Origin of the sequence: Photobacterium sp. (genome assembly GCF_033720175.1) — a bacterium.
Classification (GTDB): domain Bacteria; phylum Pseudomonadota; class Gammaproteobacteria; order Enterobacterales; family Vibrionaceae; genus Photobacterium.
Map to the genome: position 1 here is coordinate 230,686 of NZ_JAWWDA010000003.1, position 106,458 is coordinate 337,143.

Consider the following 106,458-nt stretch of genomic DNA (forward strand, 5'->3'; position numbering starts at 1 on the left):
CGATGGATTTTGCCAAAAACAAGCATATCCATAACTGCTGGATCATTACCCATAAGGAAGCTTAAGTGCTAATTACGCTGTATAGCACACAAGGATGTCATCTCTGCGAGCAGGCTTATCGCCTGCTTACAGAGGCAGGCGTACACGAGCGCGTCAAAGTGGTCGATATTGCTTTTGATGATGCGCTCTTTTTACGTTACGGCGTCACTATTCCCGTTGTTTCTATCTCTGTCTCTTCAATAGAAAATCAACATTCAATTTCAGAACTTGGTTGGCCGTTTGATGCGGCTGAACTTGCAGCATGGTTAAACAGTAATGGCATTAATTAATATTAGTAACGCACAACTTGCGTATGGCGACCACGCTTTACTCGATAAAGCGGAGTTTGTTCTGCAGCCGAATGAGCGTGTTTGTCTGGTCGGTCGTAACGGCGCAGGTAAATCGACGTTAATGAAGGTTATCTCTGGTGATGTCTTGCTCGATGACGGCAGCATTCAGCGCCAGACTGAACTGAAAATATCACGTCTTGAGCAGGATCCACCGCGTAATGCTGAAGGTAACGTGTTTGATTATGTTGCTGAAGGGTTGGCAGAAGTCGGCAAGGTACTGCGTGAGTACCATCATTTACTGGACTTGATTGCGGTTGATCCGAGTGAATCAAACCTAAATAAGCTGACCCGTGCCCAAGAGAAGATTGATCATGCCAATGCATGGCAGTTTGACACGCAAATCGCTTCTGTATTAGAGACGCTTCACCTGGATCCTCACACACTCTTAGCTGATCTGTCTGGTGGTTGGCAGCGTAAGGCCGCTCTGGCGCGCGCACTGGTTTGTGACCCTGATATTTTATTATTAGATGAGCCGACCAACCACTTGGATGTGTCGACCATTGAATGGTTAGAAGGCTTCCTGAAGAGTTTCCGCGGCTCAATTATCTTTATTTCTCACGACCGTGCCTTCATTCGCTCGATGGCGACGCGCATTCTCGATTTAGATCGTGGCCAACTGGCGTCTTTCCCTGGCGACTACGAACTGTATCTTGAAAGCAAAGAAGAGATGCTACGGGTAGAAGCGGAACAAAATGCCGAGTTTGATAAGAAACTCGCCCAGGAAGAAGTGTGGATCCGCCAGGGGATCAAAGCTCGACGTACTCGTAACGAAGGCCGGGTACGCGCGCTTAAAAAGTTACGTAATGAACGCAGTGAACGCCGTGAAGTGATGGGTAAGGCTGATATGCAGCTACAGGAAGCGAAACGCTCCGGTAAGATTGTATTTGAAGCTGAGCATATCTCATATAGTTACGGTGACACGCCAATTATCAACGACTTTAGCTTTACGGTAATGCGTGGTGACCGTATCGCCCTGATTGGTCCTAATGGTTGTGGTAAGAGTACGCTATTAAAACTGATGCTAGAGAAGTTGACGCCGACATCAGGGTATTTCCATTGCGGGACCAAAATTGATGCGGCATATTTCGACCAATACCGCGAAGTGCTGGATCCTGAAAAAACCGTGATGGACAACCTGGCTGACGGTAAGCAAGAAGTGACCGTTAATGGTGTCACTCGTCACGCCTTAGGTTACTTACAAGATTTCTTGTTCCATCCTCGCCGTGCCCGTACGCCGGTAAAAGCCTTATCAGGCGGTGAGAAAAACCGACTGTTATTAGCGAAGTTGTTCTTAAAACCTAATAATTTATTGATCCTCGATGAACCAACTAACGATTTAGATATCGAAACATTGGAACTTTTAGAAGAAATTCTTGCCAACTATCAGGGTACTTTGCTGTTAGTAAGTCACGATCGCCAATTTGTTGATAATACTGTGACAACAAGCTGGATTTTCGAAGGTAATGGTGTCGTCGACGAGTATGTAGGTGGTTATCATGATGCTCAGGCACAACGCGCAAATTCTGCAGCTGTCCTTTTGAAACAAAAAGAAGCAAACGAACTGGCGACGCAAATCGCAGAATCTAAAAAGAAAGAAGAGAACAAGCAGCGTGAGGTAACCCGACCGGCTTCAACCAAGAAGTTGTCGTATAAATTCCAGAAAGAACTGGAAAGCCTGCCGCAAAAAATTGAAGATTTGGAAAATGAAATTGCTCAGCTGCAGGAACAGATAAACGATCCTGCATTCTTTCAGGATGTGAAGAATGATACTCAAGCGACACTGTCACGTTTAGCCGTGGTAGAAGAAGAGTTTGAGCATGCATTTGAACGCTGGGAAGAGCTGGAAGTGATGCAGAAGGAATTATAATGCAACATAAGACGTTAAAGCTTTCTACACTGGCGATGCTGATCGCCGGTGCGACACAGGCCAATGCAGCTGTTTATCAAGTAGTGGAAGTTGATGCTGACAGTGCTGTCGGTACTCAAGAGTATTTCGGACAAAATACGGCTGATACATTTGAGGTTTATGGGCAGGGTATTACAGAGTCGGCAACTGGTGAAAACTGCTTTGCTGATGGTGGTACGTGTAACGCAACTAACTATAAAGTTTTTGGTGAAAGCCGCTTCGGTACCGACGGGACGAATTACAGGGATGAATTCCCGTTTCTGACGGATAACTACCAGCGTGTGAACGATTATTTATCTCTTTTAAGCTACTGTAACGCTAATTTAGGCTCTAATACCTGTGACACATGGGCTCAGGCACAATACTACGGTAAGAACTATAACCGTGACGATGTTAACGATCGCTCCGGTTTTGGTGGCCTTCAACGAGAACAAGCAGCTTGGTCTCGTGGATATTTTGCCAATGCTTATCCATTAGTTGAAGGCTCAGTGATTGATACTTTTGCATCATCACCAAGTGCTGATCAAAGTGTAACTGATTTGGGTACACGTATTGCTTACAGTTCTAACGCTGTAGTCAACGGTATTACTGGCGACTATCAATACGGTATTGCAAGTTCATCTTACTTTAAAAGTGGTGATCGCTATGTGCGTGAGTTTGCGAAACGCGGCTTTGTTACCACATCATCAGCAAATATTGAATTGGCACCAGCAACCGCTTCAACGGGCACTACAGCTGAGAAAGCACTTGTCGATAAGATGGGCCAAACCCTTGCTTGGGATGCCGTTGAATATCCAGCAGGTCAACTATTAGTTGTCGGCAGCGGTTCATTTGCACCAAGTAACTTAAATGATGCCGATAAACTACCTGATGCTAGCGATGTCGATATTGGCAAAAGTGTTTCATCTAACACTTTAGCGAAATGTGCATCAGAATTTTCTACTAGTTCCAGTACGCTTTACTCGACGTACGAATGCCAGTTCTCTGTATTTGCAAATGATGCAATGTTTTGGACTGTTACACCGACTACATCAGGTGTTGTAACGGGTAACGTCATCAATAAGACGTCTTTAACCCCAGAAGATCCTGATAATAACGATCGCTCAGCGCAAGCGGGCGCCCGGGCGGTAGAAGTCATTGACTCTAAACCTGTCGCGGTTGGTTTTTCGACCATTTACCAAGACAGTGATTACTATGCGCCACGTGCAACGGTATTTACGCCGAAGACGGATTCCGTGACCGGTGGCTGGGAGAGTAAATTCATCCCTGGTACGGAGGTTGAGAGCGGCGGCGATCGCCAGTTCAACTATTCCGTAGCGACTGATATCAATAAAAATAACAAGGTTATCGGGGTCGCCAAGAACACTCGTTCCGAGAACCGTTCGTACCCTGAACGTATCTTTATTTATGACAACAGCACGAATCAAACGACGTTTATCGACGCTTCAGTGAATGGCGATATTTTCTTTAAAGGCTACAACGGCTTTCCAAGCGCTATCAACAACCATGATCAGATTGTAGGCTGGGTCGATTCCGAAACTGCCAATCAGGTCGACGGCAAGTTCCGTCGCCAGCGTGGCTTCACCTACATGGCTGGTGGTGATATTACTTATACGGACGGTAATAACAATAAAATAAGTACTGTTTTAAAAGCAACCAAGGCGTGGATGCTGGATGATCTGACCAATGATGGTGCAGTAAGTGGAGATGATGTAGCGAACCAGTTCCGGATTGCCCAGGCGACCGGTATTAACGATGCGGGGGTGATTTCGGCGACGGCACTGATGTGTGCTGGTGGTTATCAGGACTTATCGAATGAATCGCAGTGTAGCGGTGATGAAAAACTGGTCGCTGTGAAACTGGTTCCGATCCCAGCAGGTAAGATTGAGGCACGTCCTGAAAAAACCTCATCTGTCGAACGTTCTGGCGCATCGCTAGGTCTATTCGCTTTGACAATGCTCGGCTGGATTGGTTTCAGAAGAAGAAAATAAATTTTTGTTAAAATAGTTTATTTTTTACTCAGGCTCACAAATTGTGAGCCTGAGTTGTTTTTGGGGTTGATCAAACGGGGTAGATCGCTAATTCTTATATCTGGAGTCACAAAAACTCCATCATTATGAAACTGTAATGAAAGAAAATAGCTAAAGATAAGGATCTAACTATGAAGAGACAAAAGCGGGATCGTTTAGAACGTGCACAAGCTCGTGGTTATCAGGCTGGGAAAAATGGTCGCTCAAGTGAAGCTTGTCCATATCAATCTCTGGATGCCCGTACTAATTGGCTTGGTGGTTGGCGAGACGCAAGAGAGGAAATTCAGACAGGCCTCAAATAACCCTTTCTCATAGAACCCTTATTTAGCCCCTTTGAGGAGAAGGGGCTTTTTAAATTTCCCTTCTGGTTTTCAATACATTTCAAAATTTACCGCCTTGCATTGATAGTCTATCGTGGTCTTGGTTATCCTTAAATGCAAAAAAGGCCGCAAAATGCGACCTTTTAACTGTCATTTAGTCTGAGAGACTTAGAAGCTAGCAGTGTCAGTGAACAGACCTACTTTTAAATCTTTAGCGACATAGATTTCTTTGCCGTCTACCAGTACACGACCGTCAGCAACACCCATGACTAACTTGCGGTTAATCACACGCTTTAGATTAATTTCATAGGTCACTTTCTTTGCGGTCGGCAGAACTTGGCCAGTGAACTTCACTTCACCTACACCAAGCGCACGGCCTTTGCCTTCACCGCCATGCCAGCCAAGGAAGAAACCAACAAGTTGCCACATTGCATCAAGACCAAGACAACCAGGCATAACCGGGTCACCTTTGAAATGGCAGTCAAAGAACCATAGATCAGGGTTGATATCGAGCTCGGCATGAATAAAGCCTTTGCCATACTCACCGCCGTCATCCGTGATTTCTAAAATTCTGTCCATCATCAGCATGTTGTCAGATGGTAGAGAAGGGAATGCAGGGCCATGAAGCTCTCCATTACCACATGCAACTAGGTCTTCACGTTCATAAGAATTGCGTTTCATCAGAATTCGTACTGCTCTAAGAAATTATAGGAGCAATTTAGCTTACACGTGTAAGCTAAACAACTCGGATCAGTGCTGGACAAACCAGTTGCGAATAATCGTTAACCAACTGACTTCATTGATGACATCGCCATGATGAAACACATCAATACGTTCAGCAATTTTAGCAAGTATAGTATCAGTATCCAGCTCGTCGCCTTTGAATGCCTTGCCTGTTAGCAATGGAATAGCGTCATCAACGCTTTCAACCGCCCAGATATGGAATTTTCCGGACTTGATTGCCTCGATAACTTCATCATTCAGGCAAAGGTTTCCTAAATTTGTTTTCGGTAAAATGACACCCTGATGGCCGGTCAGGCCGCGATGTACACATACCTTATAGAAACCTTCAACCTTCTCATTAAGGCCGCCTACAGCCTGAACACGGCCAAATTGGTCAACCGCGCCCGTAACAGCAATTTGTTGATTAATTGGCTGCATAGAAAGTGCAGAGACCAATGAACACAGTTCTGCCAGCGAGGCACTGTCACCGTCGACTTCACAATAAGATTGTTCAAAGACAATTGAGGCGGTAAAGGGCAATGCATGATCCAGATTGAGCGCGGCACTGACAAATGCCTGCATAATCATCATCCCTTTGGCGTGAAGATTACCACCCAGCTCGGCTTTGCGCTCAACATCCGAAATGTCGCCTTCACCAAAGTGGACTACACAAGAAATTCGGGCTGGCTCACCATAGGCTTTGGGATGTCCGGGAACATCGACAACCGTCAGGCCGTTGACCTGACCAATCTCTTCCCCCTGACACGCTATAACAACCTGACCCAGGTGGATATCTTCAATAGCGCGTTCTGGCAAATATGATTCGCGGTAATCACGGGCCTTCATCGCTGCGTTAAAATGGGTTACGGTAATTCTATCGCCCTGAGATTCAATCGATGCTTCCGATAGCAAACTCTGATGCCACAGAGGGCACAGAGGAACGCGGCTTTTATCTTCGGCATAACGGGCACCTGTTCTTAATAGAGCGGCCAGGGCGTCGCTGTCAGCCAAATCGGGCAGCTTCGCCTTGTGAACCAGATCTTTAACGTAAGAAAGGTAAAGTGGTAAGGTTTCATCACTCAGCAGCAGATCTTGCTCGAATTCACCGTACATAGAAAAGCCGGATGTAATATCGGGTTCTGCATTTTCAAGTTCAGCCATCAAGTAACGATCGCCGATCAAGACCAACTTCACGTTCAGGCTTTCAGCTGGCGGAATAGGATAGAGCGTTTTATGAGAAGCAGGCTGCCATTCAAGCGAACCATTCATTAAGACGCTTTTTAGGCGTGGCCACAATGTCGGGTTACCCAAAATGCTGGTAACGGAAAGAACCAAATAGCCACCATTCGCTTGATGAAGCAAACCATGCTTAACTTGCGCTTTGCTGATTTTACCGTCTTCAGATGGGGGATAGACGGCACCAAAAAGAGTCAGCTCTGTTACATTTTCACCAGCAATGATGATCGAAGATTCATTATTCTGATTCTGGTTATTGATTTGACTCTCAGAATCATCTTGCTGATATTTAATTTTTTGATTTATTGCGTCATATTTTGCCAACAGTTCGATCACGTAGTCGCGATAAACTTTGTTATCGGGCGCGGTGATACGTAGAACACGGGGCTGTAGTTCAACAGCGGTGAACCGGCGTACGGCATCGCTAAGACGGTCTTGCAAAGTACCTGTAGGGGCAAATGGCAGATTATCATAACCTTCCAGAATAGCTTGATACTTTGAGTAATCTGGGGTCATTGTACGCCAGGATTCTTGCTGCATAGACTTGTGCTTTCTTTCGTTACTGTGAAAAGGACTGCAGTATAAAGGAATCAATGGCTTCATAATAGGCAGATATTGACGATATTTAGCCTTAGATAAAACAATCAGTTAAATATCATAAAGGTAATTGAGCTTTTATGTGCCAACAGTTACACTGTCACTACTAAGTGTAGACTTTTTGAGAATAACTCACGTATATGAAATATCAGCAGCTTGAAAACCTCGAAGCCGGTTGGAAATGGACTTATCTGGTCAAGAAATGGAAAGAAGGCGATAAAGTCACTCGTTATATCGATACGAGTGAGGCGGAAGCCGCTATTCAGATACTGCTTACTATTGAGCATGACCCCACTAAAGTCATTGAGTGGATTAGTAAGCATATGTCGCCCGAGCTTGATAAAAAGCTCAAGCAGGCCATACGCGCCAAACGTAAGCGGCATTTCAACGCCGAGCAGGTACATACGCGTAAAAAGTCTATCGATCTTGACTTCCGCGTTTGGGAAAAACTGGCTGAAAAGTCGAGAGAATTAGATTCGACATTATCCGACACTATTGAGTTTTTGTTGAGTGAGAGTAGTCGCACGGAAACGGTCAGTAAAAAAGTCTTGGATATTCGTAAAGATTTGCATGAACTGTTAGATTTCGATGCACCTGATTTTGACCCTCTCGATTAAAGATTGCCTTGCATCACAGAGCTATCGGGTTCGCAGATAAAATTCTCGATTTGATATACGCTTAAAAAAACATACACAATTAGGAGTTAATGGATGGAATATGTCATTTTACTAGCCATTGCGGTGGCCTTTCTTGTGTTTAAAGATCGTCCGGTAATAGTATTGAAGTTTGATAATGGTGAGCTTATCCATTCAAAAGGAAACATACCGAATGGCTTTCTGATAGGGTGTAAAGACATTGCGCACAAATACCCGTTTTCGGGGCAAGTCAAAGTTTATAAAAACCGTTATACAACGAAATTGGTCTACTCAAAATCGGTACCCAGCAAGATTAAACAGCGCATTCATAATATCTTTCCGCATTCCGGTTCGAATAAAAAGCAAGGCCGGCGTGCCTGACACTCCTTTCTGATCGAAATGGCTTCTTTATGAAGCCTTTTTTGATAGCCGATTTTTATCCCCATTCGAATATCTAAAAGTGGCCTTATTCTATGATTCAACCCCACGCATTTCGTTTAACAGAAGGGAACGATCTTAAATCTTCCGTTCTTGCCTATGTCAAAGCCCATTCGATTAAAGCCGGTTCATTGCTTACCGGTGTCGGTTGCTTGTCAGAAGCGCAGATAAGGCTTGCTGATGAGACGAAAACCTTATCTTTAAACGGGCCTTTAGAAATTCTAACGCTCTCTGGAACGTTAACCCCAGAGCATGTCCATTTGCATATCTCTGTTGCAGACAAAGCCGGTCAGGTCTTTGGTGGTCATTTGGTAGAGGGATGTCCGGTCTCATATACGGCTGAAATTTGTTTAGTCAGTTATAACACCCTGACATTTTCACGCGAACCTGATGGCAAAACAGGATTTGATGAGCTGGTGGTTATCTAGGTTGTCTATTGATTTGTTATTCCCTGAAATTCTTAATACTAGCAACCACTCAGCATTAAGAGTTTCAGGTTTTGCCTCGATTATTTGATGGCGTTGTGCAGGGCGTTTTGGCTGGCCAGGTAGTTAGCAATCATTTGTTTGAGCTGTTCCAACTCTTCTTCCGCTTTAATTCTACGCTCTTTCTCTGCTTCATATTGCTTACCTAAATCAACCGCTAAGTAACCCCCTTTAATTAAAGCCTTGGTCGTAACATTGCTATTGGTTAATGCTTTAAGATCTTCGATCATAAAATAATGCGGATCTAGATCCCTGATGGTGATTGCCATCATACCGCCTATGAATTGCTAATAAAGAAGCATTTTAACGTTTAAACTTCTAATTGAAAATCAAAAGATTGCATTTGTCCGGGATCGCATCCGATACGATTAATAAAAGTGATTGCATTTTTAACTGAGCTCAATAACTCGATAGCACCAAAATATGACCTGAAATGAAACCTTATTATAAAACTATATTCCTAATCGACTATTTCATAAAAGACACATTTATATTAAAATATCTTATTAATCAATATACTAAAGAAAGTGCCAGACCGGTAGGATGCCCTTGACTCAGAATGGAAATGACTTAAAACAACGACTCTTATCTAAAAAGCGAGAACAAACGGTTCGAGGGATCCGTGGGGTAGAAATGATCAATCATGGCAGTCTTGTCACGATCAGTGTGAAAACTCCCCTGGGACGGTTGTTTAGGTGCGAGACAACATTCATCGGTTCCGATGGTACAGAACATCTTGTGTTTGTGCTGCCGAAGTTAACCCCGCATGATTTAGATGACTATTTTTGCGAAGGTTTTTGGATAACAGTAAAGGCAATATCTGACAGGGGCGAAGGGGCAATCGTTAATTTTAAAAGCACGGTAGCATATGTTATCAATAAACCGATTGGCTTATTATTATTAAAGATCCCCCAGGTAATGTCTTTAATGCAGTTGCGAAGTGAGCCTCGCTATGAGGTTAAGTTACAGGGTCATATACCAATTGTGAATCGTAATCTGCTGGTGGATTTCAAAGATCTTTCGGTAAAAGGGTGTTGCTTTCAATTTGGCCTTAATGGCCCAACATTTGATGCCGATGACGAGATCACCATTACGGTAAAAAATCCAAGCACTCCACAACATTATCAACTAACCGGTATTGTACGTAGCATGCAAAAAAATGGCGCATTGAAAAATTGCGGGGTGATGTTTGACAGTCAAGGACAGCACAGAGCGAAACAGTTATTGGCCCAACTTATTTTTGATGGCTCGAGATTATCATTCAATCATAAAGGGTAAGATGAGATATCGAGGTGTATTAAAATAAGTATTTTTAACATCCTAACGCACTATAACTTTATAGTCTGAAACTAAATAAAACAAAATTTGTTTAGATGATTAAACGAGCCATTATTTATATAAAAAGTACTAAGTCTAATAAAATAAAAAGTGCGATCTTTGCTTTGTTACCCTGTAATAAAGTCTTGGTCATCGGAATTCAGGGCAAGACTTTTATATTACGTGACCCTGTGACGAAACTTCCTGAAAATAATAGGGGCTTCCGGCCATTTTATGGAAGTACGTTTTTTCAGAGATATCAAAGAAGCAGAAAAATACTGGTCTTATTCTGCTATTGCCAGAACAGCCAGGCAAACATAGAGAGCACGACAATACAGGCAATGTTAAGAACAACACCGACTTTCATCATCTCGCGCTGTTTGATATGGCCAGAACCAAACACGATAGCATTGGGTGGGGTTGCAACAGGCAACATAAATGCACATGATGCGGCAATACCGATCAACACCGATAGGATCACTGGTGATACGCCCAGCACTTCAGCTATAGAGGCGAATATAGGTACCAGCAGAGCGGCACTTGCGGTGTTACTGGCAAATTCTGTCAGGAAAACCACGAAAGCAACCACAATGACAAGAGTGAAGAACAGACCGGCTTGTTCGAGGAACCCACTCAGACTGTGGGCCAGAAAGGCACTTGCGCCAGTTTCCTTGAGTACATTACTCAGACAGATCCCGCCTCCAAACAGCAGTAAGACGCCCCAGTCGGTTGATCTCTCAATATCTTTCCATTCAACCACCCGAGCAAAACCCAACATCACAATAGCAAACAGAGCCACGAGACTGTCAAACTGACTAAAACCGCCAAGGTAAGCGTTCAGGGGAGTACTAAAAACCCACATGGAGACAGTTACGGCGAAGATAACCAAAGTGGTGAGTTTGGCATTGTCCCACTTGACTGGCTCGTGGGTTATTTCAAACGTATGCTCCAGGTTTGGCTTTAGCATCAAATAGAGCAGGCCAACCGTCAGGGGGAGTAGAACGAGTGTGAGAGGCAAACCCAGTGCCATCCATTGAGTAAAACTCAACCCCACTTCAGCTGCCGCAATGGCGTTTGGAGGGCTGCCAACGATAGTGGCAATACCGCCGATACTGGCGCAATATGCTATTCCAAGCAGTACAAAGACATAGGTGTTATGGCCATATGACCTTTGGCTATCAGCAATACTTTATCGGCGATTGCTTTATCTAGATCTTGGCGATGCATCGCTGACGCCAGCGAAAAGCCACCAAGAAAAAGGAAAATGATCGGATTAGCGAAGTTGCCGAGAGCCTCAGGTGTTTTAAATACTCCCAGTCCTACAGCCAGAAAGGGAACTAAAATGGCTGTGATACTAACGTGAATGGCTTCTGTTAACCAAAGTATGGCAATAAAGGTTAGCAGACTGAGACCAACTACAACATTGGCTTCAAATGGCAAAGTGTTTAACATAACTACAAACAGTATGGCATCAGCAATAAAAATCAGACTGTTGCGGTCAAACAACCAATTTTTTATAGCGCGACTTAAGGTTGTCATAAACTTTCCTTAGTACGTTATGTTTATTTGATAAATGACCTATTTACAGCTGCTTCAGGCGGCATACTTCAGTTGTGATCAATATAATTATTGCACAGATGTATCCACTCGTTAGCGATATTAATAATTAAAACCAATGTGTTACATCACTCGTTCACTTCTTTGGCCGGAGTTCTTTACAAACGGCTACGATGCTTTCAATTTTCAATGTTGGATTGAATAGCTGGTACTCGTTACAGGGCCGACTTGTTAAGAGAACGCACAACGTTCAATTAGCTATTTTAATCCACAGAATCAGTGGATAACTAATGTCAGGCCAGAGTATATCGGTGATCAAAATCATAACCCTGTAACGTAAAAATCGTCCAGTGGATGCATTAGAGATAAGTTAAGGTTCAGTTGAATGCTCCTACCTGGCTAAAAAAATCCGGAATCAATGACTTGATTCCGGATTTTTAACTACCTTCGCATTTAGTATTTAATTGCTTTACAGATGTTATTGAAAATAAGTAGATTCTAGTTCTAATTGTGCTTGCTCCAATAAATTCATCAAAGGATCGACTTCTTGATACTGACCGGTAACGATAGCAAGCCGTATCTTACTTTGCTGAGCCTTAACGTTCTCTTTACACTCTTGTCTTTTCATCAGAGAACGTAAACCGTCAGCTTGATTAAAAGACTTATTAACTGAACTCATCATCACCCCACAGAAATTTTCACGAATATGCAACTGATCACCCTAAAAACATTAGCACCTAGCACATATTCTTGCCAATAAAATTAAATCAATATAAATGACGTGATGCGACACGTAACGCTAGGGAACTTGGGTTACAAAGCTGCAATCGCGGACTTTCCATATCTAAAGGATAGGGAAGTTGCTTGGTTTTCTTAGTCTAAACTTTAGGCAAGCCTTATCTTTCTCTTGAGTGACCGCGTCACTTTTACGAAAGAAAACTAGACCTTAAGAAATACCAGACACTGGTTTACACACAAAAGGACATGATGGGAACCACCCCCCGAGATACAGAACTCAATGTAAGAACCTAGGTGTACTTCATACAGCAAGGAAGATTGAAAATGAAACGAACTCTGATTGGATTAAGTATTATCGCCGTATTCGCTTCTGCTCTAGCAAGCGCTGAATCCCACTATGTTAACGCCACAGTTCAGGTAGATAACCCAAAGAAAGGATACATCGGTGGCTCATTGGGTAATACAAAGCTTGATGTATCATCAGAAGAAAAAACACTTAGAGAAAGTGAGGGGGGTTCTTTCAATGATACGGATACTGGTTTTAAGTTATTCGTCGGTTTTCGTTTTCATGAGAACTTTGCAGCTGAAGTGTTTTATGCTGACTTAGGTAAGTTATTGCTTGAAATTAGTGATTTGAGATATACCAGCTCTACTTATGGGGTTTCTGTCTTAGGGATTTTACCTGTGGCTGAACATTTTGAACTTTTCGGTAAAGTAGGGTTTCATGAAACGGATACTGTTGGCGACTCGGAAATTTTAACGTTAATCAATGAGGTTGGCACCAGAAACGGCCCACTATTTGGTATTGGTGCGGCATACAATATAAATCCAGTCTCAATACGAGCTGAATATGAACTATACGAACTTGATGCCGCAGAAGACGTTTCTATGATGTCGGTGGGTATTGCATACAACTTTTAGCGACTTAAGGGATTATTAGAAAAGCACCAAAACAGGTTTGATTCTTCTAGGCAGTGCGATGCCACTGTAGGTCATTGATTATAAATGCCAAAAGGAATAATATGATGTAAGTGAAAGTTATCAATTAGATGGATTATTTATCTTGTTATGTCGAGACACGAAACCAAATCATTGAATATAATGTTAGGCATAGGAAAATATGAATCTCATACAATTAAATCCAATTCAGCTTGATAAGCTTATTAAGTTGGATGAGAAACCTCAAAATTTTCTGTGCTTAGAGGGGGCGATTCCTCCTGGGCATGTCTTGGTTCGTTCGATCAAATATTGTGATAAAGCGATGGATAAAATTTGGGCTCTTCCATATTTCATCCAAAAAAGTAGTCAAATTATTGGTTGTTGTGGTTTTAAAGGTGAGCCTAATAGTAATCGTGTTGAAATCGGCTATAACGTGGCACTAAATGCCCAAGGTTTAGGTGGCGCTACTGCTGCTGTGAAAATACTCAGTCAGATTGCATTTGATTCTGGTGTTATTAATACTGTTGTGGCTTTGATCTCTTCAAGCAATGTGGCTTCGTTGAATGTCGTTCGAAAGAATGGGTTTTTATACAAAGAAATGGTTATCGACGAAGATGGCGAACAATTGGAAAGTTGGGAGTTACATCGTCTTTTCAAACACTTGGAGTCAAATGCCTAACAAAAGTATCATGGTGACGCATTACACTCGGCATTTGCATTTTTGGTTAAAAACCCGAAATCGCGGTTTTTTCATGCCCAGAGGCTAGGGAAGTCGCTTGGCTTTCTTGGCCTGAGCCTTACGGTAGGCTTTCTTTTTCTTTTTGGTGACTGTGTCACTTTGTATTGCTTTAACCCGGTGACCACCACGGGGAACCGCAACGGCGTCACTACATTGGATCGCACCGGCACATAGTCCAGCTCGTACATACGTTTAAGGGCGTGATACTTATCAAACAAATGTCTCCTTTTAAGGTAGTTCATCCTGCTCAGAAACTGGTTGTAGAGTAGGGAAGTCAGCCTTTCTTGGTGCTGGGTTTGAAGTCTTCAGGGTGTATTAAAACCGGGTTAATAGTGCGGAGTTGCTGTTGGACTCGTTGTTGCGCCGTGCGCTTTGGCATTCTTTTACTGCGCTCGCTTTTGCCTTGTTGCTCCACGGCGCCTAGTCGCTTGTGATCAACAATACTGCCTTGGTCAATCTTCGCCAATTTATCAAAGACTTTAAAACCGAGTTTTCGGTGGCCGTACTGGATTGCAATCGTACCATCGGGATAATCCAACACTTTTACCGCCTCTTGTGCCAGTCGGCTGTTTTCTTCAGTAGGATCAATCAGGTAGAGAACCTTGTCGTACTGAAAAGTCAGTGATTTCGATAGCTTACGTACTTCGTGCCAGGCAAAGACATCGTCCAGCTCTGACGGTGCGATGCATGTCTTTGGGATAACAGGCCGGTTTAGCAAACCGCCGGTTAAAGTCAGCAATGAAGTCGGGGAGCCAGGTATTCGTTTGCTCAATCGTATCAATACCCTGAAGGCGCATTTCTTTGACTAAGCGATCCTGTAACGTTTTGTTCGCACGTTCAACGCGACCTTTGGCCTGTGAACTGTTGGCGCAGATTAGTTCGATATTAAGGTCATTGAGCACACGTCCAAACTGGGTCAGTCGCTCAGTCTGAGCATCGCGCTTGCTGACATGAAAGACAGTATGGCGATCGCTGTAAAAAGCCATTGGTTTACCGTGCTGTTCAATATATTCACGCGTTGCAACCATGTAGTCGAAGGCGGATTCGGTTTCACTGAAACGAAGGTTCATCAAACGGCCCGTGGCATCGTCAATGTAAACCAGCAGGCAGCATTTCGAGCTGAGACCTTCAAACCAGTCGTGGTGAGAGCCGTCGATTTGGATCAGTTCACCCAAACAATCACGGCGATGGCGAGGCTGATAGACACGTGGCTTACGTTTGGTGTGCGGAACCCACAGGCCGTTAGCGATCATCCATTGACGCAGGGTTTCCAGAGAGATTTTAATTCCGTGGCATTCAGTGAGTTTTTCATGGGCCAAAATCAAAATATTGTTTGTGTATTATATCGAGGCAGCTAAGCTGAACATCTTCATTAATTTTATTCGAAGATGGTAAGCCACGGCGCTGATGAGTAATACCAACAGCCCCAAGCTTGCGAAAGCGAGTAATCAGTCGCTGAACTTGTCGAACACTCAGCGATAGAATATGTGGAGCATCTGCTCGTCGGATTCGTTTATCACAAACATCTCGGATAGCATTCAGGCGTAAAATCTCTTTGTCATTCATAGTTACCAACATCGTTTGTTAATCTCACATCGACCAGATAGATACTGATCACCGTAGGAAAAACAGGACATTTTCACTTTGCAGAAAAGAGACACTTTAGCTTTGTGGCTACACTCTTAGTGCGCATTATGTATATTATGTTAAATGATTCTCGGGGAACCATAACTTCATGAGTAAGGAGCCTGCTCTGTTATATCAACAACTTATAAACCCCCAAAACTCATTGGAAAAATGGATATTGTGTGTCTACTATAACTTCATTGAACATAATTGTATTTACCATAAAATAGGTAATTAACACTTACTTTAAGCTCTTCTGCAAATGGTCAGTTTGCCTCGATCTTCAAGTTCGTTACTAATTACCGAGCTGAAAACTGTCATAACATTTGCCAGATCCAGATCTGTGCTTAGGCATCCGTGATGCAAAATGGTTTGGGAACAGAAGATTTAAGCCAGCATCTGGTATTTACTGAGTATCTCGTTGAGTTCGGCTGAGCGTATCGGCTTGGCTAAGAAATCATCCATGCCCGCTTTTTCGCATTGGTCTTTATCTGATTGCATCGCATTAGCCGTTAACGCGATTATTGGTATCTGAATGTCTTTTTCGCGTAACAATCTTGTGGCTTGTAATCCATCCAGTACTGGCATTGAAATGTCCATTAAGACAATATCAAACTGCTCATGTTCATTTTGTAATACTCTAACTGCTTCGTCACCGTTATTTGCGATTTGTACTCGGTGGCCGCGCTTTTCAAGCATGAGCTTGGCGACAAGTTGATTGGTATTACTATCTTCAGCAAGCAAAATATTAAGCGATCGTTCTGACGCTGATGACTGCTGTGATAACTCTTTAATCGTTGTTTCTTTGACAGGTATAATTGGAATTGAAACGGTGAAGCAGCTCCCTACGTTTAACGTGCTGCAGAGCGATATTTTTCCGTTCATTTTATTAATCAGATGCTGGCTAATTGCGAGCCCCAATCCTGTACCGCCATAGCGTCGAGTAATGCTGCCATCGGCTTGAATAAACGGATTAAACAGAGTCTTCTGAGCTTTGGCCGCAATGCCTATACCGGTATCGCTCACCGCAATTTCAACTTGTTCATCAATAGTTTTAACGACGACTCGAACAGAGCCCGAGTTGGTGAACTTGATCGCATTGCCAATCAGATTGAACATGACCTGTGCCAGTCGGTTTTTATCGCAAAGCATACTAATAGGTACAGATGGATCTATGTCTGACGTTAGAGCGATGCCTTTCCTAGTCGCTTGCTCTCGCAATTGATTCATAACAAGATTAATACAGTCGGCAAGACACATCTCAGCACTAAATAATTCAAAATTACCAGACTCAATTCGTGACAAATCTAAAATATCATTGATGATCGTAAGAAGCAGTTGAGCAGATTGATCCATCTGGTTCACCCATCCTACCTGCTCATGGTTGAGACCTGAGTCAGATAATGTGTCCATCAAACCTAATACTGCATTCAATGGTGTTCGGATCTCATGGCTCATCATGGCCAGAAACTCTGATTTGGCCTTGCTGGCAGATTCAGCTTGTTTTCGCGCTTGCTGTAGTTCAAACAAACGTTGTTTGCGATGGGTAATGTCTTTGGCTGTTCCCCGATAGCCAATGAGTTTTCCTTGTTTATTGAAATACGGGGTACCACTCAAACTCACCCACAATCCCCCTTCATGTTCGGGTAATTGCCATTCTAAATCTTCGAAAGCTTCTTTTGTCTCTAATTTTTGTACTAGCTGGGCCCGTAATTCTAATTGCTCGCCAAATATTTCAAAAATGCTATTTTCATCAATGATATGGTTTGCTATCTGAGGAGCTGATATATAGGTAAATTGATAATCGGTATCAATTTCCCAAAACCAATCACCGACCGTTTTCGCAAAATCTTTGAATCGTAGCTGGCTATGAGTCAGTTCTTGCGTTCGGGCCGTGACAAGTGATTGAAGACGTTCTCGATAATCAATATCAATAATTGCACGCTCAAGCAAAGGACGAAAACGGTCCAATACTCGGCGGCAGTGCGGTGTAAATTGACTTCGCTCAGAATGGAAAAGAAGGAGTAATGCGTCCCCTGTGCTTACTTTGACCCCTGTCATTAAAGCTGACTGACAGTCATTAAGCATCTCCGAACTCAATGGTTTAAATTCATTAACATTTTTTGGTGAAAACAACGCCACACTCTCACCATTCAGGCAACGGGAAAAAGTGTTTTCTACCGTCCAGACACTGGATTCAAAAACCGGGCAAGTCGTTACCAGTTCTTGTAGCTGTGAATTTTCATCATCTCGGGTAAGAACCAGTGCATGCTCGAAATCAATGTACTTTCGTAGTACGGACAATAAACTATTAAATACCTGTCGTTTATTGTTAGCACCCGCCATGGCGGAGATCCCGGCAAGAATCGCTGAATTTTCATCCCTTAATTGCTTTTCTCTATCCTGACTCCGCAATAAATCAAGTAATGTCTCTTGTAGTTTCTCTGATTCAAAACTTGGCATTTATTAATCCCTATGAAATAAAACAGCTGAGATCATTAAATTGCCATGCGCATTCTCGCCACCAATAAATTGCCCTTGTTCACCAAATGTGAATGGGCAGACAAAAGGAGCTGCATGCATGGCCCGATTCACATAATGGGCGACTTGATGCATTCTATGTTGTACTTTTAACATGCAACCGGCACAGTATATGGTGATCCCGCCTATGGGATCTAACTCCCGACTGTTATTGAGGTCATTAGCCGAATCAATGACCCTACCCGCTCTGGTAACCAGGCGTTCTTCAGTGCCTGCCATCAAATAGACTCGTTCGCCTTCCTCGACCGTAGCAAACAGCTCAATCCCCCCTCTTTTCGTGACTGTTCTCGGATGAGCGAGTTTAAAATAGGGTAAATCATGTACTTTTCCCGCCACTCGCCCTAAGGGACTTAAAGTGCTTAAGCTACTTTCGCTAATAATGCTCTCGGTATTGTCAGTGTTTGCGTTTTTATCCAGCCAGTTCTGATACATTTTAATGGCGGGTTGGTTATCCAGTTCAATAATTTCCCGCCCTTCGACACGAGTCACTATGGCTGACATGCCGGTAGAGGCATAACCAGAATGAAACGAATAGCTCACTTGGCAGGAAGGATAAAACACACATAAACCTACGCCATTTTGGGTGCTTTGCTCATGAGTAAATAACTTCCAGTTCCCTTGTGCAAAATCATCAGCAGCACTGCCCCCGATAATAGGAACCGAGGGACCAAGCTCATGTTCTATCCCCTTGATAATGTCTTCTTCGTTTCCTGGCGTTGCATGCAGTAAAATTAAGGCCGGAAGTTCGCCGGGTCGGCCGCTATTTTCAATTGCGCGTAATACCGCTTGGCGAGCTATGTCGAAGGGAGCTTGATTGGTTGAGACAATGGCGGTGCCAAATGCACCGGTGTTGTCATTTATTGCCCATAGTGCAATACCTTCGCCACGGTTATAGCCTTCATCGGTCATAACTCCCTGACAAGACGAACACCCTAATATCTGTGCGTGAGGATAGGCTTGCTGCAGGCTTGTCTGAAGCAGACTCTCATCATAATGTTCTGAAAAATAGACTAATACCAGCTTGGGGTTCGCTATTTTCAGATCCAGCTTGCTGATAGCATCTGAAATAGCATGTTCGGATAAATGAAAGGCAGAGAAACTGGTTGCTATATCCATATTGATTTACTGTTAATTATCACTTTTTTCCATAATAGACACTTTTCACTCAGCAATCAGTAAGTAATCTCATTTTATGACTAAAGTCTGATGTTTATTAGCCGCTAATGAATAATATCAGAGCAAACTGTCGAAAACTGAAGGGAATCAATGACGAGTAAAGTAATTTTGGTGACGGGTGGTGCGAACGGTATTGGCAAGGGTATTTGCAAAACACTCGTTAAGACTAATGCGATTGTCATCGCGATTGACATGAATGAAGAAGCCGGATTTGAATTGGTTGCAGAAGAGCCTCGGATTCGATTTCGGTGTGCGGATGTTACCGTTGAATCAGAACTTGCTGCGGTGATTAGCGAAATTGGTTCGCAGTTTGGTCAATTAGATGGGCTGGTCAATAACGCTGCAATAGCCAATCCTTATAATTCTCCTTTAGATCTATTAGATATTTATGATTGGAACCGGGTGCTGCAAGTTAACTTAACTGCGCCTGTAATGTTAACCAAACTTTGCCTACCGTTACTGAGAGAGTCAAAAGGTGCGGTGGTTAATATTAGCTCAACTCGCGCACAACAGTCTGAACCGAATACAGAAGCCTACAGCGCATCCAAAGGAGGACTGGTTGCATTGACGCATGCCTTAGCAAACAGTTTAGGGCCTGATATCCGGGTTAATTGCATCTCTCCGGGCTGGATCAATACAGCAGATAAAACATTACGCTCTGTTGATGAACAGCAACACTTAACAGGACGAGTTGGCCATGTTGATGATGTCGCTTCTATGGTAACGTTTTTGCTCAGTGAACAATCTGGATTTATCACCGGGCAAAATTTCACCCTGGATGGCGGGATGACGAAGAAGATGTTTTATGCCCCATAAAAACAGATGACATTAAGGCGTAGTTTGCCACGCCTTAATGTCATATAGATTGGTGCTGCCAGCGTCTCAACTTTAAATTATTTTATCACGGTAAATTTCACAATAACCTTTTTACCGCCCTGCTCCAGATTCATCCGCCAGTCCATTTTAGGGTGAACACAAGCCGGAACACTAAAATGTCCCAACCAAACGTCCCCTTTTTGTTCAAAAATGACCGGTATCGTCCCCATAAACATATCAATACCTTCAACGGTGGCCGTCGGCTTAACATTTACGTTACCGATTTGTACGATCAGGGGGGATTCCGCGACAGCGGGCGAAGGCGATAAGATGATCTCCAGCTCTTGTTGTTCCTCTTCGAATACACACGTTCCAGCTTTAACCTGACATTGAGTAGCCTTGTCATCTGCTGGTTTCGAGTCATTATATGTAATTGTTCTCCATACAAATGCCGCCATTAAAACTGTCATTAAAAATATGATTTGAATTAATCGGGCTTTTGTTAGTTTTTCTGCTGCCATTTTTCCATACTTCCCGTGTTACAGGTGTCAAAGTTTTCAAATAAATGTTGCTTAACCGTAAATGACGTGTGGGCATTACGCTGTCATTCAGTTGTTAAGTGAAGTATTATTGGCATTGAAAATGCCACTTTTACAATAAAATAGCAATTTGATTGTTGAGTTGTTTGAAAAAGCAACAAGACATTTAACAAGCTTTGGGTGGCATTGCGACAACTCGTTGTTCGCACAAGGAAAGTAAGAGTGTAGTTAAAAAATTCAAAGTGGAAGCATGCAATATGAGCGAAGTAAAGCAGCTTGAAGAAAGCTACAACTATACGGTCGTACGTCAATTTACCTTAGTCACCATACTATGGGGAATTGTCGGTATGGGCGTTGGTGTATTAATTGCCGCTCAGCTGGTGTGGCCAGCGCTAAACTTCGATACCCCTTGGTTGACATACAGCCGTCTGCGTCCATTGCATACTAATGCAGTGATCTTCGCATTCGGTACCAGTGCGTTATTTGCTACGTCTTATTACGTAGTTCAGCGTACTTGTCAAACAAGACTATTCGGTGGGAAGTTAGCAGCGTTCACCTTCTGGGGCTGGCAAGCAGTTATCCTTTCCGCGGCAATCTCACTGCCGATGGGCTGGACCTCTGGTAAAGAATACGCAGAGCTGGAATGGCCGATTGATATCGCCATTACAGCTGTATGGGTAGCCTATGCCATTGTCTTTTTCGGTACCATGATCAAAAGAAAGACCTCGCACATTTATGTTGCGAACTGGTTCTTCGGTGCCTTTATTTTAACGGTAGCAGTACTTCACATTGTGAATAGTCTGGCTATCCCCGTCTCTATGACTAAATCCTATTCGGTTTATTCAGGAGCCGTGGATGCGATGGTCCAGTGGTGGTACGGGCACAACGCGGTAGGTTTCTTACTTACAGCGGGCTTCTTAGGCATGATGTACTATTTTGTTCCTAAGCAAGCCGGTCGTCCTGTTTACTCATACCGTCTATCTGTTGTGCACTTCTGGGCACTGATTTCGTTGTATATCTGGGCTGGTCCTCACCACCTTCATTATACTGCCCTGCCTGACTGGACTCAGTCGCTAGGTATGGTGATGTCGCTGGTTCTGTTTGCGCCATCATGGGGCGGCATGATCAACGGTATCATGACGCTTTCCGGGGCCTGGCATAAGCTGCGTTATGATCCAATCCTCCGTTTCTTAGTGGTTTCATTGTCTTTCTACGGTATGTCTACCTTCGAAGGCCCGATGATGGCGATTAAGACGGTCAACGCTCTTTCTCACTATACTGACTGGACCATCGGTCATGTTCACTCTGGTGCGTTAGGTTGGGTTGCAATGGTTTCTATCGGTTCTATTTATCACCTGATCCCTAAATTGTTTGGCCAAGGTCGTATGTACTCAGTAAAACTGATCAACGTTCACTTCTGGCTGGCAACGATTGGTACGGTTCTGTATATCGTAGCAATGTGGATTTCCGGTGTTATGCAGGGCCTGATGTGGCGTGCGGTCAATACAGACGGCACCCTGACATATAGCTTCGTAGAGTCTCTACAAGCGTCCTATCCGTTCTACTTTGTTCGTTTTGTTGGTGGTTTCATCTTCCTGAGTGGCATGTTCCTAATGGCGTACAACGCCTATAAGACCATTTCTGCGCCGAAAGAAAGCCTGCAAGCAACAGAACAACCAGCATAAGGAGTTCGACAGATGAGCAATCGTCATGAAATTGTAGAAAAGAATGTCGGCCTCCTGGCGATCCTTATTGTTATCGCCATCAGTTTTGGTGCGCTGGTAGAAATTACACCGCTTATTTATCAGGAGCAGACGACAGAGCCGGTTGAAAATCTGCGCCCTTATACGGCGTTAGAAATGGAAGGTCGTGACATTTATATCCGTGAAGGCTGTAACGTTTGTCACAGTCAGATGATTCGTCCTTTCCGTTCTGAAACAGAACGCTATGGTCACTACTCCGTTGCCGGTGAAAGTGTATGGGAACACCCGTTCCTTTGGGGCTCGAAACGTACTGGCCCTGACTTAGCTCGCGTTGGCGACCGATACTCTGATGACTGGCACCGTGTGCATTTGCGTGATCCTCGCGCTGTTGTACCTGAGTCAAATATGCCTGGCTTCCCTTGGTTGGAAGAAAATGAGCTTGATGGAAAACTCACGTCTAAAAAGCTTGCTCTTTTCCGAGATACTTTTGGTGTTCCGTACACTGAAGAGCAAGTTGCTAATGCCAGCGAAGACGTGAAAGGCAAGACTGAAATGGATGCTGTTATTGCTTACCTTCAGTCACTTGGTCACGCGATGAAATAAGGAGATACCACATGGATATTATAACCATTCATAGTGTTTGGACTGTTGTGTTGTTCATCAGCTTCATTGGTGTTTTCTTTTGGGCATACAGTAAGCGCCGCAAATCTGACTTTAATGAAGCTGCAAATTTGGTGTTTGCAGATGAAGATAAAGATTTGATTACGCGTGAGAATGACAGGAGTCAGGAAGCATGACTACGTTTTGGAGTCTATGGATTAGCGTCATCACTATTGGCAGCCTGGTTGCTATTGCTGGCCTGCTTTACTGGTGTAGCAAAGATACCATGGGTGTTGAAGAAGGCGAAGATATGGGGCACGAATACGACGGTATTCGTGAAATCAATAACCCACTGCCTAAATGGTGGTCCTACATGTTTTGGGCCACGTTAGTCTTCAGTGTGCTTTATTTATTCCTTTATCCGGGATTAGGTAATTACAAAGGCTTTTTAGGTTGGCAAAGTTCAGATCAGACCGTTCGTTCTATTGAAGAGTCTCGCGTATCTGTCGCTAGCGCCCAACAAGACAAGCGCTTGGATCAATATGCAAAAGAGTTGGATGAAGCTGAAGCAAAATTCGGTGAAACATTTAAAACTCTGGCATACGACGAGTCAGGTAACACCCTGCTTCCTATTACGGAGATTGCCGGTAATTCAGAAGCAATTAAAGTTGGCCAGCGTCTGTTTATTCAGAACTGTTCGCAATGCCATGGTTCTGATGCTCGTGGCCAAGCGGGCTTCCCTAACCTAACCGACGATGCCTGGTTATATGGCGGTGAGGCTGAAACGATCAAAACAACCATCATGAATGGTCGTATTGGAGTGATGCCGGCCTGGGGAGATGTGCTGGGTAAAGACGGGGCTAAAGAAGTCACTAGTTATGTACTTAGCCTGTCTGGTCGAAAAGTGAATGCCAAAGAGGCAGCCGCGGGTAAACAACGCTTCGTTGTTTGTGCAGCCTGCCACGGTACAGATGGTAAAGGTAACCCTGCATTTGGTGCCCCTGACTTAACGGATAGCACTTGGCTGTATGGCGGTTCTCGTCGCGCGGTTGAAGCGACGGTTATGCATGGTCGTCAAGGCGTGATGCCAGCATGGAACGGTGTATTGGATGAAGATAAAATTCAACTCATTTCTGCCTATGTATGGAACTTGACTAACGATACCGACAAGTAGTATTTACTTTTAATAATCAGTTACATGTTAATGATGAAATTAGCAATAATAACTGAGACATAATACTTGGCCCCTGTTATTTTCAGGGGCTAATACCCTCTATTCTTCAAAGGTAATCATCATGCAAAAGCCATGGTATAAGCAGTTTTGGCCTTGGTTCGTTATTGCTATTCCTGCAACGTCGGTAATCTACAGCCTTACCGCTGTCTATATCTTTTCCCAAAACCAGGTCGATCTTGTTGCAGAAGATTATTACAAGGAAGGCAAAGCCATTAATGTCGATCTTTCTCGCCTGCGAGTCTCTGATGCATTAAAGCTGAAAGCTTCGGTTAATGTTGATGAAAACAGTATCGTATTGAATTTTGATAAAGGTGATCTCGCAGCCTATCCAAACTTGCGTGTTACCTTTACCCACCGTACGCTGGCCAATAATGATTTCACCCAGATGGTCAGTGCCGATCTGAAAGGAACTTATCGCTTTAACGCCCCAGAGCCTCTGCAGGGCCCTTGGTTTGTTGAGCTTGAACCATTTGATGGCGATTGGATGTTGCAAGGTCGTGTTAACTTACCAACGTCCGACCCGATTTCGTTGTACGGGCAGATCAAGGAATGACAACAGATACAAACAGAATTATTGACTGTTATCATTGCGGTGATCCTGTTCCGCAGGATTGCCACTATGAAGTTGAGATCCTGGGCAAAACGCGTGATATGTGTTGTCCCGGGTGTCAAGCTGTCGCAACAACCATCGTTGAAAGCGGGCTGACCTCTTATTATGAGTACCGTACCGCGCCGGCGGAAAAAGCCGAGTTAGTTCCGCAAAAACTAAAATCGTTATTACTGTATGATCATGAAGAAGTTCAGCAGGAATTTGTTCGTGATGTCGAAAACAGTAAAGAGGTCTCCCTCTCCCTTGACGGTGTTTCATGTGCGGCATGTGCCTGGCTCATCGAAAAGCAGTTAATGCGTGAATCAGGGGTCGTTTCAATTCGGGTCAATACCACGACTCACCGGGCCTTACTAAAATGGGATCCTGCAAAAGCCAAACTCAGTCATCTTCTTTCTGCCATTCATCAACTGGGTTACAAAGCCGCACCTTTTGAAGCTGATGCTCAAGAGCAGCAATATCACAATGCCATGAAGCAATACCTTTATCGCTTAGGTGTTGCCGGTATTGCGACCATGCAGGTCATGATGCTCGCGGTTGCTTTATATTTTGAAGTGTTCGGTGATTTAGATACCGAATTCAGAAACTACCTTCGTTGGGTCAGTTTAATTTTTGCCACACCAGTACTGCTCTATTCTGCCCTACCTTTTTATCTCAATGCCTGGCGTAATATAAAAGCCCGAACCCTGGGCATGGATGTTCCTGTCTCGATTGCGTTATTGTTTGCCTACGTCGCCAGTTTATATGCCACCGTGATGGAGAAAGGCGAAGTCTTCTTCGAGTCCATCTCGATGTTTACCTTCTTTCTCTTGCTTGGCCGTTTTCTTGAAATGCGCGCCCGCCGCCATGCTGCAGCAGCCAGTGCAAACTTATTGAAATTAGTTCCTGCAATGGCCACGCTGAAAAATGGCTCTCAGGTTGCGGCGAAAACATTGAAAGTCGGTGACGTTGTCACTATTCTTCCAGGTGAAAGCGTGCCTGCCGATGGTGAGATTTTACAGGGTGAAACAACCATTGATGAATCCATGTTGACCGGGGAACCGATGCCGGTCCCGCGCCGGGTCGGTGAACAAATCTTTGCCGGAACCATTAATGGTGAAGGTAACATTACGCTTAAAGTCATGCAGGACCGTCAGAATTCGTTGATTTCCAACATTGTCCGCCTGCAAGATGAAGCACAGATGTCGAAGCCGAAGGTGGCCGTTCTGGCCGATGTCGTGGCACGTTACTTCGTCGCTGGGATCTTGATTATTGCGGCGGGTACATGGCTGTACTGGCATCAACACCGACCCGACGATGCGCTTTGGATCACCCTGGCGGTTTTGGTTGCGACCTGTCCTTGCGCCTTATCACTCGCCACCCCAACGGCATTAACATGCTCGACGTCAAGTTTAGGGCGTTTGGGCATTCTGCTTCGCCGTGGTCACGTGCTCGAAACACTGTGCAAGGTTAACCAGTTAGTCATTGATAAAACAGGCACTCTAACGGAAGGCAATGTTCGCCTTGTTGATACTCAGCTATTCGGTCATTTTACCCAGCTACAGGCGCTGTCTTTTGCTGCAGAGCTGGAACAATTTGCCAACCACCCTATTGCCAAGGCATTTGCTGCTTACCGTGGCCGATCTATCGAAGACGAAGATTTCCGATATGACTTTGAGTCTGTTGAAAATGTGATTGGTTGCGGTTTGAAAGGCCAGCGTAACCGTCAGGAATGGCGGATTGGCCAACTTCCGTTTGTACTGGAACATAATCCTAACGCTGAAGTACTGATAAATAGTGCGGATAATAGCTACCAGGTCTGGATGTCATGCGATCGCCAATTGGTGGCTGCATTCAAATTAGACGATCCAATTCGTCATGATAGTGCAGAGCTCGTTCAGCAATTTCAGACTGCCGGCATTCAAGTCACGATGTTAACGGGTGACAATTCTATCAGCGCCCAGGCTGTTGCAGACAAACTCCAAGTCAATAAGCTCGTGTCAGGTGTCACACCAGAAGGAAAACTTGCTTATTTGCGTAGCCTTGAGACAACTGATGTCGCCCTTATGATTGGTGATGGTGTCAATGATGCACCCGTGCTGGCCGGTGCCCACCTGTCTGTCGCCATGGGCGGTGGTACAGATGTTGCGAAATCATCGGCAGATATGGTGCTGTTAGGGGATCAGCTCTCACGAATTTTGCGCGCACGACAGCTGGCTTTGCGCACCAAAAAAATCATCCGTGAAAACCTGCTTTGGGCCTTGGGGTATAACCTCGTTATTCTACCGCTGGCGGTTGCAGGTTTTGTTGCTCCTTACATTGCGGTGGTTGGCATGTCAGCCAGCTCAATCATTGTTGTATCAAATTCTTTAAGGTTATTAAAAGAAAATGGCTAGTCTTTATATCTTAATACCGATTGCCATTGTGTTTGTCTGCATTGCTGTTGCGATCTTCTTATGGGCAGTAAAGTCCGAACAGTTCGAAGATCTGGAGCGTCAGGGCTATAATATTCTGTTTGATGAAAATGAACCCGATGCAAAATCGACGGTGCAAGATCAGACATCAGACCATAAGGCAGACGATCGCATAACGAAAACAAATGATACAGGCACGCCGTCGTGAACATCGACTTCTATGCAGCCTTTATCATTGGCCTGATGGGGGCCGGACATTGTTTCGGTATGTGCGGCGGTGTGGCCGCGGCACTTACCTTAGGCATGCCGGGCCAACATATGGCAGAGAAAAAACGGCATAACCGCTGGCTTTACCTTGTCTGTTATAATTTTGGCCGATTGATCTCTTATGCTATTGCCGGTGCAATTATTGGTGGCGCTTTCGCGGGGATGGCAGCTTATAGCGGTTATGCGACGGCTCTGATCTCACTACGCATATTTGCAGCTATTATGATGATCTGCCTTGCGCTGTATTTGGGGCAGTGGTGGCAAGGATTAACCAAAATTGAACATGTCGGGCAATTTTTCTGGCGCTTTATTTCACCGACAGCGAAATCATTATTACCGTTAAAGTCCCCGCTGTCTGCCCTGCCTTTTGGCTTGCTTTGGGGCTGGTTACCATGCGGATTAGTTTACTCAACACTGAGCTGGGCAGCCGTATCTGGCAGTGCCTTTGGCGGGGCAAGTGTTATGCTGGCATTTGGTTTAGGCACGCTTCCTGCAATGCTTCTTGTGGGCTCAGTTGCCGAACAGTTGAAGCGGTTATTGAGAAATTTATTTTTCAAACGTGCAAGTGCCTTACTGTTACTGACTTATGGCATCCATACTGGTTACATTGCAATCAAACAATTATTGTGAGGTTTTTTAATACTCGTAATAATGCTTCATAATATGTTAAAATATTGACCTACATCAAATTGGTTAGCAGGATTATGATTTCAGACAAACTTACAACCAAACGTGTCCAGTTAGGTGGGTGTGCTATCCACTGCCAGGATTGCAGTATTAGTCAGTTGTGTATCCCATTCACACTGAATGAGTCTGAGTTAGATCAATTAGATCACATTATTGAGCGCAAAAAGCCGATCCAAAAGGGCCAGGAGCTTTTTAAAGCGGGCGATGAACTTAAAGCTCTTTATGCGATTCGTTCTGGCACAATCAAGAGCTACACGATTACAGAACAAGGTGATGAGCAGATCACTGCATTCCACCTTGCCGGTGATCTTGTTGGTTTTGATGCCATCAATGAAATGATGCACCCCAGTTTTGCCCAGTCGCTTGAAACGTCGATGGTATGTGAAATTCCATTTGAGACCCTTGATGACTTATCTGGAAAAATGCCGAAACTTCGTCAGCAAATCATGCGACTGATGAGCAATGAGATCAAAGGTGATCAGGAAATGATACTTTTGCTTTCAAAGAAAAATGCCGAAGAACGTTTAGCTGCATTCCTGTACAACCTTTCGCTACGATTTTCTCAGCGCGGTTTTTCTCCTCGTGAGTTCCGTCTGACAATGACCCGTGGTGATATCGGTAATTACCTTGGTTTGACGGTAGAAACCATCAGCCGTTTATTAGGCCGTTTTCAAAAGTCCGATATGCTAAGTGTTAAGGGAAAATACATTACTATCATTGATCACGATGAGCTTTCTCGTCTTGCTGGTGTCAGTAAAAAGAACACGTAATTGTCTGTTTTATCTGTTTGCAAAAAAAAAGTGATACATCCATTAGAGATGTATCACTTTTTTTATATTTATCGGTATATGCACTCCACTTAATCTCTTCTATACGTTACAGTTAATATACTAATCGGGTAAGTCTTGCGTTAAATCAGAGCTCTATGTCTGATTAGTATTGATACCAACACATGTTGTGTCAGGGGGCTGTTATGAAAAAATATAATAATATTCTTGTTGTTGTCGATCAAACTCAGGACCATCAACCGGCTTTATCTCGTGCCGTTCATCTTGCCAGCAAGTCTTCCGGGGTGAAAATTACCGTCTTTCTTGCTATCTACGATTTTTCTTATGAAATGACTTCTATGCTTTCTGCTGAGGAACGCCAGGCAATGCGCCGCGGCGTGGTGGTTCAGCGTGAGGAATGGTTAAAAGATATTATTCGTCCGTATCAGAAAGAAGGGAATGATATCGACGTTCTGGTTGTCTGGCACAACCGTCCATATGAAGCCATCATAGCCGAAGTTTTCAGCAACCATCATGACTTGTTGATTAAAGCAACTCATGAGCATGACAAAATTGGCTCTGTTATTTTCACGCCAACGGATTGGCATTTATTACGTAAATGCCCCTGCCCTGTATTAATGGTGAAAGATCACAGCTGGCCAGATAATGGGAAAATACTTGCATGTGTGAACCTCGCCGCTGAAAGTGAAACGCATGATGCTCTCAACGATGCGATTGTAAGTGAAGCGCAGTGTATTGCCGATATTTTAGGGGCAGAAGTCAATCTGTTAAACGCCTATCCGGCAACGCCCGTTAATATCACCATAGAGTTGCCTGAATTTGACCCCGCCTCATACAGTGATGCGGTTCGCGGCCATCATTTAATATCGATGAAAGCATTACGCCATAAACATAGTATTGCTGAAGAGCAGACCCATGTTGTTGAGGGGTTGCCTGAAGATGTCATTCCCAAAGTGGCAAAAGAGTTAGATGCTGAATTAGTGATCCTGGGGACAACAGGACGCACAGGCTTATCTGCTGTATTTATTGGCAACACCGCTGAGCATACAATTGATAGCTTAAATTGTGATTTACTGGCGCTAAAACCTGAAGGGTACGTTAGTCCGTTAGCGCCAAATATCGATTAATGTAACGACTCTCAATGCTCTATTTCGCGCTCTCACAAAAACGCTTCTGATTCAGAGGCGTTTTCTTTTACCGCTATCGGCATGTGACTAACACAATGCGTTGCTACTATGGGCTTTAATCAACCGGTATGGCGGGTAACGGCACGGGCTTGGTTGGATCTTTTTGCTTAATTTTATCTTTGTTCTCTGTCAGTCATTTAGTCCACGCAGTGATATAGAGCTCGTTGACAATTTCATCGCAATATTTATGGTTAAGCCCGCGACGTGTCCACTCACTGGCAATTGCTACCCGTGTCTGCGTTGTACTCCGACCATACGCGTACGTTTCACATATTTCCAAATTCGACATCTGCTGAGCGGTTTTCGTTACCGTACTGCTACGCATACCGACTTGTGAAGCTTGATTGGCAGTACAGCCGGTCATAGCTAGTGCTGCTGTTGCAAGTATCAACCCAAGATTCGTTTTCTTCATCTTCTTTCCTTTGTCATATCGCAGGTTAACGATAAGAATGGCTGAAATTATACATACTTATCACAGTAAGTGATTATGAAACCTATTTTTTGAGGTCTTGCTCGAAACAGAAATCGATAAAATTACCGAACGGTTCTTAACCAAACATACATCCTTGATGCGCCTTCTTAACTGGATTTGAAGATAACTTTCCAGAAAATGTAAAAAAGCATTATAATCCCCCGCTAATCCATCAGCTGTTCACTACTTTAATTACGGTAGTACGAGATTTGAGAATGAATCAAAAAGATACAAGAAAAGAAACCCTTGAGTTCAATAAGCTGCAAAAAAAGCTTCGACGTAATGTTGGCAATGCTATCACTGACTACAACATGATTGAAGAGTCTGATGTCGTCATGGCATGTATCAGTGGCGGGAAAGATTCTTTTGCCATGCTTGATATTTTATTGAGCTTACAAAAAGCGGCCCCTATCAAATTTGACGTTATTGCCGTTAACTTGGATCAAAAGCAACCTGGGTTTCCTGATCATATCTTGCCAAAATATTTTGAATCTCTTGGTATCCCGTATTATATCGTTGATAAAGATACCTATTCAGTGGTTAAAGAAAAAATCCCTGAAGGCAAAACTACGTGTGGCCTTTGCTCTCGTTTAAGAAGAGGCACGTTGTACTCGTTTGCTGAAAAGATCGGCGCAACGAAGATTGCCCTTGGCCACCACATGGACGACATTGTTGAAACTATGTTTCTTAATATGTTCCATGGTTCACGCTTAAAAGCAATGCCGCCGAAGCTTCGTTCTGACGACAAGCGTAATGTGGTTATTCGCCCACTAACCTATTGTCGTGAAAAAGATTTAATCGCTTTCGCCGAGCAGCGTGAATTCCCGATTATCCCATGTAACCTGTGTGGCTCTCAGGAAAATCTTCAACGACAAAATATCAAAGCAATGCTTATTGACTGGGACAAGAAAACACCAGGTCGTGTTGAGAGCATCTTTAAATCCATTCAGAACGTCAGTCCGAGTCAGTTAGCCGACAGAAATTTATTCGATTTCAATGAGCTGCCATTGGATCGTACGACAGAAAGAGCGGAATACGAGTTTAAAGAAGCAGAGGTTTCCTCTTCGAATATTGACGAATCGATGTTTATTGATGTGACAAATATTTAATCCGGAATATCCAGCGGAGGGCAAATCTCCGCTGTAAAATCAGTATTCTGATTTTAATCGTGTAGACCCGGAAGCCACCTTAACCTCCCTGCCTACATCACACGGTAAGTGTTTGTAAAATCTGTAAGTTCAGTACTTGGCAGATCCTGTGATAACGGACTTTAACCATTTCAATTAAACATCTTCGTTGTATTTAGGCGCCAGCATAAATCTCTGCCCCAGAGCCAAAAAATCTATATATCTACCATTGAGTAAAGCATCAATGACTTTTTTTCATGGACCTCTACACGATTAAAATCAGAATAAAAAACCGCTAACGATATAATCACCCATCACTGGCAACTTTTTAGTCATACATAACGTGAATAATAATCATAATGTACCATTTACTACTAAAGGCATTTTTTATCTCTTCGTTTATCGATATCCTTAGAGGTTAACGCTTTTAAGTCTACGCAAGGACTGATGATGACTTACTATCAAAAACTAGAACAACATTATAAAAAATATGCCCGTTTAAGCCACCTTGGTGCTATCTGTGGTTGGGACCAGGCTTCAATGATGCCCGCTGGTGGTAATGAAGCCCGTTCAGAAGCCATGGCGGAATTGGCCGTGTTGTCTCACCAGTTACTCACGGAACCTCAATTAGCCGATTGGTTTGATCTCGCAGAGCACGAATCCCTTGCCGATGAAGAACAGATTAGCCTGAAAGAGATGAAACGCAGCTGGCAGATGGCCAACCTACTGCCACAATCTTTGGTTCAGGAACAATCGCTGACAGGGTCAAAATGTGAACATGCCTGGCGGACACAACGTGCTGAAAACAATTGGCATGACTTTAGTAAGAACCTTGAACCCGTCGTCAGACTTGCGCGAAAAGAAGCTCAGCTACGCTCAGAAGAGACGGGGTTAAGCCGTTATGACGCGTTGCTTGATCTTTATGAGCCAGGTATGACGACCAAAGAGTTAGATCAACTGTTTGCTGATCTTAAATCATGGTTACCATCGTTCATTCATCAAGTACAAGAGAAGCAGGCGACTGAAACGGTGATCGCACCTCAAGGCCCATTCCCAATTGAAGCTCAAAAAGAGATCAGCCTGGAAGTGATGAATAAACTGGGCTTCGATTTTAATCATGGCCGTTTGGATGTCAGTGTCCATCCATTTTGCGGCGGTGTTCCAACCGATGTTCGCATTACAACCCGCTATGATGAAGAAGATTTCACCTCAGCGCTGATGGGCGTTATTCATGAAACGGGCCATGCCCGTTATGAGCAAGGCCTTCCAGCTCAATGGCACAACTTACCAGCGGGTGAAGCCCGTTCGATGGGCCTTCACGAATCGCAAAGTTTATTTTTTGAGATGCAGTTGGCACGCAACGAGACCTTTATTGGTTTACTGGCGCCTTTGGCTCAAGATGCTTTCATGCGCCCAGATGATAAGGCATTAACAAGCGACAACCTTGCACTTGTCAGCACCCGTGTTAAGCCTGATTTTATTCGTGTTGATGCTGACGAAGTCACCTACCCGGCCCATATCATATTACGGTATGAAATCGAGCGTGACTTGATTGAGGGTAATATCGAGGTTGCTGATATTCCCGAACTTTGGGATAAAAAAATGAATGAACACCTTGGGTTGTCTACCAAAGGTAATTATACCGATGGCTGTATGCAAGATATCCACTGGACCGACGGCAGCTTCGGCTATTTTCCGTCGTATACCTTGGGCGCAATGTATGCGGCGCAGTTTATGGCAGCAATGCGTACAGAAATGAACATCGAGAACCTGATCCGCGAACGAAACCTGACGCCGATTTTCAACTGGCTAGATAAGCATGTATGGAAGAAAGCGAGTACGCTCTCGACAGATCAGATCCTGATTAATTCAACAGGAGAGCGCCTGAATCCAGAATACTTCAAAAAACACCTTATTGATCGTTATCTGAAGTAATCGCGCCTCAATCATCATGTGGAGGTTGTTAATCAACCTTCACTTAGTTGTCTTTACCAATTTCAATCTGGCGGTAGCTCTGCACAGTTGCTAAGCACAACTTTGACATACGCCAGATCTTCCAGTCCTTGTTCTGTTGTTGTGATTAATATTCCGATAGACGCACTACCAAGCGGAGAACCCCTCACCGATGATCTCACTCGTAAAGTTAAGCAAGAGATAATACGGATCCGACTACTTAATATGTATGTGATCAAGAAAACAGAAGCTCATTGCTTAACACTATGTTTTCTTACCTACCTAATTAATAAACTGAATTCTGCGCCAGCCTCTGTGCAATGAGGCTCCTTATCACTTTCTAATTAGGTGTAGATTATGGAAAGACTCAACGTTAAGCCTATTTTGGCCGCAACAGTCCTCGGCCTTTGTAGTATGCAAGCACAAGCGGTGCTCCCTTCCTCTGATACTTGGCCAGCACAAATTATCGGGGTTAATACCTATCAGTTAGATCCAGCACTGTTTATGCCGACCGGAAAAATACGTCTCGGCCAGATGGATTTTGAACTGTCCCAGGCTGAGATTGATCAGGTCAGCGAGCAGTATAAAGCGCAGGGGCAGGAAGTGGTTGATCAGCAAATTCGTATTTTAAAACTAAAACGTCTGGTCTGGCTGGCACCTTACTCTTTCCAACTGCCTAATGAACGCCCTCACTGGGCCATGGCGATGGCACATGCCGCGGCATTGTTTAAAAATGTCACGGGTATCGATGATCCTTACCATGATGCCAACCTCTATGCCGCTAAATCGTTACAAGAAGCCGGAATGGGCGCAGATTATGCCAATGTTCCTGGTTATTTCACCTACCCAATTCTGCCTAAATACCAAGATGTCGATGCAACACAGCCAGACATTAGGGGGATTTGGAACACCTTGAGAGGCGGACGAACCAAACACGATGGTTTCTTCCAGCTAGAGGGGCATATGTATTCTGCCTATGGCGAGCTTATGCGGATGTTCCCTAATCGTTTTTATAAGGATCTTTACCCGACCGATGACTATCACGCTGTCACTCCGGCAGAAAAAACATCACCGTTATACAATCAGATTTTCAAACCTGAACCGGGCAAAAACAGTTTTGTCCCGAGTGCTATCGGCGCGTCTTACTACAATATTTTCGCATACTATACCGTGGCGCGTTCGGCACAGGAGTTTGGCCTGTTTGCCAAAGATGCTAAAGATCCACAGGCACTGACCAAGATCATTTCTGTTGGTTACAACCGGGGGCTAAGCTCTGAGAGTCTGGCGATGTTCCCGCTAAAACCGGAGCGTCGTGATGCCTGTATGCAGAAAGCAAACATCGACTCTTGCTTCGATCTGACTGGCGATGGTTCTGGTGGCTTTGGTATCAACTACTTATATCAGGTGCCGTATAAAGCCAAGGCATTGAAAGAAGTCGCTGATACCAGTGGCCCGGGCTACCCTGGCTACTACACTTCAAATATTGATTGGCAAACAATTATTACCTATCTTGATGCTTTAGCACCGCTTTATACCAAAGAGGAGCTTCAAGCGGCACAGGATGGTGCTTATATCGCGTTCAGTAATATCCAGCAAAATGGCGTGATTGACTTTGCCAACCAGTTTGGTGACGTACTGGATGCAATTTTGCTGGCCTTGCCGGTTGATACTCCGTGGAGTCAGTTATGTAACAAAGACGGCAGTATATATGATGCCTTTGACCGCAACGGTACCTTTAAAGGTCAGGAATCAACCTACAAGTGTTTGCCAGAAAGTGTTGAAAAACCACTGTATTTAGAAAAACCTGCCGGCGATGTCGCTCCCGTCGCATACGCAGGTGCTGATATCAAGGTAACCTCGATTGGATCTGTCGAATTAACTGGAGCGTTATCTCATGACAGAAACGGAGATGCGTTAAGCTTTAATTGGTCGCAAGTCTCGGGAACCCCTGTAACACTGACAAACGCCAATACAGTGAAGCCAAGTTTTGCAGTGACAGATCTGACAACGGCGACTTATACCTTTCAGTTAACGGTGACGGCTAACGGTAAATCGTCTTCCGATACCATTACGGTAACGGTTGAAAAAGCGTCGTCTGGCGGCGGAGAGGCCATATGGCAACCAAGCGTCATTTACAACAAAGGCGATAAGGTGACGTTTAACGGCGAAGAATACACCGCGAAGTGGTGGACCCAAGGGGATCAACCGGGAGTCTCTGCGGTGTGGAATAAAACGTCTGTATAAATTCAGTTCATAAAAAAAGCCGCTAAGCGGCTTTTTTCAAGTCGTTCACACTAGGTTGATTTCAAGTACAGAGTTAACGGATCCGCCATTCCATTTATAAGTAAAATGTTTTGACTGACAAACCTTATCCACTAAGTTAGGTTTAAATAACGCATAGCAATCATAGCCCTGATGACGAATAGATTGATATAAAATACCATCCCCTTTTTTACTTTTTACGTTATCAGCAATGGCCTGTGAGTGGGTATAATTTGTCGGGTGATACACCTGTGAATCAAGACACTCTTTACCAGTCAAATCTGTCAATTCAGCCGTAAACCAGGCATCAATACAGCGCATTTGAATATCTTGCGCCGGTTCGCTGGTATAGCTCATTATCCGCTCTATATGGTGCACGGTTTCTTTAATCGCAGTGTTTACATCCGGTGAGGCATAATAAGCACCATAGTCTGATGTGTTGAATCGGGCCCCATCAGGATTGATGTGAGTAAACGCCGCCATAACAAAGCTACAGTGTGGAATACCCACTAAACGATCTTCTGGGGCAATCCCCGAAAAGTCGCCGACTTCTTCAGCTAGACGAGGATTAGTGATCGCTTCAACGGCAAAAATAGCTTCAAGCTGTGCAGGATCAGACACATCTTCGTAAAGGTTAATTGGTGGATATTTCGAAGGGATCAGTCGATAACAATGCTGATTTTCGTAGGATTTAATCGGATAAGACATCTACGACTGCCCGCCCCGCCATGCATTCAAGCGGGATGCCACCTGATAAAGGTCGACCACACGCCCTTGAGTCATCACATCCATGGCGGAAGATCCTGCAAAAAAAGGATGGAAGTTAGGTTTCTGTACCCAGTTATAAATGCTGTCTTCTGCTGTGAACATGATGCGCAAGCATTTATGGATGTTAAGTATGTAACTCATACGCTCAAGAAGATCTTTCGAGACTTTGGCGGATTCCGGATGGCTCCGGTATTTATTAAGGGTTGAGCGGCTGGTTAAACCTAACATGGCTATTTGCTGTGCCTGGGTACAAGACCATTTGTCCAGAATATTGAAGACCACAGGTAAAACGGTATTTCCGGCTTCTGGTTGTGGCTGGTGGTGAGTGGCCTTTGAAGTGTTCATGGCTATCCTCTCCGTTGATTTGCCTGACTGTCTATTTATAGACAATTTCAATCAAAAAGTCCATTAATACTGACGAGGTCAATTGATTATTTGCTGACGTTATAAACAAAAAAATACCGATCAAAAAACGGATCGGTATTTTTAGATATCGTACTTACCTAAAAAAGTACTAATACAGAAATAACTTATTGATATTTAACTGCTGTGTTCTCTGCAAGTTTCACAATAACCTTTACCGCCTGCTCCATACCTTCAATGGTAATGAACTCATGGATACCGTGGAAGTTATAGCCACCGGTGAAGATATTTGGGCATGGCAACCCCATGAAGGACAAGCGTGCACCATCGGTACCGCCACGAATCGGCTTAATATCTGGCTTCACATCACAAGCAATCATCGCTTCTTTTGCTAATTCAATAACATGTGGATGTGGTTCAACCATTTCACGCATATTGAAATAGCTGTCTTCTAAGATAAGCTCTACCCGCCCTTTGGTTAACTGGCTGTTCAGCTCATCGACTTTTTGCTGCATGAAGGCTTTACGACGCTCTAAACCTTCACGGTCAAAATCTCGAATGATGTAACCCAGCTCGGTCTTAGCCACCGCAGATTCCATCGATTTCAGGTGATAGAAACCTTCGTAGCCATCTGTACATTCGGGGGTTTCATCTGCCGGCATCATCAATTGGAACCGAGCGGCAATATTCATGGCGTTTACCATTTTATCTTTTGCTGTGCCCGGGTGAACGTTAACACCGTGACAAATGACATCCGCCGACGTTGCATTGAAGTTTTCGAATTCAAGCTCACCTACCGGACCGCCATCAATGGTATATGCCCATTGTGCACCGAACTTTTCAACATTAAATAAGTTAGCACCACGACCAATTTCTTCATCTGGCGTAAAACCGATGCTGATATCACCATGTTTAATTTCAGGATTGGCCTTCAGGTATGCGATAGCCGTGATGATTTCAGCTATTCCCGCTTTGTTATCAGCACCCAGTAAGGTTGTACCGTCAGTGGTGATAATGTTGTGACCGTGTAACTTATTAAGGTCCGGGTACTGAATTGGCGATAGCACTTCATCACCAGCTCCCAAAGCAATATCCCCACCCTTATAGTTTTCAACGATCTGAGGTTTTACCTCTTTGCCCGATGCATCCGGTGCGGTATCCATATGAGCAATGAAACCAATGCACGGTACGTCATGTTCAACATTAGATGGCAAACGCGCCATTAAGTAACCATGTTCGTCCAGCTCAACATTACACAGCCCAAGCTCAATAAGTTCTTTCTTTAATTGCTCAGCAAGTACAGTTTGCCCATTGGTACTCGGGCAATGGGCAACTGAAGGGTTAGATTGAGTATCAAAGCTCACGTAGCGTAAAAATCTCTCAATTAATTGGTCCATGTCCCACTCTTTAGTTGAATATTTAAGAAAAGCATCAAAACGAAGAATCGTTAAGAATTGACCGTCAGTATCAAACAATTGGAGAGTAAATGGCTTGAGTTGGGTCAGTTTTTGGTGAGACTGGAACCAATTTCAAGACTATCTCAGTCAATTACTCCATTAGTATTCCGCTTTTGGGAATACTTTGCAGATGCAAAATAACTTGCTCTGCCTTCATGGAAGGCTCATTAAAAAAGCGAAATAATTCACTGGATACGGCTTTTTGAATCAAAGGACTAACGGCCATTGAATCAATAATGCTTGGAATCATGGTATTTTGTTGGCTTGCAAGATTAAAGTCTTGCTGTGATTGAAGTGCGCAAGCATTAAAACCTTCCAGTAATATATCATTACGGGCGGGGATAGACCCCTTGACTTGATTAAATTGGCGCAAAAATTCGGGTTCTGCTAGTGTTTTCGCTAATGCATAAGAAGAATCATCATCAAGCAAGGGGCCATCAAAAATAGCAAAGCTATCCATGTTATAAATGAATCCAGAATGTTTTCCAGGTGTTGGGAAACATCCTATTTTCTCAGGCACCGATCCGCCTTGGGCAATCAACTCACCAAGGGTCCAATCCCCCGAAATCTGAAATGCCCGCTTGCCATCCAATAACTCTCTGGTGGCTGTATCCCATCCAATGCTAGTCATATCTGGCAGCACTATTTCGCTTATTTTCCGAAATTTATCTAATACTTCAACCGTGATCTCACTGTTTAAGTAACTGGGTTCCAAATCAATAAACGCCTTTCTGTAATACTCAGCGCCTCCATAGCCAAAAGCTATATTTTCAAATAGTTGTACAACCTGCCATGGCTCGCTCCCCATCGCCAAAGGAGGAATATTTCTTCTTTTTAATTCACGAAAAACAGTGATGGCTTGGTCCCATGTTGTCGGTACCGATAATTGATACTGTGACAAAATGTCATGATTAACCCACATCCAATTGAGTCGGTGAATAGTAATAGGGATAGCAACATAGTGATCTTGATATCGATGGATCTCTTGTGCCAAGGGAAGCAAGGTTTTATTCCATTCATGCTTTGCAGCAATTGTATTGAGTGACTGTAAAAAACCCAATGCAGCCCAAGATTGAAGCGATCGCCCTTCCAATTGTGCTATATCCGGCAGATTTCCCGCAATGGCTCGCGCCTGCAGAATGGACATCGCCCTATCACCTCCGCCGCCTTGAACCGGAAAACTAACCACCTTAATATCTTTTTCATTGAGCGCTTTTTTGACGATATTAAATGCCGCAGCTTCACCTTTTGATGTCCACCAATGTAAAAACTCGACTTCACGTTCAGCAAGCGCAGTACAGGTAAATAAAAGCAACATTAGAACAGTAATCGATCTCATTAATCTCTCGTAAATATCAAATGAACTTCCAACCCCTTTTCAGGATGATTCATAATCTTTAAGTCTCCACCATGACTCCTTGCAATACTCCGTGCGATCGTCAGGCCTAACCCAGATCCTGACTCATCTTGTGGATGCGCCCTGAAGTAAGGTTCAAATACTTTTTCAATCAATTTTTTATCAATTCCCGGGCCATAATCCCTAATGATAATCTGCAATATTTGGACATTATCGTTGATGCTTATATCAACCTTTTTACCATACATCACGGCATTATCGACAACATTGTAAATACAACGTTTTATTGCTAACGGTTTACCTAAATATGTTAGTGGTTTTCTACTATGGATGGTGACGCAATGATGGTTGCGATTATAGTAGTCTCGGCAATGGTCCAATAACTGCGTTACATCTATCCATTCGGGCTCTTCGTGAATATTGGTATCACGTATACATTGCAATGCGCCGTTTAACATCACGTCAAACTCATTAAGCAACTTTTCAAAGCGTTGTTTTGTTGCTTCATCATCCAACATTTCCGTTCGCAGTTTTAAACATGCCAATGGTGTTTTTAAATCGTGAGATATGGCACCAAACAACATTTCCCGATCTCGAATATAGGACCGTACTCGACGGTTCATTTTATTGAAAGCATGCACTGCGGTTCGAGTTTCTTTACTGCCTTCTTCTTTGACTTCTGGTACAGAAAACTGCCCTCCCATTAGCGTTGCCGCTTTAGCTAATGACTTAATTGGGCGAATCTCTCTTTGTAATATCCAGGCAGTACATAACATCAGCATAATTGATGTCATACCTAAAAAGAAAGCTTGTCGTTTATCGATAAATGTCGGTTCAAGGGAAGAAAAAGGAACCGGTAAGACTGCCGCAACGTAGAACCATTCCTTGTCTGACATTTCTATCTGTATCACAATGATAGGAAGATCAAGTTCGCCAAGTGCAAGGCTATATTTGGCCCAAACCTCTGGTAACTCTTCAAGCTTAATTCCTGAATTAAATATTCTCATATCATCACGGCGCGTCATTGCGACTTGAATACTCTTCGCGATATTCACTTTTTGATGGAGGATATCACTGGCCACTTTTGTCAGGTTTCGAGTTATAGCCATACCATCAAGTGGTTTGACTGGCAGTTCACGATTATTGATCGAAATAAAGAAGCGAGTACCACCCAACTCCCGGAGTTGGTTAAGAATTAAATGACGATATTTTATAGGTAAAGAGTAAAAATAATTGTAAGTATCAACAGCACTGGTTGTGATACTTACCATAGTATCACGCAAACTTTTCTCTTCTTTACTGGCATTAGATTGAAACCAAATAATACCGGCGGCTAACTCCGCTATAACGATAATAACCAGCAATGTTGCACCAACACGAAAAGAAATAGAACGAACAAAACTAAATCTCATGACTTAACATCCATTCACGTTTAGGCTCAAAGTCATTCATGCTTCGTCTAATGTGTCTAACGCAAGCATATAGCCTTTGTTGCGAACGGTTAAAATAAGAGAACGATCGTCATCTTTCAGGTGTTTGCGCAACCGACTCATCTGGACGTCAATACCGCGTTCGAAAGGTTCTACATCTCTCCCCCAGATACACTGTGCAATCTCATCGCGACTAAATAATTTATTCGGATGTTGTACCAGCAGGCTAAAGACGGAAAAATCGGCTCCTGATAATTGTACGACGTTTCCATTGGTATGAATAAGTTGGCGTTTTACGGTATCAAAGGTCCAATCTAAAAATGCAATTTTTCGATTAAATGGCGTATTTGAACTAAATTGACTACGCCGAAGTAAGGCTTTAATTCTGGCTAGTAATTCTCTGGGGCTGAACGTTTTTGTAATATAATCATCTGCACCGATTTCAAGCCCTGCTACACGATCAGTCTCATCACAGACAGCGGTCAGCATAATAATAGGAACATGTGATTTGAGTCGTATTTTACTGCACAGTGTTAATCCATCATCACCGGGCAACATGATATCTAGAATAATTAAACTAGGTTCTTCCTTATTTAAGTGCTGCCACATTTCATCGCCATCGGCAGCCGTCAGCACATTAAAACCTGAACGCCCTAAGTATTCGCTTAGCGCATCACGTATTTCTTCATTATCATCAACCACTAATATGGTTTTATTCTTCACTATTTCATCTCGATAAACTAGATTCTTTGAATTTATACGTGTTGTCTCTTTTATCTTCAAGCCATTTTATCAGCTCCCCTTCATTAATCGAGAATGATTTTAATTTATTTGTAAGTATTCTCTTACAAATAGATAACCTTAATTAACCTTGAACAAGAATTAATAATTTATTGTAGTAAATGAAAGAGAGTACACACAAATAAGGAATTTATTATGATCAGTTCTACCTTTGGTTTACTACAAAGAATCGGGCGGTCGCTTATGCTACCGGTCGCCGTATTACCTATAGCAGGTTTGTTACTCGGTATAGGTTCCGCTAATTTTTCATGGTTACCAACAATCGTTTCTGACATTATGGCAATGTCAGGTGATGCCGTATTCAGCAATCTTGCACTCATTTTTGCAATTGGCGTGGCACTTGGTTTAAGTGATAACGATGGTGTGGCTGGTCTTGCCGCGACTGTAGGGTTTGCCATCTTGACCGCCACGATGGGCGTAATGGCAAAACAACATGGTATCGAAACTGCCAGTGTGATCGGTATTCCAACCATTAATACCGGCGTATTTGGCGGGATTGCCATCGGTGCAATAGCATCGGTGATGTACAAACGTTTCTACAATATTCGTTTACCGGAATATTTAGGCTTTTTTGCAGGCAAACGGTTCGTGCCCATTGTTACGGGGATCAGTGCAATTGCACTTGGTGTGATAATGAGCTACATCTGGCCACCCATCGGTAATGTAATTGACACTTTTTCACACTGGGCTGCTTATCAAAGTCCAACCCTTGCTTTCGGTATTTATGGCTTTGTTGAACGTTCACTTATACCTTTCGGCCTGCATCATATCTGGAATGTTCCTTTCTTCTTTGAAGTCGGCGAATATGTAAATCCTGAAACAGGTGCGGTGATCAAAGGTGAAATACAACGTTATCTTGCTGGCGACCCTACTGCAGGTAATCTAGCTGGCGGTTACATGTACTCAATGTGGGCACTACCTGCAATTGGTTTGGCAATTTATCGTTCAGCTCGGCCTGAAAAACGCGCTCTGGTTGGCGGTATTATGGCTTCGGCGGCATTAACTTCCTGGCTAACCGGTATCACTGAGCCAATGGAGTTTTCATTCCTGTTCGTCGCACCAGTTCTTTACGTCATTCACTGTATATTCACCGGTATTGGTTTTGCTCTTGTCAGCGCATTAGACATCCATCACAGTGTGACCTTCGCACACGGTGCTATCGATTTCTTAATCTATTACCCACTATCACAAAATGCATGGCAGTTCATCATTATTGGCCCACTTTGGGCAATCATGTACTACACCGTATTCCGCTTGTTGATTGCCAAATTAAATCTGATGACTCCCGGACGAGAGAGCGATGAAGAAGATCTCAGCCAAATTACTGAGATTGGAACTGAACTGGCTGAGAACCTTATCTCTGCACTCGGTGGCAAATCTAACATCAAAAATGTTGATGCTTGTATTACCCGTCTGCGTGTCACATTACATGATATCAAACAAGCAGACATTGACGGCATTAAACGACTTGGAGCTAGAGAGGTATTGGTGATTGGCGATAATTTACAGGCTATTTTCGGTACACAATCAGACAATATCAAAACAGAAATTAATCAAGTTCTGGTAACCACCAATTAATCAGAATAGAAAGGAATTCTCACCATAAAAAACATCTTTGGCTTTTGCAGAACTGAAAACACATCACTAATGTACGGCATCATATTGAGAGCTAAAGTAATTACTCGTTTCACCTAACGGCAGAACAACAAAGCCTCTTTACCTGTAATGGTTAGAGGCTTTTTTTCGAGCATAAATTTGATAGATCAGGCGTTAACTACCTTGAGGGATCCAGGGGGTTACTTTGACGATTGGTTGCGGGAATTGTAAAACTTCATCTTGGGATAAATCAGCTAATTTAATAACGGCTTTAGATTCGGAAAAGTGTACAACGACCCCTTCAGCTTCAGGCATAAACCAAGATGCAAACATGCCACCAAGATCGGAAAGCATATTATTCATTTGAGGAACCAGTTGCGCGATCTCGTTTTGGCTCAAGCTTGTATCAAAATTTTGGTTGGCAATAACTTGCATCGAGACATCACACGTAATGCCGTCATCAATTACGAATGTGACATCAGGGTTCGCCTGGCGAAGGTTTTTATCAACGGGAACCACTAACTCATTGCTCTCGGGTATCACCAACTCTTCATAATGCTTCTCTTTTCGCATCGAAGCCTTTCGGGTCTTACAGACTTCCCCGTTTGCTTGGTTAACAAGAAACAGTGCAATGCGCACATCATCATGACCTTCTTTTACATTCTGCTTCAATTTACTATGAAGCGTACTGTAGCGAATATCAATCTTCTGGGCGTTGGCGTCTTGAGCATATACAGTGCTTGTGGCAAACAGGCCGGCTAACAGCCAATGGCTCAACTTCATCCTTATCCTTGGCTCCAATACTTATTGTTATGTCTGATCATGGATTGAATTTCATCAATATACTCATGACCTCGTTCAGAATACCGGCTTAAGCCCTCAGCCAGCTTTGTACCAGTGATTGTTTGTCCGGCAGTACGCTGCTCTGCGCGAATTTGACGCAGTTCAGTATAAGCATTATTACGATTTAAATTCATAAAATAAGCATTAACAGACTGATATGCCGAATCAAACACGGCGACTTCATGGGTAAAGCCTTCTGTGCGAGAGGCCGGCACTAAGCCGCAGCCCTCACGGTAGCACCACTGACCAAAATAGTTATTCCCATCAACGGCAAAGCGTGATGTTCCCCAAGCTGACTCATTCGCAGCCTGGCTTAGCACTAACTCTTCAGGTAACACATCAACACGAAGCAACATCAGTGAAAGCCAGTCATTTGTGACGCTGTCACTGTTAAGTGGCAACTGGTACATGTTGCCCAGCTTTGTTGCATAAACAAGCTGTTTACTGTCGATCGCTTTTTCTGACTCAGCCTTTGACTTCAGCTTCAACAGAAAATCACGTTCTTCACTCACCCGTTTGTTTTCCTGCACGACGGCTGGTCGTAAGTGATCAAAAAAAGATTGTTTTTTCTGATTAACATCTTCAATCACTGCAAAATCAGGTTCAGAAGAAGTCTCTTTATCTTTGCTTGAATCTGATATGTTTCCAAACGGTGCCTCCCCGCAAGCTGTCAGGGCGGAAATCAAAAACACCAAGGCAATTTTATTCTTCAATATCACGCGGTAAATACCTTGTCATTCTTATCTGGCTTATTGTGATCATCATGCCCCTTCTTGGCAGTGGTCACCTGCAACGTTATGCCAAACAGGTTTCGGTAAATAATACCCTTAACATTAAAGAAGAATGGAATGGTCCAAATCAACCCTAACCCCGCAGTAGCAAAGGAAATAAAGAACATGACGAGTACAACAAGATAAATTGCCGTCATCGGCATTAATTTTTTCAATGTTGCTATGAGTGAAATCTGTATCCCCCTCAGCGGCGTGACTCGTTTTTCACAAACCAGAATAATCGCCATACTAAAACCCATAGAGAGTAGTAACCCGATAAGAGGGAAAATTGCATTACCGATCCCTTGGATTGAAGATGTCAGTAACATGGTAATGATAGACACCAGGAGAAAAGGAAAGCCTTTCACTAAATGACTTGGTTTGGTCGGCAATCCGACGGCATGGTTCAATGCCATGAGACTCACACCAACGAACAGTGGTGCACTTAAAACATCCGACCAGAAGTTAGCCATATAACCCGCCTGAACGAGTTCTGCCGTCATTTCCTGACCACTGATAATGACATCAAAAAACAAAGCAGCATCACCCAGTTGCACTTGCAAGCCAACCAGTAATAGCGCAGCTTGCGCAAGAAAAAGGCCGATAATGGCAGGAAGAAAGGATAAGAAGTGTCTTGCTGTCACTTTCCAGGCTTCTTGCAATACAGCAACCGCCTGAAGATCAACATCTCCTTTTAAGGCTTTTTCAATCGAGCCGCCAACGTGGAAGCTTTTATTCATTGCGTCTTTCATATACATATCATTCTGTCTGAGGAACGCTTATTGTACGCTAGCTAGACGTTTTTAAAAATCAAGCTGTTGTAAAAAATGCTCACAAGCCGTCAAATCGTACGATATTTGAACAGGCCGTCCCGCTTTTCTAAATATTCTAATGCAGACCTCTTATCTGTTAGTCGACTTAGGTTGTTTCTGAAGGCCTTTCATACTTAGCCGAGTGCCATAATGTGGCGGCAGTATCATTCCTTTACCTGACTCTGAAATGGCTGACTTTACGCTCAGATATAACCCTGATTTTCTGTTGTATTACTGTGATACAAGGTATTGCATCAACAGAAAAAATACGGAAAAAAACACTTTCTATTGCGCTTTTAGAAGACTATTATTCGCCTCTTAAAATGAGCCATTGATAATGGGATCCTAACCATACACCCCAGGTGGAGATAACGTAGAATTGAACGCTGCAAAAACATCTAAAAAACCAGTGATCCAACTCAATGGGCTGAGCAAGAGCTTTGATGGCAAACAAATCATCGCAGGCCTTGATCTGAATGTGAATGATGGTGAGTTTCTGACGATCTTGGGCCCTTCCGGTTGTGGCAAAACCACTGTACTTCGCCTTATTGCTGGTTTTGAGAACGCTGACGATGGTCAGGTTATTATTGCCAACAAGGATGTTACCGAGATCCCTGCAGAACAACGACATGTTAATACGGTGTTCCAGAGTTATGCTCTGTTTCCGCACATGACGGTATTTGAGAATGTCGCGTTTGGTTTGCGCATGCTAAAAGTTGCAGAGCTTGAGATTGAACCTCGGGTAACTGAAGCGCTACGTATGGTGCAGCTTGAAAAGTTCTCCTCTCGTCGGCCTCATCAACTGTCTGGTGGGCAGCAGCAACGTGTTGCTATTGCCCGTGCCGTTGTAAATAAACCTAAAGTATTGCTGCTGGATGAATCTTTATCTGCCCTTGATTACAAACTCCGTAAACAGATGCAGATCGAATTAAAACAGCTTCAGCGCAAACTTGGCATTACGTTTATTTTTGTGACTCACGATCAGGAAGAAGCCTTGTCGATGTCTGACCGCATTATCGTTATGCGTGACGGCAATATTGAACAAGACGGCTCACCCCGTGAAATTTACGAAGAGCCTAGCAACCTGTTTGTTGCGCGTTTCATCGGCGAAATCAATGTCTTTGACGCCATTGTACAAGAACGTTTAGATGACAAGCGTATTATGGCTGATATTGAAGGCCGTTCAGCACAGGTTCACTGTAAACTACCGGTTAATACCGGTGACAAGGTGAAAGTGCTACTACGTCCGGAAGATATCCGCCTGGAAGAAATCAATGATGGCGATCAAGCAGCGGGGATCATCGGCTACGTTCGCGAGCGGACCTATAAAGGGATGACGCTGGATTCGGTTATTGAACTGGAATCAGGCAAGTCTGTGATGGTTAGCGAATTCTTCAACGAAGACGATCCTGATGTCGACCACTCTATGGATCAGAAAGTTGCAGTTACCTGGGTAGAAAGCTGGGAAGTGGTATTGGCTGATGAACAAGAAGCTTAATCTCCAAAACATCATCATAACGGTCATCGTCAGTTGGTTGGTGCTGTTTGTATTTATGCCTAACCTGATGATCATCGGAACCAGTTTCCTGACCCGAGATGATGCAAACCTGATAGAAATGACCTTTACGTTTGATAACTACATAAGGTTGTTTGATCCGTTGTACGCCAAGGTCATGTTGCACTCGTTCTATATGGCGGCTGTCGCAACGCTCTTGTGCCTGCTGATTGGATATCCGTTTGCTTACGCTATTGCGAAAATGCCCGAGAAGTGGCGGCCATTTATGCTGTTTTTGGTGATCGTACCATTCTGGACCAACTCATTGATCCGTACCTATGGTTTGAAAATCATGCTGGGTACCCGGGGGATCTTTAATAATACCCTGCTCTACCTGGATATTATTGATAAACCGATACGCATTATGTACACCGAATATGCGGTAATGATTGGTCTTGTTTATATTTTGTTGCCATTTATGGTACTGCCGCTTTATTCGGCGATAGAGAAACTCGACAATACCTATATCGAAGCGGCACGCGATCTGGGTGCGAATAAATTTCAAACCTTCATCAAAGTGATCTTCCCGTTAACCATGCCTGGTATTATTGCCGGCTGTTTACTGGTACTGCTTCCTGCATTAGGGATGTTCTATGTTTCTGATCTGTTGGGTGGGGCGAAGAATCTGCTTATTGGTAACGTCATTAAGAGTCAGGTATTGAATGCCCGTGACTGGCCTTTTGGTTCTGCAACCAGTATCGCGTTAACCGTCGCTATGGCTGTCATGCTGTATGCCTATTACCGTGCAGGGAAATTACTCAACCGTAAAGTGGAGCTGGAATAATGGGACGCGCATTTAAGTTCAGTTTTATGACTTTGGTGTATGCCTTCCTATATACACCGATCATTATTTTGATCGTGAACTCCTTCAATGCCAGCAAATTTGGTATGAAATGGGGAGGATTTACCACCAAATGGTATGAGCATCTAATTAATAATGATGGCTTAATGCAAGCAGCGTGGCATTCTATCAATATTGCGGTTTTTTCAGCCACCGTTGCCGCGATTATCGGTAGCCTAACGGCCGTTGCCTTATTCCGTTACCGATTCCGTGGTAAAACATTCGTAAATGGCATGTTGTTTGTGGTGATGATGTCACCTGACATTGTGATGGCGATTTCGCTGCTGGCGCTATTTTTATTGCTGGGAGCCGAGCTGGGATTCTTAACCTTGTTACTGTCCCACATTACCTTCTGTCTGCCGTTTGTGGTCGTCACCGTTTATAGTCGGCTCAAAGGCTTTGATGTGAAGATGCTGGAAGCGGCTCGCGATCTGGGTGCCAGTGAGTGGGTCATTCTCAAGCAAATTATTTTGCCCTTAGCAAAACCCGCGGTAGCCGCGGGTTGGTTATTGAGTTTTACCCTGTCACTGGATGATGTCATTGTCAGTTCATTTGTAACAGGTCCGACTTACGAAATTCTGCCATTGAAAATTTACTCAATGGTTAAAGTCGGCATTTCTCCGGAAGTGAATGCATTAGCGACTATAATGCTAGTGGTTTCCCTGTTTTTGGTCATCTGCTCGCAGCTAGTTGCACGGGAAAAGATAAAGTAGTTTTCGTGCTTCGGAGAACTGATCTCACGATCTAAATTTGGCCTGAGCCAAATAAATGCAAGTGGCTATTCTGATTAGTCGCTTGTTTTTTTAACACCCTAATGGGGTTTTGGAGTTGATACAATAATGAAAAAAAGGTTCGCTTTTCTGACCGGTGCAGCATGTGCAGCCGCTATGTTTACAAATACAGTGAGTGCAGCTGACAAAGAATTAGTCTTTATGAACTGGGGACCGTATATTTCTACGGAACTACGAGAACAGTTTACGAAGGAAACTGGTATTAAAGTGATTTATTCGACTTACGAGTCGAACGAGACTATGTATGCTAAGTTGAAAACACATTCGGAAGGCTATGATCTAGTCGTGCCATCAACTTACTTTGTTACGAAAATGCGTGATGAAGGCATGTTACAGCAAATCGATAAATCTAAACTGACGAACTTTAAAGAGCTCGATAAGAATTATCTCGACAAGCCTTTTGATCCTAGCAATGACTACTCTATCCCTCATGTGATTGCGATGACCGGTCTGGCGGTAAATACGGATATGTATGATCCTGCAGACTTCAACAGCTGGGCTGACTTGTGGAATCCTGAACTTAAAGGCCAACTTATGCTAATGGACGATACACGAGAAGTCTTCCATATTGCATTACGTAAGCTTGGTTATTCAGGTAACACCACCGATCCTCAACAGATTGACGAAGCCTACAAAGAACTAAAAAAACTAATGCCGAACGTCTTGGTATTTAACTCTGATAACCCAGCCGCACCGTATCTAGCGGGCGAAGTGGGTTTAGGTATGCTTTGGAATGGTTCTGCGGCTGCAGCGCAAAAAGAAGGCCTGCCAATAAAGCTGATTTGGCCTAAAGAAGGCGGGATTTTCTGGGTCGACAGCCTTGCTATTGCTAAAAATGCGAAGAACGTTGATGCTGCACACAAAATGATCGATTTTTTGCTTCGCCCAGATGTAGCCGCAAAGATTTCAGAAGATACCGGTTACCTGACGGCAGTAAAAGCGTCTAACGAAAAATACAAAGATGATCCTACCCTTTTCCCACCACAAGAAGATCTTGATCGTGGTGAATGGCAAGATGCTGTGGGCAAAATGAATATCCGTTATGAAAATTACTTCCTAGAGCTTAAGGCCGGCCAGTAATTTCATCAATCAAATGATCCCACTAAGGTAACCACGTTGTTTTTTGAAATCAGTTGTTAGTGAACTCTTTTCTTTAAGATAGCTTGTTGGTTACCTTTTTTATTGGCGTCGTTACCTGTTATGCCAGTAGCAATTCGCCAGAACACGTTTCCAAATACTGCTCCTCCGCCACTTTACGGCAGCCGTTGACCCATAAATTACGTAATCCGGTTGAACACTGTTGCGGCTGTTCAATGGTCGCGTGATCACAGAAATCGGAGCCAAACATGGCAATATCAGCATAGTAGCCCGGTGCTATTTTACCGCGCTTGTCGAGTGAAAATGTTTCTGCACTCAAGGCCGTCATTTTATGAACTGCCTGCTCAAAAGACAGCAATTGGCGCTGTCTGACAAAGTCGTGGATTATTCGCGGAAAAGTACCACAGACCCTAGGGTGAAGCCTCCCTCCCAATATTGTGTCAGAGCCGACCATTCCCCGCGGGTGCTGAAAGATCTGTTCAACTAACGCCTCATCCATAAAATAGTCGATCATCCGAACATTACCCCGCTCTCTGACAAGAAGATCAAGGACGAAGTCAACAGGATGCTGCCCAGTCTGCTGTGCGCACTGGGCAATATTCAGCCCCAACCATTGCTGAGATGCCTGGGTTTCAACTTCACAAACCAGAATATTCCCCCACCCTAACAATGCAGGCAGATTATCCCACGGTTCACCGGCCTGAGGTAAAATCCGCTCTGCAAACCAATCACGAAGTTGCTTTCTTACAGCCGGTGTTTGCAGTGCGCCCATTAAAGCATCAGGTGCGTAAGTGCGAATAAGGGCCGGAGGTAAGACAGAAAACAATGTCGTACTGCCATAATGATACGGATACTGATCAAATGTCAGCTCATGCTGTTCGATAAGTGTCAGTAACTTATCCAGTTTACCGGCATTACGACGACCAATTAATTTCAGATGTGAAATATGAAGCTGGCATCCTGCTTGATGCGACAATGTGATCATCTCTTGTAAAGCTTCCAGGATCTCATCACTTTCACTGCGCATATGTACAACCAGCGGCTTGTGATGTTTGGCGGCAATCCGGGCGACAGTCAGTAACTCATTGCGGTCACTAAATAACGCAGGATGATAGATCAAACCCAAACTAATACCACGGGCACCGGCAGCCAGCGATTCATCAGCCAACAGAGCCAGTTGCCGGCGTTGTCTCTTATCCATCGGCATGTTGCTGTTACCACAAATCTGATAGCGCAATAAACCATGTGGCAGAAAGGACGACAGATTGACTTCCATCCCCTGTTTTTTCAGGGCAGCGCCGAAACTCGGGAAGTCGTTCCAGTTCCAATCAACAGGGGGGTTGCCGATGATCAGTCGTTTTCTCAATTCTGGCTGGAGAGTTTCAGGCACAGGAGCAACACCAAGTCCGCAAAGACCGATCAGTTCAGTGGTTATCCCTTGCAGCACTTTGGGTCTGAAGCCTTGCGGCAGAAAAGCGGCCAGATCGGCATGGCTGTGAACATCAATAAAACCCGGAGTCACAAACGCGCCATCGGCCTCAATTATTTGATCGACTTCTGCCGTAATTACAGGCGCAACATTAGCGATCACCTTGTCGTCAATTAACACATCGCCATTGAACCCGGCACACCCTCTGCCATCAATTACGGTGGCATTCTTTATCAGCTGGCGCATCGTTTTTCTCCGTAATAAATTGCTGGTCATGCGGACGCGAAAGTACAACCTGTTGTTTAGTGCAGTATTTCTAATTATTATGTATGACAAATAGAGAAATTGAAATACCTCCTAATTTTTATTCCGCCTTTATTTCTCTCCCCTAAAGGATGAAGCACACCACCCACATCCGCATATCGCCTGCTGTGATCATAGTATTCTTCTGCTATAATTCCCGCACAATAATCGGAAATAATTCATTAGCTTAATGTGCTAATAATTTATTTTCGTACAATTAGGGGTAGCGGTTTAATACTGGCATTTTCGTTCGGTATATTCGCTAGAGATAACTCTCAACCTTTGGATCGAAACGTCCAGTTTGTTAGGAGCAATAACAATGAAAAAATGGTCTTCTTTAGTGGCCGGTAGCGTATGCGCAGCAGCAATGTTCACCAACGTGGCAGTAGCCGCAGATAATGAACTCTATTTCTATAACTGGTCTGAATATATTCCATCAGAAGTATTGGAGCAGTTCACCAAAGAAACGGGCATTAAAGTCATCTATTCCACTTATGAATCGAATGAAACCATGTATGCCAAGCTGAAAACGCACGGCGAAGGTTATGACCTGATTGTTCCATCCACTTATTATGTATCTAAGATGCGTGATGAGGGCATGTTACAAAAAGTTGATCACTCAAAACTTTCTTATTTCAAAGAACTTGATCCTAACTATCTGAACAAACCTTTTGATCCAAATAACGATTACTCAATCCCTTATATCTGGGGTGCTACCGGTATTGGTGTGAATACCGATATGATGGATAAAACCCAGATCAACAGCTGGAGTGATTTCTGGGATCCTAAATGGGAAGGCCAGTTGATGATGATGGATGATGCTCGTGAATTCTTCCACATTGCACTGCGTAAGCTGGGTTATTCAGCTAATACCCAAAAGCCGGAAGAAATCAAAGCGGCCTATGAAGAGCTGAAGACATTAATGCCAAATGTATTGGTATTTAACTCGGACTACCCCGCTAACCCGTATATGGCCGGAGAAGTTTCTCTGGGTATGCTATGGAATGGCTCGGCGTACACCGCGCGTCAGGAAGGCGCACAAGTCGATATCGTATGGCCAAAAGAAGGTGCGATATTCTGGATGGACAGTCTGGCAATTCCAGCGAAGGCCAAGAATACAGACGCTGCTCATAAAATGATCGACTTCCTGCTGCGTCCGGACAATGCAGCAAAAGTAGCCGTAGAAATTGGTTATCCGACGCCAGTCGCCGGTGCAAAGAAACTGCTGCCGGCAGACTTTGTAAATGATAAGAATGTTTTCCCGTCACAAGAAGTATTAGATGCGGGTGAATGGCAAGACAGTGTTGGCACTGCAAACACCATTTATGAAGAGTACTTCCAGAAGCTAAAAGCGGGTCAATAATAAAGATTTGACGTTATAAAAAAGGAGGTTTCAAGTCGAGCCTCCTTTTATAAACTCTTTAACCTCGGTTAGATCACGCTGCACCTGATATTCCTAAAATCTCATCTATAAACTCAGGTACCAATTTCGATGCCGGGCCATAGCGCTTCTCAGCAAACTCATTTTCGACTTCGCTTGGCTCAAGATTTAATTCAATAGTATGGGCACCATGCATCGCCGCTTCATGGACAAAACCTGCAGCAGGATAAACAGCACCGGATGTACCGATAGAGATAAACAGATCCGCATCCAATAACGCTTCATGAATACGTCCCATTCCAATTGGCATTTCACCAAACCAGACGACATTTGGGCGTAACGGAGCGGGCATCTGGCAGCAGTGGCAATGGTCATCTAACATAAGATCTCCTCCCCACTCTACACTTTGGCCTGTTTGGCTGCACTGTGCCTTCAGCAACTCTCCATGCATGTGAATAACATTTTGGCTTCCTGCCACTTCATGCAGGTTATCGATATTCTGGGTAACGATAGTCACTTTTCCATTGAACTCTTTGGCAAGCTTTGCCAGAGCAAAATGTGCAGCATTAGGGGAAACAGTGCCACTTTCTAGTTGGTGACGACGTTGGTTATAGAAATTCTGCACCAGAGCAGGATCACGACGATAGCCTTCAGGCGTCGCAACATCTTCAATATGATGACTTTCCCACAATCCGTCCTGATCACGAAACGTTCGAATGCCAGATTCAGCAGAGATACCCGCACCCGTTAAAATGACAATACTTCGGTAGGGAAAAAGCATATGTGCTGTCCTCGTGTGATCTTTATCATCTATTTATACCACTGTTTTTATCCGGTTTTAAGCGCCTTGGTCTTAGACAATAGTCTTAGACTTGCGTTAAAAACCAATCGACATAATAGCATGTTCCATTGTCACTCCCCCCCTTTCAGCGGAACTGTTTAACTGACTCTTTTGCTTACTGAACGGTTTATTGTTAATGATGTTTTATAAAAATTTGCGGATTGTTTCTTATTTTGAATTACATATATAAAGTTATAGTGCGTTAGATATCAAAAGGCAGCACATCGCAATCAAATTCTGTTTATTATACTGACGGTTCTGTTTTTTTATGGTGAAATTCTTCCAATAACATAGAATTTGACAACTCAGTTAAAAAACAGTCCAGCATCCCCCTGGATGTGGGACTTGAATTAACATTATAAAATACCCGCAGGGAATCTCTGATGTCCAAATTGCCAAGAATCATAAAAACAAACTCATCTGTTAATCAGACAATCACCGTTGATGTGATGGATGAATACGGTGACATGATGGCCAAAGAAATTGCGTGCGAGCACCCTTTAACTGTCTATTTAAACTGGATTGAAGTGGTGACACTGATGACACTGGGTGAACGCCCTTCACCGCTGGTTCTTGGCTACTTAAAAAATCAAGGGTTTATCGAAGATATCGAAGCCATTGAATCATTGATTATTGATTGGGAAACCAACTCGGCCGCAGTGATCACCGGCGAAAATACCGATGATGTGCAAAGGAAGCTGAGTAAGAAAACGGTTACCTCCGGCTGTGGCCAAGGTACCATGTTCGGTGACGTAATGAAAAAGTTAGAAGGCGTTACGCTGCCCCAACCTACTATTTACCAGTCTAAGCTCTATGGGTTATTGGCGTCTTTAACCCATCACAACCAAACCTACAAAGCGGCTGGTGCCGTGCATGGTTGTGCGGTATGTAAAGACACCAATATTCTGTCGTTTGTCGAAGATGTCGGCCGTCACAATGCCGTCGATACCCTGGCCGGTGAAATGTGGATGAAGGGCGAAACCGGTGCTGACAAAATCTTTTATACCACCGGGCGTTTAACCTCTGAAATGGTGATTAAAGTCGCGCAGATGGGGATCCCTGTTTTATTATCCCGCTCAGGCGCCACACAAATGGGCTACGACTTAGCGAAAAAACTTGGTATCACAATGATTGCGCGAGCTAAGGGCCATCGCTTCCAAGTTTATAGCGGTCTAGAAAATCTGGTGCTGGATGTTAAGGGGATGGCGGCTGAACACACACTAAAAGGAAGCATCTGATCCTTCCTTTCAAGAACTTATGAACACCAAGGCGGTTGCCGAATAAGCACTTGAAAAGTGACTTAATGATCATACGCTTATCTGTTGCCGTCAACAAACCTAGAGTCCCAAAGAACACACTCCTGCTCGCTGGCCTGTTGTATGCCAGCCTTATCGCTTAAATCTATATTGATAGCAAAACAACAAGTAACCCTTTATTCACTCGTCACAAAAAAACAATCCTTTTGAATTTCATGAAAGCAAAAAATCAATTAATGCAATCATATGTGATTTTTCTATCCTTTACCTCAAACCTGACACCAGCACCGCCATATCTTGCAAGCATAACCGGACTTTTTGTGAGCAATTACTCTAAACCGTAAAATTCCAACGAGGAATATTGATCCACTCCTAATTTTCATCAAAACGACTTTGAGCTTTTGTGCTACCAGATGCACACTGTGGAAGTGTCGTCCGACCAGTATTTTGGGGCTGTTACAAAGCAGTCATTAACCATTTTTTGTCGGTAGAAGCTATATTATTAATAATCAAATTGCACTTCCAAGTGTCATTTGCGAAAAACTCATGTAAGGATACATTATGCAAGTTTCTGTCATTCATGATTACCTAGAAGATCTCGATACCATTTTGCGTTTTTTTAGTGAAGAAGAACTCATCACTGAGAAGTACCTGAGCCTGGGTGCAAAAAGTGTGCGTATAAACAGGCTTGAAGAAACCGACGATGGCTTCCTAGTTGAAACTCAGCGCGATATGCCTGCGAATGTACCAGGGATGCTAAAAAGCATTCTAGGTAGCGATAACACCATAAAGCAAAGTGAAAAATGGTACTGGCAGGAAGACGGGAATATTTTGTGTGAGATGAAAGTAGATATTGTCGGTGTTCCCGCAGCGATCAGTGGCCAGATGGTATTCAGTGAACCGGCTAGCGGACCAGCCACTCAGAACAAAGTGGCTGTCACCATTAGTTCATCACTACCATTTATTGGCAGCGCCCTAGTATCATTTATAAGCGATGATATCAGGCAGCAAATGCAAGCGGAATACGATTTTTTACGCGAAGCCTTACCGCAACTGCTCGCTGAATAAAACAGAAGTGATCTGTGTTGTCTGAATTGAACAGATTAAACAGACCAGAACCTTAGCTACCAGCGCACAATGTGGCTTTGGTACTAAGTGCAAAAACACTTTTCTTTCACCGCAACAGTCAGACAAGGAAGGATAATGAAAACCCGTGATCGGATTCTGTCAGTCAGTCTAGACCTTTTTAACCGCGAAGGGATCGCGCAAACCAGTACGCTGATTATTGCCTCAGAGATGGGTATCAGCCCTGGAAACCTATATTACCATTTCCGAGGCAAAGACGAGATCATTACCACTCTGATTACCGAGCTGCAGAACTCGTTAACCACTATTAGTAATAATTACCCTAACCAGGTTAAAGATTTTGATGACTACTGGCCTTTTATGCACACAGTAATGGCGTTGTTTACCCACTATCGCTTTCTGTTCAGAAATCTTGATAACCTAAACGGTCATAACCCACAAATTAAGCGAAAGATTCGTACGTTGATCTTAAAGCTGCGCCAGCTGAGCAATGACATGCTTGATCAGCTAATCATTTTAGGGAAACTAAAGTGTGATAACAACAGCCTGCCATTGTTAGCCGATAACCTACTACTGGTTAGCCTTAACTGGCTTAATTATCAAACATTGTTAGATGATAAATACAGCGAAAGCGAACTGATTCGCTCTGGTGTATTACGCCTGATCTCAATGGTAGAACCTTACCTGACAGAGTCGGCGGAATCAGAGTTCTATACCCACCAAGATTTACTCAACGAGCTTGTGAATTAACCTCATCATGAATAACATTTGATAACGCCGTGATAATTTCACGGCGTTGTTTATACCAAAAATAACTCAACTGACGTAAGTACAAGTAAAACTGTTATGACTAAACTTCCTCCAAAAACATATTAACTGGCCAACAATATCGGTCGTTTTTTAACCACCAACAAAAAGTAAGCTTTCTTTTGATATTATAACGACAAGCCTGACGCCATTAATTTGGCCTGACAGCGCCTGTATTTTGACCGTTATTTACTTTTCACTTAGCTATTATTGCCAATCATATGCACAATGGTGCTTATTGTGTTTGGGGCGAATTTAAAATTATGATGATTTTATTCTTATAACTACCATAAAAATAATGACTTCCGGCTTAAATAATTATTTAATACATTTGTAAAAAATTGTGATGTATTACATGAAATGCAACTTCAGTTTGTCAGGGTTCTGCAAAAAAATGATAGCTTTAAGGCTACTGAAGCTTTTATACATGCTGAATTTTCGCTAGCAGGTCTCGCTGCTTGATTAAAACTCTATATTTTCAAAGGTTAACCATTCGTCAATGTTAAAAAAAGCCATTTTCCTGCTATCGATAAGTGCAGCTTTCTTTGCTCAAGGGGCTTCATTACTGACTGAAAGCGAACTCGAGCAGATAAAGCAAGTAAAAGAACAGTATAACAATACGACTGAATTGAAAGAGCTCACTGAGGTCAACAGCAGTATCTTCACTTATAAAAACCAAACTGCGCAGTTGGAATCAGCCATTATTCGTGGAAAAAAGACCTATCATGAATTCCAACTGAAAATGAGTGAAGAAATGCTTTCTGGCACAGAAGAAAGCACGAATTACTATTTCGACTCAATGAAAAAGGTGTCAAAAGAGATTAAGTCTGCTCAAGAGAGAATAAATACAAATACTGCTCTTATTGACAAGAATAAAAAGAAAATCGACAAGCTTAATGATGCGATCCGTGAGTCAAATAAAACCTACAACGAGAAGCTCACTTCTCTCAAAGAGAATGCAGTCTCTCGAATCAAAAAAGAATTTGCCAGCCCTATTCCGATTGAGTTAAACGGCAAGCTTAAGTGCTCTCCTTATCAATCTATTCGTGAGTGTTTTGAAAATAAGCAGACCAATAGCAAATTAGTCAATGATGCCATTGAGTCTCGTTTTGGTCAGATCAACATTAAAAGTAACGTTAACAAATTCAATGTCAACTCAGCGATGATGGATTACGATGGGAATGTTACCTACAATGTTTCATTCAACTTATTTGTTCAGTACAACGAAGATATCAATGCCCAGATCATCAAAGAAATTGGTGTGGAATCGTTCGATGTTAAGTTAGTCAGTAATAAGGCTGCAAGCTTCTACATCAATGGAGTGCCTGTTGGTGAAGGGATTAATGTGATGGTTAACATTCCTAAAGGCCAGCATTCGATTCTGGCGAGATACAACGGCCAGCAAGAGTCTACAGTACAAAATATCACCGATGCGGTCAGCCTGACTTACAATTTTGAAAGCTAATAATTTTTGAACGCTGATTAAAATTGTAAGCGAACAGCCAGATAAAAACGGGAAAATTTGATCCCGCTGCAAAAACTAATCGCTTATCGATAAAAATATAAAAAAGCCAGCTAACTTTTTAGCTGGCTTTTTTAATTGTATTCCCTTGAATAAACGAAATTTTATCTTTAATTCGTGTGGTTTTACAGTATGTTCACTCGCATTAGAGTTCAGGGAAGGGAAACAATAGCCTTTGTTTTTTTGTTATCTTTATACCGATTTATTTAATATAACCTTGCAAGGAGCCATTGTGGGCAAAGCGTTACTTTTTTTCTTTTTCTTATCCAGTGCTAGTTTTACCGCGACTGCAACAATCAACACGGCCAAACTGGATCCGGAAAATATCCAAACGGCATCAGTCAGTACCTATGTCACTGACATGAAATCTGGCAAAACCCTCTTTGAGAAAAACGCCGATGTGGTGATGCCAATAGCATCGTTAACTAAGCTTATGACGGCCATGGTGGTGCTAGATGCAAAGTTGCCCCTGAACGAAAAAATTACATTCACAAGATTAGATAAAGAACGGATGTACAACGGCTACTCTCGCATCCGAATGGCGTCGCAACTCAGTCGCGGTGAGACTATTCGCATTGCGCTGATGTCATCGGAAAATCTGGCGGCAGCGGCACTCGCCGGAAATTACCCTGGCGGTTACGACACCTTCATCGATGCCATGAACAATAAAGCAAAATCACTCGGCATGGCAGATACAACCTTTGTTGATAGTTCAGGTCTTAGCCCTGAAAATGTATCAACCGCTGACAACTTAGCAAAAATGGTTCATGCCGCTTATCAGTACCCGGAAATCCGCAAATACAGCACCACTGCCGTGCATACCGCTTACTTCAAAAAGCCAAAATACAAACTGGGTTATACCAATACCAATCTATTAGCGCGTGGCAAAAAATGGGCGGTAGAACTGAGTAAAACCGGTTACCTGGATGTTGCTGGGCACTGTTTGGTAATGATTACTAAAATTGAAGGCAAGAAGATATTAATGGTCATGCTTGATACTCAGGGGAAATTGACGCCTGTAGGAGATGCAGGACGTATCAAGAAATGGTTGCAAACGGGTAATAGCGGTGATATTTCGGATTCTGCTATTCAATACCAAAAAACAAAGCTAACGGATCTGACTGACTAAGCCAGCTTGAGTGCGCACGATGAGGCCAGTTTACTTTAGCTGGCTTTTTTTTTGCTGGGTATGGTGGGTTTACTTGCTTCATATCGGTCAACGACAAATGATGCCATGAGCTTGATCGCTTCTTGGGCTTCACTCAGCTGATAAAACAACGGATAAACATGCGGAACACCTTTAACCACATTAATAGACACATCCCCTTCCGCTTCAGCAATCTTTGCGGCTAAGCGAATGGAGTCATCCATTAAGACTTCCTCCGTACCAGCGGTAATAAAAATCGGTGGTAGATCGTGCAGTGCCGCATAGTAAGGAGAAACATCAGGATCGCAGGGGTTATGATTGCCTATATAGTTATTACGCATCAGCAGCAGGCTGCTCAAGTCAAAGAAAGGGTCATCTTTGCTCTTGGTAAATGCAGACTCTCCAGTCACGGCCATGTCAGTCACAGGAGACAATAATATTGCTCCTGCAGGCATAGGTAAATTGGCGTTTCGCGCACGAATTAAAGTTGTTAGGGCTAAATTGCCACCAGCTGAATCCCCGGCAAAAATAATCTGATGAGGTAAATAGCCTTTGATCAGCAATGTCCGATACACTCCATAACATTCGTCAGCAGCCGCTGGATAGGGCCTTTCCGGTGCCAGACTATAGTTCACCATTAAACCTCGTGACTTCGTGGCATTGGCAAGCCTGGCAAGAAAAGCATTATGGATGTTGGGGCTATGGAAACAAAATCCACCGCCATGGAAATACAGAATAATTTTATTGCCACTGCTGTTTGGCATATCAACCCAGTCACAACCTACATTAGCGAACTTAGCCGAGGTCACAACCATATTTTTCGGCATACTGATGAGTGCGCCGTAATTATCAATGCTAGAAATTAATTCACGCATTTCTATGGTTGAGTTACAACGGGCAAGCCGTTGACGCATGACACGGGATAAGAGTTTATTAAAGGCTCTATTACGCCAGCTATCCATAACTCCAACCTTGTTAACATAAAAAGTTAATAACCGAGCTAATTACTAATTAAGGGTTAGATAACCCGTTTAGTCAATGTATGGCAGTAAAAATTCTATCGACTAACAACGCCGTCACTACTTCTATGCCGTCGCTAACCTCATGCCAGACGACTCCATTTGATTAACCAACCCCATAGAAAAAAGGCGCGCGTGCATGGCCCACGCGCAACCTAAAAAGACATATATCCTGAAGGTGTGGTTATATGTCTTGCCGGGTTACAGTATCATCTGGCTGGCTTGATGATACATAACCCTGCATTGGCAGCTACTCTACTTCTGCCAATTTTTCGACAGCTAGTGTCAGCTTGTCGATTTTCTCATCCATACGTTCTAGTTTTTCACGGTCAACGCCACTTAGGCGGTAGAATAGATCATTCATGCCCGCTTCTACTTCATCAGAAGCCTTCTCGGCATTTTGACCAATGCACTCTTTCGCTTGGGTTTCTACTTCTTTCCCGCGCTCTACCAGTTCATCGAACGCAGTAGACGTTTTCTCATTTAACTGCTGAGCTTCTTCAAGTGTGCGGCTATAAAGGCCCAAGCCTGCTAACCAAATATTGCGCGCAACACCTTCACCACTTTCAACGACATTCTTCGCCGCTTTCACTACTGTTTTATCGATCATAATATTATCCCCCTGCGCTTAAACGCTGGTCTGTGTAATGAAACTATCGCTATGTGTTCACTAGATGCCTGCTCATTGATTGTTGGTAGACTTCCTGCGAACTCAGCGTACTTTAAATTCACTTTCGCTATTTTATTACCACCTGACTCGTCAGCACCTGATGTTTATGCTTTTTCCGATGCAGGCTTAACTTCCATCTTTTCCGCTACAGGTTTAGCTGCGGTTTCGTTCTTTACCGGCTCAGCCATTCTTGGTTTCTCAGAAACAACTTCTTTTTTGACAGCAGTGTCTTTTTTAACAGCTGTCTCTGTTGTTTTCGCCGATTTACGACGTGCAACGCCTGATTTCTTTCCTTGTGCTGCAGGGGCTTTTGCTGTCGTTGGTTTTGCAATAGCTTTTGCCTGTTCTGGCTTAGCTGTCTGCTGACGCTCTAACAGCGATTCAATACTGGCTGTTAATTGATCAATCTTGTTATCGACACGATTCAAACGCTCATTATCGATACCGATAAATTTCTGCACCATCTGATGAACGCGTTCTTCGATCGCAACAGATGTTTGATTACGTGCAGTATGCACACGTTCTTTAGTTTTTGATTCAACCGCATGTCCGCGCTCTACCAGTTCATCAAACAAGCTTTTACCTTTATCTGATAACTGATTCACTTCATCCGCGCTTTTTGCATAAGCGCCCAACCCGGCTAACCAAATGTTGTAGACCATGGCATCACGTATAACTTTTTTATCTTTGCCTGATTCATACGCAGTCTGTTTAAAGATGCCCATTATTGCGCCCTCCTAATTTCTATTCCATCTGTTGTCAGCCAGTGGTATTTGCCTGACTGCTTATACATAGAATAAGAATTTCAATTAGAATGTTCTTACTAAAAGAGCGATTTTACGCGGGCGAGATCAAATATTTGAATGATTGAATCGGGAAGGTGTAGCGGTATACCTCGGGGCAAGAAGCTAGAATCGAGTAATAAGTATAGAGAAACGAGAATCTAGGTTCTCGTTTCTCGGCCCTCGTCACTAAGACTTGAATTAGTTAGATATTAGCAGTTGGTCCAGCCGTTCCGTGATATGGTTTTCAATCGTAGATGCAAAAAAACTCGCAGCAAACCCCAATTTCAGCTGAATAACAATCTTGCCTTCCTGTGAATGTAAAAATCCACGTGCCGATGAATGGTGAATGACCAGTTTACCTTCCTGCCACGACCAGTTTATACCATATTCCTGCGCCAACTCTTCAGCAATTGTCTCTGACATTTCAACAATATCATCCAGATGAAAATCATGTTCGCGTTCAATGAAAATAGTCACAATGGATTCCATTCAATTAATGCAACTAGTGCAATTACTCTACTTGTATTATAAACATACCTGACAGAGATATCTTTTTCTGTGCCACGGATCGAATACAAGACGATCAACGTACAAATAAAATTAGTGAGTCACAGGGGCATGCTTCGTCGGACTAGCAGACGAGCAACCCTCGTCAATAATATAGCGCTTCCTACTGCAAGCTGGGCACCTATTATCGCACGACGATACGGTTTTTTTTCAGAAGGGGTGGTTAACCCTCCGCACAACAAGCCTACTCCCGCCAACTTTATCAAGCGCTCTTGTGCCCTCAATATCAAATAGCTTCCAAGTATTAATACGATAAAACGCTGCAATTGGGTACACTCCACCGGTAAACCGTGCGATTCACGGACAAATTGTTCGCAATTTTGATTAAATAAATTATAAGGCATGCCTAAGTATTTTTGACCATTGATATAGGCCTGCTCAGGATCCTGCCCAACAATAGAGCTGACAACAATTTCCTTGCCGTCAGCGAACTCTTCCAGTGTATCAAACTGTACCCTGCGTCTTTTTTTCGAATTATGGATCACACTACCTTGTCCGTCCGACATGCCATAGTGCCAGTATGTGCTACAACGAATTTTTAAAACCGTTCCCACGGGATAAAGAACATCTGACATTTCTTACCTCTTACTTTAGACATTGCCGATTTAGCTTATTAAGCATAACCAAATATCGACGTTTCATCGGTGAAATTTGGTTTCAGACTCAATATATCCAAACCTGTCGATAGATAGATTTATAAGCAAAATACATTTTACCTGCTATAAATTTAACTACAGGTGAAATTTGGAAATCAATATTGCGTAACGATATTAATAACTTAAAATCATTGGTAATTGAAAATAATCAATATGAATTATAAATTTTTATTGTTCAGTACAATACTGCTTTCTGGCTGTCAGGGAGCATACCTGCTGGAAGAAACGACAAGCAACCACGACCAATCGAACGATAGTTCGATCATTGATTTGACTTCAGAAACCATAAATCAACACTGTCGTATTGACCACCAGCGACACAGTGGTACTTATGTTGCTACAGGACAGCCACAAACAAATTCACAACAACCTATTTCTGATATTTCAGAGAAAATCGAACCTGATTTGTGGGATATCTTAGCCCGTTCCTTTTCATTGCCTGTTCCCGACAATAAACGTATCCGACAATCTCGTCACTGGTTTGTGAATAATCCATACCATATCAGAACGGTATCCCGACGGGCCGAACCTTTCTTATACCTCATATATGACGAGGTACAACAGCGCAACATGCCTATTGAAGTTGCCCTGTTACCTTTCATCGAAAGTGCTTTCGATCAGTTTGCATATTCACCTCGCTCCGCTGCCGGTCTCTGGCAGATCACCGTGCCGACAGGGAAAACATTCGGCCTGGAATACAGAAAAGGTTACGACGGCGGACGTGATGTTCTAGCGTCAACGGCCGCGGCATTAGATCTACTGGAATACCTACATGAAAAGTTTAACGGTAATTGGCTTCATGCCATTGCCGCTTATAATACCGGTGGAGCGCGAGTCCGAAATGCAATCAAAAAGAATAAATCTGAAGGAAAATCAACTGACTTCTGGGCATTAGAATTACCGAAAGAGACCCGATGGTATGTTCCTAAGTTGTTAGCCATGGCTGACATTATTAAACACCACAAAAAATATGACCTGGATTTCGCAACTATCAAGCCCGAGCCAGCGTTGTCTGAGGTTATTGTAAATACCCGCGTTCAATTAAACGTTTTAGCCAGCCATGCTGAGATCTCAAGTAAAGCCGTGTATGCACTCAATCCTGGCTACACGGCTGGTTATACTCTGGCCAAACGAGATAATCGTATTCTTCTGCCTAAAGACAAAATAGAAGCTTTTTACAAAAATGAAGGGAGTCTTGATTATGTCAAATACAAATTCACAATTCACAACATTCAACCGGGCGAATCATTGAGCGAACTGGCTCAGATCAACAACACAACCGTCTCGCATATAAAACAGATAAATAAGCTATCAGATTCAATTATTATCGCCGGACAGCAACTCCTGATCCCTTTGTTTTATACAGAGTGACGAAAAGTACACGAAATGATCGGCAAGACTCTGACTAACAGTAAACCCCTGCCCATACCACTACGGCATATGATCGTGAATTGCTTCCAGCTCAAGATGAAATAACTCAACATTACCCAAAATCACAGCAATGGGATTAACCGTTTCATACTATCGCAACAATATTGCTGAGTTTTGCATGCCTTTTTGTTTTAAATCATTCAACTCTGGGGGCCATTAGCGTTAATGTTGCATAACCCCTACAAATTGGCATTTGACTTGCTTATACATGTCTAATTAGCGTTGTTAAGACCGCGATGTAAATTGGGTTACCTATCAACTCTTAGCCATTTTTTACCGTAACTTGTCCATCAACAAAAATAATAGTGACTTAACGTCAGGATGATTAATGAAATTTATAAAGCCAACACTCGTTATTTTAAGTATTGCTTCAGCAACCGCCGCTCACGCAGCTGAAAACATGACTATTCGCCTTGCGACAACAACAAGTACTTACCATTCAGGTTTACTTGATCACCTGTTACCAGAATTCAAAAAAGATACGGGTTACAATGTTGAAGTCTTGGCCGCCGGTACCGGTAAATCATTGCGCATGGGTGAGAACGGCGATGTTGATTTGGTGATGACACATGCGCCAAAAGCAGAAGCAGAATTTGTTAATAACGGTTTCGGCGTACTGCCTCGTAAATTGATGCACAATGATTTTGTCGTGGTTGGTCCTGATAGCGATCCTGCGAAAATTACGGGCGGAAAGGATGTTGTTAAAGCGCTGACTCGCATTGCCTCATATAATGCGACGTTTGTTTCTCGGGGCGACGATTCCGGCACACATAAAAAAGAACTGAACCTATGGGCACAAACCACAATCGAACCTGACTTCGGTGGGTATAAAGCCGTAGGCCAAGGTATGGGCCCGACCCTTAATATGGCGTCAGAACTACAGGCATATACTATGACTGACCGTGGTACTTGGCTGGCATACCAGAATAAGCTAGATCTGAGAATCATGGTTGAAGGTGATAAGCGCCTGTTTAACCCGTATCAGGTTATTCTGGTTAACCCAAGTCGCTATCCGGATATTAACTACCAAGGCGCAAAAACATTCAGCGATTGGTTAGTTAACCCGAAAGCAAAATCTATGATTAACAACTACAAACGTCAGGGTCATCAGTTGTTCGTTGCAGATGCTATCACGCAGTAAACCTCTATCAACACACTCACTTGACGTGGATAACATTACGAAACAATGGATATTTGGCAGACAACCCAACAAGCTGTTCAACTTTTATTTAGCGGTGATATGGCATTATGGGGAATTGTGGGGGTGTCATTTTCCGTCTCTTTGCTGGCAATTGGAATTGTGCTGTTACCAGCATTGGCGATAGGGTTTGCTCTCGCCTACGGGAAGTTTCCGGGACGCTGGCTGATCCTTTCGCTGTTTAATACCTTCCAGTCGATCCCCACGGTGGTAATCGGCTTGCTGCTCTACATGTTATTGTCACGCTCAGGCCCGCTGGGTGACTGGAAAATGTTATTTACCCAGCAAGCCATGGTGTTGGGGCAGACTCTGATCTGTTTTCCGATTTTAGTCTCAATGATGCACGCCGCATTTCAAAATAGTGATCGCCGGGCATGGGAAACCGCCCTGACCTTAGGCGCTAGCCTACCGCGCGCTTTTACCAGCCTGATGTGGGAAAGCCGCTTTCCTTTATTTGCCGCAGTTATTGCCGCTTTCAGCCGTATTATTACTGAAGTTGGCTGTTCGATGATGGTCGGTGGTAACATTTTAAGCTCAACCCGAAATATTCCTACCGCAATAGCCCTCGAAAGCTCTAAAGGAGCGTTTGCACAAGGCGTTGCCCTTGGCATGGTATTATTAATTCTGGCGCTGGGGCTAAACTTCTTTTTATCTGTTGCGCGTGGCAAAGCCCACTTGCGTACCAATTAAGCAGGAAAACAGGTGATGGCACAAATTTCCATTCAGGCACATGATCTTTCGATGCGATTTAAAGATCGCCTGCTATTTCACATACCGCAGCTCAGCCTTGGGCCCCAAGAGGCGGTCTATTTAACTGGCGATAATGGTGTTGGTAAAACCACCCTGCTCAAAATTCTTTCCGGGCTGCAAAGGCCAACGACAGGCCGGATCAACCTGCGAAATCAGTCATGGCTGTCCCGCCTGTTCAGAGGTGAGAGCAAGGGCGGTGTTATATATATGCACCAAACCCCCTATATGTTTGATGTTTCTGTGTTTGAGAATGTCTGCTATGGTCTTAAGTTCGCCATAAAAGATCGCAGAACGCGCCGAAGTGAAGCCATAAATGCTTTGCGTATGGTAGGGTTAGAGACTCTGGCTGACGAGCATATTTCAGTGCTTTCAGGTGGTGAAAGACAGCGTGTGGCGATGGCACGGGCCTGGGTATTAAAACCCAGTGTATTGCTGATGGATGAATCAAGTGCCAGTCTGGACAGTGAGTCAATTGAACGGCAAGTGCATCTGACAGAAGATCTGCTGGAGAGAGGTTCAAGCGTGGTGATCACCAGCCATCAGCAAAATGCGCTCACCGCTTTATGCCGCCGCCAATGGACAATTACTAATACAAAACTAGTTGAACGAGCGGATTTACAGCTCGTACATGAGGACAAGAACAACTATGCCTACGGCTGAACAAACAAGTTGGGTCATTTTAGCTGGCGGACAAGCCAGCCGTATGGGAGGCCATGATAAAGGGCTCGTTGAACTCGCAGGCAAGGCCATGATCGAACATGTGATCGAAGCGCTAAAACCACAGACATCATCGATCATCATCAATGCCAACCGCAACCGCGGCCGTTACCAGGCTTATGGTTCGGTGTTCGGCGATAATATTCAGAATTATCCCGGCCCATTAGGTGGCATGCACGCAGCGCTACACCATATCGATAACGAATGGATTGGCTTTGTTCCCTGCGACTGCCCGCGGCTCCCTTCTGACTTAGTTACTCGCATGGCCAATGCTTGTCAGGAAGATACTGATATTGCCGTTGCCCACGATGGCGATCATATTCAGCCAGTGGTGACACTCATTAACCGCCGTATCTTGCCCAAACTGGAAGCTTTCCTTGCTAATGGTGATCGAAAGATCATTCTCTTGTATCGCCAGTGCAACATGATCACCGTGGATTTCAGCGATCAACCGAATGCATTCGTGAATCTCAACACACCAGAAGAATTACAACAATTTGGACAACGCTATGAGTCAAATTAACGCCTCTCTTCCACTACTCGGTTTTGCGGCCTTCAGCGGTACAGGAAAAACCACCTTGCTTGAAGCAATGCTGCCTAAACTTGTCAAACATGGTATTCGGGTGGCGGTAATAAAACACGCCCACCATAATTTCGATATCGACCAAGAAGGTAAAGACAGCTATCGCTTACGCAAGGCCGGGGCCGGTCAGATGCTGATATCTTCTCGCTATCGTCGCGCACTGGTGACTGAAACACCTGAAGAGGAAGCCAGCCTGCCCTACCTGATTTCCCAGCTGGATCAAACCCAGCTGGATCTGATTTTGGTTGAAGGTTTTAAAAAGCTCAGTTTTCCAAAAATCGAATTACATCGGGAGGAAGTCGGTAAACCCTGGTTACACCCCGACGATTCCAACATTATAGCGGTTGCAGCCAATGTGAAAGCGGATACCACATTGCCAACAATGGATATTAACAATCTGGATCAAATCACCGACTTTGTCGTCAACTTTGCCAGGCAAGGTAATGCCATCAAAGAGCAAGATCAGAAGCAAGGTTTAGCCTGCAGCGACTTTTCCCCTTCCGGCATGCTCTCGGTCGATGACGGGCGCCAGTGCATTCTGAGTCAGATTGTTCCACCAGCATCCGTTCAATCGGTCCCGCTTAAAGAAGCGTTAGGACAAATTGCCGCACACGACATTTTGTCGCCCGTCAATGTACCTCAGCACACCAATTCTGCGATGGATGGTTATGCCATTCGCGGTGACGACTTGTCAGGCAGCGATGAGTTACAAAGCGGAGGTGTATTAACAAGCAAGATCTATCAGGTGGTGGCACACGTCATGGCTGGCCATAGCTATGATCAACCTCTGCAAAAAGGTCAGGCTGTGCGCATTATGACCGGCGCGCCCGTGCCGGAAAATGCCGATACCGTGGTAATGCGCGAGCAAGCAACAGAAGACAGTGACACCGTCACCTTTGACATGGCGAAATCAGCTATTTATCCGGGACAGAATGTTCGTCTGGCGGGTGAAGATCTCGCCATCGGTCAAACCGCGATTGCTAAAGGAACGCAAATCTCGGCCCCAGAACTGGGAATGATTGCCTCGCTGGGTATTGATAACGTCACCATCAACGCCCCGATTAAAGTCGCGATTTTCTCGACCGGTGATGAAGTGCAGCAGCCTGGCGAAGTTCAGAAAGATAACTGTATTTACGATTCCAATCGCTACACCCTGCACGCAATGCTGACTCAGATTGGTTGCGAAGTGATTGATTTCGGCATTATTGAAGACAGCGAAGCGTCACTTGAAGCCACTCTCACCCAAGCCAGCCAACAAGCTGATTTAATTCTGTCATCGGGCGGGGTTTCTGTTGGCGATGCAGACTATATAAAAACCGTATTGAACAAACTGGGCGAGGTCAACTTCTGGCGTATTGACATGCGTCCGGGACGTCCGCTGGCCTTTGGGCAAATCGCACAAACGCCTTTCTTCGGCCTTCCGGGCAACCCCGTTGCCGTCATGGTTGTCTTCCTCCAGTTTGTCGAACCCGCCATTCGTAAACTTCAAGGTATCGAAAACTGGCAGCCACAAATATTGAATGCCGTCGCAGCAGAGTACCTTCGCTCACGCCCGGGGCGAACAGAATACACCCGTGGTATCTACAGTCTGGATGCAAACGGTAGATTGTCGGTGAAAACAACGGGGCAGCAAGGTTCAGGGATTTTACGGTCAATGCGTGAGGCTAACTGTCTGATTGAGATTGTGCCTGAACAACCAGCTGTGGAGGTGGGTGAAACGGTTCGGGTGATACCGCTGATCAGTCGAATCTAATACCAATCGGGATAATTGTCCCGATTGGTATAACACTGCAAACAATTTTATTAGCTCTCAGCAAGCGATGATAACTCATCGCTTACTGAGTGCTTTTTTTGTTTGCAGCTTCCGTGCTGCTTTATTTTTCCTGAGCTTCTACACGTTAGAAGATGTTATATGTGCTATAGCGTATTTTACGTACGAATTTTGCACTATTTTAATAAACCTCAGATAAAGCAACCCTAGCCTAAAATTCGATATTGCTTTGTTTTTATTGTCATTGCGAAACGCATCATACATAACTATTCGATTTGTTGCACTTGGAAAATCACATTTTTGAATGCTGATTCATCAAAGCAATCAAGCATCACTCATAACAAATGCGACTCATTTCGGCAAAGTTCAAACTAAAGAAAGATAAAACCTGTCACATTGCACTTAATTGATACTCTTTTTTAGCAAAAAAACACGACCGTATTGCACAAAACCCCTGATATCAGGATCTTAAAAACAAAAATCCATCCGATGACTTAGGTATCTGCTTAAACATGTTTTGCCAACAGGTTGGGCTGTTTATTCATTTCTCTGTCATACTTAACCTCCAAGGGGCAAAGTTCATCTGGCTAGACCATTTGTTGCTTCTTCTCATGTACAATAGTCGACAGTGTAATGATCAAGGTATTCATAAATTAAGCATGTTTTTAGATTCGTATTATTCAGAACAGAACGGTGAGTATTCTTTTACTCGTGAACAGGCAAGCCACTTCGCAAAAAAAATTGCAGGTGATTTCAATCCAATTCATGATGAAGACAATAAACGTTTTTGCGTACCTGGTGATCTGCTGTTCTCTGTTGTGCTTTCAAAAGCAGGTCTGAGCCAAAAAATGCGTTTTGACTTCGCCGGTATGATTAATGACAGCATTGCTGTAAGTCTCGATACCAAATCTGATACCGAACTGTCGTTGGTGGATGCTAAAGGTAAAGAATACCTGCATATCACCCGCGAAGGTAACACCACTACGAATCAAGATTTAATTGCACAAGTGACAAAAAGTTATGTGCAGTTTTCGGGGATGAACTTCCCGCACATCATGGTTCCTCTAATGGAATCGAAACAAATGATGATTAATCCAAGCCGTCCTCTGGTGATCTACGAAAGCATGGAACTGGATTTTACCCGTTTAGATCTCACTGCACCGACGGTTGAACTGACCGATTCTGAAATTGATGTTGATGGCAAACGTGGTAGCGTGACACTAAAATTCTGCTTTAAGGAGAATGGCGAAGTTGTCGGCACGGGCCGTAAGCGTATGGTCATGAGTGGACTTAAGCCGTATTGCCAGAATGACATTGACGATCTGGTAAACCGCTTCAATGAGCGGAAAGACCTCTTCTCAGGCATTGCCGCCTAATTATTTTAAAAGCCTGTGTTTATCACAGGCTTTTTTCTCTTCCGGTGAATATCCTCTGGAACATAAAACATCAATTGGCAACACTTTCTACGCAAATAACGGGCTCTTGATACCCCACATGCAACCCCTCTTCTGCAAGTTCACCGACAATATCTTCATTCACTTCAACAAACGCTTCACTGATTTTATCGCAGATCACTTCACCACCAAGTGTAAGCGCAACCGCAGAAAACCATGGGCTTAACTGAATCCCCCCTTCGCTCAGCGCCTGATGCAGATGTTTCATGTCTTTGCGGACAATATTGATGATAGTCTCGGTCAAAGAACTTGCTATTCCGAGTCCCCGGTATTGTGGATCTACAAATACTGTATGTAGCGAGAGCTCATAGCATAATTCATCGCAAGATAAAGCAAAGCGATGATCTTCGATATAGCGACTAAAGCTTGCCATTGCGATCACATCTCCACGATGATAAACCATCAGACATACGTCACTATCAGGCTCTAAATGTCGCGTAAGAGGTGATGGTGATGCGGGTAAATCATCGGAAGAAGGCCGAGCACTATTACTATCCATTAGATCTTTAAGTGCCGCTGTACTCTGCGAGAGCGATAATAAAACGGTGATCGTATCAACCGCCGGGATGGGTTCATCGAGCTGGCTCATTGCCAATGTGGCAATTGGGAGCAAAGACAATCGATCTAAGTAGGCCCTGCGACGATGGCCAGTACTGAAGACGTTTTTCGTTTTGTCGATAATAAATACATCTTCATCACCTTCTTTAGCTTCGGTATCAATAATATACCTCTTACCTCTGGCGACTTGACCAGAAGACCCGGAACTTGACGCCTTGACAGTCAATGATATCGCCGAATAAACAGCCTCTGCCCACATTTTATATGTATCAACAAGCTCTGCACTTATGCCGTCATGCTGCAACACATGATATCGGTACTGATTCATACTTTTACGTCTTCCTAGATGCCAATTCACTCGCTGACATTGTACGAAAATAAAAAAATCAAATATGTTGATCCTGCACTTACAGGCAAAAAATGTATTCTGAGATCTGATAACTGGCATTAGCGAGAGTTGTTTGCTAAATTTTAGCCGTTATCACCGCGACTCAGTTAAGTGTGATGTCATTCAAGTTTTATAGACCCATAGAGGAAATATTGATGATTGTATTAAAAACTAACCGGGCACAGCGAGACGTTTAAATTAAGCCTCTCCTTTTTTGCCCGGCCACTTAGCCGGGGCCTCAATTGCCCCTGATGATATTACTCAGTTCAGACGCATTATTTGCGTCAGGGGTTTCAAATAATGACAAACTCTATTTCTCTGCCTGAACTAGGCTGGAGACCTTTTTTTCAACAACAACTTTCCTTAGACGAATTTGAACAAGCTCGTATTATGCGTGTAATGGCGCAGCATCGCAGCCAGTTAGAGCTGATGACAGAGCAAGGCGGCTTTTACTTACCTGTTACTCCGTCTATGCCTGCGGTAACGGTGGGTGACTGGCTGTTGGTCGACAAGCAAGGACACTTTATTCGTTTGCTCGACCGTATCTCTCAGTTCAGCCGTAAGGCTGCTGGCAGCAAGATCGATACACAGTTGATTGCAGCGAACGTAGATACCGTGTTTATCATCAGCTCTCTCAATCATGACTTCAATCTGAGCCGAATTGAACGCTATCTTGCACTTACCAATGAAGCGGGCGTTGAACCTGTTATCGTTCTGACCAAGGCAGATTGTTGCGACAACCCTCTACCGTTTGTGCGACAGGTTCAAGAGCTTGATCCTATGCTGCTGGTTGAGGCGGTAAACTGCCTCGATCGCAATAGCGTCACCGTGCTAGAGCCATGGTGTCAAACAGGCAGAACCGTTGCGTTTGTGGGTTCATCTGGCGCAGGAAAATCAACTTTGATTAACTCCCTGCAAGAGAAACAAGCCCAAACAACCGGTGATATTCGTCACGACGACAGTAAAGGACGCCATACCACTACCTCACGATCATTACATGTAATGACAGCGGGTGGATTACTTCTCGATACCCCGGGAATGCGCGAACTACAGTTGTCTGATTGTGAACAGGGACTAACCGCAACTTTTGCTGATATCTACTCACTTGCCGAACAATGCCGCTTCTCTGATTGCCATCACCAAGGTGAGCCAGGATGTGCGGTTCGCGAAGCGATTGACAGCGGAGAATTGAACGAACGCAGGCTGGTCAGTTACCTCAAGCTCAATCGAGAGCAGGCAATAAACGGTGCGAGTATTGCTGAAAAACGAGCTCGCTCTCGAAATTTAGGTAAGTACTACCGCTCAGTTCAAAATGAATCACGGAAAAGAAAGAAGGGATAAATAATCCTGCTCCTCCCTCATCCTGAGGGGGAGCACTCGCAACCCAAACATCTGATTACTCAATTCATTTCAGACACATAACAACAAAGAAATACGCCCTGTTGCATCCTCTAGTCGCGTTCGTTTCTTTTGGCGTACCATATAAAACGCATGAAACATCGCCTAGTTGATACTGAATGGCAAAAAATGACACTTTTTTTACGTTATCACGGATACCCTCTGATAAAATTCAAACCCGTTTAATAACAAAACCATAAAATGTTAACTTCTTCATTCATTCCTAAAAAAATACCAGGGATCATCGCCCTATCCCTTTTTACGGTATTGATGGCCGGTGTACTGGTCTTTTTTCCACAACCTGCTTTTACAACAGAGGTTAATGATCTGACAGGCTTGCTCTTTACCCTGCTCACTGATTCTGCGGGAAGCCCCTACTTTCTGATCACCACAGGACTGCTTTGCCTGATCCCGCTTTTCCTGAAATACCCCAAGAAGAAACGCTTCTCCTTATGGATTCAATTCGGCATCTTGTTAATACTTAGCTTTGTCGCTAAAACCGGATTAAAGCACATTACCGAAATCCCCCGCCCGTACAGTTATGAACTGCAAAGCCTTGGACTGGTCGATTCCGTACAGAGCTTTTATCTGTTGGATGATGCGAATAAAGAAGCCGTTGTGGTGAAAGCCGCTGACAATATCAGCCATTGGCGCACTCGTCACTGGCAAGGCGAAACAAACTATTCGATGCCGTCAGGACATACTATTTTTGCTGCCGTTTGCGTTGTCTTCTGGGCAGGCTTTTTCTTACGCCGTAAACAGTTATTACCCGCTTTTATCATCATATTATGGGCTACTGGTGTGGGAACAAGCCGGATCTGGCTAGGTATGCACTGGCCATCAGACCTGTTGGTATCCATAGCTTGTGCCGGGATCTTATATTGTTTAATTCCGGAGTGGGAAGTAGATGGTAAGGAAGATAAGGGATAAATTTTATAAAAAGACTATTTACAGCATTTAAAAAGCCCTCTGTGTGAGGGCTTTATAAAAACTGGAATTTTAAGATGAGGTAACAATTACACGTTAACACTATGTTCGTACTCAACCACCAATTGGTTACCGTCATAGCGCACATTTTTAATGTCACCATCAAGAATATAGGTATTTGTCACGGTGACTGAATTTGGCATTGACGCCCCCATTTGCTTTCGCAACGATGGCAAAGTCAATACCGGATCAACAGACATGAAGCTACAGAACTGGCTTACAAACCGATGTTCAAGAGACAACTTGCCTCGTAAAATATCAGAGAAGATAAGCTGACTGATCCCTAACCGTTTCGCCATTTCGATTTGGGTCACTCTCATCTTGGCCTTATAGCTCATCCATGTGTCATGTAAGATTTTTCTATCTTGTTCTGTATACTGCATCCCAAATTTCCCCGCGCAACTTTTTACTTATTATGATATTAAAGCGTAAAGAAGCTCATGCAATGTCAGGGGAACGTAAGGCTTGTAACCTGAAAGTTGCAGCCCGATATTGTTGCCGGGCTTTTTCACCTTTAAAAACGATCAGCGCGCTTCAATACGAGAAAACAAAGCCCGGTTGGGATCGCTCTGTTGCGCCCACTCGGGATCGACTTCGCGTTTTTCAAAATAAACTTGTAAGCCGTTAAAATAAGTAAAGGCGGTTAATTCTGAATCTCGCATAAAATGTTCAAAGAAAGCATCCTCCTGCTGAGCCAAATCGCCTAGCGTTGTAATACCCCGCTGTAATGCCCACTGAATCGCGTGCGGTGAAATCACCGTGCGATATAACATCAATTCTTCAATCTCTGACAACGCTATCTCAAATAACTGATCAGTTTGCGTATGAACTGACAGTTCGTGCTCTGCGGCTTCTTGTTCTGCCAATAGTGCTCTCAGGCTCGCGATACTAGTTTCACGTTCAGCGGCTGAATAACCATAAGTCGTTTTACAAAAACGAATTGCATAGGCTAATTTTTGACGGCCGACAAGCTCAACGACTTCTTCCAGGTAAGGTTGAGGTATATTATAGGCCTTGGCCAGTTGCTCAACTGCCTGTACCAGACCGGTATAGATGATGCCATTAAACTCAAGCTGAAAGGCATTGTTAATACCCATAACTGGCACACCGTCGATACTCACGGGCCAACCAGGGTAATTCACCCGTCCTTTTGCGATTTCAAACATCATCCAGGCACTGTCGCGAAAACCTTCAAATGCTCTGCCTTCCAGCTCTGAATCTTTCAGCTCTTCTTTTGTCCAGTTCACACCTATTTGCAAGTGTTTCTCATAACGATTGTGAAGCTTTTCTTTCACTTTATCGCGTAATAAGTCCAAGCCACTGACCTTAATGGATTTACATAACGTAAAACACTCCTGACAGCTAGGGATCATAATCGGTGATAGTTGCTGCTCATAGTTAGGGGAAGCCATGAATGGATAAGATTCATAATACGGTTCACCACAAAACCAGCAGGTGTGACGAAACTCAAAAGGAACATCAATGGATTGATAAGCTGTTGTCATATTTTTTTATACTTATTAATGCAGCCCAGCATTACTAACCGGGAATATTTCAATCATTATGCAAACCATCCCATCTTTTCACAAGCCTGAGATCGTCAGGTTTTACCGACTCAAATATAAATTTAGCATTATCTACACACATTTTTTGCCAAAGACCCGAGTAAAACGTTAAAATACGTCCCCCCTTTTCTTAAAGAGTGTGATTGAATGTCTGAACAGAAGCGAAAGGCACTGAAAAAAATTGCAAAATGCCTAGAGCTGGGTAACTCTGCGAACATCAACGAAGCCGCACAAGCCATTCGTATGGCACACCGTCTGATGCTGAAATACGGCTTAGATAAAGATGACATTGAATTCATCAAGATGGGGAAAACCAAGTCTGCCACCTTGTTACCAGCAGACATAAGTACACAAATTCTTAAGATCATTCGTGGTATCAACCGTCGCTTTGGTGTCGAATGTGTCTTGACCAATCACAAAGGGCTTAAAAAAGCCGAATTCATCGGTGTCGCTGAGCGAGCCATTTTTGCCGCTTTCGCTTTTGATATTGTCTACCGTGAAATGAACCAGCAAACAGGTCAGTTCCGCAATAGCTTCGCCGGAACGGGAACCAGCACGACCGAAGTTACCCGTCGTGTTTCTTCTTTCCTCGCTGGCTGGCTGGAAGGCGCACTGGAAAAGTTACCCGTGCTTAATACTGATGATGACCATGATCAGCGCATGTCGAATTATATCGATAAACAGTTTGAAAACCTTGATCGTGAAACATTTAAGCAGCAGCTCCAGGAAGCAATGAAAGGGATCACTGACGACTATGAAAAAGGCATGAAAAAAGGCCGCAGTATTTCCGTCAATCGTCCTGTTGGTGGTTCAGCGACCAAGCAAGATGTGAAACTATTAGAATAATGATTTTGATCACTGTAAGTATTATTTCATCACAAGCGAACTCATAATCTGACTTCATATTATCAGTAGCAAGTTCTGCGATTTATTATTACAACTTCGCATTGCTGCCTATATTTGATGGCTAAATATAGGCAGTTATTAGGCTCTTCCTCTTCTTTCTAAATTAACTCACGTTTAGGTGGATTAAAAAAGAAGCAAGTGAAAGCAATTCTTCGCCATATTGCAATGAAATGGGATGTATCTCGCAATTCTGTGTTAACATCAAATAAAATCCCATAAATCCCGTAGCCTTCACACATGAAATTTCCTGGTCAGCGTAAATCAAAGCATTACTTCCCTGTTAATGCCCGCGATCCATTAGTTGCTCAAATCCAGCATGATAATCCACTTGCACGTACCCATCTAGTCGGTGTTGGTCAAACCATTGTTGATATTGAAGCACGCGTTGATGATGAGTTCTTAAACAGGCATTCTCTGAGTAAAGGCCACTCGTTAGTACTTGATGAAGATAAGGCCGAACTACTTTATCAAGAGCTAAAAGAGCAGGATCTCATCAGCCACGAATATCCTGGCGATACTATCGGTAACACGCTGCACAACTACTCGGTGCTGGCCGATGACAAGTCAATTTTGTTAGGTGTGATGAGCCAAGATCTTAAAGTCGGTTCATATGCGTATCGCTACCTGTGCAAGACTTCAAGCCGAATGGATCTGGATTATTTACAGCCTGTCGATGGCCCAATTGGGCGCTGTTATACATTGATCACCAAAGATGGCGAGCGTACATTTGCCATTAACGAAGGTCAGATGAACCAGCTTCTTCCTGACAGCGTGCCTGAATGTGCCTTTGAAAATGCCTCTGCACTTGTCCTTTCATCTTACTTGGTACGTGGCAAAGCCACCGATCCGATGAAAAATGCTGCGCTAAAAGCCATTGAGCATGCAAAGAAACATGATGTCCCTGTTGTTCTAACCTTAGGTACAAAATACGTCATAGAAGACAAAAAAGAGTGGTGGATTGAGTTCCTCAAACAACATGTCACCTGTGTCGCGATGAACGAAGAAGAAGCTGAAGCACTTACCGGTGAAAAGGATCCTCTGATTGCCGCAGACAAAACGCTAGATTGGGTTGATATGGTGCTATGTACCGCAGGCCCTGTTGGTTTATATATGGCGGGTTACACTGACGATGCGCTCAAACGTGAGTCAACCCTGCCATTACTGCCTGGCCGTATCGCAGAATTCAATAAATACGAATTCAGTCGTCCTATGATGAAGACTGACTGTGAAAATCCAGTACGAGTCTATTCGCATATTGCCCCTTACCTTGGCGGCCCGGTGGAAATTAAAAACACCAATGGTGCGGGTGATGCAGCCCTGTCAGCATTATTGCATGACATGTCAGCAAACCGCTACCATAAGGCCAATGTCCCTAATTCAGGTAAACACAGCGGTAAGTTCCTCAGTTACTCTTCATTCTCGCAGATTTGCCAATATTCTAACCGTGTCAGCTATGAGGTACTCACCCAGCATGCTCCTCGCCTGTCACGTGGCCTGCCAGAACGCGAAGATTGCTTAGAAGAAGCCTACTGGGAACGTTGATCCCAACACGTTGTGAATAAAAAACGGAGCCTTCTGGCTCCGTTTTTGTTTCTATCGCTCAATTAACCAAGCGGCAATCAACACTCATTGATCGCATTGCGAACTCGCTTATCCGATACCGGATATGGGGTGCCGAGTTGCTGAGCAAAGTAGCTTACACGTAGCTCTTCAATCATCCAGCGTATCTCTCTGATCTTTTCAGGTACTGGCTGCCCTTTCGGGATCTTATTCAGCAGCTCTTTATAGTCGTTGACCACAGATTCAATCTTCAGAATATGAACACGATCCTTGTTGGGGTCGATCGGCAGTTTTTCCATCCGGCGCTCAATGGCTTTCATATAACGCAGGATGTCCGGCAAACGCTGCCAACCGCACTCTGTCGCAAAGCCTTTGAAAATCAATCCTTCAATCTGTGCTTTGATATCTGACAGTGCAAACGCCATGCTCAGATCGACCCTGCCCTTCAAGCGCTTGTTAATGTTAAATGCCGTCGTCAGAATAGCTTCGACCTGCTTCGCAACATCAACAACCGTATCGCCCAGCTCCGCACGTACGTATTCTTTGGTCGCCTCAAACTGCTCCGGTTGCCAGATCAATCCGCCCTTTTGCCCGATCAGCTTATCCACACCGCAAGCGATACAGTCATCAATCAAATCCATGACACGGCCATACGGGTTGAAGTACAAACCAAGCTTCGATTTATTCGGCAAGTTCGCATGGAGGTATTTGATTGGCGAAGGTACGTTCAGCAAGATCAGGCGGCGCTGTCCCTGACTCATGGCTGTGCGCTGTTCGTCCTCAGTTTCAAATAACTTAATGCCGACCGAGTCTTTATTATCAACCAATGCCGGGAAAGCCTTCACTTCAAAGCCGCCGCGTTTTTGCTGATAGCATTCAGGTAAAGTACCGAAACTCCAGGTTTTCAGGCCGTCCTGCTCAATGTCGTCGTCCGCAACTTGCGATAACGTTTCCTGGACTTTCTCTTTCAGGCCTTCTTTCAGACTGTATAAGTCTTTGCTCTCATTCAGCTTACGGTTGCGATGATCAACAACCCGATAAGTGATTTTCAAGTGATCAGGCACTTGATTGAGATTCCAGTCTTCACGTAATACTGTTACCCCAGAAATACGCTTCAGTTCTTTTTCTAACGAATCGAGTAATGGCATCGCCATTGGCTCAGCACGCGCTAAGAAAGCATCGGCATAGTTAGGTGCCGGTACAAAGTTACGGCGTACAGGCTTTGGCAGTGACTTGATCAGTGCAATCACTAATTCTTGTCGCAGCCCCGGAATTTGCCAGTCGAAGTTATCCGGTTCAACCTGATTTAAGATCGGGAGCGGAATATGAACCGTGACACCGTCACTATCTTCACCCGGCTCAAACTGGTAACTCAACTTCAGTTTCAAGTTGCCCTGATGCCAGAAGTTAGGGTAATCCAGATCGGTAATATGGCTCGCATCGCCTTTGAATAGCATTTCGCGTTCAAAGTTAAGCAAGTCTTTATTTTCTTTAGATGCTTTCTTCCACCAGCTATCAAAGAAACGACCGGAAACAACCGTATGTTCAATACGCTGATCGTAAAATTCAAAGAGCTGATCATCATCAATCAGAATATCGCGACGACGAGACTTATGCTCAAGCTCTTCGACTTCCCGTAATAACTTGCGGTTTTGATGGTAGAACTTATGTTTGGTTTCCCAATCACCTTCTACCAAGGCCGATCGAATGAAAATCTCACGAGATACCTGCGCATCAATATTGCCGTAGTTAACTTTGCGTTTAGCAACAATCGGAATGCCGTACAGCATGATTTTTTCAAAACCAAACACTGCTGCCTGCTTTTTCTCCCAATGCGGTTCGCTGTAGCTTCGCTTGAGCAAGTGCTGAGCCAGAGGCTCAACCCACTCAGGTTGAATTTTGGCGGCAATACGTCCCCACAATTTCGAGGTTTCAACTAACTCAGCCACCATCACCCATTTGGGCTGTTTCTTGAAAATACCCGATCCCGGAAAAATATTGAAACGGGCATTACGCGCGCCCTGATATTCATTCTTTTCCTGATCTTTAAGCCCGATATGAGAGAGCATACCTGCCAGTAACGCGGTATGAATGCTTTCATAGCTGGCCTCCTGACTATTCAAACGCAAGTCCAGCTCTTTCACTACCTGACTGACCTGGTAATAAATATCTTGCCACTCACGAATTCGCAGGTAGTTGAGATAATCATTTTTACACTGCTTACGGAACTGATTACCAGACAGCGCTTTTTGCTGCTCTTGTACATAATTCCATAAGTTAACAAACGTAATGAAATCCGACTCTTTATCGGCAAAACGATTATGCTTTTCATCAGACGCTTGCTTCTTTTCTGATGGGCGTTCACGCGGATCTTGAATTGATAGCGCAGAAGCGATGATCATCACTTCACGCAATGAACCCAACCGGGGCGCTTCTAAAACCATTCGTGCCAGACGTGGATCGAGCGGTAAACGGGCTAACTGACGTCCCATTGGTGACAGACGCTTGCGCGGATCCGTCGCTTTGGTATTAATGGCACCCAGCTCTTCAAGCAGGCGAATACCATCCTGAATATTACGATTATCCGGCGCTTCTAAAAATGGGAATGCCTGAATATCGCCAAGACCAATATTGGTCATTTGCAAGATAACGGATGCCAGGTTAGTACGCAAAATTTCCGGATCGGTAAATTCCGGACGCGACAGGAAGTCTTCTTCAGAATAGAGACGAATGCAGATCCCTTCCTGCACACGACCACATCGACCTTTTCGCTGGTTAGCACTGGCCTGAGAAATCGCTTCTATCGGTAGTCGCTGTACTTTCGTTCGGTAGCTGTAACGGCTGATCCGTGCTGTACCCGGGTCAATCACATATTTGATCCCCGGTACCGTCAGCGAGGTTTCGGCCACGTTAGTCGACAACACAATACGGCGGCCGGCATGCGACTGGAATACCCGATTTTGCTCACCGGCAGACAAGCGCGCATAAAGCGGTAAGATTTCAGTATCACGCAAATTACGTTTTTCAAGTGCATCAGCAGTATCGCGGATCTCACGCTCACCATTCATGAAGATCAGGATATCACCCAAGCCTTCATCGCACAGTTCATCGACCGCATCGAAAATAGCCTGCAGCTGGTCACGTTCAGACTCTTCTTCTGTCACCGGGCGATAACGCGTTTCTACCGGATAAGTGCGGCCAGACACTTCAATGATAGGTGCGTTATGGAAGTGTTTAGAAAAACGCTCCGGATCAATCGTTGCTGAAGTGATAATAACCTTTAAATCAGGACGCTTCGGTAACAGTTCACGCAAGTAGCCCATGATGAAATCGATATTCAAGCTACGTTCGTGGGCTTCATCGATAATAATGGTGTCGTACTGGTTCAGATAGCGGTCGCTCTGAATTTCAGCCAGCAAGATACCATCGGTCATCAGTTTGACCTGACTGCGATCAGATACCTGATCGTTAAATCGGACTTTGTAACCGACCGACGCACCCAGCTCGCATTCCAGCTCTTCGGCAATACGGCTTGCTACCGTACGGGCAGCCAGACGACGAGGCTGGGTATGGCCAATCATGCCATGAGTACCGCGCCCCAGTTCCATACAGATTTTAGGTAGCTGAGTCGTTTTACCGGAGCCGGTCTCACCCGCAACAATGACTACCTGATGATGCTTAATGGCTTCTGCAATATCATCTTTCTTTTGGCTGACAGGTAACAGTTCAGGATAGCGAATGGTGGGGCGTTGGGTTCTGCGTAACTCAACGGTTTGCATCGACTTGACAATATCTAATGCGATTTCATCGAAAACAGCGTGTTTCGCTTTTTCGTTCTTAATTCTTGCCGCACCCTGCACACGTTTGTGCAAACGAAAACGATCGCGGATCATGCAATCTTTAATTGCGGCTTTCAGCGTTTTTTCATTATTCAAAACGTCTGATTGAGGTGTATTTGACAAACTCAACGGAATTCCTGACTTTTCAATTTGAAAGTAATAAATAGTAATAAAAACAGGTTCGATTCTACCACATTTCTCACACCTGATCCGGCTGCCACAAAAATCATAAATTAAGAAACAAACGAACAGTAAAAAAAATGAAGCAACGAACTGAAGACACAAAAAAGCAGAGTCGGATATACCTACCCAGACTCTGCTTTTGAACACACTTTTACTCGCGACTCGTCATTAGAACCTAGAACCTAGATACTAAATATACGCTTCTTCAGGCAGCCAAACACTCCTTGTCACTATCAGGTAATTCGTCATTAATCAGGTTGGTTAACCAGTGGCGACCTCTAATACGATGTGTCGTCAGTACGACTTTAACTAACTCTTCAGCCAGTATCGCCAGCATCACCCAGTGTAATGGCCAGCCAAGGTAAATACCGGTAAAGATCGCAAGTGGGATACCAACGCCCCATTGCGCAAACAAGTCAATGAATATGCTGTAGCGAATATCGCCGCCGCTTCTCAACACCCCGCCAATACCTACCATATTAAACACTTTCAGGCACAGGCCCAGTCCCAGTACCAAGGTAACATTGATAGCCATTTCCATATTTGGGGCCTCTGTTTTAGCCAGCAAGCTACCGATACCATCCTGGAACAGGATGACTGTCATACCTAGCAACAGTGCGAGCGATGCACTCAGCCCAACAAACCACCATGACTGATGCCAGGCTCGTTGATAGTTCTCTGCGCCCAGTTCATGACCAAGAATGGTTGAAGCCGCTACCGCAAAACCAATAAAGCCAGAGATCAGAACACCTTCAATGGGCGACAACAGACTGATAATGGCCAGTTCTGTCACTCCAAGCTGCCCGATAATGTAATTATAAACCAACAGACCCATCGCCCAGCCACCATCATGAATAATCATCGGCAGTGCCACTGACAAGTACTTCTTACGCGCTTTAGGGACAACAGCATTATCTACATCTTTGGCTTTTGGCAAAATCTCATTATACTTTCGGTAAGTCACCCACAGTAATACCACCGTCTGGATACCACGGGAGATCGTTGTTCCTAACGCGGCACCCGCTACCCCCATCTCAGGGAAGCCATACAGGCCGAAGATCAATAAGGCATTCAGCAGCGCATTGATCAGCACCGCAATCAGCCCCACAACAGTCGGCATTTTAGCCACACCGACAGCACGAAGTGCCGATTCGAGTGGCACAACAATGGCGGTAAAAATGATGCTCCAGCCGCACACAAACAGATACGTTGTGGCATGTTCGACAAAGGCGGGATCATCGGTAATCAAGCTGACAATACTTTCAGGCTCCAGACGGTACAAAAGGGCAAAAGGTATCGTAAAAACAACCGCACAGACCCACGACTGAAGCAAAGTACGACGCACACCATCCATTCTTCCGGCACCGAAAAACTGTGCGGCAAGTACACCAACAGCACCACTTACACCGATAGTTATCAGTAAGTTAAAGAAGAATATCCGATTACCAACGCCGACCGCAGCGATCTGGGATTCACCCAGCTTTGACACCATCATAATGTCGACTAAACCTAAGACGGCAAAAAGCATCGACTGCATCGAAACGGGTATCGCTAAACGCCAGGTTTTATTCCAGAACTCTTTATCTGCGGCCGTTCGCCAATTTTGCATTTTTGCCTCCTTATTATTGTTTTTTGTGTGATGTGATTCATATTCCCAAAGCGTGATGTGAATCATACTCGCAAAGAATGAAAACGACTTATGCTTGCGTCTCAATAACTTTTGCAAAACTATCAAACATCAAAATAACTGATGGAATAAAATCACCTGATGAATTGGCCTGAGCACTTCCAAATTTCTGATCTCTGCCGCACAACGACTATCGATCAGGGTCAGCTTATTGCTTTAGAGAAGCATAAGATTATTCAATGCGGCATAAATTACGCCCGTGATAGCTTCACGATTTACCGTCGTAATCCTAATATGCACATGCTGCTATTCACTTGTTGCGGTGAAGGATGGCTGGAAACTCCGTTAAGAAAATGGAAACTTGAACCCGGCAGTGTTATTTATGTGCCGCCCGGCTATGCCAATGGTTTTGGTATGAACCTAGATGATAAAGAGGGCGCAAATGAGGGCAGCGATGAAAGCAATATCTGGGATATCGCCTGGGTTATGCTCAGCGACAATGGCGAATGGGAAAACATTATGCCGAAAGAGGTGACATACAGTAAAACTCAATGTGGTGATATGTTAAGAAAAACCATCGACTGCCTGCATCAGTCGATGTCACTGCCCTATCCCGTCGGCAATCAATTAGGAAACAGCCTGGTTGAACAGATCAATTTGCTGGTGTCTCACCGGCTACCTACATCAATGCCGACTTCACTGCAGCGTTTAGAGAAAGTGTTTGATCGCGCCAAAGAACAATTTCATCGAAGCTGGCAGGTTTCAGAACTTGCCGAACTTCACCCTTGTTCAGAGCCCCACTTTCATCGCTTATGTCAGCAATACTATGGACACGGCCCCATGGCCCATTTAACACGATTGCGAATGGAATATGCGGCTCGCCTGCTCAGTGCTACTGACTGGCCAATCCAGCATATCTGCGAACTAAGCGGCTATCCTAACCCGGGCAATTTCAGCACCCGTTTCAAAAAATGGAGTTCACTGACACCAAGAGAGTTCAGGCAACGCTTCCGCCACAATCCTTAGCTGTAGCTGACTCTCTAGTAGAAAATCACTCCGCAAACCTTGAATTATGGGAATAAACACCCAAAGTAATGCAATATAGATATACAGTATTCTGTATGACGTTTCGTTCACCAAGAGGCAACTTATGTTTACTCAATTACGTACCCTGTTCCGCAAAGTGATGCTCGAAGGGGGCGAAAGCGGCATTTTTCAAGAGGGTGCGGAGGATAATACCCCTGCAATGAACCTCGCGATGGCCTCACTACTCTGTGAAGTCGCCAATGCCGATCACGATATCGCCCCCCGGGAAGAGTCAGCCAAAATACACTTGCTCGTTCTGCTACTCGATATCAGTGAAAATGAAGCCAAAGAACTGCTGGCTAAAGCCGTTACCCAAAGTAAACAGTCAGTATCATTATTCGATTTCACCACAAAGTTACGTGCTTTGATGCCGGAAGAACGCTTTCAGCTTATTGAAGCTATGTGGCAGGTTGCTTATGCCGATGGCATCGTCGAACCAATAGAAGAAGCGGTCATTCGACAGGTTTCGGACTTAATTTATCTCGAGCACTCAGAGTTTATTCGAGCGAAAATTTCAGCCAAGAATAACGTTAAGCTATAACTGTTTATGACTATGCTAAATTTGTTCAAGTTCCTGCTTGTTCGCTTTCGTTAATTTACTAACAACAAGTGAATATGAACCATTAGCCAAATCAATCAGCATGGATTCCGATACTTCTCCAGAGAGCAAGATCGTGATCCAATGCTTCTTATTCATATAGTAACCCGGAGTAATAGACTCAAACTGGCTTGTCAGTACCTCACCATCAGCAGGCGCACATTTCAATGTAACCCTGGGTATGTCGTCTAGCTGTGAAACAAGCGCAAACATCTTGCCCATCACCTTAAAGACGAGGGCTTCGGGCCCAAAAGGATAACTGGACTCAGAACCCCGCAAACCAGACAGGTAGTTTTCAATATCAACTTTTCCCATTAGACCTAACCTTATGTTGTATATGGTAAAACATATTAACAAAGACGGTTATGGCATGAAAATGAATCAACAACTAAAGAAGCATTTCCTGTTAACTACGCGGGCTAGACCTCACTTCACGCGTAAACAGTTATATGGATTACTTAACCCATTTTTATTCAGCGGCGAACGCAACTTGCCGCAACATTTTCGATTCAACCAGAGTGTCTACTCTATCCGGTATCATCGCTAATTGAGTTTCAGAGATTGAAGATTCGGCATAATAGCCACACCAAGCGTTTCTGCCCGCCACTTTTGCTTTATATAAACCATAATCGGCCAGCTCTAATGCAGTCTGCCAGCTTTCTCGTGATATTGCGGGCTGATCACATATCGGAAAACAGGCAAACCCTGTTGAGATAGTGACAGAGAGAGACTTATCCTGATCAGAGCCAAACCGGAACGCTTCAATACATGTTCTGACTCGCTCTGCCAACTTTTGACTATGGTCCTCTCCCTGACAAGCGGCAACGACTAAAAATTCTTCACCGCCCATGCGCACCACATGATCATTTTCACGGAAAATAGAATTGAGAATATTTGCCAACTGGATCAAAACCATGTCTCCGGTTGCATGGCCATAATTGTCGTTCAACTTTTTAAAATGATCGACATCAATAACCAACAATAACTTTTTCTGGTTGGGATCATGCAGCACATTTCTGCTCACACGTGCCATTAAGCGTTCTAGGTAGCGTCGATTGTGTAATTTAGTAAGAGGATCGGTTAATGCCTCTTCTTCCAGGTTCGCTGAGTGCTCTTTCAGTGCTTGCTGAGTCTTAATCAACCTCTTCGCCATCTGTCGGTATTTATGGTAGAGCAAGGTAATTTCATCACCGTTATTAATTGTTGGCAGCGAAGAGAGTGTCTTCTCATTACCCAATTGATCCATGGAGTTGGCCAGCTCCGACAAAGGATCCAACACGACTTTTTTTACCCGCCGATAAGCAAACCAGGAACAAAATATGCCGACAATAATCAGTCCTAATATGGCGATCATGATTGCTTTCAATGATTCAATAAACCCGGTTCTCTGTTTATCAATTGTTAACGTAAAATCAGCGTCACCTTTGTAGTCGCGAATAAGGGCTTTTGCTCTGATTTCTGTAAGGCTTAGTCTCTTAATATAATAATCAGTACTGATGGTAAGCGATTTTCTGAATACTCCAACCTCATTCAAATCAGCCGGGGAAAAAAGAACAGACTTCTGTAATTGATTGCTAAATTCTTGTGTGAACTGATGATTCAACCAAAGGCCCGTAATGAACCAACCTCGTGAGGGTCCTTTTTTATGACTGGTTAAAACAGGCCTGGCGGCAATAAAAAGAGTACCTAAGTGCGTTGAAAAGTAACCATCTAACCCTTCCGGTGATTGACTTAATTCACTCTTAAACCGTTCAGACCAGACCCCGTCAACTGTCGGCGCTCCCGGGTAGCCAGTATCCACACTGTCAGGTTTGAAGTAACGCCCCCATACAATCTCGCCATCTGACGTTGCTATTGTTATAAAGCTAACGTTGGCAATACGCAAAGTATCATCATTTAAGTTTGATTGTTCAAAATTGGGCGCTTCAGCGACTAAATAACGGTAGGTATCATCCCAATAAGCCCAATCATTTGCGTAGTGGCCCAAACGTATGAGTTCGCGGTCGAGCGTATTGATGGCTTGATGCAGATCGCTTTCAATCGTCTCTTCCTCTACCTTCCAGATGCTCGGAAGAAACACAATCACGACTACAAATAAAATCATCGCGGTGAGCAGAGCAGAAACACCAAAAAATGAAAAGGCAATTTTATGCTTAATTGACGAGTGCTGATTTACCACCGAGGGGACACCTTAACCATTCTTGTTGTTCCAAAAAGGCATGTGTATCCACTCACCCCCAACATACCAATTGAGTATAATTTATTGACTCTGTTCAATCTAGTTGTTATCGATTGAGTCGTGATATGTAATCACAAAAGAGAGATTAAAAATATAATACCGCTTAAGTTAGTCGTCGCTAAGAGCACCATGCATGACACTATGAACAAATGTATTGTCATGTACGCCGGATAATCTTTCAGACGCCGGACCTTGTGATGTTATTGGCACATTGACTGCAGTATGCCCTGTCGTTGACCAATTAACATAAAACAAATTTCCATCCGCGGTACTAAATGGCCCATCTTCGCTAGCCAAACCATTCGGTGACGGTGAAACTGACATGCCACCCGTTTCATGATCTGCCGTTACGATAATCAATGTATCACGATCAATAAATGAAAATTGCCTGGCAACCTCAACGGCTTCATCAAAGTCTATCGTATCGGAAATAGCATTGGTCGCATCATTATTATGACTAGCCCAATCAATTTGACCGCCTTCGACCATCAAAAAGAAACCATTTGTTTCTTTCGAAAGTATATCTATCGCACGTTGGGTCATTTCAGCTAATGAAGGAGAAAAAGGGCGTATCAGGCCTTCATCACCAAAAAGTCCAAGTAACTTTGGCGATGTTGACGAATCGATTGCTCTAAATGAAGGTAAATCGCATACATAGGTGTATCCAATTGATATCGCTTCCTGAATGAGGTTTCTTCCATCACCTCTTTCTCCCGCTTCCGGATAGCAGCCACTTTCTGAGCTTGGGAGAAATTCATCCTCTCCACCGCCGAGCAATACATCAATATCTGCATGCAACATCTGAAGTGCAATATTTGTCATCATAGCTCTATTTTCAACATGCGCATAAAATGCAGCTGGGGTTGCATGTGTGATCTGTACCGTAGTTACCAAACCAACAAGCTTATCTTGATTTTTTGCATCTTCTAATATTGTTGGAACAAACCCGAGGTTAGCATCCAGCCCTATAACACCATTGTTTGTTTTTACTCCCGTCGCTAATGCTGTTGCCCCTGCAGCAGAATCAGTGATAAGACTATCAGCAGAATACGTCTGTAAAAAGCCTCTTGTTGGCATGTTGTCCATGGAAAGTCTGCCTGCAGATCCTACTTTTACCAAACGCGCCGCTTTTCGATGTTCCTCCCCCATGCCATCGCCAATGAATAAAATAATATTTTTTGCTTCTGAGGTCACGACAGGTGGAATAAAAACAGAATCAATCTCACTATCACCACATTTAAATATAAAAGTTGCCACATAAATAACCAGGAAGACTCTCAATAGAGTGATTTCCATATTCAACCTCTACTTTATCATTGGCAAATATCAATCTAAACCTAGCAGAAAAATCAATTTATTGAGTTCTGATTTCCGTTGTTTTAGAAATACGTCATCATTTCAGTATCGACACTTTCAATATGTTCAGCCAGAACGTTTTCAGGCAAGTCTTCATTATCTTTACCCACGCCACCGTTCGGGTTTGCCTCAAACCATTCCGATTTTAACTGTGCTAGCATCAGCTTTCTTTTCCAGCGAGTGAAATCAAGAACAAAATCATCGCGCTCTGGCACAATAGTGCTACCACCCTCTGCGCAATGGCACCCTATATTCGCTACTTTGCGGGCGGCGATTACCGCATCTTGCTGGCTGGCATCAAGTCGCCCCCATGCTTCATGCAAGTTCTTGTAAAACCCTTTAAACACAGACATATCACCGGTAACAAAACCATAGCTAAAAGTTTCGCTGGTTGAACCGCCACGCCTTGCCAGACCAATTAATACAATTCGTTCTGCACGGGTCAGTTGTTCAAATCCCATAATGAAATCCTTCTTCCTGGTTTTAAAGTCGTTCAAGCTTTAAGATCAAGTCTTTGCAATCCGGATACTTTAATGCCGTCATAGATAGTAATCGTGCAATTGTGGATAGTGTTCTGACATAGCATTTCACTTATTAAGAACCTAATCATATTTTAGCCGTACGGATACCATTCACGCGATTTTTGAATTTCGCACGAAATACGATAGTTTGACTGTGACTTCGATAACCAGACGACGCTCTAGCGAACGCAAATACACCGAGTCATCTGTCGCTAACTATACTTACCCTTATTGCTCCTTAGGAGGCTGATATGAGCAGAAACTACAATGAAGAAAGAATTCAAATTCTCGTTACCGGCGGTACTATTGATTCCTACTATGATATTGATGCCAGTACAACTTTATGCCATCAACAAACCGCCATTCCCGAATTCATAACCAGATTCGGCCAACTTTCAAACGACGAATTCGAACTCACCGAGATCTGCATGAAAGATAGCCGGAATATTAATCACCAGGATATTGAAAAGATACATATCTCGATTAGCCTCAGTAACTGCTGCCGCCACATTATCACTCATGGCACTTTTACGCTGTTCGACAGTGCTCGTCGGCTACAAATTCTATTAGCAAAAAATCATGGTCAAACTATTATTTTTACAGGAGCAATGTGGCCATTAGTCGGATTTTCACCCAACGATGCCGGCTTTAATTTGGGTTCCGCTTTTCTGGCGGCCCGGCTCGCCCCTCCGGGTATCTATGTCGCGTTTAACGGAAAGCTTTACCAACCAGATGATCTCGAAGGCTTGCACTAGTTACATTAAAGTGAGACAACGAAAACCGGCCAGAAAACGGCACGGCCACAAGTGTATTAGTCTGATTTGATGCCTTAATTCGCGTCTGTTAAAGAGGGAGGAAAAAGCTTCGCCAGCAGATTAGTGTAACGACGTTTGGTCAGTTCAGTTGCTTGGCGACCCGTACCACAACCACTATCGAGGATCCGCAGCTGCTTGTTGTATCCAGACTCCTGTTCGATAAAGTTACACTCACCTAAAGTGCCTTGAGTAAAAAATTGAAAATATCACATGATGGGCGTCAACGAGTAATTGGAGCCCTGTTCAGGATTCAAGCGACACCAAGCCAAATCGTGAACAGAACCAATACAATATTAGACAAAAACACCCTGAGCGAGTATATCGGATAAGACAGATGTCAAGAGTATTGCTGTCAATACCATGAAACCATCTTTATAATTTCTTCGTGTGAAATTTAAATTTTTTCAGTGCAAAATCAAGACATGTAGCAATCGCAATGTATGTAATAACATTAATAACAAGTAGCGTTAAATCGAATGGGTCAGAAAAAACATTAAAGCCAAATCCAAAATGGTCAGTAAGAAAATCACCGACCATTACAGCTAGAAATATGACAATTAAATTCATGAAGATTTTTCTCTTTGATGTACCAGGAACTAAAGTGAGAAATATACAGTATTAACACTAGTATTTCTTGTTTCCCTTAACCATTTGTTACAGCTTTCTATCTTGATGACTGAATGCCTGACCCGTTAAGGGCTGAACAACGCCAACCAGACGACAATCCATTATTGTTCCATCAATATGGAAGCGGATTAAAGTTAAAACACCAAGCGTAATGAATCCCTTTTGGACGCCTTGTATGGCCGTAAACCTGATAGCTTGCTACTTGCCATCCTCCATCATGGCTATGATTTTTTTCGCTTTCTCGAAATGATCGAGTTGATGAGTTTGAATCCACCACGTTGCCGCTTCCATCAACAATTCTGGCGCATCATTCTTGTTAGCGAAGAATGCGTAAAAAGAGACACCTACGTTGTCTCCTTTTTGCTCTATTTTTTTAGTACAGACTTCTATGACTTTTTCGCGTAATGAATGGCGCATTTCAGGCCTTTGAGTTGAAGTAAGAATTACATAAACATTACATAGCGTTGCCACAACAAGCAACCCGAAAACTGTATTTATACACAGTATTACCACTGTCGACAATTATCGTGGTTTCGCCAGGTTTCAAATCGCATGCAGTGACGTTTACGTCACAAATATCGACTAGCCCAAGAAATAGTAAAGTATAGAAGTAACAAGCATCACAGCTCTGTCAGCGCCTTTGCCGAACTGTCATAATGACCTCAGAAGTAGTCATTGGGGTTAAGAAACCGAACGTTATTGTCATATTCTTCTTTGAATTCAATGCCTTTCGCACCAAAAAATCGACTGTTCCCTGGCCAGCACTCCTTGCTGAATTGACAGTAGATAAAATAATCACGTTCGAGTCTGTTCTGCAAAAAACTATATAATATCTCTGGAGTTGCAGCCACCAAGGTTCTTGTTATTGTCATCTGCTACCTCCATCTATTGATTAGACTTCTGCGGTTAACATCTACCTCGACTGCACCGTACTATAAGTTAAGAACGAAAACCCCAAATATGCAACTAATGTAATAGATATAATTTTTTATGTGATGACCCTAAATGTCGAGATAAAACCATGACGATGGTTTGTAGGGACGGGAAACTGTACACCTCTGTCGATCTAGTTAACATCAGTAATTGTAGTGGTCAAGTAAAATTTAGGCTCTAATCGTTTATTAAAAAACGTAGGCTTTAGCCTGAAAGGAACAATGGAACTGTATGGTTCACAAAACAATCTCTACGACTACAACGGATAACAATACCGTACAAACAACTTTGGTGGATAGCCAACACTCGGCGTTTTTTAACCTTTCTGAAGCTTAAAACATTGACAAACTTTAGTTAAGCACTTAATTATAAACACTTAGTTTAACATTAGGCATTAAGTACCCTATCTGGGAGAGTATTTTGAGTAACCATGCCTGACAGCCCCAAAGAGCAAAAACATCATTATCATTTCCAACAACCCAATAGAACCACCACTATAGCCTTCTCGGTGTACAACTTTAACTTGCTCGGGGTCTTGTTTTATTTTCTCTTTGAACTTTTCCAGCTGCACCTCTAAGTTCGAAATCATATTATCCGTTGCTTCATCGTAGCTCCTGACACTATCCTTTCGTAATTCTTCACTCAGGTTTATTGGTGTTGAACTCCCTTTTACATTACTGGTGCCAGGCGCTCGGAATAACATATTTTTGCTTTGTATGTCATATACAGCTGTATCTAACATGGTGCTAGTATCATTCTTCTCACCTGAAATCACATACGCGCCAACTAACGTCCAGTAAGCTAATGAAAGCAGCCCTTCGTCAGTAAATTGAATTTGATCGTATGAAACCAGAGCGATTATATCGATTCCGTACATGGTACGTATTTGTTCAAGGTTAGAAAATCCACCTCCGGCAGCTAAATAGGCTGATGGTATAACTTCAATGTCACTGACAAATTCCTGACCTCTGAAATTTTCTGCTACTTTTTCGAGGAGGTCTGTTTTATTTGCTTCGGTAAGTGATCCACCAACCGTAACTCCAGACCACATATTAACCCCTCTTAATCTGGAAGATTGTTCAGGAACAAAGGCTATCCCAACCTTAACAGGAAGATTTAGTACAGGGATTGAAGGCTGCACTATTGCTTCAGACTCTGTTGGATAAAGATAGTCAACAACGCTACTTTTCGTTCTGATCTGTTGACCGGCACACCCGGATATTAACGCTACCAAAATCACCATCCAGTAAGGAGCAGCTTTACCAATTTGTAAATTCATTTTTCCACCTTCAAAATTCACCAATGTCTTGGTTTATGGAAAATCCAACGTCTGCCTGAAGAAGCTTTAAATTTCATTAGCCTCTCGATCTAACTTGATAAATCGTTCATCGCTGGGATTTTGATTGTTTTATAAATCTCAATAAACTTACCCCACAACCTCAGATCGTAATTCCAACAAGTATCGAAAGATTTATGTCTATCGCATGCAAAGTAAAAAACACTCTAGATATACCCCTTAGATAACAACAGTAACTTTTACATTTTTACCTTGTACTTTAGATATCACTTATATATGTATAGCAAAAAGTTCCATCGTGTGCATATGTAATAATTCGAATATCCATATCTGATTTGGGGAAAGTGGGATTATTGTGACGACAGAAATGAAGCTCTCCTTGCTCTTAGCACGAAAATGGTTAGTTATACCTATTACTTTTTGCACAACGCCATATATCTACCATCTGGCGACCAATTAGGTAGAAGTAGATTTTAAGCGCTTGAAATTCATCGCGACTACAGACACCAAGCGCAACCTCCGCAGCCTCTTGATGAGGATAGCCATATACACCGCAAGATATCGCAGGGAATGCTACTGTCTGACAATGATTCTCTATAGCCAAACGAAGCGAGTTTAAATAAGCAGATTCAAGCAATTCTCTCGGATTAGCAACGTGTTTATATATAGGTCCAACAGTATGAATTACATACTTTGAAGGCAGATTTCCTGCCGAGGTAATTCGTGCTTCTCCAACTGGGCAGCGAATGCCATTTACAGGCTTAACCTTAAAACATTCTTCTCGTAAACCAGGGCCGGCCGCTCGATGAATGGCTCCATCAACGCCACCACCTCCCAACATTTTGGGATTTGCTGCATTCACGATTGCATCGACATTTGCTTTTGTTAAATCGCCTTCAACGATAAAGATATTATTCATTCGTATTAAAGCCCTGTTACAACATCTCCTCTAAAACTTGCATTGAACCTCTAGAAACTACTTGTAGTGGAAGAATGGAAGCTGAATGTTGGTGGGTGTTCGAGGTAGATGTTTAGTGAAAATCGGTCACTATAGAGTAACCGCTTTTGTAGATACTCGTCGAGATTAACGTTTGCAATGTGTTGATGCTTTGTAAAGTGCCCTTAGTTCAACAGGCCATCTTTCACTGCTTGTTGTAATTGAACTTCAAGCACATCCCAAAGCTGGTGACTACCTTCTGATATACGACTGCCATTCAAGGAAAAAACTTTCTCTTTCGGGATATTATGTTTTTTCCAACTATGCCCATTATCATGAAGATTATGAAGTAAAGGTGGAACACGATCGATTGCCTTCGCATACTTTGATTCGGGAGTTTCTCCAGCTTCAAACTCATACCATAACGACAGATATTCATCACCTTGGCCTTGCGGCAAAATATCAATAAGTCGTTTTATCCCTGACTCTTCATTCAATTTATTCTCAGTTGTTTCACTTGAATAAATGATTTTGTCACCAGCATCTATCTCCCCTAAATCGTGAATCAACAGCATCTTTATCACATGATTGATATCCACAAGTTCATTGGCGTAATCTTTAAGCATTAGGGCGGAAAGACAAACATGCCAACTATGTTCGGCTGAATTCTCATAGCGTCGCAGGCCTACTGGACGAGTTTTACGTATAACCGATTTTAACTTTTCAACTTCAACTATAAAGTCTAAAATTTGCGTGATTTCATTCATCTAAATACCTTCCTTGGGCATTAACGCCTGTAATAAGGTGTGCCAACGCTGAACCCGCCAAGCACACCTAACTCCATACTAAAGCTGCCGAGTTAAGGCATCACCATAATTGCCTTATATGCACCAGGCTGCAAAAATGTACAGAACATCTAACGATGATAGTCTCCACTACGCTCTGGCTGATATAAAATTTCTTCAATGCGTACACTCAACATTCCACCGCCCGGCTTTGGCCATTCTATTTCATCGCCTTGGGACAACCCGAGAAGAGCACTACCCACGGGGGCAAGTATTGAGATATTGTCTGCTTTAGCATTAACATCTTTAGGGTATACCAGCGTCAAACAGAACTTTTCTTTTGAAGATTTAACTATAAATCTGACAGTTGAGTTCATTGTCACCACTGTAGATGGAACATCCTTCGGCTCTACAATTTGAGCTCTGTCCAACTCATCTTCTAAAGATTGCTTACCCGGGAAGGAATTATGAGGTAATGAATCCAGAATATTATCCAGCCTTTCTGCATCAAGTGACGAAATAATAATTTTTGGTTTTGTGTTCATTCTATCTTCCTTTAAATCTATATTTTACAGATAAGTACAACATTATGAGGGATGTATAACGCCTACAATAAGCTGTGCCAACTCTGAACTAGCCAAGCATACCGAACTCCAAACCAAAAAGCCGAATGTAAGGCGTCACCTTGATGGCATTGTATGCCTGTTACTGTAAACTTAAATATTGCTCTGTTGATGATATTTCAGCAAATGGACCATTCAAAGCAGCGATGAAAGCAGTCTGCACATCAACGGCTTTAAGAAGACGGCCATTGAACTCTAAATCTCGTGTTGCACATGCATCAGCAACAACTTGACACTTGTACCCTAAATCAAAGGCCGCACGAGTTGTTGTATCTATACACATGTGAGTCATTGCCCCACAAATAACGACTTCTTCAATACCCGCCCGTTGGAGCATTTCATGAAGTTCAGTATCACGGAACGAGTTAGGATAATGCTTAACAAGTACTGGTTCCTTACCGTGAGGTTTTACACTTTTATGAATTTCACATCCTTGAGTATTTGGAACAAAAAATGTTGCCCCTTCTTTGATTGCGAGATGTTGAATGTGGAAAATTGGAGCTTGTTTATTACGGAAAGTATCTAGTAACCTTTCACAATTTGAAGCCGCTGCGTCCATTTCGACCAATTCCATGTTCCCGCCACTGAAATAGTCATTTTGAACATCTATTACAAGTAATCCCTGTTTCATTATTCACTATCCTTAATATTTACGCTAAACATGAATATTGGCATATAACATTTTATTATACGGACACCTTTCGAATATCCTTCACCAATCGAAAGATATAAAGGAAATATGCGAATTTGGATCACATATCTTCTTAAGCTCTCTCATCGCCCTCAAGTAACAGCTCTAATCATCCCACGCAAACTGTCTATAAAAACAAGCAATTTCGCACAATTATATGTACATATTACTCGGAACATATTGAACTGCAAATGAAACGTAACGAATATGTGTATCGAAGGATAATCTGCTTTTACTGCTTGAACTCTATCGCCTCAAACAACCGATCCGCATACGCTTCAAGCTGATTGTCTAACCAATCCTGATTGTTGTAGACGGCAAGTCCCCCACCCAGCTCATGACCTAACATCTTTTTTACTACACGTGGCATTACACCAAGTTCTGAAACACCCGTTGAAAGTGATCGCCTGAAGTCGTGGGTTCGCCAGCTTTCTTATGGCTAGTTGTCACGTATACGCCGGATATAACGATTAGCCCCTGAAATGGTAATAGGGCTGTTTAACTAAGGGGCAGGAAACAATACATCATCACTGCTTTCCATATGATTTTCCATTACTCGTTCTAGTATCGCTCTCGATTTAGTGGGGATTGATCGGCGGATAGGCTTATTGGCTTATTGGCTTATTGGCTTTGCAGCATGCATGTCAAAGTGTGATCGCCTGGCTAAGCGCAGCTCTGACAGCCGGTTGTACCAACATGCCTTTTCACAACTCACACCACCCGTTCTTCATAATCATTGGTTTATGATCCCCTCCATCTAATCTAATTCCGCAGTCGTCATAATTCTCTGTTATTATGACCAAAGACAACAGATCATTAACTGTGCAGAAGATTATAATGAGCAACAATGAAAACCAGCCAACACTGTTTTGGTTAGTTTATGAGACGATCACTTTAATCTATTGTTTTATAAAGACTATATATTTAAGAGCCGATTACTAGGACGCAGTGTGGACACATTACACAATCGATTATTTAGCGTAATTCCATAACAGTACAAATCATAGCTGAAAAATAAAACCAGGCTACCTCCCCTTTCAGGAATCAATTCATCCCTTATATTGAGTAACACTATTATAAGCAATATCCAAAATACTGGGCGGAATGCTGACTTAGTGCCTTGCAAAAGCCCGATTTAGCGACGAAAACCAGAAAAAGCATTACCATTCAAGGCATTAAACCTACTAGCATTATTGTTTATAACGGTTTTTAAATACCCCTTTTTTGCCCCCATGACCTAAGCCAAATTTCTTCGATTCATATACGCCTAAAAAACTACACGACTATTGATGCGGGCTAATTTGGCAGCTTTAGCTTACTTCTGCCACAAAGCTTGATAACACAGTTATTTAGTTGTGTTTATCAACCATAACTTTTGCCCAAATTTCCCTTATGTTACTTGTTTTGTGATATGAATCGGACTGCCTAGTTTTCTTTGCTTGCAAGGTTGGCTATGCTGATGAATGAAGTCTTGGTGACGTGATAGCGGTAGCGCATGATATATAACCTGTTGCTACACATCACATCGTAGCCCACATGCTTTCGCTAATTGGCTTAAGTTGAAATTGCCGCTATTTCCAGAACTATATAGATCTGTTATGTGGCAGAAAGCAATATATACGGTTGTTAGGCTGTTTGAATAGGTAGCACTGTCGTGAATAACTATGGATTAAATAAGTATGTTTTCGAGGTTGGTTATGACAAGGAAAACTCTATACTTTATAATTCAATAAACAGGGCCACTGTTTTATTGGAACGAGAAAAGCTACAGGATGGGGTGATACGTGGCAGTGAGGGTGAACTAGATGAGTTACGACGACTTGGATTTTTTCTGAGTGACGTAGAAGCTATTTCTCATATTCAGAATACGTATAATAATTTTTACTCCAACCGTCTAGAAATCATTATTGAACTAACAGAAAAATGCAATATGGATTGTGTTTACTGTTATCAGTCTCAATGGAATAAGAATTCCAATATTTCATCAGCAACAATAGACAAAACAATTAAATATATTGAGAATTGTTTTAAGACTGGAGAGTACTCAGGTCTTCAATTTTATTTTTTTGGTGGTGAGCCGTTACTACAAAAAAGAAAGATATTAGAAATTTACAAAAAAGCCAAATCTATTTGTGAAAATCATAATGCTCTAATCTGGATACACATTGATACTAATGGTGTATTGTTAGCTCCTGAATTTATTGAAGAATTTGATAACTTACGGGTCGCAGTCTCTCTAACTCTTCAGGTGGATCATGACAAAAAACGGCTAACAAGAGGAAATAAGGCTAATTATATAGCCATTGAAAGGAATATTGTCAGTTGTAATCGTATTTTTATAAATGATTCAAGAAAAGAATTAATAATCAGGTATAATTCTGATTCAACAAACAAGAAATATTTACCAGAATTCTTCGGGCACATGAAGAACCTTGGAATCAAATACACGCCAAAGATAGCTTATACACACGAGCACAAATATAACCATTACAAGAACGGCATGTCATATGATGAGTTCAAATTATGGAACTCATCCCAAGTAATAGATCTGTCTATTGAGCACGGGTTAAACGTGTTGCAAAGCCCTAGTCTCCTTAAAACTCCATGTAGGGCATACTATCGACATAACATAAAAATTTTTGCAGATGGTAGGGTTGGATTATGCAATGGAGATTTTACGGGAAGAAAGTGCTTAAAAATTAATGATATATATACAAATCCCAATAAATTGCTTGAACTCGCTCAAGAAAAAAACATGAGCCCATTTAATAATGATACTTGCATTAGTTGCCGAGAAATAGCTATTTGTGGCGGCAAACACTTTTGTCGAGATAATCCGTGCAACTATGGAACTGTTGATTTAGAAATTTTTCTTCGCACGTATGTTAAACAGACTTTATTGGGAAATCAGCATTACTTCAGAGGCTTTTTTCAAGAATAGTTGTTCATAAGCCCTAAACTAAGCGCACGCTTTATATGTAGTCTTAACTGTTCAAATTGAGCAACGATACCTGCAACTCTAACTATGAATGAGGTGAAACAATGAAAGTAGTAAATTCCGATAGTGGCCCTAAAAAAGACGATGATAAAACGAAAGAAGACGAAAAAGAAATCACTGAAACAACTGAGGACGAGAAGCCAAGCGACGATGAAAAAGGCGATCAAGTTGTGTGTTGTGGTAGCTGCTCTGGGTCTGGGATGGACTAGTTTAGACAGCTATTGCAGGCCGCCTAAAGCCTAACATGTGCATCAACTCGAACCAAATAAAGCGGCGCTTTCTCTTGGCTCCGCTTTAGTTGGTCGGTTATGTTTGCGTTTTCTATACATTTACTAATTTAATCCTGACACGTTAGATTAAAAGCACTAACAAACTTCTGTCCAAAGCAGCTCATACCGGTTAGCTCGAGCTGCATAGCAACTCTCATTCATCGTGATAAATCATCAATACGTTACGCATAACGCGCATAGTCCAAATGACGCCGGGCTACTTCTGATGCAAGCCCGGTGGTGGTGACCAAAGAGCCCGAAAAATTTTTATTTCGCGAGATGTCGCATCGTATGCAGAGATTTACTTGCTAGAAGAACCTATGTTCTAATACATTCAATATGTTACAAGGAGGTTCGAAGAATGCTATTTGAAATCAACATCGAAGATATGACTTATGATCTAGAAGTAAGACGAGAGTTGCCTTGGTTTTCTTTCATCATTAAAGAGATAAGGGTTATAGAGAACCAGTCCTTCGCTTGCACATTTCAATCAAGGAAGATGGGCTGTTCATTGGAGACATCTACATCCATGATTACTCCAGACGCTCCGGCGGGATTGGAAATGCAGTCTTATCTCTAGCAATTCAATTAGCCCGACGCAAAGGCTATGAAAGAATTTATGGCTACTGTTCAGTTGGTGAGTCCAACCCGGTTCACAACTTCTACCGAAGGTTAGGATTTGATATTTACCCAGAGACTGGTCTCCTAGATCTCAGGCTTAACGATAATATTTAAATTCAACACCTCCAGTTTGAAGAACACCCACAGACCTCTGAAGGTAACACTTTTCAAAAAGCCGTCTTAACAAGGAACTCGCCCAACTGGGAGACACTTGGCAACGTGTAGCTATCATCAACGCGGTCACCTCCTCCTGTTCTTTAATCGACTTAAGCACTCGCAACTGTGTCTTACTCAGCTTAACCAATCCAACCTGGTGCGGAACCACACGCGCAATACTTACCAAACTCAGGTCGATTGGGCCGCTTTGAGCCAAATTATCCATTCGTTTTATCATCCTCTGGGGTTTAGCGTGAGATCTTCATTTTGAGCAGGTCTGACGCGGGTTAAAGTGGGAGCTAAATATGATCCGAGACAGGCGTAAAACAGTTACACCAGCAGTTTTTTAGCCAATTATGATAGGCTTCTAGGGCTTCTCTCTTTTGCTTTTCCATATGAGTGTGAATATAGGCTTGATCTAGTTTATCCCTTGCGTGATTCAACAATGCTTCACCGACAATGTAATCAACACCCAATTCAGCCCAGACAGTACGCGCCCGTTTTCTCAGGTCATGAGCCGCCCATTCTTTTTTAGCAATAGCACGGATCCAATCACTTGCCTTAGCCCCATAGATTGGCTTATTGCTGTGCTTTGAAACAGGAAAGACTGAGTCACTTCTATAACCTAGCTCAATTTGCCATTCACGGTATGAGCGCAGTAACTTAAACGGCTTGCTGCCAGTCTTAACCTCTTTTCTACTGCCATCTTCGGTCGGAACATAAAACGCACGTACCCCATTAAACTCAGACCGACCATCGAGATCGGCACTCAAGCTAATGAAATTTGTATTCTCGGTAGTATTACCTTGAGGAAGTGACAGCGTAATGGCTTCAATGTCTGTACCCGTTGCGGATTTCTGTTTACCAATGGGTACAAAAATATATTTACTTTCAACAGGTTTAGCGACGGCATCATATTGTTTTGCCAACCGGTTAAGAAAAGCTGGAGTGCTTTCTTCTGTCCGATCCAAATGCTGGATTACAATTTTTTGTAATTCAGGATGAACAAATAAAGCAAAGCCATGGGGAGTAACACAATCACCGACAACCTGACTAAGCGTCGCATTATCCCAACTGAGTGACTTACGTTCTCTGTATCCGGTCACGTCATTAATCGAGAATGGGCTAACAGTAAGCACCAGTTTAACTTCACGCGGGTGCAACTCAATGGAGCGCTGAGAGATCTCAAACACATCACGTTTCACTTCTCCCAAATACACGGTGTATTTCTCACCTTTGGGCGGTATACCGTCAATATCATCAGAGTTAATCGTCAATGTCAGGTTATCCCCTTCAGTGCCGTTGCCATCTGTTAAGCGCCATGATTTCAGGCGAGATAAAATCAATTCGCTGTTTTTACCCATTAATTTAAACATTCTCTTAGTCCCAACTTCGATTCACTGTTTTCAGGTTTTGTTTATGAGTGGGTTGCGGGAGAGTCACAGCCATATCAGCCGTAAATAGCTCCCCCCTGACACCCGGATTAATGCGATAAAACTCCGCCTCAACCTGATCGTCATCCTGTCCTGTGTGTTGATATAAAATATCGGTGATCAACTCACCTTTATTAACGTTAACTCTCACCTCGATACTCCAACAGTTGCAAGCTCACCTCGGTCACCATATTGCGGCCATCATGAACAAAATCAGTTTTACCTTCTGTCAGGCTTTTAATGGTCCAACGGCCAAGGTTTTCACCCTGGCCGTTGCTGACTTGCTGCGGTTCGTCGATTAAGCCACGCAATGCTTCCACATTGTCATGAGCTCCATAACGGAGCCATTTCGCAGTAATATCGATGGTTTCTAGTGGTCTGCCTGTTTTTTCAGAAGTCGCGTTATCGACTAACGGCACCTCAGAAAAGGCACCTTTGGTAGTACGCGTAAATTTAGTGAGCGGCGTATGAGCAGACACCGAAAACACAAACGCACCAATAACAAGATGTTGCATCGCTTACCCCTGATCGATCGCTGCATAGCCAAACTGTTTAGTCATGGTGTTGCCGCCCATTAAATAGCTATATTGCTGATTCATTTTCTCTACGGCAGCATTAGCGACAGCGCTTGGATCTTGTAGAGCTGCACCATTAACTTGAATGACCGGAGCAAAATGCACATTGCCACGTTGCCTTGCTTCAGCCTCTTTCATTTGCACATCATTCACTTTCTTGGCGGTTTCATTGGGCAAAATCAAGTTGGCTACCAAACCAACTACCGATCATTTCACCGCCCATGCCACCAGCAATCGCGCCAACTAATCCACCAATGGCAGTCCCGATCACCGGTACCACAGAACCAATAGCCGCACCTGCTGCAGCCCCCGCCAGCGAACCACCAATGTCACCAATAGCGCCACCAGCTTGTTCCATATCACCATTCACTATTCCGTTAAGACGTTTTCGAACAGTCGAGCGGTGAGAACCAAACTGCTCTAATTCACTGGTATTCCAGAGCCGTTTTTCATTATTCATAACCACCCTCGATAAAAGTAATCCCGTCTCTCCGGGTGTCACGCCATTGTTCGCCTCGGCCTGACGTTGGCCTTAATGTCGCGGGATACGCGAGGCTAATACCTTTTTGATTCTTATATTGCGCTCAGGAGTAAGGAGCTCCGTCGTGGCTAACAACTAAGACGGCGAGGTACTGACGCAGGAAAGTAAAACTAAGCAAAGCTAATAAGGAACGGGCGACTAGGTTTTAACGGTGGACGACCACCCAATAGGTAATGACTTATTCGCCCGTATTCGGGTTAACGTTCAAGAAGCCGTAGAAGGTTCTCAAACGTTGAATTTTGTTGGCGCACTCCTTCCAGGAAGCGAACCATAAAGGATCACGTTCAACCGCCTCGCCATACGTGGCGGGAGGCAATTCAAACGGTTGTAAGCATAAGGTAAGGTCTGAAGCGGGAGGCTTAACAAACACCTCCCGATATTCAGTGACAATTTCAGTTGTAGTGCATCCGCTTAATAACGCTGTCAGGCAAAGGCTGAGAATAACAATCTTCATGTTGTATCACCGTCCGAACCTCTTTCACTTTAACCAGAGCATCGCGCCTTAACGTCAATACCTCGCGCTGATTTTCATCAGCGGCCTGTTGCGCCGCATCACGATCCAACAACAACGCCTGCATTTGGTTATCAAGCGCTTGGTTCTTGGCAGTAAGAGACTTAACAGAAAGGTTGGAAGTTATAAGCTGTGTGCTTAGATTTTCGTTTACTTGAGATTGGGAATAATTGAATAAGAGGCTGACAAACAAGAGAAAGCCCGACACCAAAACTGAAGTACGCTTTAATGCTAGTGAACATTCAAACACACCTCCTTTTCGGCGTTTCTTCGACGAACCAAGCCCTTCAAGCGTTTACCATCGGCATACACCCAGCGAGTAAGTTCGTTACAGGCTCCGGTATAATCTTTGGTATTCAGTTTTTTCAGCAACGTCGATTGTTTGAAGTTCCCTGCCCCAACGTTAAAAACAAAGCTGACGAACGCATCAAACTGGAATTGTTCGAGTGGTACCGTTACCTGCTTATCAATCACGGCCTCAGCCGATTGCACATCTTTCACCAGGTTATCGACCACCTCTTCATGTGTAACCACAGAATCGGGGCTGACGCCGACGGTATGGCCGAAGCCATTGGTCCAGACATTGGCAAAGCATTGATAAGTATTAAGCTGGCACCCTTCATAATCGGTTATCAGCTTAAGCCCGACGTCACTGGTTTTTAATGTGCCGGTTGGCAAAGCAGATAACAGACCAACGATAACAACAGCGATACAGCGTTTAGCCGTTGATATCTTCATACAGCTCCCTCAACTGGGGATGCTGCTGCAACAACTTGAAGCTTTTCTTTCGGTAGTGGCGATTGACACAGAACGTACCAATCGCCAACCCCACGCCAATAATGGTGGCCCAATCTTGTAGTGATAACGCCCCGAAGAAAGCCAACAGCCAGGCGAAGAAATACGCCAAAGCTGAATTGAGTTTTTCTTGCATGCTTTTCACCCATAAAAAAAGCGCCGCTGATCTGAAGACCAAAGGCGCCGATTCTTGTTGATAGTGCTAAAACGAAAAAACCCCGCCAATCAGGCGAGGTTTCTCAACATGGTAATGTTGCCCCATTCAAGGGTGAGTGTCAACAATCAGGTTGAAAATGTACGGATAATTAGACGCTCGAATTTTTCATCAAAACGTACCATCCCGATAATCTACTAATTTTAAGTGCTTTTATCATAAAATAGAGTAATAACTTTGATGTGTAACATACACTTAATGACGGATTTTAAGGCATAATGTCCCGCAAAATTTCTTGCCCTTTTTGGTTGTGAGGCTGTGACTCAAGGGCGGTAGCGTGCTTATAACAAGATATGTGCATGAAAAATATGCCTTTCCCCTGATATTCCTGAGAATAGATCTTCATGTTCTTGGGAATAGGTTGGGACGTAGCGATCACAGATCGTATAGGTCCAATTCAGGAAAGATATGCGATCTATGATCGTTGTATAAAATGTTAAATGTGGGCGCGTAGTATTTTGTCGGTTCCGCGAGCCGCAATTTTGACATTGTTGGTTGTGGTTATTTTCTCGCAAATTGCGGTGATGCTTTCGAGCATGAAGAGTAACTTCAGCGTCGTATGCCAGAAATTCAGTGATCTTTAGGCTTTTTGGTTTACCGCAATCACCGCCATTAAGTCAGCAAATTAGTTTCAACGGCTTGCCGCAATCGAAATTTTCATGATGGAGAATTAAATCCGTATAAATTGCGGCATTGAAGTTCGGCAAAGGATAGTTTTGCGAACCGGTGCCTCTGGCTTCGGTGAATGTCGCTGAAATTTTATCTATGTTATTGAGTTGGCAGCGTGTTGTGAAGCCCACACTTAACACATATGAGCCTTCGGGCGTCAAGCAGTAAAGCGAATCCTATCGGCCGCGTTAGCGGTCGACTGAAAGTCGATTAACAAGCGCGTCCTTTTCGTTAGTCAGAGCAGCCGGTCAAGTCACGCTTGCGGCAAACACATA

The 106,458-nt window shown here is 43.5% G+C and carries 102 protein-coding genes and 2 pseudogenes (1 of these 104 only partly in view); 53 read left to right on the forward strand and 51 right to left on the reverse strand.

Annotation, left to right across the window (positions count from 1 at the left end; genetic code table 11):
* The 5 genes from rlmKL to rmf form a co-directional block, all read left to right on the forward strand.
* A protein-coding gene (gene rlmKL, locus R3289_RS05355) for a bifunctional 23S rRNA (guanine(2069)-N(7))-methyltransferase RlmK/23S rRNA (guanine(2445)-N(2))-methyltransferase RlmL (RefSeq protein ID WP_318924453.1) crosses the window boundary here: on the forward strand, nt 1-65 show its final stretch. The gene continues 2,074 nt to the left of window position 1, outside the view; the window shows 65 of its 2,139 coding nt (coding positions 2,075-2,139); the start codon falls outside the window, past its left edge; its stop codon occupies nt 63-65.
* Nucleotides 66-329 carry a glutaredoxin family protein gene (locus tag R3289_RS05360; protein ID WP_318924454.1) on the forward strand — a complete coding sequence of 88 codons (264 nt, stop codon included), beginning with the start codon at nt 66-68 and terminating at the stop codon, nt 327-329.
* Nucleotides 316-2,256 (forward strand): ABC transporter ATP-binding protein, encoded by a 1,941-nt coding sequence (locus R3289_RS05365; RefSeq protein ID WP_318924455.1) that lies wholly within the window; start codon nt 316-318, stop codon nt 2,254-2,256. The genes R3289_RS05360 and R3289_RS05365 overlap by 14 nt, the downstream gene beginning before the upstream one ends.
* Nucleotides 2,256-4,286, forward strand: coding sequence for a DUF3466 family protein (locus R3289_RS05370; RefSeq protein ID WP_318924456.1), 2,031 nt, complete (start codon nt 2,256-2,258; stop codon nt 4,284-4,286). The genes R3289_RS05365 and R3289_RS05370 overlap by 1 nt, the downstream gene beginning before the upstream one ends.
* A 170-nt stretch (nt 4,287-4,456) precedes the next feature.
* On the forward strand, nt 4,457-4,627 hold the full coding sequence (gene rmf / locus R3289_RS05375; RefSeq protein ID WP_107282664.1) for a ribosome modulation factor: 171 nt from the start codon (nt 4,457-4,459) through the stop codon (nt 4,625-4,627).
* 186 nt (nt 4,628-4,813) lie between these two features.
* Here rmf and fabA read toward each other — a convergent pair whose 3' ends face one another.
* Together fabA and R3289_RS05385 are read right to left on the reverse strand one after the other, a co-directional pair.
* Nucleotides 4,814-5,332, reverse strand: a complete 519-nt coding sequence (gene fabA, locus R3289_RS05380) for a bifunctional 3-hydroxydecanoyl-ACP dehydratase/trans-2-decenoyl-ACP isomerase (protein WP_318924558.1) — start codon at nt 5,330-5,332, stop codon at nt 4,814-4,816.
* A gap of 63 nt (nt 5,333-5,395) precedes the next feature.
* A complete protein-coding gene (locus R3289_RS05385; RefSeq protein WP_318924457.1) occupies nt 5,396-7,144 on the reverse strand; it encodes a Lon protease family protein in 1,749 nt (582 codons plus the stop codon).
* A gap of 197 nt (nt 7,145-7,341) precedes the next feature.
* Between R3289_RS05385 and matP the strand changes: the two genes are divergently transcribed.
* From matP to R3289_RS05400, 3 genes are all read left to right on the forward strand, one after another.
* Complete coding sequence (gene matP, locus R3289_RS05390; protein WP_318924458.1) at nt 7,342-7,818, forward strand: macrodomain Ter protein MatP; 477 nt, start codon at nt 7,342-7,344, stop codon at nt 7,816-7,818.
* Nucleotides 7,819-7,911: 93 nt separating this feature from the next.
* Nucleotides 7,912-8,217 (forward strand): DUF3634 family protein, encoded by a 306-nt coding sequence (locus R3289_RS05395; RefSeq protein WP_318924459.1) that lies wholly within the window; start codon nt 7,912-7,914, stop codon nt 8,215-8,217.
* Between the two features lie 92 nt (nt 8,218-8,309).
* Nucleotides 8,310-8,702 carry a PPC domain-containing DNA-binding protein gene (locus R3289_RS05400; RefSeq protein ID WP_318924460.1) on the forward strand — a complete coding sequence of 131 codons (393 nt, stop codon included), beginning with the start codon at nt 8,310-8,312 and terminating at the stop codon, nt 8,700-8,702.
* Nucleotides 8,703-8,782: 80 nt separating this feature from the next.
* Here the strand turns inward: R3289_RS05400 and R3289_RS05405 are convergent, their stop codons facing one another.
* Entirely contained in the window at nt 8,783-9,028 is a 246-nt protein-coding gene (locus tag R3289_RS05405; RefSeq protein ID WP_318924461.1) for a hypothetical protein, read from the reverse strand.
* Between the two features lie 280 nt (nt 9,029-9,308).
* On the opposite strand from R3289_RS05405, the gene R3289_RS05410 reads away from it, so the two are divergent.
* Complete coding sequence (locus R3289_RS05410) at nt 9,309-10,037, forward strand: PilZ domain-containing protein (RefSeq protein ID WP_318924462.1); 729 nt, start codon at nt 9,309-9,311, stop codon at nt 10,035-10,037.
* A gap of 331 nt (nt 10,038-10,368) precedes the next feature.
* Here the strand turns inward: R3289_RS05410 and R3289_RS05415 are convergent.
* Nucleotides 10,369-11,615: pseudogene (locus R3289_RS05415) on the reverse strand (DASS family sodium-coupled anion symporter).
* Between the two features lie 496 nt (nt 11,616-12,111).
* On the reverse strand, nt 12,112-12,345 hold the full coding sequence (locus tag R3289_RS05420; protein ID WP_318924463.1) for a hypothetical protein: 234 nt from the start codon (nt 12,343-12,345) through the stop codon (nt 12,112-12,114).
* A 350-nt stretch (nt 12,346-12,695) separates the two neighbouring features.
* Between R3289_RS05420 and R3289_RS05425 the strand changes: the two genes are divergently transcribed.
* On the forward strand, nt 12,696-13,292 hold the full coding sequence (locus tag R3289_RS05425) for an outer membrane beta-barrel protein (protein WP_318924464.1): 597 nt from the start codon (nt 12,696-12,698) through the stop codon (nt 13,290-13,292).
* 199 nt (nt 13,293-13,491) lie between these two features.
* A complete protein-coding gene (locus tag R3289_RS05430) occupies nt 13,492-13,989 on the forward strand; it encodes a GNAT family N-acetyltransferase (RefSeq protein WP_318924465.1) in 498 nt (165 codons plus the stop codon).
* 334 nt (nt 13,990-14,323) lie between these two features.
* On the opposite strand, the pseudogene R3289_RS05435 reads toward R3289_RS05430, so the two are convergent.
* From R3289_RS05435 to R3289_RS05445, 3 genes and pseudogenes are all read right to left on the reverse strand, one after another.
* Nucleotides 14,324-15,615, reverse strand: a pseudogene (locus R3289_RS05435) (ISNCY family transposase).
* 447 nt (nt 15,616-16,062) lie between these two features.
* Nucleotides 16,063-18,138, reverse strand: coding sequence for a response regulator (locus R3289_RS05440; RefSeq protein WP_318924466.1), 2,076 nt, complete (start codon nt 18,136-18,138; stop codon nt 16,063-16,065).
* Nucleotides 18,139-18,141: 3 nt separating this feature from the next.
* Nucleotides 18,142-19,332 carry an FIST signal transduction protein gene (locus tag R3289_RS05445; protein WP_318924467.1) on the reverse strand — a complete coding sequence of 397 codons (1,191 nt, stop codon included), beginning with the start codon at nt 19,330-19,332 and terminating at the stop codon, nt 18,142-18,144.
* A gap of 150 nt (nt 19,333-19,482) precedes the next feature.
* Here R3289_RS05445 and R3289_RS05450 point away from each other — a divergent pair, with 150 nt between their 5' ends.
* Entirely contained in the window at nt 19,483-20,208 is a 726-nt protein-coding gene (locus R3289_RS05450) for an SDR family oxidoreductase (RefSeq protein ID WP_318924468.1), read from the forward strand.
* Nucleotides 20,209-20,285: 77 nt separating this feature from the next.
* On the opposite strand, the gene R3289_RS05455 is transcribed toward R3289_RS05450, so the two are convergent.
* The gene (locus R3289_RS05455) at nt 20,286-20,729 is read right to left on the reverse strand and encodes a hypothetical protein (RefSeq protein ID WP_318924469.1); all 444 of its coding nucleotides are present in this window, start codon (nt 20,727-20,729) and stop codon (nt 20,286-20,288) included.
* Nucleotides 20,730-21,004: 275 nt separating this feature from the next.
* Here R3289_RS05455 and ccoN point away from each other — a divergent pair, with 275 nt between their 5' ends.
* The 10 genes from ccoN to uspE all read left to right on the forward strand — a co-directional run bounded on the left by ccoN (nt 21,005) and on the right by uspE (nt 30,153).
* On the forward strand, nt 21,005-22,432 hold the full coding sequence (gene ccoN / locus R3289_RS05460) for a cytochrome-c oxidase, cbb3-type subunit I (RefSeq protein ID WP_318924470.1): 1,428 nt from the start codon (nt 21,005-21,007) through the stop codon (nt 22,430-22,432).
* A gap of 12 nt (nt 22,433-22,444) precedes the next feature.
* Nucleotides 22,445-23,053 carry a cytochrome-c oxidase, cbb3-type subunit II gene (gene ccoO, locus R3289_RS05465; RefSeq protein ID WP_318924471.1) on the forward strand — a complete coding sequence of 203 codons (609 nt, stop codon included), beginning with the start codon at nt 22,445-22,447 and terminating at the stop codon, nt 23,051-23,053.
* A gap of 11 nt (nt 23,054-23,064) precedes the next feature.
* A complete protein-coding gene (locus R3289_RS05470) occupies nt 23,065-23,247 on the forward strand; it encodes a cbb3-type cytochrome oxidase subunit 3 (protein ID WP_318924472.1) in 183 nt (60 codons plus the stop codon).
* A complete protein-coding gene (gene ccoP, locus R3289_RS05475; protein ID WP_318924473.1) occupies nt 23,244-24,224 on the forward strand; it encodes a cytochrome-c oxidase, cbb3-type subunit III in 981 nt (326 codons plus the stop codon). Before R3289_RS05470 ends, ccoP begins: the two co-directional genes overlap by 4 nt.
* A 121-nt stretch (nt 24,225-24,345) precedes the next feature.
* Complete coding sequence (locus tag R3289_RS05480; protein WP_318924474.1) at nt 24,346-24,837, forward strand: FixH family protein; 492 nt, start codon at nt 24,346-24,348, stop codon at nt 24,835-24,837.
* Nucleotides 24,834-27,266, forward strand: coding sequence for a heavy metal translocating P-type ATPase (locus R3289_RS05485; RefSeq protein ID WP_318924475.1), 2,433 nt, complete (start codon nt 24,834-24,836; stop codon nt 27,264-27,266). Before R3289_RS05480 ends, R3289_RS05485 begins: the two co-directional genes overlap by 4 nt.
* A complete protein-coding gene (gene ccoS, locus R3289_RS05490; RefSeq protein WP_318924476.1) occupies nt 27,259-27,492 on the forward strand; it encodes a cbb3-type cytochrome oxidase assembly protein CcoS in 234 nt (77 codons plus the stop codon). The genes R3289_RS05485 and ccoS overlap by 8 nt, the downstream gene beginning before the upstream one ends.
* Nucleotides 27,489-28,181, forward strand: coding sequence for a sulfite exporter TauE/SafE family protein (locus tag R3289_RS05495; protein ID WP_318924477.1), 693 nt, complete (start codon nt 27,489-27,491; stop codon nt 28,179-28,181). The genes ccoS and R3289_RS05495 overlap by 4 nt, the downstream gene beginning before the upstream one ends.
* Nucleotides 28,182-28,255: 74 nt before the next feature.
* Entirely contained in the window at nt 28,256-29,008 is a 753-nt protein-coding gene (locus R3289_RS05500) for an FNR family transcription factor (protein ID WP_318924478.1), read from the forward strand.
* Between the two features lie 203 nt (nt 29,009-29,211).
* Nucleotides 29,212-30,153 (forward strand): universal stress protein UspE, encoded by a 942-nt coding sequence (gene uspE, locus R3289_RS05505; protein WP_318924479.1) that lies wholly within the window; start codon nt 29,212-29,214, stop codon nt 30,151-30,153.
* A 193-nt stretch (nt 30,154-30,346) separates the two neighbouring features.
* Here uspE and R3289_RS05510 read toward each other — a convergent pair whose 3' ends face one another.
* Complete coding sequence (locus tag R3289_RS05510) at nt 30,347-30,625, reverse strand: hypothetical protein (protein WP_318924480.1); 279 nt, start codon at nt 30,623-30,625, stop codon at nt 30,347-30,349.
* A 275-nt stretch (nt 30,626-30,900) separates the two neighbouring features.
* Here R3289_RS05510 and ttcA point away from each other — a divergent pair, with 275 nt between their 5' ends.
* The 3 genes from ttcA to R3289_RS05525 all read left to right on the forward strand — a co-directional run bounded on the left by ttcA (nt 30,901) and on the right by R3289_RS05525 (nt 36,009).
* Nucleotides 30,901-31,794 carry a tRNA 2-thiocytidine(32) synthetase TtcA gene (gene ttcA / locus R3289_RS05515; protein WP_318924481.1) on the forward strand — a complete coding sequence of 298 codons (894 nt, stop codon included), beginning with the start codon at nt 30,901-30,903 and terminating at the stop codon, nt 31,792-31,794.
* A gap of 468 nt (nt 31,795-32,262) precedes the next feature.
* Complete coding sequence (locus tag R3289_RS05520) at nt 32,263-33,747, forward strand: carboxypeptidase M32 (RefSeq protein ID WP_318924482.1); 1,485 nt, start codon at nt 32,263-32,265, stop codon at nt 33,745-33,747.
* Nucleotides 33,748-34,122: 375 nt separating this feature from the next.
* A complete protein-coding gene (locus tag R3289_RS05525) occupies nt 34,123-36,009 on the forward strand; it encodes a PKD domain-containing protein (protein WP_318924483.1) in 1,887 nt (628 codons plus the stop codon).
* Between the two features lie 45 nt (nt 36,010-36,054).
* On the opposite strand, the gene R3289_RS05530 is transcribed toward R3289_RS05525, so the two are convergent.
* From R3289_RS05530 to R3289_RS05555, 6 genes are all read right to left on the reverse strand, one after another.
* Nucleotides 36,055-36,735 (reverse strand): RES family NAD+ phosphorylase, encoded by a 681-nt coding sequence (locus R3289_RS05530; protein ID WP_318924484.1) that lies wholly within the window; start codon nt 36,733-36,735, stop codon nt 36,055-36,057.
* Entirely contained in the window at nt 36,736-37,140 is a 405-nt protein-coding gene (locus tag R3289_RS05535) for an MbcA/ParS/Xre antitoxin family protein (protein WP_318924485.1), read from the reverse strand.
* A gap of 185 nt (nt 37,141-37,325) precedes the next feature.
* On the reverse strand, nt 37,326-38,555 hold the full coding sequence (gene pepT, locus R3289_RS05540; protein ID WP_318924486.1) for a peptidase T: 1,230 nt from the start codon (nt 38,553-38,555) through the stop codon (nt 37,326-37,328).
* Between the two features lie 151 nt (nt 38,556-38,706).
* Nucleotides 38,707-39,954 (reverse strand): ABC transporter substrate-binding protein, encoded by a 1,248-nt coding sequence (locus R3289_RS05545; RefSeq protein WP_318924487.1) that lies wholly within the window; start codon nt 39,952-39,954, stop codon nt 38,707-38,709.
* Nucleotides 39,954-41,384 carry an ATP-binding protein gene (locus R3289_RS05550; RefSeq protein ID WP_318924488.1) on the reverse strand — a complete coding sequence of 477 codons (1,431 nt, stop codon included), beginning with the start codon at nt 41,382-41,384 and terminating at the stop codon, nt 39,954-39,956. The genes R3289_RS05545 and R3289_RS05550 overlap by 1 nt, the downstream gene beginning before the upstream one ends.
* 36 nt (nt 41,385-41,420) lie before the next feature.
* Entirely contained in the window at nt 41,421-42,125 is a 705-nt protein-coding gene (locus tag R3289_RS05555; protein ID WP_318924489.1) for a response regulator transcription factor, read from the reverse strand.
* 213 nt (nt 42,126-42,338) lie between these two features.
* Here R3289_RS05555 and ptsG point away from each other — a divergent pair, with 213 nt between their 5' ends.
* Nucleotides 42,339-43,781 carry a glucose-specific PTS transporter subunit IIBC gene (gene ptsG / locus R3289_RS05560; RefSeq protein WP_318924490.1) on the forward strand — a complete coding sequence of 481 codons (1,443 nt, stop codon included), beginning with the start codon at nt 42,339-42,341 and terminating at the stop codon, nt 43,779-43,781.
* A 192-nt stretch (nt 43,782-43,973) separates the two neighbouring features.
* Here the strand turns inward: ptsG and R3289_RS05565 are convergent, their stop codons facing one another.
* Genes R3289_RS05565 through R3289_RS05575 form a run of 3 tightly spaced genes read right to left on the reverse strand, consistent with a single transcriptional unit; the run spans nt 43,974 to nt 46,164 of the window.
* Nucleotides 43,974-44,582 (reverse strand): DUF2987 domain-containing protein, encoded by a 609-nt coding sequence (locus R3289_RS05565; RefSeq protein WP_318924491.1) that lies wholly within the window; start codon nt 44,580-44,582, stop codon nt 43,974-43,976.
* Between the two features lie 2 nt (nt 44,583-44,584).
* A complete protein-coding gene (locus R3289_RS05570) occupies nt 44,585-45,361 on the reverse strand; it encodes a glucosaminidase domain-containing protein (RefSeq protein WP_318924492.1) in 777 nt (258 codons plus the stop codon).
* The gene (locus R3289_RS05575; RefSeq protein WP_318924493.1) at nt 45,358-46,164 is read right to left on the reverse strand and encodes a hypothetical protein; all 807 of its coding nucleotides are present in this window, start codon (nt 46,162-46,164) and stop codon (nt 45,358-45,360) included. The genes R3289_RS05570 and R3289_RS05575 overlap by 4 nt, the downstream gene beginning before the upstream one ends.
* 439 nt (nt 46,165-46,603) lie before the next feature.
* On the opposite strand from R3289_RS05575, the gene potA reads away from it, so the two are divergent.
* From potA to R3289_RS05595, 4 genes are all read left to right on the forward strand, one after another.
* On the forward strand, nt 46,604-47,722 hold the full coding sequence (potA, locus tag R3289_RS05580) for a spermidine/putrescine ABC transporter ATP-binding protein PotA (protein WP_318924494.1): 1,119 nt from the start codon (nt 46,604-46,606) through the stop codon (nt 47,720-47,722).
* The gene (gene potB / locus R3289_RS05585) at nt 47,706-48,563 is read left to right on the forward strand and encodes a spermidine/putrescine ABC transporter permease PotB (RefSeq protein ID WP_318924495.1); all 858 of its coding nucleotides are present in this window, start codon (nt 47,706-47,708) and stop codon (nt 48,561-48,563) included. The genes potA and potB overlap by 17 nt, the downstream gene beginning before the upstream one ends.
* Complete coding sequence (gene potC / locus R3289_RS05590) at nt 48,563-49,333, forward strand: spermidine/putrescine ABC transporter permease PotC (RefSeq protein ID WP_318924496.1); 771 nt, start codon at nt 48,563-48,565, stop codon at nt 49,331-49,333. The genes potB and potC overlap by 1 nt, the downstream gene beginning before the upstream one ends.
* A gap of 126 nt (nt 49,334-49,459) precedes the next feature.
* Nucleotides 49,460-50,491, forward strand: coding sequence for an extracellular solute-binding protein (locus R3289_RS05595; protein ID WP_318924497.1), 1,032 nt, complete (start codon nt 49,460-49,462; stop codon nt 50,489-50,491).
* Nucleotides 50,492-50,609: 118 nt separating this feature from the next.
* Here the strand turns inward: R3289_RS05595 and R3289_RS05600 are convergent, their stop codons facing one another.
* On the reverse strand, nt 50,610-52,184 hold the full coding sequence (locus R3289_RS05600) for an N-acyl-D-amino-acid deacylase family protein (RefSeq protein WP_318924498.1): 1,575 nt from the start codon (nt 52,182-52,184) through the stop codon (nt 50,610-50,612).
* A 376-nt stretch (nt 52,185-52,560) separates the two neighbouring features.
* On the opposite strand from R3289_RS05600, the gene R3289_RS05605 reads away from it, so the two are divergent.
* On the forward strand, nt 52,561-53,604 hold the full coding sequence (locus R3289_RS05605) for an extracellular solute-binding protein (RefSeq protein ID WP_318924500.1): 1,044 nt from the start codon (nt 52,561-52,563) through the stop codon (nt 53,602-53,604).
* 73 nt (nt 53,605-53,677) lie between these two features.
* On the opposite strand, the gene cobB is transcribed toward R3289_RS05605, so the two are convergent.
* Nucleotides 53,678-54,403 (reverse strand): Sir2 family NAD+-dependent deacetylase, encoded by a 726-nt coding sequence (cobB, locus tag R3289_RS05610; RefSeq protein WP_318924501.1) that lies wholly within the window; start codon nt 54,401-54,403, stop codon nt 53,678-53,680.
* A gap of 443 nt (nt 54,404-54,846) precedes the next feature.
* On the opposite strand from cobB, the gene fdhD reads away from it, so the two are divergent.
* The 5 genes from fdhD (at nt 54,847) to pbpG (ending at nt 60,263) form a co-directional block, all read left to right on the forward strand.
* On the forward strand, nt 54,847-55,701 hold the full coding sequence (gene fdhD, locus R3289_RS05615; protein ID WP_318924502.1) for a formate dehydrogenase accessory sulfurtransferase FdhD: 855 nt from the start codon (nt 54,847-54,849) through the stop codon (nt 55,699-55,701).
* Nucleotides 55,702-56,280: 579 nt separating this feature from the next.
* Nucleotides 56,281-56,787 carry a DUF2505 domain-containing protein gene (locus R3289_RS05620; RefSeq protein WP_318924503.1) on the forward strand — a complete coding sequence of 169 codons (507 nt, stop codon included), beginning with the start codon at nt 56,281-56,283 and terminating at the stop codon, nt 56,785-56,787.
* 135 nt (nt 56,788-56,922) lie between these two features.
* Entirely contained in the window at nt 56,923-57,555 is a 633-nt protein-coding gene (locus R3289_RS05625) for a TetR/AcrR family transcriptional regulator (RefSeq protein WP_318924504.1), read from the forward strand.
* A 556-nt stretch (nt 57,556-58,111) separates the two neighbouring features.
* Entirely contained in the window at nt 58,112-59,077 is a 966-nt protein-coding gene (locus tag R3289_RS05630) for a hypothetical protein (protein ID WP_318924505.1), read from the forward strand.
* A gap of 289 nt (nt 59,078-59,366) precedes the next feature.
* On the forward strand, nt 59,367-60,263 hold the full coding sequence (pbpG, locus tag R3289_RS05635) for a D-alanyl-D-alanine endopeptidase (RefSeq protein ID WP_318924506.1): 897 nt from the start codon (nt 59,367-59,369) through the stop codon (nt 60,261-60,263).
* Between the two features lie 35 nt (nt 60,264-60,298).
* On the opposite strand, the gene R3289_RS05640 is transcribed toward pbpG, so the two are convergent.
* The 5 genes from R3289_RS05640 to R3289_RS05660 all read right to left on the reverse strand — a co-directional run bounded on the left by R3289_RS05640 (nt 60,299) and on the right by R3289_RS05660 (nt 63,897).
* Complete coding sequence (locus R3289_RS05640) at nt 60,299-61,243, reverse strand: alpha/beta hydrolase (protein WP_318924507.1); 945 nt, start codon at nt 61,241-61,243, stop codon at nt 60,299-60,301.
* A gap of 307 nt (nt 61,244-61,550) precedes the next feature.
* Entirely contained in the window at nt 61,551-61,910 is a 360-nt protein-coding gene (locus R3289_RS05645) for a phasin-related domain-containing protein (protein WP_107282595.1), read from the reverse strand.
* A 164-nt stretch (nt 61,911-62,074) separates the two neighbouring features.
* Entirely contained in the window at nt 62,075-62,695 is a 621-nt protein-coding gene (locus R3289_RS05650; RefSeq protein ID WP_318924508.1) for a phasin-related domain-containing protein, read from the reverse strand.
* Nucleotides 62,696-62,953: 258 nt separating this feature from the next.
* On the reverse strand, nt 62,954-63,232 hold the full coding sequence (locus R3289_RS05655; RefSeq protein WP_318924509.1) for a polyhydroxyalkanoic acid system family protein: 279 nt from the start codon (nt 63,230-63,232) through the stop codon (nt 62,954-62,956).
* 131 nt (nt 63,233-63,363) lie between these two features.
* Nucleotides 63,364-63,897 (reverse strand): lecithin retinol acyltransferase family protein, encoded by a 534-nt coding sequence (locus R3289_RS05660; RefSeq protein WP_318924510.1) that lies wholly within the window; start codon nt 63,895-63,897, stop codon nt 63,364-63,366.
* Between the two features lie 234 nt (nt 63,898-64,131).
* Between R3289_RS05660 and R3289_RS05665 the strand changes: the two genes are divergently transcribed.
* The 7 genes from R3289_RS05665 to R3289_RS05695 all read left to right on the forward strand — a co-directional run bounded on the left by R3289_RS05665 (nt 64,132) and on the right by R3289_RS05695 (nt 71,804).
* Nucleotides 64,132-65,349 (forward strand): transglycosylase SLT domain-containing protein, encoded by a 1,218-nt coding sequence (locus R3289_RS05665; RefSeq protein ID WP_318924511.1) that lies wholly within the window; start codon nt 64,132-64,134, stop codon nt 65,347-65,349.
* 388 nt (nt 65,350-65,737) lie between these two features.
* A complete protein-coding gene (locus tag R3289_RS05670; protein ID WP_318924512.1) occupies nt 65,738-66,550 on the forward strand; it encodes a substrate-binding domain-containing protein in 813 nt (270 codons plus the stop codon).
* 45 nt (nt 66,551-66,595) lie between these two features.
* On the forward strand, nt 66,596-67,297 hold the full coding sequence (locus R3289_RS05675; RefSeq protein WP_318924513.1) for an ABC transporter permease: 702 nt from the start codon (nt 66,596-66,598) through the stop codon (nt 67,295-67,297).
* A 15-nt stretch (nt 67,298-67,312) separates the two neighbouring features.
* Entirely contained in the window at nt 67,313-68,017 is a 705-nt protein-coding gene (locus tag R3289_RS05680; RefSeq protein WP_318924514.1) for an energy-coupling factor ABC transporter ATP-binding protein, read from the forward strand.
* On the forward strand, nt 68,004-68,597 hold the full coding sequence (gene mobA / locus R3289_RS05685) for a molybdenum cofactor guanylyltransferase MobA (protein ID WP_318924515.1): 594 nt from the start codon (nt 68,004-68,006) through the stop codon (nt 68,595-68,597). The genes R3289_RS05680 and mobA overlap by 14 nt, the downstream gene beginning before the upstream one ends.
* Nucleotides 68,584-70,410 (forward strand): bifunctional molybdopterin-guanine dinucleotide biosynthesis adaptor protein MobB/molybdopterin molybdotransferase MoeA, encoded by a 1,827-nt coding sequence (locus R3289_RS05690; RefSeq protein ID WP_318924516.1) that lies wholly within the window; start codon nt 68,584-68,586, stop codon nt 70,408-70,410. The genes mobA and R3289_RS05690 overlap by 14 nt, the downstream gene beginning before the upstream one ends.
* 677 nt (nt 70,411-71,087) lie before the next feature.
* Entirely contained in the window at nt 71,088-71,804 is a 717-nt protein-coding gene (locus tag R3289_RS05695; protein WP_318924517.1) for a DUF3581 domain-containing protein, read from the forward strand.
* Nucleotides 71,805-71,874: 70 nt separating this feature from the next.
* On the opposite strand, the gene R3289_RS05700 is transcribed toward R3289_RS05695, so the two are convergent.
* On the reverse strand, nt 71,875-72,768 hold the full coding sequence (locus tag R3289_RS05700) for a GNAT family N-acetyltransferase (protein WP_318924518.1): 894 nt from the start codon (nt 72,766-72,768) through the stop codon (nt 71,875-71,877).
* Between the two features lie 360 nt (nt 72,769-73,128).
* On the opposite strand from R3289_RS05700, the gene rsgA reads away from it, so the two are divergent.
* Both rsgA and R3289_RS05710 read left to right on the forward strand, forming a co-directional pair.
* Nucleotides 73,129-74,169, forward strand: coding sequence for a ribosome small subunit-dependent GTPase A (gene rsgA, locus R3289_RS05705; RefSeq protein ID WP_318924519.1), 1,041 nt, complete (start codon nt 73,129-73,131; stop codon nt 74,167-74,169).
* Nucleotides 74,170-74,427: 258 nt separating this feature from the next.
* Nucleotides 74,428-75,156 carry a phosphatase PAP2 family protein gene (locus tag R3289_RS05710; RefSeq protein ID WP_318924520.1) on the forward strand — a complete coding sequence of 243 codons (729 nt, stop codon included), beginning with the start codon at nt 74,428-74,430 and terminating at the stop codon, nt 75,154-75,156.
* A gap of 86 nt (nt 75,157-75,242) precedes the next feature.
* Here R3289_RS05710 and R3289_RS05715 read toward each other — a convergent pair whose 3' ends face one another.
* Both R3289_RS05715 and R3289_RS05720 read right to left on the reverse strand, forming a co-directional pair.
* Nucleotides 75,243-75,596, reverse strand: a complete 354-nt coding sequence (locus R3289_RS05715) for an XRE family transcriptional regulator (RefSeq protein ID WP_318924521.1) — start codon at nt 75,594-75,596, stop codon at nt 75,243-75,245.
* Nucleotides 75,597-75,737: 141 nt separating this feature from the next.
* The gene (locus R3289_RS05720) at nt 75,738-76,718 is read right to left on the reverse strand and encodes a hypothetical protein (RefSeq protein ID WP_318924522.1); all 981 of its coding nucleotides are present in this window, start codon (nt 76,716-76,718) and stop codon (nt 75,738-75,740) included.
* A 207-nt stretch (nt 76,719-76,925) separates the two neighbouring features.
* Here R3289_RS05720 and R3289_RS05725 point away from each other — a divergent pair, with 207 nt between their 5' ends.
* Both R3289_RS05725 and R3289_RS05730 read left to right on the forward strand, forming a co-directional pair.
* Nucleotides 76,926-77,624, forward strand: coding sequence for a DUF2786 domain-containing protein (locus R3289_RS05725; RefSeq protein ID WP_318924523.1), 699 nt, complete (start codon nt 76,926-76,928; stop codon nt 77,622-77,624).
* Nucleotides 77,625-77,921: 297 nt separating this feature from the next.
* The gene (locus R3289_RS05730; RefSeq protein WP_318924524.1) at nt 77,922-79,226 is read left to right on the forward strand and encodes an inosine/guanosine kinase; all 1,305 of its coding nucleotides are present in this window, start codon (nt 77,922-77,924) and stop codon (nt 79,224-79,226) included.
* A 77-nt stretch (nt 79,227-79,303) separates the two neighbouring features.
* On the opposite strand, the gene hrpA is transcribed toward R3289_RS05730, so the two are convergent.
* Nucleotides 79,304-83,179: an ATP-dependent RNA helicase HrpA gene (gene hrpA / locus R3289_RS05735; RefSeq protein ID WP_318924559.1), complete on the reverse strand. Its 3,876-nt coding sequence runs from the start codon at nt 83,177-83,179 to the stop codon at nt 79,304-79,306.
* Nucleotides 83,180-83,471: 292 nt separating this feature from the next.
* Nucleotides 83,472-84,875 (reverse strand): MATE family efflux transporter, encoded by a 1,404-nt coding sequence (locus R3289_RS05740; RefSeq protein WP_318924525.1) that lies wholly within the window; start codon nt 84,873-84,875, stop codon nt 83,472-83,474.
* A 159-nt stretch (nt 84,876-85,034) separates the two neighbouring features.
* Between R3289_RS05740 and R3289_RS05745 the strand changes: the two genes are divergently transcribed.
* Entirely contained in the window at nt 85,035-85,919 is an 885-nt protein-coding gene (locus R3289_RS05745; protein ID WP_318924526.1) for an AraC family transcriptional regulator, read from the forward strand.
* A 124-nt stretch (nt 85,920-86,043) separates the two neighbouring features.
* The gene (locus R3289_RS05750) at nt 86,044-86,520 is read left to right on the forward strand and encodes a TerB family tellurite resistance protein (protein ID WP_318924527.1); all 477 of its coding nucleotides are present in this window, start codon (nt 86,044-86,046) and stop codon (nt 86,518-86,520) included.
* Nucleotides 86,521-86,535: 15 nt separating this feature from the next.
* Here the strand turns inward: R3289_RS05750 and R3289_RS05755 are convergent, their stop codons facing one another.
* The 4 genes from R3289_RS05755 to R3289_RS05770 all read right to left on the reverse strand — a co-directional run bounded on the left by R3289_RS05755 (nt 86,536) and on the right by R3289_RS05770 (nt 90,633).
* Nucleotides 86,536-86,892, reverse strand: coding sequence for an MmcQ/YjbR family DNA-binding protein (locus R3289_RS05755; protein WP_318924528.1), 357 nt, complete (start codon nt 86,890-86,892; stop codon nt 86,536-86,538).
* 154 nt (nt 86,893-87,046) lie between these two features.
* Nucleotides 87,047-88,756 (reverse strand): diguanylate cyclase, encoded by a 1,710-nt coding sequence (locus R3289_RS05760; protein ID WP_318924529.1) that lies wholly within the window; start codon nt 88,754-88,756, stop codon nt 87,047-87,049.
* A 168-nt stretch (nt 88,757-88,924) separates the two neighbouring features.
* Nucleotides 88,925-90,112 carry an alkaline phosphatase gene (locus tag R3289_RS05765; protein ID WP_318924531.1) on the reverse strand — a complete coding sequence of 396 codons (1,188 nt, stop codon included), beginning with the start codon at nt 90,110-90,112 and terminating at the stop codon, nt 88,925-88,927.
* 83 nt (nt 90,113-90,195) lie between these two features.
* Complete coding sequence (locus tag R3289_RS05770; RefSeq protein WP_318924532.1) at nt 90,196-90,633, reverse strand: hypothetical protein; 438 nt, start codon at nt 90,631-90,633, stop codon at nt 90,196-90,198.
* A 311-nt stretch (nt 90,634-90,944) separates the two neighbouring features.
* Here R3289_RS05770 and R3289_RS05775 point away from each other — a divergent pair, with 311 nt between their 5' ends.
* Nucleotides 90,945-91,448 (forward strand): asparaginase domain-containing protein, encoded by a 504-nt coding sequence (locus tag R3289_RS05775; RefSeq protein WP_318924533.1) that lies wholly within the window; start codon nt 90,945-90,947, stop codon nt 91,446-91,448.
* An 885-nt stretch (nt 91,449-92,333) separates the two neighbouring features.
* On the opposite strand, the gene R3289_RS05780 is transcribed toward R3289_RS05775, so the two are convergent.
* The 7 genes from R3289_RS05780 to R3289_RS05810 form a co-directional block, all read right to left on the reverse strand.
* Nucleotides 92,334-92,552: a DUF6500 family protein gene (locus R3289_RS05780; protein ID WP_318924534.1), complete on the reverse strand. Its 219-nt coding sequence runs from the start codon at nt 92,550-92,552 to the stop codon at nt 92,334-92,336.
* Between the two features lie 919 nt (nt 92,553-93,471).
* Complete coding sequence (gene rhlP, locus R3289_RS05785) at nt 93,472-94,347, reverse strand: rhombotarget lipoprotein (protein ID WP_318924535.1); 876 nt, start codon at nt 94,345-94,347, stop codon at nt 93,472-93,474.
* Between the two features lie 418 nt (nt 94,348-94,765).
* Entirely contained in the window at nt 94,766-95,284 is a 519-nt protein-coding gene (locus R3289_RS05790; RefSeq protein ID WP_318924536.1) for a macro domain-containing protein, read from the reverse strand.
* Between the two features lie 203 nt (nt 95,285-95,487).
* Nucleotides 95,488-96,069 carry an HD domain-containing protein gene (locus tag R3289_RS05795; protein WP_318924537.1) on the reverse strand — a complete coding sequence of 194 codons (582 nt, stop codon included), beginning with the start codon at nt 96,067-96,069 and terminating at the stop codon, nt 95,488-95,490.
* Nucleotides 96,070-96,218: 149 nt separating this feature from the next.
* Nucleotides 96,219-96,632 carry a nucleoside diphosphate kinase regulator gene (gene rnk / locus R3289_RS05800; RefSeq protein WP_318924538.1) on the reverse strand — a complete coding sequence of 138 codons (414 nt, stop codon included), beginning with the start codon at nt 96,630-96,632 and terminating at the stop codon, nt 96,219-96,221.
* 160 nt (nt 96,633-96,792) lie between these two features.
* Nucleotides 96,793-97,341 (reverse strand): cysteine hydrolase family protein, encoded by a 549-nt coding sequence (locus R3289_RS05805; protein WP_318924539.1) that lies wholly within the window; start codon nt 97,339-97,341, stop codon nt 96,793-96,795.
* A gap of 292 nt (nt 97,342-97,633) precedes the next feature.
* The gene (locus R3289_RS05810; protein WP_318924540.1) at nt 97,634-97,771 is read right to left on the reverse strand and encodes an integrase; all 138 of its coding nucleotides are present in this window, start codon (nt 97,769-97,771) and stop codon (nt 97,634-97,636) included.
* A gap of 1,284 nt (nt 97,772-99,055) precedes the next feature.
* On the opposite strand from R3289_RS05810, the gene R3289_RS05815 reads away from it, so the two are divergent.
* The 3 genes from R3289_RS05815 (at nt 99,056) to R3289_RS20540 (ending at nt 101,403) form a co-directional block, all read left to right on the forward strand.
* A complete protein-coding gene (locus R3289_RS05815; RefSeq protein WP_318924541.1) occupies nt 99,056-100,342 on the forward strand; it encodes a radical SAM protein in 1,287 nt (428 codons plus the stop codon).
* A 101-nt stretch (nt 100,343-100,443) separates the two neighbouring features.
* Nucleotides 100,444-100,608: a hypothetical protein gene (locus R3289_RS05820; RefSeq protein ID WP_318924542.1), complete on the forward strand. Its 165-nt coding sequence runs from the start codon at nt 100,444-100,446 to the stop codon at nt 100,606-100,608.
* 537 nt (nt 100,609-101,145) lie between these two features.
* Nucleotides 101,146-101,403, forward strand: coding sequence for a GNAT family N-acetyltransferase (locus tag R3289_RS20540; RefSeq protein WP_413466678.1), 258 nt, complete (start codon nt 101,146-101,148; stop codon nt 101,401-101,403).
* Here R3289_RS20540 and R3289_RS05825 read toward each other — a convergent pair.
* From R3289_RS05825 to R3289_RS05865, 9 genes are all read right to left on the reverse strand, one after another.
* Complete coding sequence (locus R3289_RS05825; protein ID WP_318924543.1) at nt 101,387-101,683, reverse strand: MarR family transcriptional regulator; 297 nt, start codon at nt 101,681-101,683, stop codon at nt 101,387-101,389. The genes R3289_RS20540 and R3289_RS05825 overlap by 17 nt on opposite strands.
* Nucleotides 101,684-101,744: 61 nt before the next feature.
* Nucleotides 101,745-102,821: a hypothetical protein gene (locus tag R3289_RS05830; RefSeq protein WP_318924544.1), complete on the reverse strand. Its 1,077-nt coding sequence runs from the start codon at nt 102,819-102,821 to the stop codon at nt 101,745-101,747.
* Between the two features lie 4 nt (nt 102,822-102,825).
* The gene (locus R3289_RS05835) at nt 102,826-103,029 is read right to left on the reverse strand and encodes a hypothetical protein (RefSeq protein ID WP_318924545.1); all 204 of its coding nucleotides are present in this window, start codon (nt 103,027-103,029) and stop codon (nt 102,826-102,828) included.
* Nucleotides 103,019-103,393, reverse strand: a complete 375-nt coding sequence (locus R3289_RS05840; RefSeq protein ID WP_318924546.1) for a phage tail protein — start codon at nt 103,391-103,393, stop codon at nt 103,019-103,021. Before R3289_RS05840 ends, R3289_RS05835 begins: the two co-directional genes overlap by 11 nt.
* 3 nt (nt 103,394-103,396) lie before the next feature.
* Entirely contained in the window at nt 103,397-103,636 is a 240-nt protein-coding gene (locus tag R3289_RS05845) for a hypothetical protein (protein ID WP_318924547.1), read from the reverse strand.
* The gene (locus R3289_RS05850) at nt 103,620-103,913 is read right to left on the reverse strand and encodes a glycine zipper domain-containing protein (RefSeq protein WP_318924548.1); all 294 of its coding nucleotides are present in this window, start codon (nt 103,911-103,913) and stop codon (nt 103,620-103,622) included. Before R3289_RS05850 ends, R3289_RS05845 begins: the two co-directional genes overlap by 17 nt.
* Before the next feature lie 473 nt (nt 103,914-104,386).
* Entirely contained in the window at nt 104,387-104,755 is a 369-nt protein-coding gene (locus tag R3289_RS05855; RefSeq protein WP_318924549.1) for a DUF2570 family protein, read from the reverse strand.
* Entirely contained in the window at nt 104,737-105,243 is a 507-nt protein-coding gene (locus tag R3289_RS05860; protein ID WP_318924550.1) for a lysozyme, read from the reverse strand. The genes R3289_RS05855 and R3289_RS05860 overlap by 19 nt, the downstream gene beginning before the upstream one ends.
* Nucleotides 105,224-105,436 (reverse strand): HP1 family phage holin, encoded by a 213-nt coding sequence (locus R3289_RS05865; RefSeq protein WP_318924551.1) that lies wholly within the window; start codon nt 105,434-105,436, stop codon nt 105,224-105,226. Before R3289_RS05865 ends, R3289_RS05860 begins: the two co-directional genes overlap by 20 nt.
* Nucleotides 105,437-106,458 lie beyond the last annotated feature (1,022 nt).

What these genes read in the sequence shown, in the direction of transcription:
- R3289_RS05365 (WP_318924455.1), top strand. Translation starts at nt 316, where the DNA reads ATGGCATTAATTAATATTAGTAACGCACAACTTGCGTATGGCGACCAC.
- R3289_RS05370 (WP_318924456.1), top strand. Translation starts at nt 2,256, where the DNA reads ATGCAACATAAGACGTTAAAGCTTTCTACACTGGCGATGCTGATCGCC.
- rmf (WP_107282664.1), top strand. Translation starts at nt 4,457, where the DNA reads ATGAAGAGACAAAAGCGGGATCGTTTAGAACGTGCACAAGCTCGTGGT.
- R3289_RS05385 (WP_318924457.1), bottom strand. Translation starts at nt 7,144, where the DNA reads ATGCAGCAAGAATCCTGGCGTACAATGACCCCAGATTACTCAAAGTAT.
- matP (WP_318924458.1), top strand. Translation starts at nt 7,342, where the DNA reads ATGAAATATCAGCAGCTTGAAAACCTCGAAGCCGGTTGGAAATGGACT.
- R3289_RS05395 (WP_318924459.1), top strand. Translation starts at nt 7,912, where the DNA reads ATGGAATATGTCATTTTACTAGCCATTGCGGTGGCCTTTCTTGTGTTT.
- R3289_RS05400 (WP_318924460.1), top strand. Translation starts at nt 8,310, where the DNA reads ATGATTCAACCCCACGCATTTCGTTTAACAGAAGGGAACGATCTTAAA.
- R3289_RS05405 (WP_318924461.1), bottom strand. Translation starts at nt 9,028, where the DNA reads ATGGCAATCACCATCAGGGATCTAGATCCGCATTATTTTATGATCGAA.
- R3289_RS05425 (WP_318924464.1), top strand. Translation starts at nt 12,696, where the DNA reads ATGAAACGAACTCTGATTGGATTAAGTATTATCGCCGTATTCGCTTCT.
- R3289_RS05430 (WP_318924465.1), top strand. Translation starts at nt 13,492, where the DNA reads ATGAATCTCATACAATTAAATCCAATTCAGCTTGATAAGCTTATTAAG.
- R3289_RS05440 (WP_318924466.1), bottom strand. Translation starts at nt 18,138, where the DNA reads ATGCCAAGTTTTGAATCAGAGAAACTACAAGAGACATTACTTGATTTA.
- R3289_RS05445 (WP_318924467.1), bottom strand. Translation starts at nt 19,332, where the DNA reads ATGGATATAGCAACCAGTTTCTCTGCCTTTCATTTATCCGAACATGCT.
- R3289_RS05450 (WP_318924468.1), top strand. Translation starts at nt 19,483, where the DNA reads ATGACGAGTAAAGTAATTTTGGTGACGGGTGGTGCGAACGGTATTGGC.
- R3289_RS05455 (WP_318924469.1), bottom strand. Translation starts at nt 20,729, where the DNA reads ATGGCAGCAGAAAAACTAACAAAAGCCCGATTAATTCAAATCATATTT.
- ccoN (WP_318924470.1), top strand. Translation starts at nt 21,005, where the DNA reads ATGAGCGAAGTAAAGCAGCTTGAAGAAAGCTACAACTATACGGTCGTA.
- ccoO (WP_318924471.1), top strand. Translation starts at nt 22,445, where the DNA reads ATGAGCAATCGTCATGAAATTGTAGAAAAGAATGTCGGCCTCCTGGCG.
- R3289_RS05470 (WP_318924472.1), top strand. Translation starts at nt 23,065, where the DNA reads ATGGATATTATAACCATTCATAGTGTTTGGACTGTTGTGTTGTTCATC.
- ccoP (WP_318924473.1), top strand. Translation starts at nt 23,244, where the DNA reads ATGACTACGTTTTGGAGTCTATGGATTAGCGTCATCACTATTGGCAGC.
- R3289_RS05480 (WP_318924474.1), top strand. Translation starts at nt 24,346, where the DNA reads ATGCAAAAGCCATGGTATAAGCAGTTTTGGCCTTGGTTCGTTATTGCT.
- R3289_RS05485 (WP_318924475.1), top strand. Translation starts at nt 24,834, where the DNA reads ATGACAACAGATACAAACAGAATTATTGACTGTTATCATTGCGGTGAT.
- ccoS (WP_318924476.1), top strand. Translation starts at nt 27,259, where the DNA reads ATGGCTAGTCTTTATATCTTAATACCGATTGCCATTGTGTTTGTCTGC.
- R3289_RS05500 (WP_318924478.1), top strand. Translation starts at nt 28,256, where the DNA reads ATGATTTCAGACAAACTTACAACCAAACGTGTCCAGTTAGGTGGGTGT.
- uspE (WP_318924479.1), top strand. Translation starts at nt 29,212, where the DNA reads ATGAAAAAATATAATAATATTCTTGTTGTTGTCGATCAAACTCAGGAC.
- R3289_RS05510 (WP_318924480.1), bottom strand. Translation starts at nt 30,625, where the DNA reads ATGAAGAAAACGAATCTTGGGTTGATACTTGCAACAGCAGCACTAGCT.
- ttcA (WP_318924481.1), top strand. Translation starts at nt 30,901, where the DNA reads ATGAATCAAAAAGATACAAGAAAAGAAACCCTTGAGTTCAATAAGCTG.
- R3289_RS05520 (WP_318924482.1), top strand. Translation starts at nt 32,263, where the DNA reads ATGACTTACTATCAAAAACTAGAACAACATTATAAAAAATATGCCCGT.
- R3289_RS05525 (WP_318924483.1), top strand. Translation starts at nt 34,123, where the DNA reads ATGGAAAGACTCAACGTTAAGCCTATTTTGGCCGCAACAGTCCTCGGC.
- R3289_RS05530 (WP_318924484.1), bottom strand. Translation starts at nt 36,735, where the DNA reads ATGTCTTATCCGATTAAATCCTACGAAAATCAGCATTGTTATCGACTG.
- R3289_RS05535 (WP_318924485.1), bottom strand. Translation starts at nt 37,140, where the DNA reads ATGAACACTTCAAAGGCCACTCACCACCAGCCACAACCAGAAGCCGGA.
- pepT (WP_318924486.1), bottom strand. Translation starts at nt 38,555, where the DNA reads ATGGACCAATTAATTGAGAGATTTTTACGCTACGTGAGCTTTGATACT.
- R3289_RS05545 (WP_318924487.1), bottom strand. Translation starts at nt 39,954, where the DNA reads ATGAGATCGATTACTGTTCTAATGTTGCTTTTATTTACCTGTACTGCG.
- R3289_RS05550 (WP_318924488.1), bottom strand. Translation starts at nt 41,384, where the DNA reads ATGAGATTTAGTTTTGTTCGTTCTATTTCTTTTCGTGTTGGTGCAACA.
- ptsG (WP_318924490.1), top strand. Translation starts at nt 42,339, where the DNA reads ATGATCAGTTCTACCTTTGGTTTACTACAAAGAATCGGGCGGTCGCTT.
- R3289_RS05565 (WP_318924491.1), bottom strand. Translation starts at nt 44,582, where the DNA reads ATGAAGTTGAGCCATTGGCTGTTAGCCGGCCTGTTTGCCACAAGCACT.
- R3289_RS05575 (WP_318924493.1), bottom strand. Translation starts at nt 46,164, where the DNA reads ATGAAAGACGCAATGAATAAAAGCTTCCACGTTGGCGGCTCGATTGAA.
- potB (WP_318924495.1), top strand. Translation starts at nt 47,706, where the DNA reads ATGAACAAGAAGCTTAATCTCCAAAACATCATCATAACGGTCATCGTC.
- potC (WP_318924496.1), top strand. Translation starts at nt 48,563, where the DNA reads ATGGGACGCGCATTTAAGTTCAGTTTTATGACTTTGGTGTATGCCTTC.
- R3289_RS05595 (WP_318924497.1), top strand. Translation starts at nt 49,460, where the DNA reads ATGAAAAAAAGGTTCGCTTTTCTGACCGGTGCAGCATGTGCAGCCGCT.
- R3289_RS05600 (WP_318924498.1), bottom strand. Translation starts at nt 52,184, where the DNA reads ATGCGCCAGCTGATAAAGAATGCCACCGTAATTGATGGCAGAGGGTGT.
- R3289_RS05605 (WP_318924500.1), top strand. Translation starts at nt 52,561, where the DNA reads ATGAAAAAATGGTCTTCTTTAGTGGCCGGTAGCGTATGCGCAGCAGCA.
- cobB (WP_318924501.1), bottom strand. Translation starts at nt 54,403, where the DNA reads ATGCTTTTTCCCTACCGAAGTATTGTCATTTTAACGGGTGCGGGTATC.
- fdhD (WP_318924502.1), top strand. Translation starts at nt 54,847, where the DNA reads ATGTCCAAATTGCCAAGAATCATAAAAACAAACTCATCTGTTAATCAG.
- R3289_RS05620 (WP_318924503.1), top strand. Translation starts at nt 56,281, where the DNA reads ATGCAAGTTTCTGTCATTCATGATTACCTAGAAGATCTCGATACCATT.
- R3289_RS05625 (WP_318924504.1), top strand. Translation starts at nt 56,923, where the DNA reads ATGAAAACCCGTGATCGGATTCTGTCAGTCAGTCTAGACCTTTTTAAC.
- R3289_RS05630 (WP_318924505.1), top strand. Translation starts at nt 58,112, where the DNA reads ATGTTAAAAAAAGCCATTTTCCTGCTATCGATAAGTGCAGCTTTCTTT.
- R3289_RS05640 (WP_318924507.1), bottom strand. Translation starts at nt 61,243, where the DNA reads ATGGATAGCTGGCGTAATAGAGCCTTTAATAAACTCTTATCCCGTGTC.
- R3289_RS05645 (WP_107282595.1), bottom strand. Translation starts at nt 61,910, where the DNA reads ATGATCGATAAAACAGTAGTGAAAGCGGCGAAGAATGTCGTTGAAAGT.
- R3289_RS05650 (WP_318924508.1), bottom strand. Translation starts at nt 62,695, where the DNA reads ATGGGCATCTTTAAACAGACTGCGTATGAATCAGGCAAAGATAAAAAA.
- R3289_RS05660 (WP_318924510.1), bottom strand. Translation starts at nt 63,897, where the DNA reads ATGTCAGATGTTCTTTATCCCGTGGGAACGGTTTTAAAAATTCGTTGT.
- R3289_RS05665 (WP_318924511.1), top strand. Translation starts at nt 64,132, where the DNA reads ATGAATTATAAATTTTTATTGTTCAGTACAATACTGCTTTCTGGCTGT.
- R3289_RS05670 (WP_318924512.1), top strand. Translation starts at nt 65,738, where the DNA reads ATGAAATTTATAAAGCCAACACTCGTTATTTTAAGTATTGCTTCAGCA.
- R3289_RS05675 (WP_318924513.1), top strand. Translation starts at nt 66,596, where the DNA reads ATGGATATTTGGCAGACAACCCAACAAGCTGTTCAACTTTTATTTAGC.
- R3289_RS05680 (WP_318924514.1), top strand. Translation starts at nt 67,313, where the DNA reads ATGGCACAAATTTCCATTCAGGCACATGATCTTTCGATGCGATTTAAA.
- mobA (WP_318924515.1), top strand. Translation starts at nt 68,004, where the DNA reads ATGCCTACGGCTGAACAAACAAGTTGGGTCATTTTAGCTGGCGGACAA.
- R3289_RS05690 (WP_318924516.1), top strand. Translation starts at nt 68,584, where the DNA reads ATGAGTCAAATTAACGCCTCTCTTCCACTACTCGGTTTTGCGGCCTTC.
- R3289_RS05695 (WP_318924517.1), top strand. Translation starts at nt 71,088, where the DNA reads ATGTTTTTAGATTCGTATTATTCAGAACAGAACGGTGAGTATTCTTTT.
- R3289_RS05700 (WP_318924518.1), bottom strand. Translation starts at nt 72,768, where the DNA reads ATGAATCAGTACCGATATCATGTGTTGCAGCATGACGGCATAAGTGCA.
- rsgA (WP_318924519.1), top strand. Translation starts at nt 73,129, where the DNA reads ATGACAAACTCTATTTCTCTGCCTGAACTAGGCTGGAGACCTTTTTTT.
- R3289_RS05710 (WP_318924520.1), top strand. Translation starts at nt 74,428, where the DNA reads ATGTTAACTTCTTCATTCATTCCTAAAAAAATACCAGGGATCATCGCC.
- R3289_RS05715 (WP_318924521.1), bottom strand. Translation starts at nt 75,596, where the DNA reads ATGCAGTATACAGAACAAGATAGAAAAATCTTACATGACACATGGATG.
- R3289_RS05720 (WP_318924522.1), bottom strand. Translation starts at nt 76,718, where the DNA reads ATGACAACAGCTTATCAATCCATTGATGTTCCTTTTGAGTTTCGTCAC.
- R3289_RS05725 (WP_318924523.1), top strand. Translation starts at nt 76,926, where the DNA reads ATGTCTGAACAGAAGCGAAAGGCACTGAAAAAAATTGCAAAATGCCTA.
- R3289_RS05730 (WP_318924524.1), top strand. Translation starts at nt 77,922, where the DNA reads ATGAAATTTCCTGGTCAGCGTAAATCAAAGCATTACTTCCCTGTTAAT.
- R3289_RS05740 (WP_318924525.1), bottom strand. Translation starts at nt 84,875, where the DNA reads ATGCAAAATTGGCGAACGGCCGCAGATAAAGAGTTCTGGAATAAAACC.
- R3289_RS05745 (WP_318924526.1), top strand. Translation starts at nt 85,035, where the DNA reads ATGAATTGGCCTGAGCACTTCCAAATTTCTGATCTCTGCCGCACAACG.
- R3289_RS05750 (WP_318924527.1), top strand. Translation starts at nt 86,044, where the DNA reads ATGTTTACTCAATTACGTACCCTGTTCCGCAAAGTGATGCTCGAAGGG.
- R3289_RS05755 (WP_318924528.1), bottom strand. Translation starts at nt 86,892, where the DNA reads ATGGGAAAAGTTGATATTGAAAACTACCTGTCTGGTTTGCGGGGTTCT.
- R3289_RS05765 (WP_318924531.1), bottom strand. Translation starts at nt 90,112, where the DNA reads ATGGAAATCACTCTATTGAGAGTCTTCCTGGTTATTTATGTGGCAACT.
- R3289_RS05770 (WP_318924532.1), bottom strand. Translation starts at nt 90,633, where the DNA reads ATGGGATTTGAACAACTGACCCGTGCAGAACGAATTGTATTAATTGGT.
- R3289_RS05775 (WP_318924533.1), top strand. Translation starts at nt 90,945, where the DNA reads ATGAGCAGAAACTACAATGAAGAAAGAATTCAAATTCTCGTTACCGGC.
- R3289_RS05780 (WP_318924534.1), bottom strand. Translation starts at nt 92,552, where the DNA reads ATGCGCCATTCATTACGCGAAAAAGTCATAGAAGTCTGTACTAAAAAA.
- rhlP (WP_318924535.1), bottom strand. Translation starts at nt 94,347, where the DNA reads ATGAATTTACAAATTGGTAAAGCTGCTCCTTACTGGATGGTGATTTTG.
- R3289_RS05790 (WP_318924536.1), bottom strand. Translation starts at nt 95,284, where the DNA reads ATGAATAATATCTTTATCGTTGAAGGCGATTTAACAAAAGCAAATGTC.
- R3289_RS05795 (WP_318924537.1), bottom strand. Translation starts at nt 96,069, where the DNA reads ATGAATGAAATCACGCAAATTTTAGACTTTATAGTTGAAGTTGAAAAG.
- rnk (WP_318924538.1), bottom strand. Translation starts at nt 96,632, where the DNA reads ATGAACACAAAACCAAAAATTATTATTTCGTCACTTGATGCAGAAAGG.
- R3289_RS05805 (WP_318924539.1), bottom strand. Translation starts at nt 97,341, where the DNA reads ATGAAACAGGGATTACTTGTAATAGATGTTCAAAATGACTATTTCAGT.
- R3289_RS05810 (WP_318924540.1), bottom strand. Translation starts at nt 97,771, where the DNA reads ATGCCACGTGTAGTAAAAAAGATGTTAGGTCATGAGCTGGGTGGGGGA.
- R3289_RS05820 (WP_318924542.1), top strand. Translation starts at nt 100,444, where the DNA reads ATGAAAGTAGTAAATTCCGATAGTGGCCCTAAAAAAGACGATGATAAA.
- R3289_RS05825 (WP_318924543.1), bottom strand. Translation starts at nt 101,683, where the DNA reads ATGATAAAACGAATGGATAATTTGGCTCAAAGCGGCCCAATCGACCTG.
- R3289_RS05830 (WP_318924544.1), bottom strand. Translation starts at nt 102,821, where the DNA reads ATGTTTAAATTAATGGGTAAAAACAGCGAATTGATTTTATCTCGCCTG.
- R3289_RS05840 (WP_318924546.1), bottom strand. Translation starts at nt 103,393, where the DNA reads ATGCAACATCTTGTTATTGGTGCGTTTGTGTTTTCGGTGTCTGCTCAT.
- R3289_RS05850 (WP_318924548.1), bottom strand. Translation starts at nt 103,913, where the DNA reads ATGAATAATGAAAAACGGCTCTGGAATACCAGTGAATTAGAGCAGTTT.
- R3289_RS05860 (WP_318924550.1), bottom strand. Translation starts at nt 105,243, where the DNA reads ATGAAGATATCAACGGCTAAACGCTGTATCGCTGTTGTTATCGTTGGT.
- R3289_RS05865 (WP_318924551.1), bottom strand. Translation starts at nt 105,436, where the DNA reads ATGCAAGAAAAACTCAATTCAGCTTTGGCGTATTTCTTCGCCTGGCTG.